Here is a 114668-nt window from a genome sequence, read left to right as displayed (position 1 = left end):
TTCTGCCGGCGGATCAGGAAGTAGTCCACCACCATGATCCCGGCAATCGGCCCGAGCAGGCTCGAGTAACCCAGCAGCCAGTTGGAATAGACACTCTCAAGGCTCAGGTCGGAGACGATCCAGCCAAGCTTCTTGAGCAGCTCGTGGCCCATCAGCGCCAACCCGATCAAACCGGTCAGCCACACCGCGCGGCTACGCCCGATCAGGCGCGGGGCGATGTTCTGGAAGTCGTTGGTCGGCGAGACGATGTTGGCCGCCGTGTTGGTCGACAGCGTGGCGATGATGATCAGCGCCATGGCCAGCGCCACCCAGCCCGGGCTGTGGATCTTGCCGATCAGGCTCACCGGGTCCGACACCGTTTCACCCACCAGCGAGGCCGAGGCGGCGGTCATCACCACCCCCAGCGCTGCGAACAGGAACATGGTCAGCGGCAGGCCGAAGATCTGCCCGAGAATCTGGTCCTTCTGGCTCTTGGCGTAGCGGCTGAAGTCCGGGATGTTCAGCGACAGCGTGGCCCAGAAGCCGACCATCGCCGTGAGCCCGGCGCAGAAGTAGCTGACCACGCTCGCCCCTTCCGGGCGCTTGGGCGGCTGGGCCAGCAACTCGGTCATCGACATGTGCGGCAAGGCCCAGAACAGCAGGCCGAAGCCCACCGCCACCAGCAATGGCGCCGACAGGGTTTCGAGCCACTTGATCGACTCCGCACCGCGCAGCACCACCCACAGGTTGAGCGCCCAGAACACCATGAAACCGATCACCTCGCCGGTGCCGCCCAGGGCTTTCCAGTCAGGGAAGATCGAGCCCAGGAACAGGTGGATGGCCAGCCCGCCGAACATCGTCTGGATGCCGAACCAGCCGCAGGCGACCACCGCGCGGATCAGGCACGGCACGTTGGAGCCGATGATGCCGAACGAGGAGCGCAGCAGCACCGGGAACGGAATGCCGTACTTGGTGCCGGGGAAGGCATTGAGCGTCAGCGGGATCAGCACGATCAGGTTGGCCAGCAGGATCGCCAGCAGCGCCTCGCCCACGCTCAGGCCGAAGTAGGCGGTGAGCACACCGCCCAGGGTGTAGGTGGGCACGCAGATGGACATGCCCACCCACAGCGCGGTGATGTGCCACTTGTTCCAAGTGCGCTGGTGCACCTTGGTCGGCGCGATGTCGTGGTTGTAGCGCGGGCTGTCGAGCACGTCAGTGCCCGCCGACAGCTCGAACAGGCCAGCCTGCTCGATCACTTGCGATCTGCTCTGTTGCATGGGGCCTTCTCCAGATTTTTCTAATTGTTCGCTCATCGGGCTAATGCGATGGCCGGAGTGTCTACACCACCAGTACTGCACCTCCGGCCCGGCCTGGCGGTTGGGCCATACTCAAATTGCGTGCCGGGTTGGCCGGAGCCTGCCCGCACGGCCGCCGCCGGCCGGAGGTAATCAACTGATCTGCAAGGCTTTCGATTGCGCCAGGCGCAGGCACACGGGTGCCTTCGCCGGGTATTCATGCCGCTGTGGGCCGGCCCTGGCCCGCGCACCGGGTTTCAACTTGGTGCAACCTTGTTTTTCAGTGGCGCGGCCAGCGCCTCGAAGCCAGGTTTCAAGCAGCTGATTTTGCATGGAAAATCTTGACCAATTTGGCATCTTGTCAAGTGCGTCAAAATGGTGAAGGGTCTCCCCATTTTGGTGATTTCTTATATAAATCGTTAGAAATCAATTAGTTATAAAAGCTATAAGCTCATGAAATTTTTTCTTGAATAATCCAAAATCCCCAACTAGATTCCATTCTTGTCAGGCCTGACAGGATTGAGATCTATCCTCCAGCCACTGGCACATAACAATTCCAAGAACCGGCCCAGACCGGTCAGCCTGCGAGGAAGACGGCATGTCCCTGTTGATCCGTGGCGCCACCGTGGTTACCCACGAAGAGAGCTATCCCGCTGATGTCCTGTGTGTCGATGGCCAGATCCGCGCCATTGGCAAAGACCTCGAACCCCCTACCGATTGCGAAATCCTCGACGGCACAGGCCAGTACCTGATGCCCGGCGGCATCGACCCGCACACCCACATGCAGCTGCCCTTCATGGGCACCGTGGCCAGCGAAGACTTCTTCAGCGGCACCGCCGCGGGGCTGGCCGGCGGCACCACCTCGATCATCGATTTCGTCATCCCCAACCCCCAGCAGTCGCTGCTCGAAGCCTTCCACACCTGGCGCGGCTGGGCGCAGAAAAGCGCCTCGGACTACGGCTTTCACGTCGCCATCACCTGGTGGAGCGAACAGGTGGCCGAAGAAATGGGCGAGCTGGTGAGCCAGCACGGGGTCAACAGCTTCAAGCACTTCATGGCCTACAAGAACGCCATCATGGCCGCCGACGACACCCTGGTGGCCAGCTTCGAGCGTTGCCTGCAGCTGGGCGCGGTGCCCACCGTGCATGCCGAGAACGGCGAGCTGGTCTATCACCTGCAGCGCAAACTGCTGGCCCAGGGCCTGACCGGCCCGGAAGCGCACCCGCTGTCACGCCCCTCGCAAGTCGAAGGCGAAGCCGCCAGCCGCGCCATCCGCATCGCCGAAACCATCGGCACGCCGCTGTACGTGGTGCACATCTCCAGCCGCGAAGCGCTGGACGAGATCAGCTACGCCCGGGCCAAGGGCCAGCCGGTATACGGTGAGGTGCTGCCCGGCCACCTGCTGATCGACGACAGCGTCTACCGCCACCCCGACTGGTCCACCGCCGCCGGCTACGTGATGAGCCCCCCGTTCCGCCCGCGCGAGCACCAGGAGGCGCTGTGGCGCGGCCTGCAGTCGGGCAACCTGCACACCACCGCCACCGACCACTGCTGCTTCTGCGCCGAACAGAAAGCCATGGGCCGCGACGACTTCAGCCGCATCCCCAACGGCACCGCCGGCATCGAGGACCGCATGGCGGTGCTGTGGGATGCCGGGGTCAACAGCGGGCGCCTGTCGATGCACGAATTCGTCGCGCTGACCTCCACCAACACCGCGAAGATCTTCAACCTGTTCCCGCGCAAGGGCGCCATCCGCGTGGGCGCCGATGCCGACCTGGTGCTGTGGGACCCACAGGGCACGCGCACGATCTCGGCGCAGACCCACCACCAGCGCGTCGACTTCAACATTTTCGAAGGCCGCACCGTGCGCGGCATTCCCAGCCACACCATCAGCCAGGGCCGCGTGGTCTGGGCCGATGGCGACCTGCGCGCCGAACCCGGCGCAGGCCGTTACGTGGAGCGCCCGGCCTACCCCTCGGTGTACGAGGTGCTGGGCCGCCGCGCCGAGCAGCAGCGCCCGACGCCCGTGCAGCGCTGAGGCCATCGCCGGCAAGCCGGCTCCCACAAGGGCAGCACCGCTCTCCAGGACATCTGCGTACCTGAGGGAGCCGGCTTGCCGGCGATTGGGCCCACACCAAGCCCCATAAAAAAAGAGAGGCTACAACCGTGATCGATGCCCTGAACCACCTGCCGCGCCCCCGCGCCGGCAACGATGCGTTGGCCGAGGCCTTCAGCGACCTCGCCCCGCCCCTCACCGCCCGCCAGGCTGCCGTGGAAAGCGCCCGTTGCCTGTACTGCTACGACGCCCCCTGCGTGAATGCCTGCCCGAGCGAAATCGACATCCCCTCGTTCATCCACCGCATCAGCGACGAGAACCTGCAAGGCGCCGCCGAACGCATTCTCTCGGCCAACATCCTCGGCGGCAGCTGTGCCCGCGTGTGCCCGACCGAAATCCTTTGCCAGCAAGCCTGCGTGCGCAACAACGCCCAGGAGTGCGCCCCGGTGCTGATCGGCCAGCTGCAGCGCTATGCGCTGGACAACGCAGGCTTCAGCGAGCACCCGTTCCAGCGCTCCCCCGCCACCGGCAAGCGCATTGCCGTGGTCGGCGCAGGCCCGGCCGGGTTGTCCTGCGCCCACCGTTTGGCCCTGCACGGGCATGACGTGGTGGTGTTCGAGGCCAGTGAAAAGGCCGGTGGCCTCAACGAATACGGCATCGCCCGCTACAAGCTGGTGGATGACTTCGCCCAGCGCGAAGTGGACTTCCTGCTGGGCATCGGCGGCATCGAGATCCGCCATGGCCAGCGCCTGGGCGCCAACCTGAGCCTTGCCGAGCTGCGTGAGCAGTACGATTCGGTGTTCCTCGGCCTGGGCCTGAATGCGGTGCGCCAACTGGGCCTTGCCGACGAAGAGGCTGCGGGCATGCTCGCGGCCACCGACTACATCCGCGAACTGCGCCAGGCCGATGACCTCACGCAACTGCCACTGGCCGAGCGCTGCCTGGTCATCGGTGCCGGCAACACCGCCATCGACATGGCCGTGCAGATGAGCCGCCTGGGCGCGCGCGACGTCAACCTGGTGTACCGCCGTGGCCACGCCGACATGGGCGCCACCGGCCACGAGCAGGACATCGCCAAGGCCAACCAGGTACGCCTGCACACCTGGGCGCGCCCCGATGCGGTGCTGCTGGACGACCACGGCAAGGTGCGTGGCATGCGCTTCGCCCGCACTGAACTGGCCGACGGCCGCCTGCGCGACACCGGCGAAACCTTCGAGCTGCCCGCCGACGCCATCTTCAAGGCCATCGGCCAACGCTTCGATGAACAGAGCCTGGGCGACCCCGTGGCCGCGCAGCTGGCCCGCGACGGCGAGCGCATCCGCGTCGACGCCAGCATGCGCACCAGCCTGGCCGGCGTATACGCCGGCGGCGACTGCACAGCCCTGGGCCAGGACCTCACCGTACAAGCCGTGCAACATGGCAAGTTGGCCGCCGAAGCCATCCATGCCCAACTCATGCTCAATGTGGAGGCAGCGTAATGGCCGACTTGTCCATCGTATTCGCCGGCATCAAGGCGCCGAACCCGTTCTGGCTGGCCTCCGCGCCGCCGACCGACAAAGCCTACAACGTGGTCCGCGCCTTCGAGGCCGGCTGGGGCGGGGTGGTCTGGAAAACCCTGGGCGAGGACCCGGCGGCGGTCAACGTGTCGTCGCGCTACTCGGCGCATTTCGGTGCCAACCGCCAGGTGCAGGGCATCAACAACATCGAGCTGATCACCGACCGCTCGCTGGAGATCAACCTGCGCGAAATCACCCAGGTGAAGAAGGACTGGCCCGACCGCGCGCTGATCGTGTCGCTGATGGTGCCGTGCGTGGAGGAGTCGTGGAAGTTCATCCTGCCGCTGGTGGAAGCCACCGGCGCCGATGGCATCGAGCTCAACTTCGGCTGCCCCCACGGCATGCCCGAGCGCGGCATGGGCGCAGCCGTGGGCCAGGTGCCGGAGTACGTGGAGATGGTCACTCGCTGGTGCAAGCAGCACTGCAGCCTGCCGGTGATCGTCAAGCTCACGCCCAACATCACCGACATCCGCCAATCGGCACGCGCCGCCCACCGCGGCGGGGCGGATGCGGTGTCGCTGATCAACACCATCAACTCGATCACCAGCGTCGACCTCGACCGCATGGTCGCCCACCCCATCGTCGGCGACCAGAGTACCCACGGTGGCTACTGCGGCTCGGCGGTCAAGCCCATCGCCCTGAACATGGTCGCCGAAATCGCCCGCGACCCTGAAACCCGTGGCCTGCCGATCTGCGGCATCGGCGGCATCGGCACCTGGCGCGACGCGGCCGAGTTCATCGCCCTGGGCAGTGGCGCGGTGCAGGTGTGCACGGCGGCGATGCTGCATGGTTTTCGTATCGTCGAGGACATGAAGGACGGCCTGGCGCGCTGGATGGACCAGCACGGGCACCGCAACCTGGAGGCCTTCCGCGGCCAGGCGGTGGCGCACACCACCGACTGGAAGTACCTGGACATCAATTACAAGTCGGTGGCGCACATCGACCAGGACGCGTGCATTGGCTGCGGGCGTTGCCACATTGCCTGCGAAGACACCTCGCACCAGGCGATTGCCAGCACCTTGAAGGCGGATGGGACCCATGCCTACAGCGTGATCGAGGATGAGTGCGTGGGGTGCAACCTGTGCCAGATCACCTGCCCGGTGGAGGGCTGCATCGAGATGGTCGCGCAGGAGACTGGCAAGCCTTATTTGAACTGGACACAGGATCCGCGTAATCCCTACCGCGAAGCGAGCTGAGGATTGGCGATAGTTGGGGCTGCGTTGCAGCCCTTTCGCGACACAAGGCCGCTCCTACAAGGGTTTCGCGCTCCCCTGTAGGAGCGGCCTTGTGTCGCGAAAGGGCCGCAACGCGGCCCCAGCACTCTCAAGGCTCCAACCCAATCCCCCGCAGGATCACACTGGTCACCGTCTGCACCGCCCGCTCGAACGCCGGGTCCGACAGCGGCTCGCCGCCATTGAGCACCGTCACCTGATAACCAAAGTCGGCATAGTGCTGGGTCGATGCCCAGATCATGTACAGCAGCGCCGAAGGCTCCACCGGCAGGATGCGCCCCTCGTCCACCCAACGCCGAATCTTGTCTTCCTTGAGCTTGGCCCAGGGCACCAGGCTCTCGCCCAGGTTCACGCCCAGCAGCGGCGCGCCATGCAGCATCTCTTCGGCCCAGATCTTCGAACCCAGCGGACGTGACCGGGAATGGCCCATCTTGGCGCGGATGTAGCTGGTCAGCACCACCCGCGGGTCGTCGAAGTTCTCGAAGCACAGGGCGTCCTGCTTCCATACATCCAGCAGGTCCTGCAGCACCGCGCGGAACAGGTCGTCCTTGGTGTTGAAGTAGTAGTGCAGGTTGGAACGCGGCAGCTCGGCCTGTTCGGCGATATCGCCCATGGAAGTGGCACCGAAACCCTTCTCGGCGAACACCTTTTCGGCGGCCTGCAGAATCTTTTCTACATTGCGCCGACGAATCTCGATCTTGTGGTTGGCCATGGCCTGTCCAAAACGCCTGAAACCCGTCAAGGCTAACAGTTTTACAGCACCGCAGACCTGATATTTTTGCCAGTTGCGCGCCTTGTCGGACAGCCCCGAAACTCGGTGTACCGCGCCAGCCCGCAAGCAGGCCGGCGGGGCCTTGAACACCTCATTGACAGGATGACCCGATGAACAAGAAACAACTGATCGATGACATCGCCAAGCGGGCCGAGTTGAGCAAGGCTGACGCAGGGTTGGTGTTGAAAGCGTTCCTTGATGCAATCACCGCAACCATGATCAAAGGCCACGACGTCTCGTTGGTAGGCTTTGGCAATTTCGGCGTGACTGCCGTGCCCAAGCGGGTTGGGCGCAACCCGCGCACCCTTGCAGAAATCACCATCAACGCGCACAAGAAAATCACCTTCAAACCCGGCAAGAATCTGAAAGATGCCGTGAACTGAGGCCTTCACCCACTGCGCGCCCGATCCCGCGCCGGGCACTGCGCCCGGTGCAGGTTCAGCGCCGTGTTGATGATGCCGATATGGCTGAACGCCTGGGGGTAGTTACCCAGCATGCGCCGCCCGGCCGGGTCGTACTGCTCGGCCAGCAGGCCCAGGTCGTTGCACAGCCCGGTCAGCTTCTCGTACAGCGCCTGCGCCTGCTGCTGGCGCCCGAGCAGCACATAGACATCGGCCAACCAGAACGAGCACACCAGGAACGTGCCCTCCCCTGGCGTCAGCCCATCGCTGCAACTGTCGCTGTCATAGCGCAGCAGCAGGCCATTTTTCAGCAACCGCTGTTCGATCTGCTCCAGGGTGCGCAGAAAGCGCGGGTCGGTTGCCGGCAGAAAACCGGTCAGGGCAATCTGCAGCAGGCTGGCATCCAGTTCGCGCGAGCCATAGGCCTGAACGAAGAACGCGCCGCTGGCATCGAGCCCCTGGGCGCAGACTTCGCGGTGGATTTGATCGGCCACCTGGCGGTAATGATGGCCGCGCTCGCGGTCTTCCTCGGTGGTATCGGCCAGCCCCGCCGCGCGGTCGAAGGCGACCCAGGCCATGACCTTGGAATGCACGAAGTGCTGGCGGCCGCCGCGCACTTCCCACACACCTTCGTCCGGCTCGCGCCAGATGCTTTCCACATAGGGCAGGATCAACCGGGCGATCGCGGCGCTGCGCGGCAGGCGAGGCAGGCCGCCCTTGATCGCCTGGGTCATGGCGTCGGCCAGCTCGCCGTAGATATCCAGCTGGCGCTGTTCGGAGGCGGCATTGCCGACCCGCACCGGTTGCGAGTGCTCGTAGCCGGCCAGCCACGGCAGGGTGTATTCCTGCAGGTCGCGTTCACCGGCCAGGCCGTACATGATCTGCATCTGCTCGGGGTTGCCGGCCACCGAGCGCAACAGCCATTCGCGCCAGGCCTGGGCTTCGTCGAAGTAGCCAAGGTTCATGAAGGCCAGCAGGGTCATGGTGGCGTCGCGCAGCCAGCAGAAGCGGTAGTCCCAGTTGCGCTCGCCGCCCACGCGCTCGGGCAGCGAGGTGGTGACGGCGGCGACGATGCCGCCGGTGGGGGCGTAGGTCATGGCCTTGAGGGTCAGCAGCGAGCGCCGCACCAGGGCGGTGTAAGGGCCGACATCCGGGCAACGGGCGGCGAACGCCTGCCAGTGCTCGAGGGTGTGCGCCAGGGCCTGGTCGATGTCGCAGTCTGGCTGCACCGGCAAATGCGAGGGCTGGTGGCGCAGGCTGAACACGTGGCGTTCGCCAGCACCGACGCGAAAGCGCGCGACCGTGTGGTGGTCACGGGCGTGCGAGGGCACGCTGCTGCACAGGATCAGGCGGTCGGGGCCGGCCACGGCGCTGAGGGTCAGGGGGTCGAGTTTTTCTACCCAGGGCACGCTGCGCCCGTAATCGAAGCGCATCACCAGGTCCATTTCGAAGCTCGTTTCACCCGAAAGGCCTTCGACGATGCGCACCACCGAGTTGACCTCGTCCAGCGGCATGAAATCGAGCACGCGGGCGCGGCCGCTGGCAGTGACCCAGGTGGTTTGCAGTACCAGGGTGTCGTCCAGGTAAGTACGGCTGCTGTGTTCCACCGGGTCGGTCGGGGCCAGGCGCCAGCGGCCGTTTTCTTCGTTGCCCAGCAGCGCGGCGAACACCGCGGGGGCGTCGAAGCGCGGCAGGCACAGCCAGTCCAGGGAGCCGTCGCGGCTGACCAGGGCGGCGCTGCGGCAGTTGCCGAGCAGGGCGTAGTCTTCGATGTGGGCGGGCATTGCTACTCCTTATAGGTTTGCCTGTACCGGCGTCATCGCCGACAAGCCGGCTCCCACAGGTACACACAGGCCTGTGGGAGCCGGCTTGCCGGCGATGAGGCCGGTACAGTCACCCCAGCTTGTGCCATTCACGCTTGTCACGGGTCAGCAACTCATCCCCAGCCTCAGGCCCATCCTCACCCGCCGGGTACTCATGCACCTCGCCGTCCTGGGCCCAGGCATCGAGAAACGGCTGCACCGCACGCCAGCCGTTCTCGATGTTGTCGGCGCGCTGGAACAAGGTCTGGTCGCCGGTCAGGCAGTCGTAGATCAAGGTCTCGTAGCCGGTCGCCGGGGTCATCTTGAAGAAGTCCTTGTAGGCAAAGCCCAGCTCGACATTCTCCATCACCAGCTCCGGCCCCGGCCGCTTGGCCTGCAGGTCGAACCACATGCCCTCATTGGGCTGGATCTGGATCTTCAGGTAATTGGGCTTGGGCCGCTCCAGCTCCGACTCGCGAAACTGCGCGTAAGGCGCCGGCTTGAAGCAGATGGCGATTTCGGTGTCGCGCACGCTCATGCGCTTGCCGGTACGCAGGTAGAACGGCACGCCGGCCCAGCGCCAGTTGTCGATCATCACCTTCAGGGCCACGTAGGTTTCGGTCTGGCTATCTGGCGCCACCTTGTCTTCCTGGCGATAGCCCGGCAGGCGCTTGCGCCCCTGCTTGCCTTCGCTGTACTGGCCCCGCACCGAGTTGCGCAGGGCCATTTTCGCCGACCAGGGGCGGATGGCGCCGATGACCTTGGCCTTCTCGCCACGCACGGCATCGGCGCCAAAGGCCGCCGGTGGCTCCATGGCGACCATCGCCAGCAGCTGGAACAGGTGGTTGGGCACCATGTCGCGCAGGGCACCGGTGTTGTCGTAGAACGCGCCGCGGGTCTCGACGCCAACGGTTTCGGCGGCGGTGATCTGCACATGGTCGATGTAGTGGTTGTTCCAGAACGATTCGAACAAACCGTTGGAAAACCGGCTGACCAGGATGTTCTGTACGGTTTCCTTGCCCAGGTAATGGTCGATGCGGTAGATCTGCCGCTCGCTCATCACCTTCAACAGGCAGGCATTGAGCGCCTCGGCGCTGGCCAGGTCAGTGCCGAAGGGCTTCTCCACCACCACCCGGCGGAAACTGCCGCCAGGCTCGTCGAGCAAGCCGGCCGCGCCCAGGCGCTGGGCCACTTCGGGGAAGAAGCGCGGCGAGGTGGCCAGGTAGAAAATGGCGTTGCCATGGCTGGTCTTGTCGATGCGCTTGGCCAGCGCCGTGTAGGTGGCCGGGTCGAGAAAGTCGCCGGTCTGGTAGTCCAGGTTCTTGGCCAGGCGCGCCCACAGTTTCTCGTCCAGGCACTTGCTGGCGCCCTCGCCGCCCTTGTCACGCTCGAGCATGAAGGCGTGCAGGCGCTCGGCGAATTCCGTGGCCGTGGCGGCGTTGTGGTCGACGCCGACGATGCGCAGGTTGCGGTCGAGCAAGCCGTCCCGGCTGAGGTTGTACAGCGCCGGCATCAGCAGGCGCTTGACCAGGTCGCCATTGGCGCCGAAGAGGAACAGGGTGCAGGGCGGAGCAGTCGGTATGGTCTGTTTGGTCATGCGTCTTTCTTCTCGACGTGGCCACCGAAGCCCAGGCGCATGGCGGAAAGGATCTTGTCGCCATAGGTGCCCTGCTGCTGGCGCGAGCGAAAGCGGGCGAACAGCGCGCTGGACAGCACCGGCACCGGCACCGCCTGCTCGACGGCGGCGTCGATGGTCCAGCGGCCTTCGCCACTGTCGGACACCGAACCGCTGAACTGGGCCAGCTGCGGGTCGGCCACCAGGGCATCGGCGGTCAGGTCGAGCAGCCAGGAGGTGACCACGCTGCCGCGGCGCCACACCTCGGCGATCTCGGCCACGTTCAGGTCGAAGCGCTGGTCTTCGGGCAGTTCCGTGCCGCCTTTGCTGCGCAGCAGGTCGAAGCCTTCGGCGTAGGCCTGCATCAGCCCGTACTCGATGCCGTTGTGCACCATCTTCACGTAGTGCCCGGCGCCTGGCGGGCCGGCATGGATGTAGCCATGCTCGGCGCGCTGGTGATCACCCTCGCGGCCATGGGTGCGCGGTATATCGCCAACGCCTGGGGCCAGCGCCTTGAACAGCGGCTCCAGGCGTTCGAACACGTCCTTTTCGCCGCCGATCATCATGCAGTAGCCGCGCTCCAGGCCCCAGACCCCGCCCGAGGTGCCAACGTCCAGGTAGTGCAGGCCGCGCTTGGCCAGCTCGATGGCGCGGCGCATGTCGTCCTTGTAGAAGGTGTTGCCGCCATCGATGATCGCATCGCCCGGCTCCAGCAGCTCGGCCAGTTGCGCGATGGTCTGCTCGGTGGGCTCGCCCGCCGGCAGCATCACCCACACCGCCCGCGGTGCCTTGAGCTTTTGCACCAGCGCACCGAGGTCGTGGGCACCCTGGGCGCCCTCGCCTTCCAGGGCGACGATGGCCTCACGGTTGCGGTCGTTGACCACCGTGCGGTGTCCGGCGCGCATCAGGCGCCTTGCGATATTGCCGCCCATGCGGCCCAGCCCGACGATTCCCAGTTGCATGAGCCGATGCTCCCCTTCGAAAATGAATGACAATGCAGTTCAGCTTCACAGATTAGTCCAGCACGCGCCCCAAGGGTTCAGCGACGAACGGCGCGACAACGTCAAACAAAAAAGTTCCCATCGGCTGCGAAAGAATTCAGAATGCGCGCCGCGTGAAGCGTCTACGCTTTAAATGTCACCAGCCAGAACCGCGAGGTGTACTCATGGGTACCTTGATGCCAGCCACTCCAACCCAGACCCTCTATGTCTCCGTGCGCCGCGATGAGCTGCGCAAGTTGAAGGACGAACGCGAGCAGCTGCGCCAGCAGGTCGCTCAATTGCACATGCTGCTGGAGCAGGCACGTTCCGGCGACAAATCCGTCAGCCTCTGACCCTCTCCTGGCGTGGGAGCTCCCCCGCTCCCACCCTGCGCTGCGCAAAAGCAGTGCTAGCCAAACGATTTTTCCGATAGTTGCGCCACGTCGCGCTTTCTACAGTAGCTGCCGTCGCGGGCCCAGCCAGGAGCCCCGCCAACGGAGCTAGCATGAACATCGCCAAATACTGCCTGCCGATAGCCCTCGCCTCCCTGCCCTTGCACGCTGCAGCCCAGAGCTGCGAAACCGTCACCGAACAGCAAGCCCTGGCCTTGTTCGAAACCTGGAACGACAGCCTCAAGAGCGGCGACCCCAAGCGGGTCGCGCAGCGCTACCAGCACGATGCGCTGTTGCTGCCCACGGTGTCCAAGCATCCACGCCTGAGCCAGCAGGAACGCCTCGACTACTTCGAGCACTTCCTCGCCGAACAGCCCAGCGGCAAGCTCGACAGCCACCACTTTCAAGCCGCCTGCAACACGGCAACCCTCGCCGGCCTCTATACCTTCGATTTCGCCGCCACGGGCAAGCAGGTGGCTGCACGCTACAGCTTCACGTACGCCTGGGATGGCCAGCAGTGGCTGATCAGCCATCACCACTCTTCGCTGCTGCCTTCGACCTGAGCATGGCGCGGGGCCCAATGCCCCGCTTCAGGGCAAACCTGGCCCTCGCTCGCTGCAAAATGAAGCACGCCCACCCCACTCACCTGCCCCTTTTCAAGCCCGCCTCGGCACCCACTGCGCACGCCAACGTTTGCGTCTAGCCCGCGTCATAACGAAAGTGACCAGTGGGTCACCTTTTTAGCTCCAGCTCTCCTACACTCAGTTTCCGGCCCGCCATTTGCTCAGGGAAGAAGCGACGGAAATAAGTCGAACTTTTGCAAACGGTGGCGGGTCAGCAACATAAGTAGGCCATGGCAAAGGGGCACCCCTCGCCAAAGCCCACCCACCCCAACCCGCTCACTCGCCTTCGGCCGGAATGCCGATTGCGCCGTGCCTGCGCGCACGACCCTGGGGCAAGGACCGCACTACGAAGATACGAACCAGAGAAAACCAACAACGAAACAAGAGCAACGGGTGCCAGCACCCGGCCACAACATAGGGACGGAGAGAAGTATGATCAGTGCCGCTGTCGAACCTCACGTAGATTCATTCAACCCGGAAAACCGCGAACCCCTCACCCCGGGCTTCGCCACGACAGCCAAGGCACCCGGCGCCCAGCGCCAGCACAACCCGAACAAGCGCAAGATCCTGTTCGTCACTTCGGAAATCGCTGACCTTGTGAAAACCGGTGGCCTGGGCGACGTCTCCGCCGCACTGCCCCGGGCCCTTGCGCACCTGCACGATGTGCGGGTACTGATCCCCGGCTACAGCCAGGTGATGGAAAGCGACAACCCCATCCATATCGTCGGCGAACTCGGTGGCCACGCCGCCCTGCCGCCGTGCAAGATCGGCCGCATGGACATGGCCGACGGCCTGGTCATCTACGTGCTCATCTGCCCCGAGCTGTACCAGCGCGACGGCACGCCCTATGGTGCCAACAACGGTCGCGACTGGCCCGACAACCACATCCGTTTCGCTCGCCTGGGCCTGGCCGCCGCCGAAATCGCTGCCGGCGAAGGCAAGATCCACTGGAAGCCCGAAGTGGTGCACGCCCACGACTGGCCTGCCGGCCTGGCCCCGGCCTACATGCACTGGCGCGGCCTGAATACCCCGACCCTGTTCACCATCCACAACCTGGCCTACCAGGGTGTGTACAGCCGCGCCTGCAGCCCGGAGCTGGCGATCCCCGACCATGCCATGCAGCAGGAAGGCATGGAGTTCTACGGCAAGCTGTCGTTCCTCAAGGCCGGCCTTGCCTACTCCAGCCACATCACCACGGTCAGCGCCACCTACGCCCGTGAAATCACCACCCCGGAATTCGGCTGCGGCCTGCACGGCTTTCTCGCCAGCAAGGCCCAGCAAGGGCTGCTCGGCGGCATTCCCAACGGCATCGATGAGAGCTGGGATTCGGCCACCGACACCCACCTGCAGCACAACTTCAGCATCAACGACTGGGAGGGCAAGGCACGCAACGCCGAAGCGGTGCGCCGCCTGTTCGAACTCGAACCGTCCAGCGGCCCGTTGTTCGCCGTGGTCTCGCGCCTGGTGTACCAGAAGGGCCTGGACCTGACCCTGGGCGTGGCCGACTACATCGTCGAGCAAGGCGGCCAGATCGCCATCATCGGCCGCGGCGAGCCGGAAGAAGAACAAGCCATGCGCGAACTGGCGCTGCGCCACCCGGGCCGCATCGGCGTGCGCATCGGCTTCAACGAAACCGATGCCCGGCGCATGTTCGCCGGCAGCGACTTCCTGCTCATGCCATCGCGCTACGAGCCCTGCGGCCTGAGCCAGATGTACGCCCAGCGCTTCGGTTCGTTGCCGGTGGCGCGCAACACCGGCGGGCTGGCCGACACCATCGAGAACGGCGTGACGGGTTTTCTGTTCGACGAATCGACCGTGGAAAGCTACCGCGAGGCGCTGAGCCGGGCCTTCTATATCTATGGGAAGAAGAACCTGCTCAATGCCATGCGCTGCCTGTCCATGACCCAGCCGTTCAACTGGTGCCAGGCGGTCGAACCCTACGCCCGCCTCTACGAGGACCTGGTCAAGCAGGCACAGTTCAGCCACTACTGAGCGGGGAGTCGAAGATGCACAGGCATGGCGCACACCTTCTGGACGCCACGTCGGCGCGCTTCGCCCTGTGGGCGCCCGATGCGCGCAGCGTGAGCTTGGAATTGCAGCAGCAGCCGGCAATCGAGCTGCTGCGCGAAGACAATGGCTGGTTCACCGGCGTGGCGCCCTGCCAGGCCGGGGACCGCTACCACTACCGCATCGATGGCCAGTTGCAGGTGGCCGACCCGGCCTCGCGCTACCAGCCCGAAGGGGTGCAGGGCCCAAGCCAGGTGGTCGACACCCAGGCCTATGCCTGGCAACACCCCTGGCATGGCCGGCCCTGGCACGAAGCGGTGATCCAGGAGCTGCACGTCGGCGTGCTGCAAGGCTACGACGGCGTCGCCCGGCAGTTGCCGCGCCTGGCCGAGCTTGGCATCAGCGCCATCGAGCTGATGCCCATCGGGCAGTTCCCCGGCGAGCGCAACTGGGGCTATGACGGCGTGCTGCCCTATGCACCGCAGCACAACTACGGCAGCCCCGAGCAACTGTGCGCGCTGGTGGATCAAGCCCACGGCCAGCGCCTGATGGTGCTGGTGGACGTGGTCTACAACCATTTCGGCCCCGACGGCAACTACCTGCACCAGTACGCCAGCGCGTTCTTTCGCGAGGACCGGCAGACGCCCTGGGGCGCCGCCATCGATTTTCGCCGCGCCGAAGTGCGCGAGTTCTTCATCCAGAATGCCCTGATGTGGCTGTGCGAATACCGCTGCGACGGCCTGCGCCTGGACGCTGTGCACGCCATCGATGCACCGGACTTTCTCGTCGAACTGGCGCAGCGTGTGCGCGCCGCCATCGAGCCAGGCCGGCACGTGTGGCTGGTGCTGGAGAACGAGCACAACCAGGCATCCTTGCTCGAACAGGGCTTCGATGCGCAGTGGAACGACGATGGCCACAACGCCCTGCACGTATTGCTGACCGGCGAAACCGAAGGCTACTACGCCGACTACCAGCAGCGGCCGATCGACAAGCTGGCCCGCTGCCTGGCCGAAGGCTTCGTGTTCCAGGGCCAGGCCAACCGCCACGGCACGCCACGCGGCGAGCCCAGCGGCCACCTGGAGCCCAGTTCGTTCGTGCTGTTCCTGCAGAACCACGACCAGATCGGCAACCGCGCCCTGGGCGAGCGCCTCACCCGTTTGTGCCCGCCCCAGGCCCTGCGCGCAGCCACCGGCCTGCTGCTGCTGGCGCCGATGATCCCGCTGCTGTTCATGGGCGACGACGACGGCAGTTGCCGGCCCTTTCTGTTCTTCACCGACTTCCACGACGAACTGGCCGATGCCGTGCGCGAAGGCCGGCGCGGCGAGTTCGCCCACTTCAACGCCTTCGCCGACCCGGCCCAGCGCGAACGCATCCCCGACCCCAACGCCGAGCAGACCTTCGAAGCTTCGCGGCCCCAGCGCGAGGAGGTCATCGCCGGCTGGCACGGCCTCTATCAACAGCTGCTGGCGCTGCGCCGCATCCATGTGATCCCGCACTTGCCCGGCAGCCGCGCGCTGGGCGCCGACGTGCTGGGCGACAAGGCCCTGACCGCACGCTGGCGCCTGGGCGATGGCAAGACCCTGCGCATCGACCTGAACCTTGCGCCCACGCCCCAGGCAGTCACCTTGCCCGCCGCCGAACAGCGCCTTTACGACAGCAGCGACACCACGCACCCAGACACCGCACTGTCGGCCTACAGCTGCGTGGTCAGCCTGCTTGCCCCTGGCCAGGAGAGCCCATGAGCGAAACCGCCCTGCACCGCCTGGCCGCCCGCGTGGGCCTTGCCCGCGATTGGGTCGATGCCAACAACCGGCCACAACAGGTCAGCGACGAGGTGCTGCGCAAGGTCCTCGCTGGCCTGGGCCACCTGGCTGGCGACGACAACGAGGTGCACAGCAGCCTGCAGGCGGTGGAAACCGCCGAGGATAGCCAGCACCTGCCGCCACTGCTGACCGCCGACGTGGCTGAGCCGCTGGCCTTGGCGCACTACTTCCAGCCCGCCAGCACCGCGCGTTGCACCCTGGAAGATGGCAGCCAGCGCAACGTCGCCCTCGACAGCCAGGCGCGCCTGCCCGGCGTGTTGCCCGTCGGCTACCACCAGGTAGAAATCGAAGGCCAGCGCTTCACCCTGGCCGTGGCGCCTGCGCGCTGCCACAGCCTGGAAGACGCGGTGCAACCACCACCGCCGCGCTGCTGGGGCCTTGCCGTGCAGCTCTACAGCCTGCGCCGCAGCGGCGATGGCGGCTTCGGCGACTGCCTGGCCCTGGAGCAACTGGCACGCAGCGCCGCCGAGCGCGGCGCCGATGCCCTGGCCATCAGCCCGATCCATGCCCTGTCGGCGGTTGACCAGCTGCACTACAGCCCTTATTCGCCCTCCAGCCGCCTGCTGCTCAACACCCTCTATGCCAGCCCCGCCGCCGTGCTCGGCGAGCGCGCCGTGCGCATGGCCATCGAGGCCTGCGGCCTGGAGCAGACCCTCGAAGACCTGGAACAGCAACCGCTGGTCGACTGGCCACGGGCCGCCAACGCCCGCCTGAGCCTGCTGCAGGCGCTGTACCAGGACTTCAGCCAGGGCGACCACCCGCTGCGCAAGGACTTCGACAGCTTCCGCGCCGCGGCCGGCCAGGCCCTGGAGCACCACTGCCGCTTCGAGGTGCTGCAGGCGCAAGCCGTGGACCACGGCCTGGGCGGTGACTGGCGCAACTGGCCCAGCGCCTGGCACGACCCCTACCACCCCGAGGTCGAAGCCTTCGCCAACGCCTACCCGGCCAAGGTCGAGTTCCACGCCTTCTGCCAGTGGCTGGCCGACCGCAGCCTGCAACGCGCCCAGGAAGCGGCGCGCAGCAACGGCATGGCGGTGGGCCTGATCGCCGACCTGGCGGTGGGCGCCGACGGTGCCGGCAGCCAGGCCTGGAGCCGCCAGGACGAGCTGTTGGCCAACCTCAAGGTCGGCGCGCCACCGGACATCCTCAACCGCTCGGGGCAGGACTGGGGCATCTGCGCCTTCTCCCCCGAAGGCCTCAAGCGCAATGGCTACCGCGCCTTCATCGAGATGCTGCGGGCCAACCTTGCGCACGCGGGCGGCCTGCGCATCGACCATGTGATGGGCCTGCGCCGCCTGTGGCTGATCCCCCGCGGCTGCAAGCCCAGCGAAGGCGCCTACCTGCATTACCCGCTGCAGGACCTGCTGCGCCTGCTGGCCCTGGAGTCGGCGCGCCACCAGGCAATCATCCTCGGCGAAGACCTTGGCACGGTGCCCGAAGGCCTGCGTGAAGCGCTGGCCGCCAAGCATGTGCTGGGCATGCGCGTGCTGCCCTTCGAGCAGACCCAGCCTGGGCACTTCAAGCCGATTCTCGACTGGCCGGACGATGCCCTGGCCACCACCGGCACCCACGACCTGGCGCCCCTGGCCGGCTGGCTGCAAAGCCGCGACATCGACTGGAGCCAGCGCCTGAAGCTGATCGACGCCGCCACCGAACTGCACTGGCGCCACGAGCGGCAGAAGGAGCGCGACGGCCTGCGCCGCACCCTGGAAGCCAACTACGGCCCGCAAGCGGACAACGACGCGCTGATCGATGCCGCCATCCGCTACGTCGGCCACACCCGCGCGCCGCTGGTGCTGATCCCGCTGGAAGACCTGCTGGGCAGCGATGAGCAACCCAACCTGCCCGGCACCACCGAAGGCCACCCCAACTGGCGCCGGCGCTTCGCCGCGCCGGTGCGCGAACTGCTCGACGATGACGATGCCGCACGCCGCCTGGAGCTGTTGGCCCAGGCCCGCGAACAAGCCTGGGAGCGTGACCGATGAAGCCCTTGAGCGCGACTTTGCGCCTGCAGTTTCACAGTGACTTCACCCTCGACCACGCTGTGCCGCTGGTGCCCTACTTCGCCCAGCTGGGCATCAGCCATGTGTATGCCTCGCCGATCCTCAAGGCCCGCGCCGGCTCACGCCATGGCTACGATGTGGTCGACCCGACCCAGGTCAACCCGGAGCTCGGCGGCGAGGCCGCGCTGCAGCGCCTGGTGGCCGCCCTGCGCCAGCACGGCATGGGGCTGATCCTCGATACCGTGTCCAACCACATGGCCGTCGGCGGCGCCGACAACCCCTGGTGGCAGAGCCTGCTGGCCTGGGGCCGGCGCAGCCCCTATGCCGAGTTCTTCGACATCCAGTGGCACTCCAGCGACCCGCTGCTGGCGGGCCAACTGCTGCTGCCGTTCCTGGCCAACGACTACGGCCTGGTGCTGAAGAACGGCGAGATGCCGCTGCAGTTCGACGCCCAGCAGGGCGTGCTGCAGGTGGCCCACCATGAGCACCGCTTCCCCATCTGCCCGGTCGATTACGGCTGGATCCTTTCCCTGAGCCCGGAGCCGGCCTTGCAGGCGCTGGCCGAGCACTTCACGGCCCTGAACGACGCCGCCGAGCCGCTGGCCGCCGCCGCGCCGTTGCACGCCGAACTGGCGCGCCTGGTGGCTGAAGGCGCCGACCTGGAATCGGCCCTGGTGGCCTTCGACAGCCGCTGCGAAAACGGCTTCAAGCGCCTGCACCTGTTGCTGGAGCGCCAGACCTACCGCCTGGCCAGCTGGCGTACCGCCGCCGACGACATCAACTGGCGGCGCTTCTTCGACATCAACGAGCTGGGCGGCCTGCGGGTGGAGCGCGCGGTGGTGTTCGAGGCCACCCACGCCAAGCTGTTCGAGCTGATCGAGCGCGGCCTGGTGGATGGCCTGCGCATCGACCATATCGATGGCCTGGCCGACCCGCGCGGCTACTGCCGCAAGTTGCGCCGGCGGGTCACCGGGCTGCTCGCCAGGCGGCCCCTGTCGGCGGCGCTGGAGCACTTCCCGATCTACGTGGAAAAAATCCTCGGCCAGGGCGAGCACCTGCACCGCGACTGGCTCACCGACGGCACCACCGGCTACGAGTTCATGAACCAGGTGTCGCTGCTGCAGCACGACCCGGCCGGCGAGGCACCGCTGACCGAGCTCTGGGCCGCCCTGAGCGAGCGCCCGGCGTTCGCCGAGGAAGTGCGCCAGGCCCGCCACCTGGTGCTCAACGCGAGCCTGGCCGGCGACTGCGAATCGGTGGCCCAGGCGCTGCTGCAGGTGGCCCGCGACGACCTGATGACCCGCGACCTGACCCTCGGCGCCATCCGCCGGGCGCTGCAGGCGCTGGTGGCGCACTACCCGGTGTACCGCACCTACTTCAACGCCTGTGGCCGCCCGGCCGAGGACGAGAAGTTCTTCCAGCAGGCCCTGGCCGATGCCCGCCAGGACCTCGCCGAAGCCGACTGGCCACTGCTCGAGCAGCTGGCGCACTGGCTCGGTGGCCAACCCTGGCGCCAGCTGCCGCCTGGCCGCCCGCGCAAGCACCTGCGCCACGCCTGCGTGCGCTTCCAGCAGCTCACCGCGCCGAGCGCGGCCAAGGCCGTGGAAGACACTGCCTTCTACCGCTCGGCGCGGCTGTTGTCGCGCAACGATGTGGGCTTCGAGGCCGAGCGTTTCAGCGCCGGCCCCGAGTACTTCCACAACGAAGCCCAGCGCCGCCTGCGCGACTTCCCCGACAACCTGCTGGCCACCGCCACCCACGACCACAAGCGCGGCGAAGACACCCGCGCACGCCTGGCGGTGCTGAGCGAACGCGGCCCCTGGCTGGCCAGCCGCATGGAGCACTGGCGCGAGCTGGCCGCGCCGCTGCGCGAGCAACTGGACGATGGCCTGGCGCCGAGCCCGGGTGATGAGATGCTGCTGTTGCAGACCTTGCTCGGCAGCTGGCCGCTAGGCCTGGACCTGAACGATGGCGCCGCCCTGCAGCACTACGCCGCGCGCATCCGCCAGTGGCAGCAGAAGGCCCTGCGCGAGGCCAAGCTGCGCAGCAGCTGGAACGCCCCCAACGAAGCCTATGAAGCAGCCTGCGCCGGCTATGTCGATGGCCTGTTGCTCGCCCGCGAGAACCAGCAACTGCGCCAGTCGCTGGCCGATGCCGCGCAGCTGATCGCCTGCCCCGGCGCACTCAACGGCCTGGTGCAGACGCTGCTGCGCATGACCGTGCCGGGGGTGCCCGACCTGTACCAGGGCAACGAGTACTGGGATTTCAGCCTGGTCGACCCGGACAACCGCCAGCCGGTGGACTACGCTTGCAGACGTCGCACCCTGGACGACGCCAGCACGCCGGCCGAGCTGCTCGCGCACTGGCGCGACGGGCGCATCAAACAGGCCCTGGTGGCCCGCGTGCTGGACTGCCGCCAGGCCCATGCCGAACTGTTCCGCCGCGGCGCCTACCTGCCACTGACCGTGCAGGGCCGGCATGCCGACCAGGTGCTGGCGTTCGCCCGCCTGGGTGAAGGCCAGCGCGCCATCATCGTCGCCCCACGCCTGGCCAGCGGCCTGCTGGGCGGCGCCACGACACCGTTGATCCCGGCGCAGAACTGGGACGACACCCGGGTGATCCTGCCGTTTGCCTTGTCACCTGCCAACTCGACGGGACTTTTCCCAAGTGCCGCTGTCAGCCCTTCAAAGGAACTGATGTTGCGCGCGGTACTGGCGGAGTTTCCGGTCAATCTGTTGATACAACAATCTTGAGCATCAGGAGCGTCATGATGAGTGTCGATGAAAAACGTGTTCGCGAATTCGCCTATCAGATCTGGGAGTCGGAGGGTAAGCCTGCCGGGCAGGAAGACCGCCACTGGGAGATGGCGCGCAAGCTGGCCGAAGCCGAGGCGCTAGCGCCCAAGGCTGCGCCACGCAAGAAGGCGGCGGCCAAGCCCAAGGCGCCTGCCGAGCCCAAGGCGGCAGCGCTGCCGGGGGTTAAACCGGCTGCGGCGAAGAAGCCGCGGGCGGTGAAGAAGCCTACTGCCGGCTGAGCCTGGCCCGGCCCCATCGCCGGCAAGCCGGCTCCCACAGCAACAATGCTGCCTGCTTGTGGGAGCCGGCTTGCCGGCGATGGGGCCCTCACTGACACCCCACTCCCCCCGGCCAATCGAGGACTGCCATGAGCCCCCGCACCCCGAAGAAAACCCGCTCCGTCGCCCCATCCCGCATCCGCGAAGGCATGCCCTTCCCCCTCGGTGCCACCTGGGACGGCCTGGGTGTCAACTTCGCCCTGTTCTCGGCCAACGCCACCAAGGTCGAACTGTGCCTGTTCGACGACACCGGCGAGCATGAAATCGAGCGCATCGAGCTGCCCGAATACACCGACGAGATCTACCACGGCTACCTGCCCGACGCCCACCCGGGGCAGATCTACGGCTACCGCGTGCACGGCCCCTACGAGCCGCAGAACGGCCACCGCTTCAACCCCAACAAACTGCTGATCGACCCCTACGCCAAGCAGCTGGTCGGCAGCCTGAAATGGTCCGAGGCGCTGTTTGGCTACACCATCGGCCACCCCGACGGCGACCTGTCGTTCGATGAACGCGACAGCGCGCCCTTCGTGCCCAAATGCAAGGTGATCGACCCGGCCTTCACCTGGGGCCGCGACCAACGCGTGCAGATCCCTTGGGAGCGCACCATCCTCTACGAGGCCCATGCCCGTGGCATCAGCATGCGCCACCCGGCGGTTCCCGAGGAGCTGCGCGGCACCTTCGCCGGCCTTGCCAATGACGAGCTGCTCAAGCACATCAAGGACCTGGGCGTATCGAGCATCGAGCTGCTGCCGATCCATGCCTTCGTCAACGACCAGCACCTGCTCGACAAGGGCCTGAACAACTACTGGGGCTACAACAGCATCGCCTTCTTCGCGCCGCACCCGCGCTACCTGGCCAGCGGCAAGATCGCCGAGTTCAAGGAGATGGTCGCGCACCTGCACGACGCCGGGCTTGAGGTGATTCTGGACGTGGTCTACAACCACACCGCCGAAGGCAACGAGCGTGGCCCGACCCTGTCGATGCGCGGCATCGACAACGCCTCCTACTACCGCCTGATGCCCGACGACAAGCGCTTCTACATCAACGATTCGGGCACCGGCAACACCCTGGACCTGAGCCACCCGTGCGTGCTGCAACTGGTCACCGACTCGCTGCGCTACTGGGCCGGCGAAATGCACGTGGACGGTTTCCGCTTCGACCTGGCAACCATTCTGGGCCGCTACCACGACGGCTACAGCGAGCGCCATGGCTTTCTCGTCGCCTGCCGCCAGGACCCGATGCTCAGCCAGGTCAAGCTGATCGCCGAGCCCTGGGACTGTGGCCCGGGCGGCTACCAGGTGGGCAATTTCGCCCCAGGCTGGGCGGAATGGAACGACCGCTTCCGCGATACCGTGCGCGCCTTCTGGAAAGGCGACGAAGGCCAGCTGGCCGACTTCGCCTCGCGCATGACCGCCTCGGGCGACATGTTCAACAACCGCGGCCGGCGCCCCTACGCCTCGGTCAACTTCGTCACTGCCCACGATGGCTTCACCCTGCGCGACCTGGTGTCGTACAACAGCAAGCACAACGAGGACAACGACGAGAACAACCAGGACGGCACCGACAACAACCTGTCGTGGAACTGCGGCGTCGAAGGCCCCACCGACGACCCCGAGATCAACGCCCTGCGCATGCGCCAGATGCGCAACTACTTCGCCACCCTGCTGCTGGCCCAGGGCACGCCGATGATCGTCGCCGGCGACGAGTTCAGCCGCACCCAGCATGGCAACAACAATGCCTACTGCCAGGACAGCGAGATCGGCTGGATCAACTGGGACCTGGATGACAACGGCAAGGAGCTGCTGGCCTTCGTCAAGCGCCTGACCCGCCTGCGCCTGGCCTACCCGGTGCTGCGCCGCTCGCGTTTTCTGGTCGGCGACTACAACGAGGCGATCGGGGTCAAGGACGTCACCTGGCTGGCCCCCGATGGCAGCGAGATGACCGTGGAGCAATGGGAAGACCCGCACGGGCGTTGCCTGGGCATGCTCATCGACGGGCGCGCGCAGGTCAGCGGCATTGCCCGGCCAGGGTCGGAGGCGACCATGCTGCTGATCGTCAACGCGCACCATGATGTGGTGCCGTTCCAGTTGCCGACCGTGCCCGAGGGCGAGTACTGGAGCTGCCTGGTCGACACCGACCGGCCAGAGATGCGCAAACCCCAGCACCTGCAGTTCGACAGCACCTTCGAGGTCAAGGGGCGCTCGTTCCTGCTGATGGTGTTGCAGCACGAGGAAGACTGAACCGGGGCGGCCTGGGCCTGTCCCAAGACTTTGTGGGAGCCGGCTTGCCGGCGATAGGGCCAGCAGCCCCAGCTACCATCAAGGAGGCACCGTGAACCCCGAAACCGGTCGTCCAGGTTTCGCCAGCGTCGACCAGGCCCCAGCCGTGCAGCGGCTGCGGGTGCTGACGGTGAATACGCACAAGGGGTTCACGGCCTTCAACCGGCGCTTCATCCTGCCTGAACTGCGCGAGGCGGTGCGCAGCACCCAGGCCGACCTGGTGTTTCTCCAGGAAGTGCTCGGCAGCCACGACCGCCATGCCGCGCGCTACCCAGGCTGGCCGCAGACCTCGCAGTACGAGTTTCTTGCCGACAGCATGTGGAGCGACTTCGCCTACGGGCGCAACGCCGTGTACCCCGATGGCCACCACGGCAACGCGCTGTTGTCCAAATACCCGATCATCGAGCACCGCAACCTCGACGTGTCGATCACCGGCCCCGAGCGCCGCGGCCTGTTGCACTGCATCCTCGACGTACCCGGCCAGCACCAGGTGCACGCCATCTGCGTGCACCTGTCGTTGCTGGAGAGCCACCGCCAGCAGCAATTGCAGCTGCTGCGCAAACTGCTCGACGGCCTGCCCGAAGGCGCCCCGGTGATCATCGCCGGCGATTTCAACGACTGGAAACTGCGCGGCAACGGCACCCTGCGCCTGCAGCGCGACCTGCACGAAGCGTTCGAACGCCACCATGGCATGCTTGCGCGCACATATCCGGCGCGCCTGCCTTTACTGGCCCTGGACCGCATCTACCTGCGCAATGCCGAAAGCCACGCACCGAAAATCCTCAGCCACAAGCCTTGGACGCACCTTTCCGATCACCTGCCACTTGCCGTGGAAGTCAGGTTGTAGCAATCATTCGGCATAGCCACGCAGCGGCAAATAACGAACCCCACTATCCCCCTCTCATTTACCCCGAAAATCAATGCGTTGATGCCTTTCACAGAACCTCGACAATGGCTTAACACATTCTTGACGCAGCCCCCCGCCTCACCTTAGCTGAACTATTACCTAGTCGTTGAAAACGTGCGCCGGGCCTCTAGCTCGCGCCTTCCTGCGCGCTCGCGAAAGCGGGCGCGAGGGTTTGGTTCGTCCACTGTTCTTGCCGTACAGCTCGTGACAACCGGCCAGGTGCTTGGGCTGTACAACAAGAAACCAGAGGATATCCGCCATGAAAAGAACCTCGAACTCGTTGCGCTTCGATCGTATTTTCTACGCGGTTTCCACGTCGATGCTTCTGGCAACCCCGGTGGAAACCTTCGCCTTCGACCTCCAGGACGACCCCATGTCCCCGGGCTTCCTGCAGCAGCCGGCGCAGCCCCAGCAACTGTCGCTCGACCCGGTCAGCGCCAGCGGCGTGAGCCTGGGCACGCTGGCTGCCTTCGGCGAGCAGATGAGCGAGCGCCATGCCCTGGTGGCTCCCATGCTGATGGCCAGCCCCTGGAGCCAGTTCTTCCCCACCACCTCGCGGCCCGGCGCGCAGCCGCCAGAGCAGCTCGAAGCGCCCAGCCAGCAGCTGATGATTGGCCCGGATCTGTTCGTGCGTGAAACCGCCGATGGCAACGTGCACCGGGCGGGGATCTTCGTTGGCCACAACAACCTGCAAAGCAGCCTGAGCGGCGCCCGGCCACTGCTTGGCGACAAGCAGCGCAATGCGGTCAACCTCAGCGGCGAGAGCCTGGGCGTGTACTGGAGCATGACCCACGCCCAGGGCTGGCACCTGGATGCCGTGGCCATGGGCTCGCGCATCGATGTGCAGGGCCGCGGCGACAACGGCCAGCGCCTGGATGACAGCGGCCATGCCATGACCTTTTCCGTGGAGGGTGGGTTCCCCATCAGCCTGGGCGGCGGCTGGGTGGTCGAGCCGCAGGCGCAGTTGATCAACCAGCAGTTCTTCCCCGGCAACCAGGTGCAGGCGCAGACCTTGCAGGCCTTCGACAGCCAACCGACCTGGAGCGGCCGGGTCGGCGCCAAGTTGTCCGGGCGCTACGAGGTCAAGGGCATGCCGATCGAGCCCTATGTGCGAACCAACGTGTGGTACGACTTCAGCAATGCCGACGAGGTCAAGCTGGACCAGGTGGACAAGATCTCCAGCTCGCGGTACTCGACCACGGTGGAACTGGGGTTGGGGCTGGTGGCGCGGGTGACGCCTTCGGTGGCGCTGTTCGTCAGTGCCGACTACAGCAGCGATGTGGATGACAACGACCTGAACGGGTTGATTGGCAGCCTCGGGGTGCGGATGCGCTGGTAGACCGTTGCGGCCCTATCGCCGGCAAGCCGGCTCCCACAGGGTCCCCAGCAGCCCTGGGATATCTGTGGGAGCCGGCTTGCCGGCGATAGGGCCAGCACAGGCAGCCAATCAAGCCGGCTTCATCACCAGCACCCCCAGCGGCGGCAGGTTCAAGGCCAGCGACAGCGGCTGCCCATGGCTGGCGACCTCGTCACTCTCCACCGCCCCCAGGTTGCCCACATTCGACCCCGCATACAGCTCGGCATCGCTGTTGAGCAGCTCCTGCCAGCGCTCGCCGAACGGCACGCCAATCCGATACCCCTCGCGCGGCACCGGGGTGAAGTTGGCCACCACCAGCAACGGCTCGCCCTGGCTGCTCCAGCGCAGCCAGGCAAACACGCTGTTGTGCGCATCATCGCCGATCAGCCACTGGAAGCCCTGGGGCTGGCAGTCCTGCTCGTGCAACGCCGGCAGGTCCCGGTACAGCCGGTTGAGGTCACCGACCAGGCGCTGCACGCCCTGGTGCTCGGGGTACTGCAGCAAGTACCAGTCCAGCTGGTGGTCGTGGTTCCACTCGCGCCACTGGCCGAACTCGCAGCCCATGAACAGCAGCTTCTTGCCCGGGTGCGTCCACATGAAGGTCAGGTAGGCACGCAGGTTGGCGAACTTCTGCCAGCGGTCGCCGGGCATCTTGTCGATCAGCGAGTGCTTGCCGTGCACCACCTCGTCGTGGGAGATCGGCAGGATGAAATGCTCGGAGTAGGCGTAGATCAGGCCGAAGCTCATTTCGTTGTGATGGTGGGCGCGGTGCACCGGGTCGTTCTGGATGTAGTGCAGGGTGTCGTGCATCCAGCCCATGTTCCATTTGTAGGCAAAGCCCAGGCCGCCCTGCTGGGTCGGCTGGCTGACGCCCGGCCAGGCCGTGGATTCCTCGGCGATGATCAACGCACCCGGGGCCTCGACGGCCGCCACGCCATTGAGGTGGCGGATGAAGTCGATGGCTTCGAGGTTCTCGCGCCCGCCATGGCGGTTGGGCACCCACTCCCCGGCCTTGCGCGAATAGTCGCGGTACAGCATCGAGGCCACCGCATCGACCCGCAGGCCGTCGATGTGGAAGTGCTTGAGCCAGTGCAGCGCCGAGGCCAGCATGAAGCCGCGCACCTCGTTGCGGCCCAGGTTGTAGATCAACGTGTTCCAGTCCTGGTGGAAGCCCTCGAGCGGGTTGTCGTACTCGTACAGCGCGGTGCCATCGAAGCGCGCCAGGCCGTGTTCGTCGGTGGGGAAATGCGCCGGCACCCAGTCGAGGATCACGCCGATGCCGCCCTGGTGGCAGGCGTCGATGAACGCCGCGAAATCTTCCGGGCTGCCATAGCGCGAGGTCGGCGCGAACATCGACAGCGGCTGGTAGCCCCAGGAGCCGCCGAACGGGTGCTCCATGATCGGCAGCAGCTCGATGTGGGTGAAGTTGAGCTGCTGCACATAGGGCACCAGGCGCTCGGCCAGCTCACGCCAGTTGTAGAAGCGCGACACTTCGCCCACATCGTCCAGCTCGCACTGCCAGGAGCCGGGATGCAGCTCGTAGATCGACAGCGGCGCACTGTAGGCATGGCGCTGGGCGCGGTGCTCCATCCAGTCGTGGTCGTGCCATTGGTGGCTCAAGGTGCCTGCCACCTTCGACGCCGTGCTGGGCGGCAACTCGGTGGCGCGGGCCAGCGGGTCGGCCTTGAGCGGCAGGATGCCGTCCTTGCCCAGCACCTCGTACTTGTAGGTTTCACCCACGCCCAGGCGCGGAATGAACAGCTCCCAGACCCCGGCGCTGTGGCGCAGGCGCATGGGGTGGCGGCGCCCGTCCCAGTTGTTGAAATCACCCACCACCGACACCCGCCGCGCATTCGGCGCCCACACCGAGAAGCACACGCCATCGACGCCATCGACCTGGGTCGGCTGCGCACCAAAGCGCCCGGACAGGTCGCGGTGGTTGCCTTCGGCGAACAGGTAGAGGTCCATGTCGCCCAGTTGCGGGCCGAAGCTGTAAGGGTCTTCGGTGACCTGCTCGCCACCGGCCCAGACGATCTGCAGCCGATACGCCTGCGCCTGGTCCAGGTGCGCGGTGAACAGCCCGGGCAGGCTGCCCTGCACCATTTCGGCCAGCACCCGCCCGTCATCCCGGGCGAGCACCTGCGCGCTCAGGGCCCCCGGCAGGAACGCCCGTACCCAACTGCCGCCGGCGCCATCGCCATGGGGGCCCAGTACTGCGAACGGATCGGCGTGCTCGGCGCGGGCAAGGGCATCGAGCTCCCGCTGCCGAAGGCCACCGTTGTCACGCGTGCTTGCATTCATCTATGACTCTCCCCAGGTACTGATCAATCCATGCAGGCCATGCAAAGGCACGGCCAGCCAACTAGGCCGGTTCTCGGCTTCATAGGTAATCTCGTAGGCGGCCTTTTCCAGGCAGAACAACTCCAGCGCGGCGCGCTCGCCCTCGGCCTGTTGCCAGGCATGGGGCATGGCCGCGGTGGCCAGGCCATAGGCTTCGACGAAGGCGTGGCGCGACTGGTGCAGGTACTGCCGGGCGACCCGCTGACGAGCCTGCCGCGCGGCCTCGGAGAGGTCTACCGCCGAGGCGCTGCGCAGGATCATCGCAGCAGCATAGTCGAAGGATCGCAGCACGCCGCTGACATCCTTGTACGGGCTGTGCTTGGCCCGGCGCTCCTGCAACGGGCGCGACGGCTCACCCTCGAAGTCGATCAGGTAGGCATCGCCCTGCACCACCAGCACCTGGCCCAGGTGCAGGTCGCCGTGCACCCGCATCAGCAGGCCGCCCTGGGCCTGATGGGCCAGCTCGTCGATGTGCTGGGCGAGGCCTTCGCGCTGTTGCTGCAGGTCATCGACCAGGGCCTGGCTGTCGCTGTCGAGGTGCTCGCGGTGCTGGGCCAGCAGGTCCAGCGCGTGGGCCAGTTCGGCGTTGATCTGCGTGCTCCAGCGGGCGCTGTCCTGGCCATCGCTGGCGCGCGGCGCGAAGGCTGGGTCCGTGCTGGGCGCGGCCAGCAGCAGGTGCATCTCGCCCAGGCGCTGGCCGAGCAAGCCGGCGAAGGCGCCGAGCTCGGCCAGGGCGTCGGTGTGCGCGTCGGGGTCGCTGCTGGGCGGCTCCATCTCGTCGCGGATGGCCCGCTCCAGGGTGTTCTGGGTCCAGGCCCAGGCATCGCCCTGGTTGCTCAGGTAACCCTGGGCGATCATCAACAGGTGCGGCGCCTCGCTTTCGTCCACGCGGCTGACCCAGGCCAGCAGCGGCGAGATGTTGGCAAAGCCGGCGGCGGTGAGGTAGGCGCTCATCTCCAGCTCCGGGTGGATGCCGGCATTGACCCGGCGGATCAGCTTGAGCACCAGGCGGTCGGCCACCACCACCGAGCTGTTGGACTGCTCGGCGCTCAGGTAGCGCACCGGGCTTTGCTCATCGAGCGCCAGCCGGGCCAGTTGTTCGGTGCAGGCAAAGCGCAGCTCGCCCTGGCCGTTGCCGCACGGCAGGCGCAGGCCTTCCTGGCAGGCGCGCAGCACGGCGCGGATGAACGGCTCGAGGACGAAGGCATCGGTGATCAGGCCAACCTGGCGGCCGCGGCGTACCCGCGACAATGCCAGCTGCTGTGGCAGCGCGGTGTTGATCTGCTCTTCGGGCAGGAAGCCGAACGGCAGCTGGTACTGGTTGGCCACGCCATCGCCGAGCACCTCGATCTCGCTGAGCAGCACCGGCGTGCTGGCGGTGCCAAAGCGCACGCCGTAACGCAGGCGCACCTGGTCGATCGGGCCTTCCTTGCCGGCGAACCAGCGGCGCTTGGGCAGGTATTGCGCCAGCACCGAGCCTTCGAGGGTGTCGCGCGACGGCGCTTCGAGCAGTTCTTCCATGCGTTTGCGCAGTACCAATGTGGTCAATTCCGGTAACCCCTCGGTGGCTTGGACGTGCCAGCTGGGCATGCGGTCGTGCTCGGCCAGCAGGAACCAGTAGAAGGCATAGGGCGGCAAGGTGAGCAGGAACGGCAGCTGGCCGATCGGCGGGAAGGCGCTGCCGCCGAGCATCTCCACCGGCACCTTGCCGGCGTACTGTGACAATTCCAGCTCCGCCGCCTGCGCCGCGCGCGAGACGTTGGCGACGCACAGCAGGGTTTCGCTGTTGCCCTGGGCGTCGGTGTATTCGCGAAGGTAAGCCAGGATGCGCCGGTTGCTGGGCGTGAGCGTGCGCAGGCTGCCGCGGCCGAAGGCCTTCTGCTGGTTGCGCACCGCCAGCAGGCGGCGGTTCCAGTTCAGCAGCGAATGCGGGTCGTGGGACTGGGCCTCGACGTTAACGGTCTGAAAGCCGTACAGCGGGTCCATGATCGGCGGCAGCACCAGGCGCTGCGGGTCGGCCCTGGAGAACCCGCCGTTGCGGTCCGGCGACCACTGCATGGGGGTGCGCACGCCGTCGCGGTCACCCAGGTAGATGTTGTCGCCCATGCCCAGCTCGTCGCCGTAATACAACGTCGGCGTGCCGGGCATCGACAGCAGCAGGCTGGTGAGCAGCTCGATGCGCCGGCGGTCGCGTTGCAGCAAGGGCGCCAGGCGGCGGCGGATGCCCAGGTTGATGCGCGCGCGGCGGTCTTCGGCGTAGTAGTTCCAGAGGTAATCGCGCTCGCGGTCGGTGACCATCTCCAGGGTCAGCTCATCGTGGTTGCGCAGGAAGATCGCCCACTGGCAGTTGGCCGGGATTTCCGGGGTCTGGCGCAGGATGTCGGTGATCGGGAAGCGGTCTTCCATGGCCAGCGCCATGTACATGCGCGGCATCAGCGGGAAATGAAAGGCCATGTGGCATTCGTCGCCATCGCCTTCGCCGAAATACGGGCGGGTGTCCTCGGGCCACTGGTTGGCCTCGGCCAGCAGCATGCGGTCGGGGTAGTTGGCGTCGATTTCGGCGCGGATCGCCTTGAGCACCTGGTGGGTTTCGGGGAGGTTCTCGTTGTTGGTGCCATCGCGCTCGATCAGGTAGGGGATGGCGTCCAGGCGCAGGCCGTCGACGCCCAGGTCGAGCCAGAAGCGCATCACGCCGATGACGGCCTTGAGCACCTGCGGGTTGTCGAAGTTGAGGTCCGGCTGGTGCGAGTAGAAGCGGTGCCAGAAGTACTGGCCGGCCACCGGGTCCCAAGTCCAGTTGGACTTTTCGCTGTCGAGGAAGATGATCCGCGTGCCGTCGTATTTCTGCTCATCGTCCGACCACACGTAGAAGTTGCGCAGCTTGCTGCCGCGCTTGGCGTGGCGCGCGCGCTGGAACCAGGGGTGCTGGTCGGAGGTGTGGTTGATGACAAGCTCGGTGATCACCCGCAGGCCGCGCTTGTGCGCCTCGGCGATGAAGCGCCGGGCGTCGGCCATGCTGCCGTAGTCGGGGTGCACGGCCTTGTACTCGGCGATGTCGTAGCCGTCGTCGCGCCGCGGCGAGGGGTAGAACGGCAGCAGCCAGAGGGTGTTGACGCCCAGCTCGGCGATGTAGTCGAGCTTGTTGATCAGGCCGGCGAAATCGCCGATGCCGTCGTTGTTGGCGTCGAAGAACGACTTGACGTGCAACTGGTAGATCACGGCGTCCTTGTACCACAGCGGGTCGTCGATGAAGGCTGCCGGGCGGGAACGCTTGGCCATGTGCGACTCCTTGGTGTTCTGCGGGGCTGCTTTGCAGCCCATCGCCGGCAAGCCGGCTCCCACAGGTTCTGTGCAGATTTCACGAATAGCGCCTGCCCCCTCGGTGCGTGTGGGAGCCGGCTTGCCGGCGATGGGCCGCGCAGCGGCCCTACCTGGCCTTCTCGATACGCCAGATGCCAAACGGCTGGTGCCAGGGCTCGATGCGCATCCACTGGGTCTTGCCGTGCCAGGTCCAGCGGTGGCCGTTCATCAGGTCTTCGCCCAGAGTATCGGCGTTGTCGTCCAGCCCCAGCTCCCACAGCGGCAACTCGAAGCTCGCCTCCTGGGCGTTGTGCGGGTCGAGGCTGATCGCCACCAGGATGAAGTTGTCGCGCTCGGGCGTACGCTTGGCGAAGTACAGGATGTTGTCGTTCCAGCAGTTGAAGAACGCCACCCCCAGGTGCGTCTGCAGGGCGCGGTTCTGCCGGCGGATGCGGTTGAGCTGGGCGATCTCGGCGATGATGTTGCCGGGCTGGGTGAAATCGCGCGGGCGGATCTCGTACTTCTCCGAGTCCATGTACTCCTCCTTGCCCGGCAGCGGCGTGGCTTCGCACAGCTCGAAGCCCGAGTACATACCCCACAGGCCCGAGCCCATGGTCGCCAGGGCTGCGCGAATGAGAAAGCCGGCGCGGCCCGAGGTGTGCAGGAAGAACGGGTTGATGTCGGGCGTGTTGACGAAGAAGTTCGGCCGGTAGCATTGGCTCCACGGCGGCTGGTTGAGTTCTTCGAAATACTCGCGCAGCTCCTGCTTGGTGTTGCGCCAGGTGAAGTAGGTGTAGCTCTGGGCGTAGCCGACCTTGCCCAGGCGCGCCATCATCGCAGGCTTGGTGAAGGCCTCGGCGAGGAAGATCACCTCGGGGTGCTGGCTGCGCACATTGGCGATCAGCCATTGCCAGAACGGCAGCGGCTTGGTGTGCGGGTTGTCGACGCGGAAGGTCTTGACCCCCTCCTCGACCCAGCCGACCACCACATCGCGCAGCGCCAGCCACAGCGAGGGCACGGCCTCGGCGGCGTAGAAGTCGACGTTGACGATGTCCTGGTACTTCTTCGGCGGGTTCTCGGCGTAGCGGATGGTGCCGTCGGGGCGCCAGCTGAACCAGCCGGGGTGCTCCTTGAGCCAGGGGTGGTCCTGGGAGCACTGGATGGCGAAGTCCAGGGCGATTTCCAGGCCATGCTCGGCCGCGGCGGCGACCAGGCGGCGAAAATCTTCGCGGGTGCCCAGCTGCGGGTGGATGGCGTCGTGGCCACCCTCGGCGCTGCCGATGGCATAGGGGCTGCCGGGGTCGCCGGGCTCGGCGCGCAGGGCGTTGTTGCGGCCTTTGCGAAACTGCGTGCCGATCGGGTGGATCGGCGGGAAGTACAGCACGTCGAAGCCCATGTCGCGGATCATCGGCAGGCGTTCGTGCACGTCGTTGAAGGTACCGTGGCGCTCGGGGCTGTCGGTGATCGAACGCGGGAACAGCTCGTACCAGCTGGCGAACTGCGCCGCCGGGCGGTCGACATCGAGCGGGAACTCGACGCTGCGGGTCAGGTAGCTGCGGTGCTCGGCCTCGACCATCAGGCGCGTGGCCTCGCCGCCCAGCAGCAACGCCACCTGCTCGTCCACCGGCAAGCCCGGCAGGCGCGCCTGCAAGGCCTCGATCTCGTCGCGCAATATCCCTTCGCTGCGCGCCGCGCCCTGGCCCAGCAACAGCCTGCCCTCCTCCAGTTCGAGCTTGACCTCGACACCGGCGTGGTACTTCTTCTCAAGGTCATAGCAGTAGGTGGCGAAGGGGTCGATCCAGGCTTCGATGCTGAACAGGTGCGGGCCCAGTTCGAGGGGGGTGAACTCGGCCAGCCACAGGTCATTGCCCGGCGAATGCATCGGCACGCAGTGCCAGCGCCGGCTGTTGGCCTGGCGCCAGTTGAGCACCACCGCCAGGCGGTCGTGGCCATCGCTGTAGACCTTGCTGCTGACCGCCACCGGCTGGCCGCTGATGGCCTTGGCGGCGAAGGTGCCGCCATCGAGCACCGGCTGGGTGTCCTCGACCACGATGCGCGGCGCGAGCAGCGCCTGGGACAGGCTCACGGCCTGGTCCGGGTGGTCGTTTGCCATGGGCACGCTTTCGAAGGGCTCGTTTCGTGACATCGGACCTTGCTCCCTGTTGGTGTCGGGGGTACGGATTGAGAACCACCGCCCATGCTGAGGGTTCAAAATAATGGAGTGAGCGGCGCAGGCAGACACTGAAGCTACCCCTACAGAAGAAGCGATCCAGGAACCCGACCGCCCCTACCTACGATGAAGATCTAAAGATAGCCAAACCCATCGCCCGTATAAGGGGCTGCACCTATTATTTTTGCCAGTATCGATAAGCGCCAAACTGCCACAAAATCTCATGTGTCGCTCGTTACAAAAAAACAGCAATAAACCATCTACATTGTTAATTTCGTGAGAGGTATCGAATGGCCTTTCGTCGTTTTTTTTATCACGCTGAACGAATTGCAACCGTTCAACATGACGCGGGCAGCCAGCATTTCTCATACGGCATGCAAGACTCAGTGAGCGAAGTGAACCGCGGACCGGGGGGAGAAGCCCGAAAACTACTTAAGACTGATTTTGCCAAATCCGTCATCGAAGAACATCTTCCGCAATCAACACAGGTGATGAGCTATAGCCCTTATGGGTACGCGGCACAGCAGGCCACAATGCCGTATGGGTTGGGTTTCAATGGCGAGCTTCGAGACATTCTCAATGACTATTATCATTTGGGGATTGGCCATCGCTCTTACAGCACGACGTTAATGAGATTCGTCTCATCCGACAGCGTTAGTCCATTCGGACGCGGGGGTGTGAATGCGTACTGCTATTGCAGCGGAGATCCTGTTAACTACACAGACCCTCGCGGCCAAAATCGTTTAAAGAATTTATTTTCCAATAAAAAACCTGTCAATGTACACTCACAAAAAGCCAACATTGAAATTGCCGCACGAAGCCGTAACGTAACACTGGCAGGGCGAGCAATAGCAGAAGACGCTCGCGCACGCATGAGTGGCGTTGAATTGCTAAAAAAAATAGAACACGTTGACGTTGCGTATAGAAATATTGTGCGCCACCTTGATCCAGGCGATATATTTACAGCGCTTGAGCCCCGCGCAGCCAGTCGACCGAAACCATCACTCACGGCATGGGCAACCGATAATTCAATAAACGCCACGATTGCCCATCATGACGCGATAACGCGCGGCACCCCTAAGGAGTATCATCGCGATTGGAGATTAAGCAGCGATCAAATTTCAGCACTGGATTTTTTGAACACACAACTTCGATTCCCCTCCAAGCAGTTACAACCCCAGGTTAGCAAACTATTATCCTCGAGCATCGATTTCTCTTCACGCACTGGAATTCAAGCTATTTTGGCGGAGCAGCAGAGGATATGGCTTAATCTTGAAAGGGCCATGTTCATTTATTGACAACGACACTTCGCGGTTTCGTCCGCTTCTGCCAATGAGGCAAAGGACTTGACCCGTGTGCTTCCATCGCCGGGCCTGGCTCCAGGCACCCGTAGCGTAGCAACCACATCTTTAGCCTCAAAAAATTGAGCAACCGGCGCAGCCACGCATCTAAGCCTGTACCACGTATTCATCCCCCCTGCGAGGTCAGGCCATGAACATTCCCATTCCACCGGAAACACCAGACCCCAACATCGACGACCCCAGCCTGCCGCCGCCCGTGCCGGAAGAAGACCCGGACGAGCTGCCGATCAAGCCGACCGTACCGCCGACGGTGGGGGACCCACCGAGTGATGAGCCACCGGTGAAGGTCTAAGCGTAGACAAGGATTTTGCGTAGGTTTTACTGGCCCTATCGCCGGCAAGCCGGCTCCCACAGGTATTGCACTGAGTCTGTGGGAGCCGGCTTGCCGGCGATGGGGCCTTGAGGTCACTACGCAGTCAGCTCCTCCACACTGATCTCGCGCATGCGAAACTTCTGCACCTTGCCGGTCACCGTCATTGGGAATTCCTCGACGAACCGGTAATGCCGCGGCACCTTGAAGTGCGCGATGCGCGCCTTGCACCAGGCCTGCAGCTCTTCAGCGCTGGCCACATGCCCCGGATGCAGCTTGATCCACGCCACCACTTCCTCGCCGTACTTGCTGCACGGTATGCCGATAACCTGGGCATCGGCCACGGCCGGGTGGGTGTAGAAGAACTCCTCCAGCTCACGCGGGTAGATGTTCTCGCCACCGCGGATGATCATGTCCTTGTTGCGCCCAACGATGCGCACATAGCCCTGCTCGTCCATCACCGCCAGGTCGCCCGAATGCATCCAGCCGGCCGGGTCGATGGCGTCGCTGCTGGCCTGGGGGTTGTCCCAGTAGCCGAGCATCACGCTGTAGCCGCGGGTGCACAGTTCGCCGATTTCGCCGCGGGCGACGATGCAGCCTTCGGCGTCCACCAGTTTGGTTTCCAGTTGCGGATGGGTGCGCCCGACCGTGGTCACGCGCAGCTCCAGCTCGTCGTCGGGGCCGGTCTGCAGCGACACCGGGCTGGTTTCGGTCATGCCATAGGCGATCTGCACCTCGGCCATGTGCATCTGGTCGATCACCCGGCGCATCACCTCGATCGGGCAGGTGGCGCCGGCCATGATGCCGCTGCGCAGGGTCGAGAGGTCCAGTTGCGGGCGTGACGGGTGGTCGAGCATGGCGATGAACATGGTCGGCACGCCATAGAGGATGCTGGCGCGCTCCTCGGCCACGGCCTTGAGCGTCAGCTCGGCATCGAAGGCATCGTTGGGGTAGACCATGGTGCTGCCGTGGGTGATGCAGCCGAGGTTGGCCATGACCATGCCGAAGCAGTGGTACAGCGGCACCGGGATCACCATGCGGTCGCCGGCGGTGAGGCCCAGGCTTTCACCGACCATGAAGCCGTTGTTGAGGATGTTGTAGTGGCTGAGGGTGGCGCCCTTTGGCGCGCCGGTGGTGCCCGAGGTGTACTGGATGTTCACCGGCTGGTCGAACTGCAGGGTTGCCTGGCGCGCCTGATAGGCCTCGACAGGCGTCTGCCCTGCCCGCTCGGCCAGCGCCTGCCAAGGCACAAACCCAGGCGGCGGGTTGGCCGCCAGGCTGACCACACCGCGCAGCTCCGGCAGCCCTTCGCTGGCCAGCTCCCCGACGCCGGCACTGGCCAGCTCCGGCACCAGCTGCTGGACCATGGCATGGTAATCGGACGTCTTGAAGGCGTCGGCGCACACCAGCCAGCGGCACCCGGACTGGTGCAGCACATACTCCAGCTCGCCCACGCGATAGGCCGGGTTGATGTTGACCAGGATGGCGCCGACCTTGGCGCTGGCCAACTGCAGGATGCACCACTGGGCGCAGTTGGGCGACCAGATGCCGACACGATCGCCGGTATCCACCCCCAAGGCCATCAGGGCGCGGGCGTGGATATCGACCTGCTCGGCCAATTGCAGCCAGGTGTAGCGCAGGCCCTGGTGGCGCACCACCAGCGCTTCGCCTTCGGCATGGCGGGCCACGGTGGCATCGAAGGCCTGACCGATGGTCAGGGTCAGCAAGGGTTGGTCCTGACGACCGCGGGTGTAGCTGGGTTGACTCATGGGTGTCCCTTCTTGTGGTTGTTCTGGGCACGGCTGAAGCGAGCGCCAATTACTCTGGCGCAGATTTACGTTTACGTAAAGGTGATGAGCGGATTGACACTGACTGAAGGCAGGTTTACGTTAACGTAAAGGTGATGAACGACATCCGCACTTGCCGGTCCGCACCGCTCGGTGCAAAGCCCATGAGCTACGGTGTTCCCTAATTTCAAGAACAAGAAGGTGCCCACATGCATTACCCCTCCCTGAACTTCGCCCTGGGCGAAACCATCGACATGCTCCGCGACCAGGTACGCAGCTTCGTCGCCGCCGAGCTGGCGCCGCGCGCCGCGCAGATCGACCACGACAACCTGTTCCCCGCCGACATGTGGCGCAAGTTCGGCGACATGGGCCTGCTGGGCATCACCGTTTCCGAGGAATATGGCGGCGCCGGCCTGGGCTACCTGGCCCACGTGGTGACGATGGAAGAAATCAGCCGTGGTTCGGCGTCGGTGGCCCTGTCTTATGGCGCCCACTCCAACCTGTGCGTCAACCAGATCAACCGCAACGGCACCCACGAGCAGAAACTCAAATACCTGCCCAAGCTGATCAGCGGCGAGCACATCGGCGCCCTGGCCATGAGCGAGCCCAACGCCGGCTCCGACGTGGTGTCGATGAAACTGCGCGCCGAAAAGCGCGGCGACCACTACGTGCTCAATGGCAGCAAGACCTGGATCACCAACGGCCCCGACGCCAACACCTACGTGATCTACGCCAAGACCGACCTGGACAAGGGCGCGCACGGCATCACCGCGTTCATTGTCGAGCGCGACTGGAAAGGCTTCAGCCGCAGCAACAAGTTCGACAAGCTGGGCATGCGCGGCTCCAACACCTGCGAGCTGTTCTTCGACGGCGTCGAGGTGCCTGAACAAAACATCCTCGGCCAGCTCAACGGCGGCGTGCGGGTCCTGATGAGCGGCCTGGACTACGAGCGCGTGGTGCTCTCCGGCGGCCCGACCGGCATCATGCAAAGCTGCATGGACCTGGTGGTGCCTTACATTCACGACCGCAAGCAGTTCGGCCAGAGCATCGGCGAGTTCCAGCTGATCCAGGGCAAGATCGCCGACATGTACACCCAGCTCAACGCCAGCCGCGCCTACCTGTACGCCGTGGCCCAGGCCTGCGACCGTGGCGAGACCACCCGCAAGGACGCCGCCGGGGTGATCCTGTACACCGCCGAACGCGCCACCCAGATGGCCCTGGAAGCGATCCAGATTCTCGGCGGCAACGGCTACATCAACGAATTCCCGGCTGGCCGCCTGCTGCGCGACGCCAAGCTGTACGAAATCGGCGCCGGCACCAGCGAAATCCGCCGGATGCTGATCGGCCGCGAACTGTTCAACGAAACCCGCTGAGCACAAGGGGACGGGCGCACATGGCTACCTTGCACACCCAGATCAACCCGCGTTCGGCAGAGTTCGCCGGCAACAGCGCGGCCATGCTCGAACAAGTCCAGGCCCTGCGCGGGCTGCTCGCCCAGGTGGCCCAGGGCGGCGGGGCCAAGGCCCAGGAGCGGCACACCTCGCGCGGCAAGCTGCTGCCGCGCGAACGCATCGACCGCCTGCTCGATGCCGGCTCGCCGTTCCTCGAAATCGGCCAGCTGGCCGCCCACGAGGTGTACGGCGAAGACGTGCCGGCAGCGGGCGTGATCGCCGGCATCGGCCGCGTCGAAGGCGTGGAATGCATGATCGTGGCCAACGACGCCACGGTCAAAGGCGGCTCCTACTACCCGCTGACGGTGAAAAAACATCTGCGCGCGCAGACCATCGCCCTGCAGAACCGCCTGCCGTGCATCTACCTGGTGGACTCCGGTGGCGCCAACCTGCCACGCCAGGACGAAGTGTTTCCGGACCGCGAGCACTTCGGGCGGATCTTCTTCAACCAGGCCAACATGAGCGCCCTGGGCATCCCGCAGATCGCCGTGGTGATGGGCTCGTGCACCGCCGGTGGCGCCTACGTGCCGGCCATGGCCGACGAGGCGATCATGGTGCGCCAGCAGGCGACCATCTTCCTCGCCGGCCCGCCTCTGGTGAAGGCCGCCACAGGCGAGGTGGTGAGCGCCGAAGACCTCGGCGGCGCCGACGTGCATTGCCGCACCAGCGGCGTGGCCGACCATTACGCCGACAACGACGAGCACGCCCTGGCCATTGCCCGGCGCAGCGTCGCCAACCTCAACTGGCACAAGCTTGGCAAGCTGCAGCGCCTGGCACCGGTGGCGCCGCTGTATGCGGCCGACGAGCTGTATGGCGTGGTGCCGGCCGATGCCAAGCAGCCATTCGATGTGCGCGAAGTGATCGCGCGCCTGGTCGACGGCTCGCTGTTCGATGAGTTCAAGGCCCTGTTCGGCACCACCCTGGTGTGCGGCTTCGCCCACCTGCACGGCTACCCGGTGGCGATCCTGGCCAACAACGGCATCCTCTTCGCCGAAGCTGCGCAAAAAGGCGCGCACTTCATCGAGCTGGCCTGCCAGCGCGGCATCCCGCTGCTGTTCCTGCAGAACATCACCGGCTTCATGGTCGGCAAGAAGTACGAGGAAGGCGGCATCGCCAAGCACGGCGCCAAGCTGGTGACCGCGGTGGCCTGCGCCCAGGTGCCGAAGTTCACGGTGATCATCGGCGGCAGTTTCGGCGCCGGCAACTATGGCATGTGCGGCCGTGCCTACGACCCGCGCTTTTTGTGGATGTGGCCCAATGCACGCATCGGCGTGATGGGCGCCGAGCAGGCGGCCGGGGTGCTGGCCCAGGTCAAGCGCGAGCAGAGCGAACGCAGCGGCCAGGCCTTCAGCGCCGAGGACGAGGCAAAACTCAAGCAGCCGATCCTCGACCAGTACGAGCACCAGGGCCACCCCTACTACTCCAGCGCAAGGCTGTGGGACGACGGCGTCATCGACCCGGCGCAAACCCGTGACGTACTTGGCCTGGCGTTGTCCGCCGCGCTGAACGCGCCGATCGAACAGAGCCGCTTCGGCATTTTCCGGATGTGACCCATGAGCGATTTCAGCACCATCGAAGTGACTCGCGACCCCCGTGGTTTCGCCACCCTGTGGCTGAGCCGCGAGGACAAGAACAACGCCTTCAACGCGCAGATGATCGGCGAGCTGATCCAGGCCCTGGATCAGTTGGCCGAAGACGCCGAGCTGCGTTTCCTGCTGCTGCGCGGCCGTGGCCGGCACTTCAGCGCCGGCGCGGACCTGGCCTGGATGCAGCAGTCGGCGCAGCTGGACTTCAACCGCAACCTGGACGACGCCCATGAGCTGGGCGAGCTGATGTACGCCCTGCACCGCCTCAAGGCCCCGACCCTGGCGGTGGTGCAAGGCGCGGCCTTTGGCGGCGCCCTGGGCCTGATCAGCTGCTGCGACATGGCCATCGGCGCCGACGATGCGCAGCTGTGCCTGTCGGAAGTGCGCATCGGCCTGGCCCCGGCGGTGATCAGCCCGTTCGTGGTCAAGGCCATCGGCGAGCGCGCCGCGCGCCGTTACGCCCTGACCGCCGAGCGTTTCAGCGGCGTGCGTGCCCGCGAGCTGGGCCTGCTGGCCGAGGTGTACCCGGCCGGCGAGCTGCAGGCGCAGGTCGAGGCCTGGGTCGACAACCTGCTGCTCAACAGCCCGCAAGCCCTGCGCGCCACCAAGGACCTGCTGCGCGAAGTGGACGACGGCGAACTCAGCCCGGCCCTGCGCCGCTACTGCGAAAACACCATCGCCCGCATCCGCGTCAGCGCCGAAGGCCAGGAAGGCTTGAACGCCTTCCTGGAAAAACGCCGCCCCGCCTGGCAAACCGAGCACAAGAAGGAGCCGCGCCCATGAGCCGCCCCACCCTGACCACCCTGCTGGTCGCCAACCGCGGCGAAATCGCCTGCCGGGTCATGCGCACCGCCAAGGCCATGGGCCTGACCACCGTGGCCGTGCACAGCGCCACCGACCGTGACGCACGGCACAGCCGCGAGGCCGATATCCGTGTCGACCTGGGCGGCACCAAGGCCGCCGAAAGTTACCTGGTGGTGGAGAAACTGCTGGCCGCGGCCAAGGCCAGCGGCGCCCAGGCGATCCACCCGGGCTATGGCTTCTTGTCCGAGAACGCAGGGTTCGCCCGCGCCATCGAAGAGGCAGGGCTGATCTTCCTCGGCCCACCGGCCAGCGCCATCGATGCGATGGGCAGCAAGTCGGCAGCCAAGGCCTTGATGGAAGCGGCCGGCGTGCCGCTGGTGCCGGGTTACCACGGTGAAGCCCAGGACCTGGAAACCTTCCGCGCCGCCGCCGAGCGCATCGGCTACCCGGTGCTGCTCAAGGCCAGCGCCGGTGGCGGCGGCAAGGGCATGAAAGTGGTTGAAGAAGAAAGCCAGCTGGCCGACGCCCTGGCCTCGGCCCAGCGTGAGGCACAGGCCTCGTTCGGCGACGCGCGCATGCTGGTGGAAAAGTACGTGCTCAAGCCGCGCCACGTGGAAATCCAGGTGTTCGCCGACCAGCACGGCAACTGCCTGTACCTCAACGAGCGCGACTGCTCGATCCAGCGCCGCCACCAGAAGGTGGTGGAGGAAGCCCCGGCCCCGGGCCTTTCCCCAGCGCTGCGCCAGGCCATGGGCGAGGCGGCGGTACGCGCCGCCCAGGCCATCGGTTATGTCGGCGCCGGCACCGTGGAATTTCTGCTCGACGCCCGTGGCGAATTCTTCTTCATGGAGATGAACACCCGCCTGCAAGTGGAGCACCCGGTCACCGAAGCCATCACCGGCCTTGACCTGGTGGCCTGGCAGATCCGCGTGGCCTGCGGCGAAGCGCTGCCGATCACCCAGGCGCAGGTGCCGCTGATTGGCCATGCCATCGAAGTGCGCCTGTATGCCGAAGACCCGGCCAACGAATTCCTGCCGGCCACCGGCACCCTGGCGCTGTACCGCGAGTCGGCGCCGGGCGAAGGCCGCCGGGTGGACAGCGGGGTCAGCGAAGGGGATGTGGTGTCGCCGTTCTACGACCCGATGCTGGGCAAGCTGATCGCCTGGGGCGAGAACCGCGAACAGGCCCGCCTGCGCTTGCTGGCGATGCTCGACGAGTTCGCCATTGGCGGGCTGAAGACCAACATCGCCTTCCTGCGCCGCATCCTCGCGCACCCGGCGTTTGCCGCAGCCGAGCTGGACACCGGGTTCATCCCGCGTCACCAGCAGGTGCTGCTGCCAGCCCCGCACGCCTTGCCCGCCACCTTCTGGGAAGCCGCCGCCGAGGCCTGGCTGCAGGGCCAGGCGGCGCATGAGCGTGCCGATGACCGGCACTCGCCCTGGGCACCTCGCAGTGGCCTGCGCCTGGGCTTGCCGGCGCGCAGCAGCCTGCACCTGCAAAGCGGCGGCCAATGCCAGGCCGTGGCGCTGGAACGCAGCGCCGCCTCGGCCTGGCAGCTCGAGGGCGAGCAGCTTGGGCAGGACCAGGGGGGTGTGCGTCGCCGGCATCTGGCGGTACGCCGGGGCGGCACGCTGTACTTGCGCTGGGATGGCGAGGTGCATGCCATCGAGGCCTTCGACCCGATTGCCGAAGCCGAAGCCAGCCACAGCCAGCAAGGCGGGTTGGGTGCGCCGATGAACGGCAGCATCGTGCGGGTGCTGGTGGAGCCTGGGCAGGTGGTGGAGGCTGGGACTGCGCTGGTGGTGCTGGAGGCGATGAAGATGGAGCACAGCATCCGCGCGCCGCAGGCGGGGACGGTGAAGGCGCTGTTCTGCCAGGAAGGGGATATGGTCAGCGAAGGGACGGTGCTGGTCGAATTGGTGGAGTGAGGGGCCGCTTGCGGCCCCATCGCCGGCAAGCCGGCTCCCACAGGTACAGCGCTGGCCTTGTGGGAGCCGGCTTGCCGGCGATGAGGCCAGTACAAGCAACGAAGCTTTAAAAGACCCCGTGCACCCGCACGACCACCCCAAGAAACTCGCACCCCGGCTCACATACCAACGCCGGATAGGTGCTGTTCAACGCCTTCAGGTACCGCTGCCCACCCTCTTCGGCCAACTCGCGCAGGATCGCCGACTTGCCAGGCTGGCGCGCAATCACCAGGCGCCCAGGCTCGGCCTCAAGCCCAGGGTCCACCAGGATCCGCATGCCCTGGGGCACGCTGCGGCCACTGGCCGAACTCATCGCGTCATTCTCGACGGTCAGCCAGAATGCCTTGCCCTGGGCCAGGTACTCGGTCTGCTCGTACACCGTACCCTCTTCAGGCGCCGCTTCGGCCAGCGCATCCCAGTTCCGCAGCGGGTAGCGAAAGCACACGATGTATTGCATCAGGTCGATGTCGTCATCGTCCTCATCGACCACATAGCGCCCCTTGTCCTCGCCCACCTGGCCAAGTACCCGCAGCTGCAGGCTGACGTGGTAGTGGGGCATGCCCAGCTCGACGAACACTCGGTTCATCGAATCGACCTTGGGCTGGCGCCGCTTGTTCACCCAGTGCCCCACGCTGCCCTGGGACACCCCGACACGTTCGGCGAGCTGTTCCTGGGAGATATCGAGCTCCTCCATCCGGTCACGGACGAGGGCAATCCATTTATCCATATTCATCGCTGGCACGATACGGACTGCCTTCTGGCGCTCAATAAACATTCAGTATTATTTATCGAAATGCCTTTAAATACCTTAAGTATTAGACTCGACCAGAAGCTTTTCCCTATTGGCATGCGCAGGTATCAGGATGAAACCCACGAAAAACGACGTAACAGATCTCGACAGCGAAGCCGCCCGCCGCGCCCTCGACTATTACCTCAACCCCAACCCCACCCGCCCCAGCGAGCACAACAAGATCTGGACCCTGCATGAAGGGGTCGGCAACGAACAGGCACAGGAACACGCCATTTCCCTGCTGCGCTGCGCCGCCGCCACGGCCCACGAAACCGCCATTCATCAGGAAGGCAGCACGCGCGAGCTGATCTTGACGCTGATGCACATGATGGACATGGCCAGGGCGCTGCTGGAGCACAAGCACACGGTAAATAGCGGGCTGTAGAGGGATAACGGAAGGGAGAAACGTGAGGCTGGGTACCGGCAAGGGCGCCGGGTACCGCAACGAGGAAGCGCATCGGTAAAAGTTTTTTACCGAATAAATGAAAATTCATTTGACTGGCAAATGATAACGATTATTATTGCACTCAGCTGATCGCGAGATCTGCTGGATAACCCGGAGCTTAGGTCGCTCCAGATTATCTCCTCATCAGGCTAATCACGGTTTTTGACCCGGCTTTTTGCCGGGTCTTTTTTTTTGGCTCTTCAGGCTAATGAAGATCGTTGATGGCCGCCATGATAGCAAAAGTGTGTCAGAGCGTGAACGCTCATTACAAAACTTTGCGGAATCAGCACTTGAGAATCAATCTCGTTTCGCCTACTCTGGTGGCGCGTCACGGATGATGCCCCCCATCCCCACCTTCTTGAGCAAGGAGCTGTCCATGAGCCGTCTGCTGCTGCCCCTTGAGCACCCCGCGGCCGAGCCGGCTGCCGACGATGTGCTGCTGCATGGCCTCAAGCGCTTGCCCCGGCGCGTGCAGCAAGTGTTCCTGCTCAACCGCCTCGACAACCTCGACTTCGCCAGCATCGCCGCCCGCCTCGGCCTGCCCTTGCTGAGCATCGAGCGGCACATGAACCAGGCCTTGCAGACCACCCGCCCACACGGCGATGCGGTGGCCAGCATCGCTGCGCAATGGTATGTGCGCCTGCAAAGCCCTGAAGCGACCTCCTGCGAACGCATCGATTTTCGCCGCTGGCTCGATGCCGAGCCGGCGCACCTGCAAGCCTTCCATGACACCGAACTGCGCTGGCGCAGCCTGCTCGCCCCTGCGCGCGAGCTGGGGTACGACGGCTGGTACCGGCAAGGGCGCGCGGCGATATCGTTGGGTGGCTGCTCGTTGGCCGTAGGCCTGGGCGTAGCGGCGGTGTTGCTGTTCGGTTACTGGGCCTGACAATAGTCATGCCCACTGCGCGATAGCAGAGCCAGGCGTAGCATCCGATGCAACTAGCTTCCACCCGCCAGATGCAGAGCCATCGCGCCACCAAACCCACGAACTGCAACACCGAGACAGCCTCACCACTCCACCATGCCAACAGCGTGGTGAACACTCCATACGAAGTCACCAACGGTGCCACGATCGAAGTTCTGCCTGAAAAAAAAGCGGAAGAGATAGCAAGTGCGCCCGCGATGGTGGATAAGCCCGCGAGAACACTCAAGACCAGATAAATCAGATCCGTTTCGCGCAGAAAGCTGAAGCCCTCCACAGAAACTGCAATCATGGAAGTCAGCACCAGCAACCCTATCAGTTGCCCTAGCAATACAGATTGCCGAACGCCGAAAGCCCTGGCGCTTCTGCCAACCAGATAATCAGTCACCCCCCAGCAAAGCGCGGCCATGAGGCCCATCACGATATCCAAAACCATGCCCTTCTTGTTCTTGTTGATCCGTTCTCTGCCGATCACTCGACAAATACCTACGACACCTTGATTGGTGCACGTGCAAGGTGATTAAGATCAACGCAAAAGAGCCGCTCAACAGGAAGGAGCCAATGGGTGAGCAAGACCGTCAAATTCGGATACATCTGACAACAAACCTTCTAAATACCCTACACAGCATCGGGTCGTTAGAAGCCCGGTGAAGGTCAATCGTTTTCAAGGTCCACAACCCATCAGCTAGGTGTACAGTACCCCCACAACAAATCCCAAGGAGCCCGCCAATGACCGTGACGCTGTCCCCCCTGCAGATCGACTGCGACTTCGACTCCGGCAACATCCAGGTCGTGGACGCCAGCAACCCGTCCAACGTGCACCTGGCCATTCGCCCGGACACCCACAGCGGCCACTTCCAGTGGTTCCACTTCAAGGTCAGCGGCCTGACTCCCGGCCAGGCCCACCGCTTCAGCCTGGGCAACGCCAGCGAGTCTTCTTACAAGAACGCCTGGGCCGGCTACAACGCCGTGGCTTCCTACGACCAGCACACCTGGTTCCGCGTACCCAGCCAGTTCGATGGCAAGGCCTTGTCGTTCGAGCTCAAGGCTGAGCACGAGCAGGCCTGGTTCGCCTACTTCGAACCTTACCCCCGCGCGCGCCACAACCAGCTGATCGAGCGGGCGCAGCAGATTCCGGGCGTCGAGCTGCTGGCTCACGGGCGCAGCGTGCAGGGCCGCGATATCCCGCTGCTGCGCGCCGGCAACGGCGCGGCAGGCAAGCGCAAGCTGTGGCTGATTGCCCAGCAGCACCCCGGCGAGCACATGGCCGAATGGTTCATGGAGGGGGTGATCGATCGGCTTCAAAGCAATGATGCGACGGTGCAGGCGCTGCTGGCCAAAGCCGACCTGTACCTGATCCCGAACATGAACCCCGATGGCGCCTTCCTCGGCCACCTGCGCACCAACTTCAAGGGCAAGGACCTCAACCGTGCCTGGCAGGACGCCAGTGTCGAGGCGACCCCGGAGGTGTTCTTCGCCCAGGCGCAGATGAAGCAGTACGGGGTGGATGCGTTCATCGATGTGCATGGCGATGAGGAAATCCCCCATGTGTTCACCGCCGCCTGCGAGGGCAACCCGGGGTACACGCCGCGCCTGGCCAAGCTGGAAGAGCAGTTTCGCAGCACCTTGTGCAGCGTTACGGCGGACTTCCAGACCCAACATGGCTACACCCGCGATGAGCCGGGGCAGGCCAACACGACGCTGGCGTGCAACGCGGTGGGCATGGCGCATGACTGCCTGTCGCTGACCCTGGAGATGCCGTTCAAGGACCATGACGATGCGCCCAACCCGGTTACCGGCTGGTCGGGGGAGCGGTCGAAGGCGTTGGCAGGGGCGGTGCTGCAGACCCTTTTGCAGATGGTCGACGATTTGCGTTGAGGCTACTGGCCTCATCGCCGGCAAGCCGGCTCCCACTGAAGACCTGCGATGTACCTGTGGGAGCCGGCTTGCCGGCGATGAAGGCTGCGCGAGATATCGGCTCAGAACTGCACATCCAGCACCACCGTGTCGGTATAGCTCGCCGCCGGCGGCGTGCCCTGGTCGGTATAGACCTTGGCGTTGTAGTTGAACACCTGGCTGCCGGTGCCGGTGCCCAAACCCGGGTTCACATCGGCATCGCTGCTGGCCCGCCGCGCCGTGCTCACCGAGCCCCAGCGCGTGGTGCCGGCGCTCTTGAAGATGTCGTAGGCCAGGTAATTGCTGGCACTGGACTTCATCCTGCGGCGCCCGCCCGACACATTCTGCCCATCATCCAGCCCCACCGTGTAGGCACTGCCCTTGGTGCACGACAGGCTCACGCTCTGGTTCACGGTACCGAACCCGGCCACCACCGGCGCGCTGCCGAAACTGATGTTGGGCGTGGTGATCTGGCAGTCGTTGCTCACCGTCAGGCTGACGTTGAGGGTCTGATTGCCGGAGCCGATATCACGGCCCAGGCAGACGTTGCCGATGCCAATCCCCGAACAGTAATTCCAGCTCCAGGCGACAGTCAGCGCTTCCCTGTACACGCCCGCCGCCACATTGCTGCCGACCTGGGTGCGCAAGTACAGCGGCACGGTCTTGGGCGTGGAGCTGCCCAGCAGGCCGAGCAGGTCGATGATGCCATTGCGCGCCAGGTCGAACTGCACGTTGCGGGCGATCGGGTAGTTGGTGCTGTTGTCGGCGTACAGGGTGTAGCCGATGACATCGCCCGTCGGCCCCACCAGGCCACCCGTGCTGGAGCTGATGGTGAGCCAGACATGGTCGGAGGAAGTGAGCAGGCTCAGCAGCGAGCCGGTGCATTGCAACCCCGCATTGGTGGTGGAAGCGTTTTGTATGGTAGTGCGAACTGCAGTCGAGTTGACGGTACCTAACGCGATCGGGCTGGTCGTCACAACCGAGCATGCCGCCCAGGCGGAACCTGCCGACAGCAGCACAAGGCCGCCCAGCACAGATCGCACAAGCCTGTTCATCGGCACTCCAGCGGGCCGATCAAGGGAATCGAGCCCTGCCCCGGCGGCAAATCAAATTCGACCTGGCACTGCCCGCCCCCTTCGATCGCGACCTGCAGGCTGTTATGCGCCGACAGGTTCTCCAGGTACACCAGGCCATCCCAGCCCACCACGGCCTGGCTGCCGCTTTGCTGGTGGGTCACCTTGCTGCCCAGCTTCAGCGGCTGGCGGCTGCCGTCCACCAGTTCGATGCTGGCCGCCAGCACGCGCTTGAGCGGGAACTCCAGCAAGTAACCGCTGCCACGGCGCACGGCCACGCGCTGCTCCACCTCGGGGGCCAGTACATCGGGCGGCAGGTCCATCGGGTCGATCTCGTACTTGCCGCGGTAGTAGCCGCTGCTGTAGGGCACCAGCAGATGCCCGCGCTGGTCGGTGCGGCCGATTTCCTGGTTCTCGTAACGCACCGGCACATCGGCATAGCCGTCGGTACTCACCACCACGAAGGCATCGTCGATGCGGTTGGCGGCGAACACGCCGGCATCCATCCACACCAGCGAGCCGCTGGCATCGGCCCAACGGGTCATCTCGCCGCTGCTGCCGTATACCCCGGCCTGCAACTGCACCGACTGCAGGCGCCAGGTGACGTCGGCCTGGCGGTAGTCGGCGCGGTGGCTGCCGGTGGCGTAGCCGAGGTTGTAGCCCACGCCGGTGCCCACCGGCACCGCGCGGCTGTAGTTGACCCGCTGCAGGTCTTCGCCATCCTTGCTGCGCTCCAGCCCCACCGCCAGGGTGCCGTTGAAGTCGAACGGGATCACCAGTTGCGCCTGCACCGCCCACTGGCTGTCGCCGACTTCACGGTTGGCCGACAGGTAGACGCTGCTGTTGCCCCACAGCGGCTTGCTCCAGCTCAGGTTGACCAGCCGGGTGCGCGTGCCGTCACCGGCGCGCACGTCGAAATAGCCGGCCCCGAGGCTGCCGTACTGGTCGAGGTTCAGGCTCAGGGTGACCTGCTCGCTGCGCTGGCTCAGCTGCATCTCGGGGGTGTCGACGCGGCTGAGGTCGGCATACTCGCCATGGCGCTGCAGGCGCTGGTAGCTGAAGCCGATGCGCTGGCTGTTGTACTGGTAGCCCAGGGCAACCTGGTGGCCCTTGTCACCGTCGAACTGGCTCTGCGCCAATGCCGCGTTGAGCACGCCGAAATTGCCCAGGCGCATGTTGCCGCCCAGGCCGCCGAGCAACAGCGATTCGGCGCTTTCGAGGTGGCTTTCCAGGGTGAAGAAATCACTGATGCCGTGGCGCAGGCTGGCCGAGGCGACGCCGGGCCCGTAGCTGAAGTCCTCCACCGCGTAGTCGCGGCGCAGGCTGCCGGCGGCCAGCGAGAAGTCCGACAGGCCTTTTTGCAGCAGGCTGCTGGTGACATAGAACGGCAAGGTGGTGGACACCTGGCGGCCGAGGGCATCGGTGGTCACCACCACCGCTTCGCCGGCGCCGTTGATGAACGGCACGTTGGTCAGGGTGTAGGGCCCAGGTTGCAGCTCGGTGGTGCTGGACTTGTAGCCGTTGATGAACAGGTCCAGCGAGGTCGGCACCGCCGCTTCGCCGGCGAACGCGGGCAGCGGGTAGGTGACCAGGTCCGGGCGCGCGGCAAAATCCCGCGACAGCTGCAGGCCACCGACGCGCACCGAACTGGTCCAGGGCAAGGCACCGGTGACGAAGTCGCCGGCTTCATAGGTCAGCAGGCGCTGTTCGTCGGTGAAGCGCCAGGTGCTGTCGTAACGCAGGAAGCCCTGGCGGCTGTCATCACCCGGCGCGCCGTTGAACGACTGGCGCCACTGGCCGGTGCTGGCGAAGGTGCCCCAGCTGTCGAACAGCCGCAGCTCGTTCCAGGCCGCCAGGTAGGTGCCGCCGTCGTCGGTGTCGTTGAGGTACAGGTCATAGTTGAACAAGGCCCCGAAGCTGCTGCGCGCCTCGCTGGGCGGGTACAGGTTGCGATCGCCCACCTGCTGGTCCGGCAGCCAGGCCGGGGGCACCTGCAGCAGCAGGCGCTGGTTGGGGCTGTCGTAGTCGCTGTGCAGGCCCGCCACGCTATCGAGTGCGACTTCGCCCTGGGGGTCGCCCGGCAGCTTGATACCGGCGGCGCGCAGCACCTCGCTGCCCAGGTACAGGCGCCCGGCCCGTTGCTGCACGGGCACCAGTTCAGCCTTGGGCATCTGGTTCACCAGCAGGTCCAGGTACAGCGTGGCGTCGGCCACCGCGGCGGCCTCGGTGGGCGGCGGCGGCAGGTCGTCGGCCAGCGCCAGGCCCGGGCCGAACAGGGCCAGGCCAAGGCAACACCGGGTGGCCCGTGACCACCATTTCACGCACGGATTCCGACCATTGCTGGGTCCTCCCTGGGCCCTCATTGGGTAACCGGCTCATCACTCCTGGCGGATCGCTTCGGCCACGTCCTGGCCGTTGACCCTCCCCTTGAGCCCTGTCGCTGGCACCGGCGCCGGCCAGCGCATGCTGGCGCCGGGCAGCACATAGCCGAGCAGCCCTTCGGCCAATGGCCGGGCCTGGCCACCCTGCTGCACCACCACGTCGGTCAGGCGGGCGTGCACCGGGCCGGTGTTGCGCAACTCGACATAAGGCTTGCCCTGCACCGTGACCGGGCGCCAGCTCAACTGCGGCTTGCCCACGCCACTGGCGCTGCGCTTGCCCTCCGGGTCCGGCTTGCCCCACAGGCCCTCGCCATACACGAACAGCGGCACCGAGTAGCGCATCTGCAGGCGGATGGCGGCGCTGGCACCCTGGCTATTGGTATCGGCCGGCAGCGGCGAGGGGATTTCATCGATGATGATGCGGTAGGCCTGCTCCTGGCCGGCGGGCGAGTTGCCGGTGCGGGTCAGGCGGATGAGCTGCTTCTGCCCGGGGGCAATGTTGGCCACCGGCGGGCTGCCGATGATCTCGCGCTGGGCCTGGAATTGCTCCTGGTAATCGCCCTGGCGCCAGGCGAACACCCGCACCTGCAGGCTGGCCGGCGCACTGCCGCGGTTTTCCAGCCACAAGGCACCGGCCTTCTGGTCAGCTTCCAGCACCGGGTCGATGGGCCAGATCAGCACCGAGGTGGCCGCCCCCGCGGGCACGCTCGCCAACAGCAACAACCCGATCAACCCCTGCGCCCACTTCGCGCCTGCCCGCATGCCGCTCTCCTTGGTTGCTTGTCTGGGGTGGCGGTGCCATCACCAGCTCACCGTCACTTGCACTACGTCGGTATAGGTCCCGGCCGGCAGGGTGCCGGTCAGCTGCGTGCGGCCATAGACCGGCAGCTTGATCGCCGTCGGGTCGCTGTAGCTCACCACCAAGCTCTGGCCAATGCCCAGGGCCTGGCTGAAGGCCGCATCGCGAAAAAGCTGGTAGGCCAGCACTTGCGTGCCGCCGCTGCGCTTGAGGTAACGCGTGTTGCTGGCGCTGTTCTGGCCCCCGTCCAGGCTCATGCTCAGGCTTACCCCGGGGGTGCACTGGAAGGTCACCGTGGTGCCGCCCAGGGCCGTGCTCAGGGCCGAGGTGGCCAGCGCCGACTGGGTGCCGAAGTCGAGCACGCCATAGCTGGTCACGCCGCCGCCCACCAGGCAGCCGGCGACAACCTGCGCGCTCACCTGGAAGCTGCTGGTGGTCGCCGCATCCAGCGGCGTCGCCAGCGCCAGGCCCAGCCCCGTCAGGCAGCCACCCAACCAGGCGTTCATGGCCGCGGCTCAGAACGACAGCTCGACAGCCACCGTGTCGGTGTACACCCCCGCCGGCAGGCCGGCCTTGCCGCGGGCCTGGCCGTACAGGTTGACGGTCTGCGCCACGCCGGTACTGGTCGGCAGGGTGATGGTGCCGTCGATGGCCAGCAGCTGGGAGTGCCCGGCGTCGGTGTAGAAGTCATACGGCACGAAGTTGCCGGCACCGTCGGCAAGCGCCCGGGTGCCACCGGGCGACTGGCCATCGTGGGTGCCCGCGCGCACGCGGATCGCCGGCACCGTGCCGGCAGAGCAGAGGATGCTCATGGCCCCGCCGCCACCGCCCAGCACCTGGCCGTTGGCGGTGGTGAACAGAGCGTCCTGGGTGCCGAAGTTGAGGGCACCGAAGTTCAGCCCCGAGGTGCCGCCGCTGCCATTGACCTGGCAGGCGGAGATCAGCGTCAGGGTGGAACTGATGGTGCCGGTCACCGTGGCGGCTTGCGCGTGGGCGGCCATGGCCAGGCCAAGGCCGGCGAGGATGCAATGGGTCAGGTTCGTTCGCATCGGGGTCTCCTTGCGGTTGTTACCAGTCCAGGGTCACTCTCAAGGTGTCGCGGTACAGCCCGGCAGGCAGCGCGCGCGGTTGCGCCACCACTACGCCGTAGATCGGGATCGGAATCTGCTCGCTGCTGCTGATGGTGAAGGCACGGGCCTGGCCGATGCCGTAGCGGCTGTTGCCGCCGGGGTCCACAGCCAACTGATAAGGGATGGTTTCGCGCCCGTTGCTCAGGCGCCGCACGCCATCGCTGCCGTTCATGCCGCCGTTGATGCGCACATTGAAGGCCCTGACCTGGGGCGTGCAGCTGATCTGCAGGCTGCCCTCGCCGCCGGCTTCGTCGACCCGGCTGCGCAATGGCCGGTCCCAGTTCGGGCCGCGGTCACCAAAATCCATCAAGCCGGGGTTGCCCAGGGTGGCCGGCGGCTGGTCGCCGCTGTTGATCTGGCAGGCGGCGCTGATCACCAGGCGGGCCTGGATGAAGCCGGTGGTGGTGCCATGCACGGTGCCGGCCGGCAACAGCAGCGGGCCCAGGCTGAGCAACAGCAATGAGGTGCGGTTCATGGCGTGACGTCCTTGTGCATGGCGGCCTCGCTACCAGGTGACCGTGACTTTGAGCAGGTCGGCGTACTGCCCGGCGCGGGGCACCCAGGCCAGTTTGTCGATCCGCGCATAAAGCGGCAGCTCGACCGTGCCGCTGTCCGGCACCCGCGCCGCGTGGGCCTCGCCGACCACCACCGGGTCGCGCCAGGCCGGGTCGCGGTAGAGGCGATAGGGAATCGGCCGGGCCTTGGCATCGTCGCTGGCCAGGAAGCGCAATTCGCCGACGCCGCCGTGCTGGCCACCGTCGATGCGTACCTGGTACGGCGTGTCGGGGTTGCATTCCAGGCGCGGCGGGCGGCGGTTGAGCAGCACGCCGCTGAGCGGGGCGTCAGGGCCATCCAGGCGCGCCGCCAGCCCCAGGTCGATCTGCCCCAGGGCCTGCGCACCGGCGTCGCGCTGCTGGCCGACCAGCATGCAGCCACGCTGCACCTGCACGCGCACCTCCACGAGAAAGTCCGTCGCCCCCGCCAGGCCACTCAACGAAAGGCCCAACAGCGCGGCCAGAAAGCGTTCCGTCACGGCGTGTTCCTTGCTCTTTTCTTCTGCATTTGAGCGTAGCAGCCACGGGAAAAACCCTTACTGGCTGGGTGCCATTCTTTGGTGCTAGCGATAAAGAATGAACGGCAGCGAACATTTTTCCGTTCGGCAGCGAACCCCTGCCCTTCCTGCGCCTCCAATGGCCATGGGCCGGCAGAGCGGCGCACATTCTGGTACGGTGCAGCTCGGGCCGCCGGCCAGTATCAATCGCATGCGCCAGGCATGGACGAACATGACAGGAGCGTATTCATTGAGCACCGCAGACAAGCTACTTGCCCAAGCCGTGGAACGCTGCGCCCAGGAACCCATCCAGGTACCGGGCAGCATCCAGCCACAGGGCTTCATGCTGGTGCTGGACGAACCGGGCTTGCGCATCCTCCAGGCCAGCGAAAACGCCGAGCGTTGGCTGGGCGTGGCGGCGCAGGCGCTGATCGGCTGCAGCTTCGCCCAGGTGGTCAGCGCCAGCTTCGACCTGCGCGCGCAGTTGCAGCGCCTGCCCGTCGAACAGGTATTCCCCTTTCACCTGGGCGATGTGCGCCTGCGCCCCGACGCCCCGTTCAGCGACAAGCTGCGCCTGCTGGCCCACCGCCACGACCAGGTGCTGATCGTCGAATTCGAACCCCTGAGCCTGCCCGCCGAGCTCGCCGACCACGGCGACTACTACCCGCTGGTGCGCGAGTTCGTCGGCAACCTTAACGGCGCTGGCGACCTGCAGGCGCTGTTGCAGCAGACCGTGCAGCAACTCAAGCGCATCACCGGTTTTGGCCGGGTCAAGGCCTACCGCTTCGATGCCGAGGGCAACGGCCAGGTGCTGGCCGAGGTCGCCGACGACGGCTACCCGTGCTACCTGGGCCTGTGCTTCCCGGCCTCCGACATCCCGCGCCAGGCCCGCGAGCTGTACCGGGTCAACCGCATCCGGGTGATCGAGGACGCCAACTACCAGGCCTCGCCGCTGCTGCCTGCGCTCAACCCGCGCACCGGCAAGCCGCTGGACATGAGCTTCGCCGCCTTGCGCAGCGTGTCGCCGGTGCACCTGCAGTACATGCGCAACATGGGCACCCTGGCCTCGATGTCGCTGTCGATCGTGGTCGATGGCCAGCTCTGGGGCCTGGTGTCGTGCCACCACGCGCAACCGCGCGCGGTCGACCTGCGCACCCGCACCGCCTGCGAGCTGCTGGCCAGCGTGCTGTCGCTGCAGATCGAGTCGCGCGAATCCCACGCCAACACCCGCCAGTTGCTCGACCTGCGCCAGCACATCGTGCGGATGATTTCCGCCATGGCCGACCACGACAGTGTCAGCGACGGCCTGCGCGCCCTGCCCCAGGTGCTGCTGGATTTTGCCGGCGCCAGCGGCGCCGCGGTGATCTCCGCCGAGCGCTGCGACCTGTTCGGCCTGACGCCGCCCGCCGCCCAGGTCAATGCGCTGGTCGACTGGCTGGCCCGGCGCGGCGGTGAAACGGTGTTCCACAGCGATAACGTGCGCCGCGACATCGACGAGCTGCCCGAACTGGCCGCACATGCCGGCGGCGTGCTGGCGGTGGCGATCTCGCAGATCCACTCGCACTACCTGCTGTGGTTCCGCCCCGAGCAGCTGCGCACGGTGCACTGGGCCGGGCGGCCCGACAAGCAGATCGGCCCGCAGGGTGCGCTCAACCCGCGGCACAGCTTCGAGCACTGGCAGGAACAGGTCGGCGGCTACTGCCAGGCGTGGGACCCGCTGATCATCGAAGGCGTGCAGGAACTGCGCAGCGCCGTGCTCGGCATCGTCTTGCGCAAGGCCGAGGAGCTGGCGCAGCTGACCAATGAGCTGCGCCACTCGAACAAGGAGCTTGAGGCGTTTTCCTATAGCGTGTCCCACGACCTTCGCGCGCCGCTGCGGCACATTGCCGGCTACACCGAGCTGCTCAGCGAGATCGAAGGCCAGGGCATGAGCGAACGCGGCCGGCGCTTCCTTGCGCACATCGAGGAGGCCGCCCGTTTCGCCGGCAGCCTGGTGGACAACCTGCTGAACTTCTCGCAGATGGGCCGCTCGGCCCTGCGCCTGTCGGATGTCGACCTCAATGCCCTGGTCGACGCCATTCGCCAGGACCTGGCGCCAGACTACGCAGGCCGCGAGGTGGTCTGGGCCATCGAGGCGCTGCCCAAGGTGCACGGCGACCCGGCGTTCATCAACCTGGCCCTGCACAACCTGATCGCCAATGCCCTGAAGTACACCCGCGAGCGCACCCCGGCGCGCATCGAGATCGGCGCGCGCGAGCACAAGGGCGAAATCGAGGTCTATATTCGCGATAATGGCGTGGGCTTCGACATGGCCTACGCCAACAAACTGTTCGGCGTGTTCCAGCGCCTGCACCGCATGGAAGACTTCGAAGGCACCGGGATCGGCCTTGCCAGCGTGCGCCGGATCATCGAGCGCCACGACGGCCGGGTCTGGGCCGAAGGCCAGGTCGGCCAGGGCGCGTGTTTCCATTTCACCCTTCCCCGTCATCCCGAAACAAACTGAGGCACCCGTACCATCATGCTCAAGCCCATCCTGCTGGTAGAAGACAACCCCCGGGACCTGGAACTCACGCTCCTGGCCTTGGAGCGCAGCCAGTTGGTCAACGAAGTCATCGTCCTGCGTGACGGTGCCGAAGCGCTCGACTACCTGCTGCGCCGCAACAGCTATGCCGACCGCGACGACGGCAACCCCGCCGTGCTCCTGCTGGACCTGAAACTGCCCAAGGTCGACGGCCTGGAAGTGCTCAGGGAAGTGCGCGCCACCGCCGAGCTGCGCAGCATCCCCACGGTGATGCTGACCTCCTCGCGCGAGGAGCCGGACCTGGAGCGCGCCTACGAACTGGGCGTCAATGCCTACGTGGTCAAGCCTGTGGAGTTCAAGGAGTTCGTCGCCGCCATCTCCGACCTCGGGGTGTTCTGGGCGGTGCTCAACGAACCACCACCCGGATCCCTGCGCCTGAACCGGCGCGGCAGCAACTGAGGCCATTGCGAAGATGCTGCCAACGCCGCTGAAGCTGTTGATGGTCGAAGACAGTTCGATGGACGCCGAACTGACCCTGCTGAGCCTGGAGCGCAGCGGGTTGCAGATCCGCTCGCGGCTGGTGTTCGACCACCAGGCCGCCGAGCATGCCCTGCTCGAAAGCCGCTACGACCTGATCCTCTGCGACTGCGTGCTGCCAGGCTCGTCCGGCACCGATGTACTGGCCATTGCCCAGCGCCTGGCCCCGGACACGCCGTTCATCTTCCTTTCCGGCATCTACGGCGAAGAGCACGCGGTGGAGATGATCCGCCTGGGTGCCACCGACTATGTGCTGAAGAAAAACCTGCCGCTGCTGCCCAAGGCCGTGCGCCGCGCCCTGACCGAGGTGCAGGAGCGCCAGCGGCGGCGGCGCGCCGAAGAGGCGCTGGCCGATGTCGAGGCGCGCGCGCGCATCGCCATCGATGCCGCCGGCATGGGCACCTGGGACCTGCGCCCGCAGGAAAACCTGCTGATCTGGGACGACCGCTGCAAGACCCTGTTCGGCCTGCCGGTGGACACCGAGATGACCCTGGCGGTGTTCTACGCCGGCATCTACCCGGACGACCTGGCGCGGGTGCGCAACGCCGTCGAGCAGGCCATGCGCCCGGACAGCGACGGCCTGTACCGCGTCGAGTTTCGCATCGCCCAGCCGCGGGGCCTGGAGCCGCGCTGGTTGCTCAGCAGCGGCCAGTGCCAGTTCGTCGATGGCCAGTGCACGCGGTTTTCCGGCGTGCTGCAGGACATCCACACCCAGCGCCTGGCGACCCAGGCGCTCAAGCAGCTCAACGAGATGCTCGGCGAGCGGGTCGAGCGCCGCACCCGTGAGCGCGACCGCGCCTGGGAGCTGTCACAGGACTTGCTCGCGGTGCTCAACAAGGACCTCACCCCGGTCGCCCTCAACCCGGCCTGGGAAGCCAGCCTGGGCTTCTCGCGCGAGCGCCTGAGCCAGGCCTCGCTGTTGCAGCTGCTGCCCGAACCCGACCAGGAATCGCTGCTGGCCGAACTGGCCGCGCTCGCCCACGGCCGCACCAGCGCCCGCTTCGTCGGCCGCATCCGCCATGCCAGCGGCCAGCTGCGCTGGCTGTCGTGGGTGGTGGTGCCGGAAGACACCTTGCTTTATGTGGTGGCCCGCGACATCACCAGCGAGCGGGAAACCGCCCTGGGCCTGGCCGAGGCCAACGACCGCCTGCGCGAGCAGATTACCGAGCGCGAGCGTATCGAGGCCGCCCTGCAGCAGATGCAGCGCCTGGAAGCGGTAGGCCAGCTCACCGCAGGCGTGGCCCACGACTTCAACAACCTGCTGACGGTGATTCTCACCGGCTCCAGCTTCCTCGAGCGTGACCTGGCCAAGGGCGATGTGGCCAAGGCCCGCTCGCGCCTCACCCACATCCGCGAAGCCGGCGAGCGCGGCGCCAAGCTGACCTCGCAACTGCTCGCCTTCTCCCGGCGCCAGCGCTTGGAGCCGGTGCCGCTGAATCTCAACCGCACCTTGGGCGGCCTTGAAGAGCTGCTGCGCCGCACCCTGGGCGGCAACATTTCGGTGCGCCTGGACCTGGACCACAGCCTGTGGCAGGCGCTGACCGACCCGACCCAGACGGAAATGATCATCCTCAACCTGGCGATCAACGCCCGCGATGCCATGCCCGAGGGCGGCCAGCTCACCCTGTCGACCCGCAACACACGGATCAAGGCCCGCGCGCAGCGCCCGGAAGACCCCGAGCCTGGCGAATACGTGATGCTGAGCATCCGCGACACCGGCTGTGGCATGAGCGAGGACGTGCTGGCCAAGGTGTTCGAGCCGTTCTTCACCACCAAGGACATCGGCAAGGGCTCGGGCCTGGGCCTGGCCCAGGTGTTCGGCTTCGCCAAGCAGTCCGGTGGCGGCGTGCGCATCGACACCGAGCCAGGCCATGGCACCCAGGTGGCGGTGTACCTGCCGGCGGTGAAGGGCCAGGAGGCCTGCGAGCCGGTTGCCCCGGTGCTGGACCAGGCCAATGGCGACAGTGGCCGCGACCGCACGGTGCTGCTGGTGGACGACGACCACCTGGTGCGCGACCTGCTCGGCGATGTGCTGCGCCAGTATGGCTACCAGGTGCGCCAGGCCCACAACGGCGAACAGGCGCTGGCCTTGCTCGATGAAGGCATCGACCTGTTGCTCACCGACTTCGCCATGCCCGAGTTCAACGGCGCGCAGCTGGCCGTGGCCGCGCGCGAACGGCACCCGCGCTTGCCAGTGGTGTTTCTCACCGGCTATGCCGAGTTGCAGGGGCTGGACCTGCCGGGCAGCCTGGTGCTGCAGAAACCGGTACAGGCCGAGGAGCTGGCGCGGGTGCTGGATGAGCTGCTGAGGGTCAACCGGTAGGCTGCACTGCCCCCCATCGCCGGCAAGCCGGCTCCCACAAAGCAGCGCTGTAACCTCTGTGGGAGCCGGCTTGCCGGCGATGAGGCCAGCCCAAACGCCAGAAACGCGAAAACCCAGCGCCGACGTCATCTGCACTGAGTAAGAAACAAGTATTGAGAAAATGGCAGGGGCGGCTGGATTCGAACCAACGCATGGCAGGATCAAAACCTGCTGCCTTACCGCTTGGCGACGCCCCTGTATCGGATGCAGCTGATGCTGCTCTGACAATTCCAACGAGGTGACAACTGGGTTGTTGTCTTGGAATGCGCGGCACTTTAACAACATTCTTTTAACCTGTGAACCCCCTGACGTAAAAAAAATGCTTTAAAACAGCAAGTTAGTGTTCGCCTGCCGATTTCTGGGCATCCCGGCCAACCATCCGTCGTTTTTCCGCTGCCTTGCGCCAACACAATCGCATTCCACCTTTCCAATCAGGTAAGCGAACTGCAATTACCAAGGAAGCCCCCGATGCCTGTTTCCCACGACCTATACCAGGACTTGCACTACCCTCGCGAGATCGTCCAGCAACGCCGCCAGCAGGACCAGGCCCTCGACCGCCTGCTCGACGAGTACATGGACATCGACAACCAGGTGCTGGCTGCCGAATCCATCTCCGCAGGCAACTTCCAGGACGACGACCTGCGCCAGCTCAAGGAACGTCGCCTGACCGTCAAGTACATGATCGAGCGCCAACTGGAACGCAAGGCCTGACCTATCGCGCCAGGCGATCAATCCGCGGCAGTTTTTCCATTGGTCAAATCCGCCCGCCTCGGGCAAGCTGCGGCCTGCCCGCCATTGCCCGAGGAGCTGCGTCTTGCCCGCCTGGATCCCTACCCCACTGCGCCAACTCGGCCAGCGCCTGCGCAGTGCGCCGCACGCCCAGGGCGAACTGCTCGGCTGGTTCGAAGACAAGGCGCACAGCCGCGGCTACGTACTCAGCGAAGGCCAGCGCCGGGTCATCCAATGCATGGCCGAGCAGCTGGCGGCCTTGCCGGACGGCCAGCCACGCAGCCTTTATCTGTACGGTTCGGTAGGCCGCGGCAAGAGCTGGCTGCTCGATGGCTTTTTCCAGGCCGTGCCGGTCGAAGCCAAGCAGCGCCTGCACTTTCATGACTTCTTTGCCCGCCTGCACCAGGGCATGCACCGCCACCGGCTGCTGGATGACGCGCTGGGGGCGACCCTCGACGAGCTGCTGGGCGACTGCCAGGTGCTGTGTTTCGATGAATTCCACGTGCATGACATTGGCGATGCCATGCTGCTCACGCGGCTGTTCAATGCATTGTTCGAGCGCGGCGTGTTGTTGCTGGTGACCTCCAACTACGCACCCGAGGGGCTGCTGCCCAACCCGCTGTATCACGAACGCTTCCTGCCGGTGATCCGCCTGATCAATGGCCGCATGCAGGTGCTGGAGGTGGCGGGCGATACCGATTTTCGCAGCCTGCCGGCCAACCGCGAGCACCAGCGTTTTACCCGCGGGCACTATGTATGGCCTGGCGATGCGGCGCAGCGCCTGGCGTTGAATGTGCCGGTTGGGCCGCCGGTGATGCTCGAGGTGAACAAGCGCCCCTTGCGCGCCCTGGCCGTGGATGGCCGGCGGGCGCTGTTCGCCTTTGACGACTTGTGCGAGAAGGCCACGGCGGTGATCGATTACCTGGTGCTGGCGGGGCAGTACGAGGAGTGGATCATCGAGGGGCTGGATGACCTGTCCGAATGCACGCTGGCGGCGCAGCAGCGTTTCGTCAACCTGGTGGACGTGCTGTATGACCAGGACCGGCACGTGACGGTGATCGGCCGGCGGCCGCTCGAGGACAGCCTGGGTGGGCCGCTGGCCGACCTGATGCGTACCCGCAGCCGGCTGGGGCAGTTGCATCGGGTCGGGCCTTAGCGCCCCATCGCCGGCAAGCCGGCTCCCACAGGGGGCAGCACAGGCTCAATGTAGGAGCCGGCTTGCCGGCGATGAAGCCAAAGCCTCACCCTGCCCTGGGCAAATCCGCCAGCACCCCCTCGATCTCCCCCAGCACCGCCGGATCATCCAGCGTCGACGGCGGCACATAGGCCTGCCCGTCGGCGATCTTGCGCAGCACTGCGCGCAGGATCTTCCCCGACCGGGTCTTGGGCAAGCGCTTGACCAGGCGCACCCGGTTGAAACACGCCAGCGGCCCGATCTCCTCGCGCACGCTGCCCACCAGCTCCACCAGCAACTGCGCCTCGGCGATGCCCTCGCCATCCTTGAGCACCACCAGCGCCAGCGGCACCTGCCCCTTGATCTCGTCGTGCACGCCAATCACCGCGCACTCGGCCACCGCCGGGTGGCGCGCCACCAGGTCCTCCATCTCGCCGGTGGACAGGCGATGGCCGGACACGTTAATCACGTCATCGGTACGGCCCATGATGTAGACGAAACCCTCGTCATCCAGGTAGCCGCCATCGCCGGTGTGGTAGTAGCCCGGGTAGGTGTGCAGGTACGCCTGCAGGTAACGTTCGTGGTCGCCCCACAGGGTCTGGCTGCAGCCTGGCGGCAGCGGCAGCGCGATGACGATGGCGCCCTGGTGATTCGGGCCGAGCAGGTGGCCGTCGTCGTCCAGTACCTGCACGTGGTAGCCCGGCACCGCCCGGTTGCTCGAGCCCGGGCGCGCCGCACTGCCTTCCAGGCCCACGCACGGTGCGGTGACCGGCCAGCCGGTCTCGGTCTGCCACCAGTGGTCGTGCACCGGCTTGCCGCTGACCCGCTGCAGCCATTCGTGGGTGCTGGAGTCGAGCTTCTCCCCAGCCAGGAACAGTTGGCGCAGCGAGCTCAGGTCGTGCCCGCGGATCAGTTCGCCCTCCGGGTCTTCCTTGCGGATTGCACGCATCGCGGTAGGCGCGCAGAACAAGGCATTGACCCGGTACTGCTCGACCACACGCCAATAAGCCGAGGCATCCGGGGTACGAATCGGCTTGCCCTCATAGAACACCGTGGTGCAGCCACTCATCAGCGGCCCGTAGACGATCAGCGAATGGCCCACCACCCAGCCGACATCGGAAATGCCCCACCACACATCGCCCGCCTGCATGCCATAGATGTGGCGCATGGCGTAACGCAGGGCGACCGCATTGCCGCCGTTTTCGCGCACGATGCCCTTGGGTTTGCCGGTGGTGCCGGAGGTGTACATGATGTACAGCGGGTCACCGGCCTCCAGCTCCACCGGGGCGACCGGCTGGGCATCCACCAGCGCTTCAGCCCAGTCCAGGTCACGCCCGGCCTGCAGCGTGGCACGGGCCTGGGGCCGCTGCAGCACCAGCACATGGCGGGGCTGGTGGCGGGCCAGTTGCAGGGCGCGGTCGACCAGCGGCTTGTACTCGATCACCCGCTCGAACTCCAGGCCACAGGACGCCGTGAGCAACAGCGTCGGCCGCGCATCGTCGATACGCAGGGCCAGCTCGTTGGCGGCAAAGCCGCCGAACACCACCGAATGCACCGCGCCGATCCGCGCGCAGGCCAGCATGGCCATGGCCGCCTGGGGCACCATGGGCATGTAGATGATCACCCCATCACCCTTACCCACCCCAAGCGCACGCAGCAGGCCGGCCAGGCGCGCCACCTGGTCATGCAGTTGCTGGTAGGTGAACGACTGCTGCAGGCCGGTGACGGGCGAGTCGTAGATCAGCGCCGTCTGCTCGCCACGGCCTTGCTCGATCTGGTGATCGAGGGCCAGGTAGCAACTGTTGAGGCGCCCATCGGCGAACCAGCGATGGGTGCCATCGGGGTTTTCCTGCAGGGCCAGGGAAGGTTTGCGGTACCAGGCCAGTTGGTCGGCCTGTTCGGCCCAGAAGCTGGCTGGGTCGGCGATGGAATGGTCGTAGCTGTGCTGGTAGCTCATGGTGACAAAACCCGGTACTTGTTGTTATTGAAGGGCGAACCTTGAGTATGGCCCGCCACGCCGGGCCCGCCATGGGACTAAAGTCACAACCCATATGCAGATTTGCAGCGCCGGCAACGGCGCCCGCCCCACAACGGTGCAAAGGCTCTAGAATAGGCAACCTTCTTTTTCACCGAGCACAGCATGGACATCGATCAGGCCCGTACCTTTCTGGAAGTCGTGCGCTGCGGCAGCCTGGTCGCCGCCGCCGAACGCCTGTTCGTGTCGCAGACCGCCATCACCGCCCGGGTGCAGCGCCTGGAGCAGCAGCTGGGTTGCCAGCTGTTCGTGCGCAGCCGCAGTGGCGCCAGCTTGACCAGCGACGGCGAGGCCTTCGTCAGTTATGCCAACCAGCTGGTGCAGACCTGGGAAGCGGCCCGCCGCGACCTGCCCTTGCCCCAGGGCTGCCAGCAGCTGCTGCACGTGGGTGCCGAGGTGAGCCTGGGCAACCCGATGCTGCTGGACTGGGTCAGCGCCCTGCACCGCGAACTGCCCAGCCACGCCATCCGCAGCGAGGTGAGCGACGGCGAGTCGCTGCTGCGCAAGGTGGAGATGGGCCTGCTGGATGCCGCGCTGGTGTACCAGCCGACCTACGGACCGGGCCTGCAGGTGGAGCAACTGATGGAGGAGAAATTGATCCGCGTGCGCCGGGTCGATCGGCCCGAGCCGTACATCTACATCGACTGGGGCGAAGCCTTCCGCCGCCAGCACGACGCCGCCCTGCCCGACTGCGCCCGCCCGGCGCTGAGCTTCAACCTCGGGCCGCTGGCCCTGCAGTTCATTCTCGACCAGGGCGGCAGTGGCTATTTCCGTACCCGCGTGGTGCAGGCCTACCTGGATAACGGGGTGTTCGAGCGGGTACCGCAGGCGCCGGAATTCACTTACCCAACCTACCTGGTGTACCCGCGCGAGCGCGACAGCCAAGCCCTGCAGCAGGCCTTTGCCGTGCTGCGCCGGCTGGTGGAGGCCGGCGCCAGCGATTGGTCACAGCGCTGGGACCCGGTGATCTGAAACAGCGCCGCCAGCGCTGAGCAACTGGCGCTTGAGGCCGGCGATCAGGTCGGTCTGGGTAATCACCCCCACCAGCTTGTCGCCATCGAGCACCGGCAGGCAATGCAGGCCCTGCTCGCACAACAGCGGCAACAGGCGCTCCAGCGGATGCGCGCTGCCGACGCTGACCACCCGCCGGCTCATCACCTGCTCCATGCGCACCGCCTTGCGGCCGAACAGGCTGCGCCAGCTGAAGCGCCCCCGCTGCATGGCCGGGCCGACCAGGTCGCTGAGGCTGACGATGCCGACCAGCTTGCCCTGCTCAAGCACCGGCAAGGTCTTGAGGTGATGGCTGGCGAGCATGGCCCAGGCCTGCTCCAGGGTGGTGTCGGGGCTGGCGAACTGCACATCGCGCGACATCACCGAAGCGGCAGTGATGCCACCGAGGCTGCGCTGCAGGGCGTGCTGTTCGGTGGCCAGGATGATGCGCTCGAGTTCGTCGCGGGTGACGTCGACGAATTCGCCGAGCTCTTCAAGGGCCTGGTCCAGGTCCGCGCCACGGATGCCGACCCGCTCGCTGGGCAAGGGGTCGTGGGTGTGGTGCAGGTCTTTGCGCGGCGCCGCGCCCTTGGGGTAGCGCACGCCGGTCAGGCGGTTGTAGAGCACCGCCACCGCCACCAGGATCAGCGCATTGAGCATCACCGGTTCGAGCAGGTGGTCGCCCAGGGCCGTAAGCCCCGAGTCGGCCAGCACCGCACTCACCGCCACGCCGCCACCTGGCGGGTGCAGGCAGCGCAACAGGCACATCACCAGCAGCGAAAGGCCCAGGGCCGCGGCCGCCACCCACAGCTCGGCGCCGAAGGCCTCGCGCAGGGCCAGGCCCACCACGGCCGCCAGGGCGTAGCTGCCGAGCACCGGCCAGGGCTGGGCCAGCGGCCCGGAATGCACGGCGAACACCAGTACCGCCGAGGCGGCCAGCGGGCCGAGCAGGTGCAAGGCGATGCTCGGGCCGTAGGCAAGGCTGGTCAGCCAGCCGGCCAGGAACAGGCCGAGCAGTGCGCCGATCGCGGCACGCAGCCATTGTTTGGGGGGGATGTTGAGGGGCGCAGGCAACAGCCGCTGCAGACGACTTTCGGGACGCGAGGCAGGCATGTGGGTGATCGTGTCGGTTTTCTTTGATTAAAAAGAAAGCCCAGCCGGGGTGGCCTGGGCCCTAGGGGGCTCCGTCCGTGGAGAGATGGAAACCGCAGGGTTTCGTGGGGGGATTGTGCCGGGTGGCGGTGGGGTTGGGCCAATTCAAAAAAATGCGCCTGTACTGCAATTTTTTTGCAGTGCTGATATGGCCCTATCGCCGGCAAGCCGGCTCCCACAGGGTGAGTGCCGCATTCAAGACCTGCGATATTCCTGTGGGAGCCGGCTTGCCGGCGATAGGGCCAACACCAATCAACGCCCCTTGCGCGGCAATTCGATGCTCACCCGCAACCCGCCCAAAGGGCTCTCCAGCAAAGCCAGCGACCCACCCCAGGCATCGACGATATCGCGCACGATGCCTAACCCCAACCCATGCCCATCGACCTGCTCGTCCAGCCGCGACCCACGCTCCAACACCTGCAAGCGCTGGCCTTCAGGAATGCCCGGGCCATCGTCGTCGACCCACACCTGGTAACCGTTGCCAGCAGGCGCAATGCCCAGGCGCACCTCGCTGTCCGCCCACTTGCAGGCGTTGTCCAGCAAGTTGCCAAGCAGCTCCAGCACATCCTCGCGGTCCCACGGCAGCACCAGCCCCGGCGGCACATCCCGCTCCAGCAGCAGCCCTTCGCCATGGATCATGCCCAAGGTGGCGAGCAGCCCCGGCAGCTCGGCATCACAGTCGAACTGCGCCCCCGGCAAGGCATCGCCGGCCAGGCGCGCGCGGTTCAGCTCACGCGCCAGGCGCTGCTGGATCTGCTCGAGCTGCTCGCGCAATTGCGCGCGCACTTCGGGCAAGCCGTTCAGGCGCTCGCTGGAGGCCAGGCTCAACAGCACCGCCAGCGGCGTCTTCAGCGCATGGCCAAGGTTGCCCAGGGCATTGCGCGAGCGGCGCAGGCTGTCTTCGGTGTGGCTGAGTAGGTGGTTGATCTGCCCCACCAGCGGCGCCAGCTCGCTGGGCACCTCGGCATCGAGCTGCGAGCGCTGGCCCTGCTGCAACTGGGCGATCTGCTGGCGCGCGCGCTCCAGCGGGCGCAGCGAGCGGGTGACGGTGATGCGTTGCAGCACCAGCACCAGCAGCAGCGCCACCAGCCCCATGCCCAGGCCGATCTGCTGCAGGCGCCGGAAGCTTTCGCGCACCGGCGAGTAGTCTTGCGCCACGCTGATCGAGATGTTCTGCCCCAGACGCCGGTAATCGGCGCGCAAGGCCAGCAGTTGCTGGCCTTCCGGGCCCAGCTCGTGGCTGTCGGAAAGGCCCGGCGCAGCCGGCTTGGGCATGTCCAGGTCCCACAGCGAACGGGAGCGCCAGGTGCCCTGCTCGAAGTCGATGCGAAAGTAATAGCCCGAGAAGGGGCGCTGGTAGGCCGCGGAAATACGCCGCTCATCCAGCTGCAGCCCTGAAGGCCCGCGCACCAGGGCCACCAGCAGGTTCTCGCTTTCCTTGCGCAGGCCGTTTTCCAGGTAGCGCTGCAAGCCGGCCTCGAACAGCCACAGGGTGAGCTGCGCCAGCAACACCCCGACCACCACCAGCACGGCCACCAGGCCCAGGCTCAGGCGCGCCTGGATCGACTTCATGCGTTGTGCCCGGCGTACAGGTAGCCTTGCCCGCGGCGCGTCTCGATGACGCTGCGGCCCAGCTTGCGGCGCAGGTGGTTGACGTGCACTTCAAGCACGTTGGAATCGCGCTCGGTCTCGCCGTCGTAGAGGTGCTCGGCCAGGTGGCTCTTGGACAGGATCTGCTGCGGGTGCAGCATGAAGTAGCGCAGCAGGCGAAACTCGGCGGCGGTGAGCTGGATGTCGACTCCGTCGCGGCTCACGCACTGGCGGCTTTCATCCAGGTGCAGGCCGGCCGCTTCGAGCTTGGGCTGGTTGGCAAGGCCCCGGGCCCGGCGCAGCAAGGCCTGGATGCGCAGTTGCAGCTCTTCGGGGTGGAAGGGCTTGCTCAGGTAGTCGTCGGCCCCGGCCTTGAGCCCTTCGATGCGCTCGGCCCACGAGCCGCGCGCGGTGAGGATCAGCACCGGGGTGGCCAGGCCGCCGGCGCGCCACTGGGCCAGTACTTCAAGGCCCGGCAAGCCTGGCAGGCCGAGGTCGAGAATGATCAGGTCATAGGGCTCGCTCTGGCCCTGGTACACCGCATCGCGGCCATCGGCCAGCCAGTCCACGGCATAGCCCTGGCGCTGCAGGGCGGTGGTCAGTTCGTCGGCCAGGGGGACGTTGTCCTCTACAAGCAACAGGCGCATTCAGTCGTCTTCCTCGTCTTTGAGCAGGGCACCAGTGCTGGCGTCGAGCTTGATCTCGCGCACCACCCCTTGGGTGGTCAGCAGCTCGACCTCGTATTCGTAGCGGCCATCGTCTTCTTCCAGCTCGGCCTCCAGCAGACGCGCCCCGGGGTAACGCCCCAGGGCGGTCTCGAGCAGTTGTTCGAGCGGCAGGATGATGCCTTTCTGGCGTAGCTTGAGGGCTTCATCCTGGTCCAGGTCGCGGGCAACGGCCAGGGAGCAGACGGCCAGCAGCGAGAGCGCCAGGTAACGCGCCGGCCGGGGGATGTGGATCATCAGCTGTCTCGTGCGTCCTTGAGTACTTCGCCGGTCTTGGCGTCCAGGTCGACGTCCCATTCGACGTTCTGCTGGTCACGCAGCTCGACCTTGTAGATGTAGCGGCCGTATTCGTTTTCCAGCTCCGAATCCTTGACGGTGGCGCCTGGGTGCTTGGCCATGGCCGCCGCCTTGAGTTCATCCAGCGACTTGATGGTCTTGTCGTTGACCAGCTTGACCACTTCGTCAGGCTGAACGTCCTTGGCCAGGGCAACGTTGGCACCGAAGGCCAGTGCAGCGGCGGTGAACAGGGCAGTCAGAGTTTTCATGGGGTCTCTCCATCGAGGTGTGCAAATGTGTCTACGGGGTGCAGATTAACCACCGGTCCTTAACTCAACCTGAAAACAGCTGGCGACATGATAGCGCAGCTGGAGAGCGCGTCGCCTTGATCGCCGGCAAGCCGGCTCCCACGGGGCCCATGCCCTGCAGGGACGGTGTGGGAGCCGGCTTGCCGGCGATAAGGCCCTGAAAAACTCTATAATGACCGGCTTGTTGCCCGCGAGATCCGCCATGACCGCCATCCACATCAAATACCCCGCGCTGACCTTCAAGGCCGGCCGGCGCGCCCTGCGGCAAATCCGCGAACGCGGCCTGCAAGCGGCTGACGTCGGCGTGCTGCCTGGCGCGGCGGGCGGCCCCAAGCCGTTGGGCATCCAGGGGCTGGACCTGGCGCTGTTCGGTGAGTGGTTGCCGACGGCGCCGCGCCAGCGCGCCTTGATCGGCGCCTCGATCGGCTCCTGGCGCTTCGCCAGCGCCTGCCTCGACGACCCGGTCGAGGGCCTGCGGCGCCTGGGCGAGCTGTACACCGAGCAGGATTTCGCCAAGGGCGTCACGCCGAAGGAGATCAGCAGCAGTTGCCAGCGCATGCTCGACGACCTGCTGCAAGGCCGCGATGGGCAGATTCTCGCCAACCCGCACTACCGCCTGAACATCCTGGTGGTGAAAAGCCACGGCCAGCTCGCCCATGACCATCGCGGGCGCCTGGGCATGGGCCTGTCGTCGGTGATCGCCAGCAACCTGCTTGGCCGCGCGCGCCTGGCCCGGCATTTCGAGCGCATCATCCTGCACGACGAGCGCGCCGCGCCGCCGCTCGATGCCCTGACCGATTTCCCCTCGCGCTGCCTGCCGCTGGGCCTGGCCAACCTGCGCCACGCCCTGCTGGCCTCGGGCTCGATCCCGATGGTGATGGAAGGCGTGCGCGACATCCCCGGTGCCGGCGCCGGCACCTACCGAGATGGCGGCCTGCTCGACTACCACCTGGACCTGCCCTACCGCGGCGATGACCTGGTGCTGTACCCGCACTTCACCGACAAGGTGGTGCCCGGCTGGTTCGACAAGGCCCTGCCCTGGCGCAAGGGCGATGCCACGCGCCTGCAGAACGTGCTGCTGATGACTCCATCGGCTCAGTACCTGGCCGCCCTGCCCTTCGGCAAGCTGCCCGATCGCAACGACTTCAAGCGCTTCATGGGCGATGCCCCGAGCCGCAAGCGCTATTGGTACAAAGCCATTGCCGAAAGCCAGCGCCTGGGCGACGAACTGCTGGAGCTGATTGCCACCGGGCGGCTGCATGAACGCCTGCAAGCCTTGTAGCGGCCATGCTGGTAGACTGCGCGCATTATTGATTCACACAGAGTTATGACAGCGTGGAAATCTTCAAGGAATTTACGTTCGAATCGGCCCACCGCCTGCCCAACGTCCCTGCCGGGCACAAGTGCGGCCGCCTGCATGGCCACTCGTTCAAGGTGGCGCTGCACCTGACCGGGCAGCTCGACCCGCACACCGGCTGGATCCGCGATTTTTCCGAGATCAAGGCGGTGTTCAAGCCGATCTACGAGCAGCTCGACCACAACTACCTGAACGACATTCCTGGCCTGGAGAACCCGACCAGCGAAGTGATCGCCAAGTGGATCTGGGAGCAGGTCAAGCCATTGCTGCCTGAGCTGTCCAAGGTGCGAATTCACGAGACCTGCACCAGCGGGTGCGAATATACCGGCGACTGAGCCGGCATCTTCACTGGGCCTATCGCCGGCAAGCCGGCTCCCACAGGGATATCACTGCGCTTGAGGCCTGTGCTGTACCTGTGGGAGCCGGCTTGCCGGCGATAGGGCCAGCAGCCCCACTACAAGGGCCTCAGCCCTGCCCATCCCCCACCGCATCGCGCAAAAAGCTCGGCGCGATATAGCGCTGGTAATGCGCCTCGGAAAGCAGAAAGAACTCGCGGTCGATGGCATCGCGCAACTGCGGCAGTTCCCAGTCGCGAAACTCCGGCAGCAACGCCATGCCGTAAGCCTCCAGGTCACGAATCATCCGCGCCCCACGGGCAATCAGCTGATACGCCCAGCAGTATTCCGACTGCTGCTCGACAAAGCGGATCGAGCGCTGCTGCAACTGCTGGCGCAACAGGCTTTTGTCGAACACCTCGAGCTTGGCCATCATCACCTGCACCAGCAACTGCTCCAGGCGCCGCCACACGGCGCGCTTCTGCTCGTCGTCGTAACCATTCCAGTGGATCACTTCATGGTGGAAACGCTTGCAGCCACGGCACACCGTGTCTCCGTACACCGTCGAGCAAAGGCCGACGCAAGGGGTCTTGATGGACTGGTTGGACATGAAAAAACAACGGCTTGGCGGTGGAACACCGGCCCATGTTAGCCCTTTGTCTAACCAGGGTCACTCGTTAAAGTCGCCTGCACCGCCTTACCTTCCGGATTTTTTTGCCGTAGAATCATCCGGCCTTTTCAAAGGCAACAATGTCCGTTGGAAGCTGTTTTCAAAGCGTCACGAGCACAGTTAATCCGGTAGAACGGCGTTGGCCCGGCACATGCCCCCCGCATGTCCGTGCCAGCCCTCATCAGCTCCCCGTTCTGCAGGCGTAAAACTTTGAAAGCAGCTTCTGTAAGGATTCTCCGCGACCCTGGCTGGGCGGCCCACAAAGCCGTGATAGCGCATGGGTGTTGAGAATGCTGGATGAGCGTCCCGGACTCCCTTTAGGGACCACTGATGAGGGTAATAACTGTGCTTGAAGCCTACCGCAAACACATCGAAGAGCGTGCCGCCCTGGGTATCGTGCCCCAGCCGCTGAACGCCGAACAAACTGCAGGCCTGGTCGAGCTGCTGAAAAACCCGCCGGCCGGCGAAGAAGCCTTCCTCGTAGACCTGATCACCAACCGCGTTCCGCCAGGCGTGGACGAAGCTGCCTACGTCAAGGCCGCGTTCCTGTCCGCCGTCGCCAAGGGCGAAGCCAAGTCGCCTCTGATCGACCGCAAGCACGCCACCGAGCTGCTGGGCACCATGCAGGGCGGCTACAACATCGAGACGCTGGTCGCGCTGCTGGATGACGCCGAACTGGGCGCCGTCGCGGCCGAACAGCTCAAGCACACCCTGCTGATGTTCGATGCCTTCCACGACGTGGCCGAGAAAGCCAAGGCGGGCAACGCCCACGCCAAGGCCGTGCTGGATTCGTGGGCTGCCGGCGAGTGGTTCACCTCGCGCCCGGCGATCGCCGACAAGTACACCCTGACCGTGTTCAAGGTGCCTGGCGAAACCAACACCGACGACCTGTCCCCTGCCCCGGACGCCTGGTCGCGCCCTGACATCCCGCTGCACGCCCTGGCCATGCTGAAAATGGCCCGCGACGGCATCGAGCCGCAGCAGCCAGGTTCGGTCGGCCCGCTGGCCCAGATCGAAGCGGTCAAGGCCAAGGGCTTCCCGGTTGCCTACGTCGGCGACGTGGTCGGTACCGGTTCCTCGCGTAAATCCGCCACCAACTCGGTGCTGTGGTTCTTCGGCGACGACATCCCCTACGTGCCGAACAAGCGCGCCGGTGGCTTCTGCTTCGGCACCAAGATCGCCCCGATCTTCTACAACACCATGGAAGACGCCGGCGCCCTGCCGATCGAATTCGACTGCACCAACCTGGCCATGGGCGACGTCATCGACGTCTACCCGTTCAAAGGTGAAGTGCGCCGTCACGGCAGCGACGAGCTGGTCACCAGCTTCGCCCTGAAAACCGAAGTGCTGCTCGACGAAGTCCGCGCTGGCGGCCGTATCCCGCTGATCGTCGGCCGTGGCCTGACCGAAAAAGCCCGTGCCGAACTGGGCCTGGGTGCTTCGGACCTGTTCAAGAAGCCAGAGCAGCCTGCCGATTCCGGCAAGGGCTTCACCCTGGCGCAGAAGATGGTCGGCCGTGCCTGCGGCCTGCCAGAAGGCCAGGGCGTGCGCCCAGGTGCCTACTGCGAGCCGAAGATGACCACCGTCGGTTCCCAGGACACCACTGGCCCGATGACCCGCGACGAGCTCAAGGACCTGGCGTGCCTGGGCTTCTCCGCCGACCTGGTGATGCAGTCGTTCTGCCACACCGCGGCCTATCCGAAGCCGATCGACGTCAACACCCACCACACCCTGCCAGACTTCATCCGCACCCGTGGCGGCGTGTCGCTGCGCCCAGGCGACGGCATCATCCACAGCTGGCTGAACCGCATGCTGATGCCTGACACCGTGGGTACCGGTGGCGACTCGCACACCCGCTTCCCGATCGGCATCTCGTTCCCGGCCGGTTCCGGCCTGGTGGCCTTCGCCGCCGCCACCGGCGTCATGCCGCTGGACATGCCAGAATCGATCCTGGTGCGTTTCAAGGGCAAGCTGCAGCCTGGCATCACCCTGCGTGACCTGGTGCATGCCATCCCTTACTACGCCATCCAGAAGGGCTTGCTGACCGTCGAGAAGAAAGGCAAGAAGAACGCCTTCTCCGGCCGCATCCTGGAAATCGAAGGCCTGGACGAACTGACCGTCGAGCAGGCATTCGAGCTGTCCGACGCCTCGGCCGAGCGTTCCGCTGCCGGTTGCACCATCAAGTTGCCAGAGAAGGCCATCGCCGAGTACCTGACTTCCAACATCACCCTGCTGCGCTGGATGATCGGCGAAGGCTACGGCGATGCACGTACCCTGGAGCGTCGCGCCCAGGCCATGGAAGCCTGGCTGGCCAAGCCTGAGCTGCTGGCGGCCGACGCCGATGCCGAATACGCCGAAATCATCGAAATCGACCTGGCCGACGTCAAGGAGCCTGTGCTCTGCGCGCCGAACGACCCGGACGACGCCCGCCTGCTGTCCTCGGTTCAGGGCGAGAAGATCGACGAAGTGTTCATCGGTTCGTGCATGACCAACATCGGCCACTTCCGCGCCGCCGGCAAGCTGCTGGACAAGGTCAAGGGTGGCATTCCGACCCGTCTGTGGCTGGCTCCGCCAACCAAGATGGACGCTCACCAGCTGACCGAAGAAGGCTACTACGGCATCTACGGCAAGGCCGGTGCGCGCATGGAAATGCCAGGCTGCTCGCTGTGCATGGGTAACCAGGCACGTGTGCAGACCGGTTCCACCGTGGTCTCCACCTCGACCCGTAACTTCCCGAACCGCCTGGGCGACGCCACCAACGTGTACCTGGCATCGGCCGAACTGGCCGCTGTCGCTTCGATCATCGGCAAGCTGCCGACCGTCGAAGAGTACATGCAGTACGCCAAGGACATCGACAGCATGGCTGCCGACGTCTACCGCTACCTGAGCTTCGACCAGATCGCCGAGTTCCGCGAAGCGGCTGCCAACGCCAAGATCCCAGTGGTCCAGGCGTAAGCTGAGCTGTAAGGTGTAAAGAAAACCCCGGCAGAGATGCCGGGTTTTTTTTGTGTGCCTGTACTGGCCCTATCGCCGGCAAGCCGGCTCCCACAGGTTTCGTGAGCCAGTGCAGCAACTCAAAACACGAACAAGTCCACGAACCTGTGCACCGCCGTGCCCTCCAGCCGCTGCTGGTCCTTGCACAAGGCAAAAATCGCCTCGCAGCGCTGCCGGGCAAAACGTGTCGCCAAATTCTCGCGAAACTTCGCCTCCAACAGCGGTATGCCCTCATCGCGCCGGCGCCGGTGCCCGAGCGGGTACTCCACCACCACCTGCTCGCTGCTGCTGCCATCTTTGAAGAACACCTGCAGCGCATTGGCAATCGAACGTTTGCCCGGCTCCAGGTACTCGTGGCTGAAGCGCGGGTCTTCGACCACCTCCATTTTCTCGCGCAGCCGATCGATGCTCGGGTGCGCGGCATGGAACGCATCCTCGTAATGCTCGGCCTCCAGGTGCCCGAAAATCAGCGGTACGGCCACCATGTACTGCAGGCAGTGGTCGCGGTCGGCGGCGTTGGCCAGGGGGCCGACCTTGGAGATGATGCGAATCGCCGACTCCTGGGTGGTGATGACGATGCGATCGATTTCATGCAGCCGGTTGCGCACCTGCCGATGCAACAGCAGCGCGGCCTCGCAGGCGGTCTGGGCGTGAAACTCGGCGGGGAAGCTGATCTTGAACAGCACGTTCTCCATCACATAACTGCCCAGAGGCTGCGCCAACCGCAGCTCACGCTGATCGGCAGGCTTGAGCGAAAGGTCCTTGTTGGCATGGCTGAACGACACGTCGTAAAAGCCCCACTGCGGCGCGCTCAGCACCCCGGGCACGCCCATTTCGCCGCGCAGGGCGATATCCGCCAGGCGCACGCCGCGGCTCGAGGCATCGCCTGCGGCCCACGACTTGCGCGAACCGGCATTGGGCGCATGGCGATAGGTGCGCAGCGCCTGGCCGTCGACGAAGGCATGGGACAACGCCGACAGCAACTGCTCGCGGTTGGCCCCCATCAGCTTGGCGCACACGGCCGTGGACGCCACCTTGACCAGTACCACGTGGTCCAGGCCCACGCGGTTGAAGGCATTCTCCAGCGCCAGCACGCCCTGGATCTCGTGGGCCATGACCATGGCTTGGAGCACCTCGCGCATCATCAGCGGCGCCTCGCCGTTGGCCACGTGCTTTTGCGACAGGTGATCGGCCACTGCCAGGATGCCACCGAGGTTGTCCGAGGGGTGGCCCCACTCCGCCGCCAGCCAGGTGTCGTTGTAATCCAGCCAGCGCACGCTGCAGCCGATGTCCCAGGCGGCCTTGACCGGGTCCAGGCGATAGCCGGTGCCAGGCACCCGGGCGCCGTTGGGCACGACCGTGCCTTCGACCAGGGGGCCCAGGTGCTTGGTGCATTCGGGAAAGCGCAGGGCCAGCAGGCCGCAGCCGAGGGTGTCCATCAGGCAGTTGCGCGCGGTGTCCAGGGCCTCGGGTGATTCGACCCGGTAGCTGAGGACATAGTCGGCGAGGGTTTGCAGCACCCGGTCGTAGTCGGGGCGGTCGTTCAGGTCTACGTTGGCGCTCATCGTATGCTCCCTTTGCAAAAGCTGGGGCTGCTCTGCAGCCCTTTCGCGACACAAGGCCGCTCCTACAAGGGCGGCGCCGTTCCTGTAGGAGCGGCCTTGTGTCGCGAAAGGGCCGCAAGCGGCCCCAGTCAACGAGAGCCGAGCGTCATGGGTGCATCAGAAGCTATCGCCAGGCACCCTCACCCAGCCTTCCATCAGCACGCGCGCGCTGCGGCTCATGATTGCCTTGGTCACCGTCCACTCACCCTTCACCTGGCGCGCCTCGGCGCCCACCCGCAACGTGCCGGACGGGTGCCCGAAGCGCACCGCGCTGCGCTCGCCCCCGCCCGCGGCGAGGTTGACCAGCGTGCCGGGAATGGCCGCGGCGGTACCGATGGCCACTGCAGCAGTGCCCATCATTGCATGGTGCAGCTTGCCCATAGACAGCGCACGCACCAGCAGGTCGATGTCAGCGGCGGCAACGGCTTTGCCACTGGACGCAGTGTAGGTGCTTGGCGGCGCGACGAACGCCACCTTCGGCGTGTGCTGACGCCCGGCAGCCTGGTCGATGTGCTCGATCAGGCCCATGCGCACGGCGCCGTAGGCGCGGATGGTTTCGAAACGGTTCAGCGCCTGCGCGTCACCGTTGATCGCATCCTGAAGCTCGGTGCCGGTGTAGCCGATATCGGCGGCGTTGACGAAGATGGTCGGGATGCCGGCATTGATCAGCGTGGCCTTGAAGCAACCCACACCAGGCACTTCCAGGTCATCCACCAGGTTGCCGGTGGGGAACATGGCGCCGCCGCCACCGTCTTCGTCGGCGGCAGGGTCAAGGAATTCGAGTTGCACTTCGGCCGCCGGGAAGGTGACGCCGTCGAGTTCGAAATCGCCGGTTTCCTGCACCTGCCCTTCGGTGATCGGTACATGGGCGATGATGGTCTTGCCGATGTTGGCCTGCCAGATGCGCACGGTGGCCACGCCATTGCGCGGAACGCGCGCGGGGTCGACCAGGCCGCTGCTGATGGCGAACGAGCCGACGGCGGCGGAGAGGTTGCCGCAGTTGCCGCTCCAATCGACGAAGGCCTTGTCGATGGCGACCTGGCCGAACAGGTAGTCGACATCGTGTTCAGGCTTGATGCTTGGCGAGAGGATCACGGTCTTGCTGGTGCTGGAGGTCGCACCGCCCATGCCGTCGATCTGCTTGCCGTAGGGGTCGGGGCTGCCGATCACCCGCAGCAGCAGGGCATCGCGGGCGGGGCCAGGCACCTGGGCGGCTTCGGGCAGGTCTTGCAGGCGGAAGAACACGCCTTTGCTGGTGCCGCCACGGATGTAGGTGGCGGGGACTTTGATCTGCGGTACGTGTGGCATTGGTTTGCTGTCCTGGTGGTACGGCGAATAGCCTGGGGCTGCTTTGCAGCCCTTTCGCGACACAAGGCCGCTCCTACAGGGGAACGGCGCCGCCCTGTAGGAGCGGCCTTGTGTCGCGAAAGGGCCGCAAAGCGGCCCCCGTTTTCATCCTCAGGCACTAGCCTCAAGGAAGTCCTGGGCAAAGCGCTGCAGCACCCCGCCCGCCTCGTAGATCGACACTTCCTCGGCAGTATCCAGGCGGCAAGTCACCGGCACCTCGATGCGCTCACCATTGGCCCGGGTCACCACCAGGGTCAGGGTCGCACGCGGCTTGCGCTCACCCAGCACGTCATAGGTTTCGCTGCCCTCAAGGCCCAGGGTCTTGCGGTCGGTGCCCGGCTTGAACTCCAGCGGCAACACGCCCATGCCCACCAGGTTGGTGCGGTGAATGCGCTCGAAGCCTTCGGCGACGATCGCCTCGACACCCGCCAGGCGCACGCCCTTGGCCGCCCAGTCACGCGACGAGCCCTGGCCGTAGTCGGCACCGGCGACGATGATCAGCGGCTGCTTGCGCTGCATGTAGGTCTCGATGGCTTCCCACATGCGGGTCACCTTGCCTTCCGGCTCGATGCGCGCCAGCGAACCCTGCTTCACGCTGCCGTCTTCCTTGCGCACCATTTCGTTGAACAGCTTGGGGTTGGCGAAGGTGGCGCGCTGGGCGGTCAGGTGGTCGCCGCGGTGGGTCGCGTAGGAGTTGAAGTCCTCTTCCGGCAGGCCCATTTTCGCCAGGTATTCGCCCGCCGCGCTGTCCATCATGATGGCGTTGGACGGCGACAGGTGGTCGGTGGTGATGTTGTCCGGCAGCACCGCCAGCGGGCGCATGCCGCGCAGGCTGCGCTCGCCGGCCAGGGCACCTTCCCAGTACGGCGGGCGGCGGATGTAGGTGCTCATCGGGCGCCAGTCGTACAGCGGTGCCACTTTCGGCCCGCGGTCTTCCTCGATGGCGAACATCGGGATGTAGACCTTGCGGAACTGCTCGGGCTTGACCGCCGCACGCACCACTGCGTCGATTTCTTCGTCGCTCGGCCAGATGTCCTTGAGGCGGATTTCCTTGCCATCGACCACGCCCAGCACATCTTTCTCGATGTCGAAGCGGATGGTGCCGGCGATGGCATAGGCCACCACCAGCGGTGGCGAGGCGAGGAACGCCTGCTTGGCATAAGGGTGGATACGCCCGTCGAAGTTGCGGTTGCCCGACAGCACGGCGGTGGCGTACAGGTCGCGGTCGATGATTTCCTGCTGGATCACCGGGTCCAGCGCGCCTGACATGCCGTTGCAGGTGGTGCAGGCGAAGGCGACGATGCCAAAGCCCAGTTGCTCCAGCTCCTTCTCCAGGCCCGCCTCTTCCAGGTACAGCTGCACGGCCTTGGAGCCTGGCGCCAGCGACGACTTGACCCACGGCTTGCGGCCCAGGCCGAGCTTGTTGGCGTTGCGCGCCAGCAGGCCTGCGGCAATCACGTTGCGCGGGTTGCTGGTGTTGGTGCAGCTGGTGATGGCGGCGATGATCACCGCGCCGTCAGGCATCTGCCCTGGCACGTCTTCCCAGGCGCCGGCAATGCCCTTGGCCGCCAGGTCACTGGTGGCGACGCGGGCGTGCGGGTTGGACGGGCCGGCCATGTTGCGCACCACGCTCGACAGGTCGAAGCGCAGCACGCGCTCGTACTCGGCCTGGGCCAGGCTGTCGGCCCACAGGCCGGTGGCCTTGGCGTAGGTCTCCACCAGCTTGACCTGCTGCTCTTCGCGGCCGGTCAGCTTGAGGTAGTCGATGGTTTGCTGGTCGATGGCGAACATCGCGGCGGTGGCGCCGTATTCCGGGGCCATATTGGAGATGGTCGCGCGGTCGCCCAGGGTCAGGGCACGCGCGCCCTCGCCGTAGAATTCGAGGTAGGCGCCGACCACTTTCTGCTTGCGCAGGAATTCGGTCAGGGCCAGCACCAGGTCGGTGGCGGTGATGTTCGGCGCAAGCTTGCCGCTCAGTTCGACGCCGACGATTTCCGGCAGGCGCATCCACGAGGCGCGGCCGAGCATGACGTTCTCGGCTTCCAGGCCGCCAACACCGATGGCGATCACGCCCAGGGCATCGACATGCGGGGTGTGGCTGTCGGTGCCGACGCAGGTGTCCGGGTAGGCCAGACCGCGGTCGTTGTGGATCACCGGCGACATCTTCTCCAGGTTGATCTGGTGCATGATGCCGTTGCCGGGCTGGATCACGTCGACGTTCTTGAACGCCTTCTTGGTCCAGTTGATGAAGTGGAAGCGGTCTTCGTTGCGACGGTCTTCGATGGCGCGGTTCTTCTCGAACGCTTGTGGGTCGAAGCCCCCGCATTCGACGGCCAGCGAGTGGTCGACGATCAGCTGCACCGGTACCACCGGGTTGACCTGGGCCGGGTCGCCGCCTTTGTCGGCAATCGCGTCACGCAGGCCGGCAAGGTCGACCAGCGCGGTCTGGCCGAGGATGTCATGGCACACCACGCGGGCCGGGAACCAGGGGAAGTCGAGGTCGCGCTTGCGCTCGATCAGCTGGCTGAGCGAGGCGTCGAGGGTGGCCGGGTCACAGCGGCGCACCAGGTTCTCGGCGAGCACGCGGGAGGTGTAGGGCAGGCCGTCGTAGGCGCCGGGCTTGATCGCCTCGACCGCGGCGCGGGCGTCGAAATAGTCCAGGTCGGTGCCTGGCAGGTTCTTGCGGTATGTGGTGTTCATATCGTTATCAGGCTCGGTCACGGTGTTCGGTATGCAGGTGTGGCCTTGGGGGCGCTGTGCGCCCCTTTCGCGACACAAGGCCGCTCCTACAGGTATGCGCCGCGCCTGTAGGAGCGGCCTTGTGTCGCGAAAGGGCTGCAAGGCAGCCCCAGGGGCCTTCTGTATCAGCGCTGCTCGATTGGCACGAACTGGCGCTGCTCGACGCCGACATACTCGGCGCTCGGGCGGATGATACGGTTGTTGGCGCGCTGCTCGAACACATGCGCCGCCCAGCCGGTCAGGCGCGAGCAGACGAAGATCGGGGTGAACAGCTTGGTCGGGATGCCCATGAAGTGGTACGCCGAGGCATGGTAGAAGTCGGCGTTGGGGAACAGGCGCTTCTGCTCCCACATGGTCTTGTCGATGGCCTCGGAAACCGGGTACAGCACCTTGTCGCCGACTTCATCGGCAAGCTGCTTCGACCAGCCCTTGATCACCTCGTTGCGCGGGTCGGACTCTTTGTAGATGGCATGGCCGAAGCCCATGATCTTGTCCTTGCGCTCGAGCATGCGCAGCAGCTCGGCAGTGGCCTCCTGCGGGCTCTGGAAGCGTTCGATCAGCTCCATCGCCGCCTCGTTGGCGCCACCGTGCAGCGGGCCGCGCAGCGAGCCGATGGCGGCGGTGATGCACGAGTACAGGTCGGACAGGGTCGAGGCGCACACGCGAGCGGTGAAGGTCGAGGCGTTGAACTCGTGCTCGGCGTAGAGGATCAGCGACACGTTCATCACCTTGACGTGCAGCTCGCTCGGCTTCTTGCCGTGCAGCAGGTGCAGGAAGTGCCCGCCCAGGGTGTCTTCGTCGCTGCTGCAGTCGATGCGCACGCCATGGTGGCTGAAGCGGTACCAGTAGCACATCACCGCCGGGAACAGCGCCAGCAGGCGGTCGGTCTTTTCGCGCTCGGCGTCGAAGGTCAGCTCGGGCTCCAGGGTGCCGAGCACCGAGCAGCCGGTGCGCATCACATCCATCGGGTGGGCATCGCGCGGGATGCGCTCGAGCACTTCCTTGAGGGCCTGGGGCAGGTCGCGCAGGCCTTTGAGCTTGCGCTTGTAGTCAGCCAGCTCGGCCTGGGTCGGCAGCTCGCCGTACAGCAGCAGGTAGGCCACTTCTTCGAATTCGGCACCGGCGGCCAGGTCGCGCACGTCATAGCCACGGTAGGTCAGGCCGGCACCGGCCTGGCCCACGGTCGACAGCGCGGTCTGGCCGGCCACCTGGCCGCGCAGGCCTGCGCCACTGAGTACTTTTGCTTCGGCCATGGTGTTTCTCCTTTCTTGAATTTGTTATGGAAGCTTTTCTGGCTAATTCGGGGTGGCTGTAGCGGCTCAGCCTTTTTTCTGCGCGAACAACGCATCCAGGCTCTGCTCGAAGGCGTGGTAGCCAATGGCATCGTAGAGCTCCATGCGGGTCTGCATGGTGTCGATCACGTTCTTCTGGGTGCCATCACGGCGCAGCGCGGTGTAGACATTCTCGGCCGCCTTGTTCATGGCGCGGAACGCCGACAGCGGATACAGCACCAGCGACACGTCGACCTCGCCCAGCTCCTGGGTGGTGTACAGCGGCGTGGCACCGAATTCGGTGATGTTGGCCAGGATCGGCGCCTTCACCCGGTCGGCGAAGGTCTTGTACATCGCAAGCTCGGTAATGGCCTCCGGGAAGACCATGTCGGCGCCGGCCTCGACGCACGCCGCGGCACGGTCCAGCGCTGCGTTCAGGCCTTCCACGGCCAGCGCGTCGGTGCGCGCCATGATCACGAAGCTGTCATCGGTACGGGCATCCACCGCCGCCTTGATGCGGTCGACCATCTCTTGCTGGGTGACGATTTCCTTGTTCGGCCGGTGGCCACAGCGCTTGGCGCCCACCTGGTCTTCGATGTGGATAGCGGCGGCGCCGAACTTGATCATCGAGCGCACCGTGCGCGCCACGTTGAAGGCCGAGGCGCCAAAACCGGTGTCGACATCCACCAGCAGCGGCAGGTCGCAGACATCGGTAATGCGCCGCACGTCGGTGAGCACGTCGTCAAGGCCGGTGATGCCCAGGTCCGGCAGGCCCAGCGAGCCTGCGGCAACCCCGCCGCCGGAGAGGTAGATGGCCTTGAAACCGGCGCGCTTGGCCAGCAGGGCATGGTTGGCGTTGATCGCGCCGACCACTTGCAGCGGATGTTCAGCGGCAACGGCGTCGCGGAAACGCTGACCGGGGGTGCTCTTCACAGTCATTTCTCACCTCGTGGGCTGTTGTTGTGGGCGTCCAGATAGTGACGCTCGATGTTGCGCTTGGACGCGCCGATGTGGCGGCGCATCAGGAGTTCTGCCAGCTCGCCGTCACGGTCGGCGATGGCATCGAGAATGCGGTGGTGTTCGGCAAAGGCCTGGCGGGGCCGGTTGGGCGTGGCGGAGAACTGGATGCGGTACATGCGCACCAGCTGGTACAGCTCGCCGCAGAGCATCTTGACCAGGGTCTGGTTGCCGCTGCCCTGGATGATCCGGTAGTGGAAGTCGTAGTCGCCTTCCTGCTGGTAGTAGCCCTGCCCGGCCTGGAACGCGGCGTCACGCTCGTGGGTGTCGAGCACCCGGCGCAGCTCGTCGATGTCAGCCTGGCTCATGCGCTCGGCGGCCAGGCGGCAAGCCATGCCTTCGAGCGATTCGCGGATTTCGTACAGCTCGATCAGCTCGGCATGGTTCAGCGACACCACCCGCGCCCCGACATGTGGCACCCGCACCAGCAGGCGCTGGCCTTCGAGGCGGTGGATGGCCTCGCGCAGCGGCCCGCGGCTGATGCCATAGGTGCGCGCCAGCTCAGGCTCGGAGATCTTGCTGCCCGGGGCGATGTCGCCTTTGACGATGGCCGCCTGGATGCGCCGGAAGACGTTCTCGGACAAGGTTTCCGTTTCGTCTGACGCGGCGGGGCTGGGGCTGCTGAGGTCCAGCATATTGTCGACACCTTGCTAATCACTTGGGCAGAAATTAGCGAATCAAGCGCCATGAGTCAAAGACAAAATGAATATTGTCGACAATCGTCTAAGAACGAACTTACCCCTCGCCCGCGCTGTCAGATCGCGACGCGCTGGCGTCAAGACATCGTCGTGATAGAATGCCGCGCCTTCGAAGGATGGATAGTGTGTTTGTCATCAATTCATGTTGTTGACAGTTAATGAGGAAGGTTGCGCAGCCGTTGCCAGTCGCCTTGCCCCGAACCCTGCACAGCACCGCGCCAGGATTATGAGACTTACACCCGTTTTATTGCTGCTATGCCTCACCTTGCTGCCGGCCCTTGGCCAGGCGGCAGGCAAGACCGTGTACGGTCTGAACGAATACGCGCGCCTTGGCGACCTGGACCTGGAAGTGGCGGCCAAGCTCGACACCGGCGCCAAGACCGCCTCCTTGAGCGCCCGCGACATCAAGCGCTTCAAGCGCAACGGCGAAAGCTGGGTGCGCTTCTACCTGGCCATCGACGCCGCCCATTCGCACCCGATCGAGCGCCCGCTGGCCCGGGTCAGCAAGATCAAGCGCCGGGCCGGCGACTATGATGCGGAGTCAGGCAAGGCCTACACCGCGCGCCCGGTCATCGAACTCGACATCTGCATGGGCCAGGCCCGGCGCACCATCGAAGTCAACCTTACCGACCGCAGCGCGTTCCAGTTCCCGCTGCTGATCGGTTCCGAGGCGCTCAAGCACTTCGACGCACTGGTCGACCCAAGCCTTAAATACGCGGCCGGCAAACCTGCCTGTGCCACCGACGCTCCCAAAGCAGAGTAATCCCGATGCGCTCTCTTACCCTCCATCTGAAAGTCCTGATCACCGTGCTGGTGCTGCTGGGCGTGGCGGTCACCGCTTATCAGATCTTCTTCCTCGGCATCCCGGTGACCGAAGATGAAACCGATGACTTGTGGAACATCGACGCCAAGGTCGAATTCGTCGCCAGCACCAAGGACCCGGTCAAGGTGCAGATGTTCGTGCCGCCGCTGAACCGCGACTACGTCAGCCTCAACGAGAGCTTCATCTCCAACAACTACGGGGTCAGCGTCAACCGCGCCGACGGCAACCGCAAGGTGACCTGGTCGGCCCGCCGCGCCAACGGCAACCAGACCCTCTACTACCGCCTGGTGCTGACCAAGCGCTACAGCAACGAAAAGACCACCATCAAGGGCCCGACCTTCCGTGACAGCCTGGCCGTCGAGGGCCCCGAGAAGATCGCTGCCGAAGCCCTGATGGCGCCGATCCGCCAGCATTCGGCCGACGTCGAGACCTTCGTCAGCGAGACCATCAAGCGGGTCAACAACCTCAACGACGATAACGTCAAGCTGCTGCTGGCCGGCGACACCTCGGCCATGAAGAAGGCCCAGGTCATCGACCTGCTGCTGTCGATCGCCCACGTGCCGATGGAAAAGGTCCACACCATCCGCCTGGTGGCCGACACCCCGCAAACCCCTGAATTGTGGCTGCGCAGCTTCAATGGCAACGACTGGCTGTACTTCAACCCGGACACCGGCGAGCAGGGCCTGCCGAGCGACCGCCTGCTGTGGTGGACCGGTGACGACAACCTGATCACCGTCGATGGCGGCAAGAAGGCCAACGTCACCTTCAGCATGAACAACAGCGAGATGAACGCCATCCGCCTGGCCAAGCTGACCGACGAGAACACCGACGCCGACTTCCTCGAGTACTCGCTGTACAGCCTGCCGCTGCAGACCCAGCAGACCTTCATGATCATGGTGATGATCCCGATCGGCGTGCTGGTGATCCTGGTGCTGCGCAACCTGATCGGCATCCAGACCCTGGGTACCTTCACCCCGGTGCTGATCGCCCTGGCCTTCCGCGAGACCCAGTTGGGCTTCGGCATCGTGCTGTTCACGGTGATCACCGCGCTGGGCCTGTCGCTGCGCTCGTACCTGGAGCACCTGAAGCTGCAGATGCTGCCGCGCCTGTCGGTGGTGCTGACGTTCGTGGTGGTGCTGATTGCCGCCATCAGCCTGTTCAGCCACAAGCTTGGCCTGGAGCGCGGCCTGTCGGTGGCGCTGTTCCCGATGGTGATCCTGACCATGACCATCGAACGCCTGTCGATCACCTGGGAAGAACGCGGTGGCGGCCATGCCATGAAGGTGGCCATCGGCACCCTGTTCGCCGCATCGCTTGCGCACCTGCTGATGATGGTGCCGGAGCTGGTGTACTTCGTCTTCACCTTCCCGGCGGTACTGCTGATTCTGGTGGGCTTCATGCTGGCGATGGGTCGCTACCGCGGCTACCGCCTGACCGAGCTCGTTCGCTTCAAGGCATTCGTGAAGAAGGCTGACGCCTGATGTTTGGCCTGATCAAGACGTGGAAAGCCCTGGAGGCCCGGGGCATCATGGGTATCAACCGCCGCAACGCGGACTATGTGCTGAAGTACAACAAGCGCAGCCTGTACCCGATCGTCGACGACAAGATCATCACCAAGGAGCGCGCGCTCGCGGCCGGTATCCATGTGCCGGAGATGTACGGCATCATCGAGACCGAAAAGGAAATCGAAAAGCTCGACGAGATCATCGGCGGGCGCAACGATTTCGTCATCAAGCCGGCGCAGGGCGCCGGCGGTGACGGCATCCTGGTCATCGCCGACCGCTTCGAAGACCGCTACCGCACGGTGTCGGGCAAGATCATCAGCCACGAGGAGATCGAGCACCAGATCTCCAGCATCCTCACCGGGCTGTACTCGCTGGGCGGGCACCGCGACCGTGCGCTGATCGAATACCGCGTCACCCCCGACCAGATCTTCAAGAGCATCAGCTACGAGGGCGTGCCGGACATCCGCATCATCGTGCTGATGGGCTACCCGGTGATGGCCATGCTGCGCCTGCCGACCCGCCAGTCTGGAGGCAAGGCCAACCTGCACCAGGGCGCCATCGGCGTGGGCGTGGACCTGGCCACCGGCATGACCCTGCGCGGCACCTGGCTGAACAACATCATCAGCAAGCACCCGGACACCACCAATGCGGTGGACGGCGTGCAGCTGCCGAACTGGGATGGCTTCATGAAGCTTGCGGCCGGCTGCTACGAGCTGTGCGGCCTGGGCTACATCGGCGTGGACATGGTGCTGGACCAGGACAAGGGGCCGCTGATTCTCGAACTCAACGCCCGGCCTGGGCTGAACATCCAGATCGCCAACGACACCGGCCTGACCCAGCGCACCCACGCCATCGAGGCGCACCTGGAAGCGCTGGCCAAGGATGGCATCAGCGAAGATGCCGAGCAGCGGGTGCGGGTGACCCAGAACCTGTTCGGGCACGTGCGCCCGCGCTGAGCCACAAGGCCCGATCGCCGGCAAGCCGGCTCCCACAGACAAGGTTGGTGATACCCCTGTGGGAGCCGGCTTGCCGGCGATGGGGCCGCCATAGGCGCAACCCGAAGGTTTAATGTCGCGCCCAGCGCTAGGCGCTTTTCCTACACAGGTCTACAATCGCCCTCCTCGCTTTTTCATCGCCGTCCATTCTGATGCCGACCTGTACGCTCCACCCCCTGCCCTACCAGCCCGACCCCGCCGCCTACTTCGCCCGCTTGCGCCAAGCGCCCGGCGCGATCCTGCTCGACAGCGCCCGCCCCGGTGCCGAGCGCGGCCGTTTCGACCTGCTCAGCGCCTGGCCACGGCAGCACCTGCAAGCCCAACCCGACGAAGACGGCCGCGCCTTCCTGCTGCGCCTGCGCGCAGGCCTGGCCGAACTGGGCCCGGCACAGCTCCCCAACGGCGCCGAACTGCCCTTCGCCGGCGGCCTGATCGGCTACCTGAGCTATGACTTCGGCCGCCGCCTGGAGCACCTGCCCAGCCAGGCCATCGATGACCTCGGCCTGCCCGACGCGCAGCTGGGCCTGTATGCCTGGGCCATGGTCACCGACCACCTGCTCGGCAGCAGCCAACTGGTCTTCCACCCAAGCCTTGCCAGTGCAGAACGCGAACGCCTGATCGCCCTGTTCGAAGCCGCCGAAAGCACTGCACCGGGCGACTTCAAGCTGCTCGCGCCCATGCAGGGGGACCTGCAGCCCGAGCAGTACCGGGCTGCCTTCGACCAGGTACAGCACTACATCCAGGCCGGCGACTGCTACCAGATCAACCTCACCCAGCGCTTTCGCGCCCCTTGCCAGGGCGACCCCTGGCGCGCCTACCAGGCGCTGCGCAAGGCCTGCCCGACGCCGTTCTCCGGCTACCAGCAACTGGCCGATGGCAGCGCACTGCTGAGCTTTTCTCCGGAGCGCTTCATCCGCGTCAGCCAGGGCCAGGTGGAAACCCGCCCGATCAAGGGCACCCGCCCGCGTTCGGCCGACCCCCGCGAAGATGCCCGCAATGCCCAGGAGCTGCGCCTCAGCCCCAAGGACCGCTCGGAAAACCTGATGATCGTCGACCTGCTGCGCAACGACTTGGGGCGCACCTGCGAGATTGGCTCGGTGAAAGTGCCCGAGCTGTTCAGCCTGGAGAGCTACCCCAACGTGCACCACCTGGTCAGCAGCATCACCGGCCAGCTGGCCGCCGGCAAGGACGCCCTGGACCTGATCGGCGACAGCTTCCCCGGCGGCTCGATCACCGGCGCGCCGAAGATCCGCGCCATGCAGATCATCGACGAGCTCGAACCAACCCGCCGCGCGCTGTATTGCGGCTCGCTGCTGTACGTGGATGTGCGTGGCGAGATGGACAGCTCCATCGCCATTCGCAGCCTGCTGGTCAAGGATGGGCAGGTAAGCTGCTGGGGCGGCGGCGCGGTGGTGGCCGACTCGAACTGGGCAGCGGAATACGAAGAATCGATCGCCAAGGTTCGAGTGCTGATGCAGACCCTGCAAGGCCTGTAGGCCAGCACGTCTGCCCTGCCATTTTTTGTTACCATCACCTCATTACGAGCGCACAGCGCCACAGCCAAGATGGAAACCGCCTGATGAGCCAACCCTTCGACGTCGCCGCCCTGGCCGCGACCTATGCCAGCAAGTCCCCGCAGGACATCCTCAAGCTCGCCTTCGAACACTTCGGCGACGACCTGTGGATCTCCTTCAGCGGCGCCGAGGACGTGGTGCTGGTCGACATGGCCTGGAAGCTGAACAAGCAGGTCAAGGTGTTCAGCCTCGACACCGGCCGCCTGCACCCGGAGACTTACCGCTTCATCGACCAGGTACGCGAGCAGTACAACCTGCCGATCGAGATCCTCAGCCCTGACCGCGCCAAGCTCGACCCGTTCGTCAAGGACAAGGGCCTGTTCAGCTTCTACAAGGACGGCCACGGCGAATGCTGCGGCATCCGCAAGATCGAACCGCTGCGGCGCAAGCTCGCCACCGTCAGCGCCTGGGCCACCGGCCAGCGTCGCGACCAGAGCCCAGGCACGCGCAGCCAGGTCGCGGCGCTGGAAATCGACGGCGCCTTCTCCACCCCGGAGCGCACGCTGTACAAGTTCAACCCGCTGGCGCAGATGACCAGCGCCGAAGTGTGGGGCTACATCCGCATGCTCGAGCTGCCGTACAACAGCCTGCACGAGCGCGGCTTCATCAGCATCGGCTGCGAGCCCTGCACGCGCCCGGTGCTGCCGGGCCAGCACGAGCGCGAAGGCCGCTGGTGGTGGGAAGAGTCGACCCAGAAGGAATGCGGGCTGCACGCTGGCAACCTGATCAGCAAGGCTTGAATAGCTGGGGCCGCTTTGCGCCCCTTTCGCGACACAAGGCCGCTCCTACAGGGGTACGTATTCTTCTGTAGGAGCGGCCTTGTGTCGCGAAAGGGCCGCAAAGCGGCCCCATGCATTCTCAGCTCAATGCACCGGCAGCTCGACGCCTTCGAACAGCTCTTCGAGCTCTTGCTTGTTATGGCACTGGATCGCCTTGGCCATCACTTCACGGGTCAGGTGCGGCGCAAACTTCTCGATGAAGTCGCACATGAAGCCACGCAGGAAGGTGCCACGGCGGAAGCCGATCTTGGTGATGCTGGCCTCGAACAACTCGCTGGCATCCAGGGCCACCAGGTCGCTGTCGAGCTTGCTGTCGACCGCCATCCCGGCCACGATGCCCACGCCCAGGCCCAGGCGCACGTAAGTCTTGATCACGTCGGCGTCGGCGGCGGTGAACACCACTTTCGGCGTCAGGCCACGATGGTTGAAGGCTTCGTCCAGCTTCGAGCGGCCGGTGAAACCGAACACGTAGGTCACGATCGGGTACTCGGCCACCGCTTCCAGGGTCAGCTTGGGCAGCTTGGCCAGTGGGTGGCCCTGGGGCACGACCACGCAGCGGTTCCACTTGTAGCAAGGCATCATGATCAGGTCGCCGAACAGCTCCAGCGCCTCGGTGGCGATGGCGAAGTCGACGGTGCCATCGGCGGCCATTTCGGCGATCTGCATGGGCGAGCCCTGGTGCATGTGCAGGGCCACTTCCGGGTACTGCTTGATGAAGCTGCTGATCACCGGCGGCAGCGCATAGCGCGCCTGGGTGTGGGTGGTGGCGATGGACAGCGTGCCCTTTTTCTCGTTGGAGAATTCCTGGGCGATCTGCTTGATGCTCTCGACCTTGCGCAGGATTTCGCCAGCGGTATTGATGATGCGCTCGCCAGCCGGGGTGACACGGGTCAGGTGCTTGCCGCTGCGGGCGAAGACTTCGACACCCAGTTCATCCTCGAGCAGGCGGATCTGCTTGCTGATACCCGGCTGCGAGGTGTACAGACTCTGCGCCGTCGCGGAGACGTTGAGGTCATGGTGCGCCACTTCCCAGATGTAGCGCAGTTGTTGAAGCTTCATAGGTTTCCCTCGAATCAGCGGTAAGTCAGCGGCAGCAGGCAGCGACGAGATATAACTATATTAGTGGTTCTCGAAATAAAACTAGAACTATTTTGTTACACGCCGCTCCGAAACAAGCTGCCGCCAGCTTCAAGTTTTCCTACGCCCGAGGTGCTGCGAGAGCGGCACCATGTACACCGGAACCGGTGACAGCTGCAGCAGCCGTACCGCCGTGCGGCCCAGTGGCACGTCCACCCCGGCACCGGCACTGTGGCTGCCGAAGATCAGCAGGTCGACACTCAGCCGCTGCGCCTGCTCAAGGATGACCTGGGCCGGGTCGCCCTGGCGCACCCGCACCGCCTTGATCACGGCAAGGTCAGCGTCTTCGCCCAATTCGTCGCGAAAGTTTTCCAGCACCCGCTGCTCGATGTTGGCCATCACCGTGTTCACGCCCTCGCTGTGCAGCGCATCCAGCGTCTGCTCGTCGAGGTAGCTCTGCAACAGGGATTCGGCGAACTGGCCCATGGGCTCCACGGCGTGGATCACGTACAACTCCGCATTGAAGGTACGGGCCAGGGCCAGGGCGTGCTGCATGACGAAGGGCGCGTAGACACCGAGGTCGGTGGCATACAGCATGGAGCGGATCATTCGACCTCCTCGACTGCCGTTGCGGCAGAGCAAGCTTCAGCTTAGCAGCGCGCCGCCCACTCGCTTTGCCGTCCGGCGCACTGGCGCCGCGGGTTACAGCGGTATCAGCCGGCGCGGTTGGCGCGGTCGATGAAGGCCAGCGCCTGGTAGAGCATGTGCATGCGCGGCAGCTGGCAACCAGCAGCGCGCGCCTGCGCCAGCGGCTCGGCGTAGATCGCCTGAAGCTCCAGCGGGCGTTGCTCGGCATGGTCGTGGTACATGCTCGGCCAGTAGTCGGGCATCTGCTCGGTGACACGCAGCAGGTGCTCGGCATACCCCGCCGGCAGCACATGGCCACAGGCCGCTGCACCCTGTACCACCTCCGCCATCAAGGCTTGCACCAGTTCACGGCTGTCGGCATCGGCCATCAGCGGCGTGGTGCTGGCACCGAGCAGCACCGACAGGCCGTTGTACGGCACGTTCCACACCAGCTTCTGCCAGCGCGCCTGGGCCAGGTCAGGCATGGCCTGGGAGTCGATGCCCGCCGCGCGGAACAGCCCTGCCCCTTGCTCGACGATCTCTGCACCGCCATCGCTGGCCGGCCCGCTGTGGTAACCCAGGTTGACCGCACCCAGCGCCTGGTGGCGGATGTCGCCGGGGCCCTGGCGGTTGACGCAGATGAAGCACAAGCCACCGAGCAGGTGCAGGTTGCCGGGCAAGGCCGGGCGCAACTGTTCTTCGACGCCCAGGCCATTTTGCAACAGCACCACCTTGGCATCGGCGGCGGCGGCCTGGACGATCAGCGGCGCCAGTTCAGCATTGCTGGTGGCCTTGGCCCCCACCAGCAACCAGTCGCAGGCCGGCATGTCGGCGGCATTGGCGTAGGCCTGCACGGGCAGTTGCAAGGTGCCGTAGAGCGCGCTGTCCAGCTTCAGGCCCCGCTCACGGACCACGGCATATTCGCTGCGCAGCAGAAAATGCACGTCGAAACCGGCGCGCGCCAGCATCAACCCATAAAAGCCTCCGATGGCGCCACTGCCGATGATGCCGATGCGCGGTTTACGAGGGGCCATGCTGATCTCCTGGATGAAGTGGATGCGCTTTTTTACACCCTTTGCGGCATTCTGCGCATCCCGATGACAGCGCAAGGCTGCCTGAGCAGGGAAAAACCCTGCCGCGACGGGCACAGGCCATTGTCGCAACCCCTTTAACGCGCTAAGGTTCGGCTCCCCGCTGCGAACATTCTTGCTGCTGGGCCGCACGGGGATTGCTGGCGGCCGGCACCCGTGACCTGACGAGTAACACGATGGCTGATTTACCGATCGATGACCTTAACGTTGCCTCCAACGAGACCTTGATCACCCCCGATCAGCTCAAGAAGGAAATCCCCCTCAGCGCCAAGGCCCTGCAGACCGTGACTGCCGGCCGCCAAGTGGTGCGCAACATTCTCGACGGCAAGGACCATCGCCTGTTCGTGGTGGTCGGCCCTTGCTCGATCCACGACATCAAGGCGGCGCACGAATACGCCGAGCGCCTCAAAGTGCTGGCCGAGGAAGTGTCGGATACGCTGTACCTGGTCATGCGCGTGTACTTCGAAAAGCCGCGCACCACCGTCGGCTGGAAAGGCCTGATCAACGACCCGTACCTGGATGACTCGTTCAAGATCCAGGACGGCCTGCATATCGGCCGCCAACTGCTGCTGGACCTGGCCGAAAAAGGCCTGCCGACCGCCACCGAGGCGCTCGACCCGATCTCCCCGCAGTACCTGCAGGACCTGATCAGCTGGTCGGCCATCGGCGCGCGCACCACCGAATCCCAGACCCACCGCGAAATGGCCTCGGGCCTGTCTTCGGCGGTCGGCTTCAAGAACGGCACCGATGGCGGCCTGACCGTGGCGATCAACGCGCTGCAGTCGGTGTCCAAGCCGCACCGCTTCCTCGGCATCAACCAGGAAGGGGGTGTTTCCATCGTCACCACCAAGGGCAACCCTTACGGCCACGTGGTGCTGCGCGGTGGCAACGGCAAGCCGAACTATGATTCGGTCAGCGTCGCCCTGTGCGAACAGGACCTGGCCAAGGCCAAGATCAAGCCCAACATCATGGTCGATTGCAGCCACGCCAACTCCAACAAGGACCCGGCGCTGCAGCCACTGGTCATGGAAAACGTCGCCAACCAGATCCTCGAAGGCAACCAGTCGATCATCGGCCTGATGGTCGAGAGCCACCTGAACTGGGGCTGCCAGTCGATTCCAAAGAACCTCGACGAACTGCAGTACGGCGTATCGATCACCGATGCCTGCATCGATTGGTCGGCCACCGAGAAAACCCTGCGCAGCATGCACGCCAAGCTCAAGGATGTGCTGCCACAGCGTCAGCGCGGCTGATAAAAAAACAGGGCCGCTTCACCCCCATCGCCGACCTGCCGGCGATGGGGGTGAAGCGGCCCTGTTTTTTTTAAGGAGTCAGGCCTTGCTCGAGTGGCGCTGCTGGCGCTCCATGTAACGTTCGACATACGAGCACGACGGGATCACCGTGTAACCCATCTGGTCGGCGTACTCCAGGGCCTTCTCGGTCAACGCGGCAGCGATGCCACGGCCACGCAGGGCGTTGGGCACGAAAGTGCGATAGATATCCAGCGTCTGTTTGCCCAGGTCCATGTACGTCAGGTAGGCACGATGACCGTCCACGTTGGTCTCGAACTGATGACCGGCCTGGTCATGGTGGATGGTCAACGCTTCACTCATCACTACTCCTCGCAGGCCTTTTCGGCAGACCCTGACCTTAACCGATGCTGGTTTATCCGGCGGAGGAACCTCTACGCCACCTCTTGCCCCTTGGACCGCAAGCCGATTGCAATGGTTCTGCCGGCCGGCCACCCCAAATAGTAGGCGCGGCACCCGCGATTGCTCAAGGTGGTTGTGCTTAAAAAGTGGCAGGCTCGTGGCTTGCAGGCCCCGGCCTGCGTGGCCCACAACAGCAGCCGGATGTTCTACGGGTTAAGACGACGAACGACAGTTAAAGTCACCGTTAGTTCGCAAAAAAGTTCCTGTTCTACAACCGCTTGCAGCCGCTGCACGGTTTTTTCACAATTCCCCCACAAATCTTGTCGGCTACCCCTAGAGCAACATTTTTTTTGCAGTTCTTGCGCTCGGTCAGTTTACTTACTACAAGTAATGGGTACTATGTACGCCGGCCAGTTTCTCTTTTCCGAGAGATGGCTATTTAATAGAAAGTCCTTGAAGGGGAACACGATGAACAACGTTCTGAAATTCTCTGCTCTGGCTCTGGCCGCAGTTCTGGCTACCGGTTGCAGCAGCGTATCCAAAGAAACCGAAGCTCGTCTGACTGCGACTGAAGACGCAGCAGCTCGCGCTCAAGCCCGTGCTGACGAAGCCTACCGTAAGGCTGACGACGCTCTGGCAGCCGCTCAGAAGGCTCAGCAGACCGCTGACGAAGCCAACGAGCGCGCTCTGCGTATGCTGGACAAAGCCAGCCGCAAGTAATAATCCTCACGGATTGTTGAGAAGCCGACCCACTTGTGGGTCGGCTTTTTTATTGCCTCGGCAAACGCATCTAACAGATAGCAAAAGGCCTGCCCCGCACGCGTGTCCGGGGCAGGCCTTTGTTCGTGACGTTACTGCAGTTCTGGCGGGATGCTCGAAACCATCGGCGCAGTACCCTGGTTGCTGACCGGCACGGCAATCTCCACCGGCATGCCATCTTCCGCGGCAACCACATCACGCACCATGTCCCAGTTCATGCGCAGGTTGTTGGCCAGGTCTTCACGCTTGAGCAGCGCGTTGATCACCGCCGTGTGCTTGTCGACCACCGACGGGTTGCCATGATCGTCGAGCGGCGTGTGCGCCTCGAGGTAAACCTTGCCACCACTGATGCCGAACTTGTACGGCTCGTTGATGATGCGCACCTGGGTGCCGACCGGCACCATCTTCGACAGTTCGAGCACGTTGTTGTTGAGCATGCGGAAGCAGCCGTGGCTGGTACGCATGCCGATGCCGAACTTCTTGTTCGAACCATGGATCAGGTAACCCGGCACACCCAGGGTGAACTTGAACGGGCCCAGCGGGTTGTCCGGGCCAGCCGGTACCACGGTGGGCAGGATGTCGCCGTCCGCCGCATGCTCGGCACGGATCGACGCCGGCGGCGTCCAGGTCGGGTTCGGGGTCTTGGCGGTGATCTTGGTGCTCGCTACCGGCGAACCCCAGCCCTCGCGGCCGATACCCAGCGGGAAGGTGTAGACCACGTTCTGCCCTTTCGGGTAGTAGTACAGGCGGTATTCGGCCAGGTTGATGACCACGCCTTCACGCGGGCCCGGCGGCAGGATGTAGCGCGTCGGCAGGATGATCTCGGTGCCCGCGCCCGGCAGCCACGGGTCGACGCCCGGGTTGGCCGCGATCATTTCCAGGTAGCCGAGGTCGTTGGCGGTGCCGATGTCGGCGAAGGTGTCCTCGTACTTGGCCTTGATCACCTGTACCTGGCCAACGATGTCTTCACCGGGTGGCGGCAGGGGCAGCTCCAACGCAACGGCGGGGCCTGCTACCAGCAGGGCGGCCAGGGTCAGGCAACGGGTGACGGCGGGAAAGCGCGGCAACATCCGGTAAATCCTTCGAAAGGTGGGTCAAGACCAACGATTGTACACCCGCCCCGATGCAAGCGGGAGGCATCGGCGGCTTACAAGCGTTTCAGATGATGAAAGGCGATCAGAGTTCCGGCCAGATGGGGCGCATGCCGCGCCGCTGGGCGTCGAGAATCGCACGGCACAGGTCGCACAGGCGGCCGTCGCGGTAGATCGAGCGCGGCACGCCCGACCAGCGTGGCTGAGCCGGCAGCAGGCCGCCACACAGGGTGCGATCGACCGGCACGCCCAGCTCGAGCTGGCGGGCCACCAGGTGGACGCGGATTTCCTGGCAAGCGAACAGGTCGAGCTGTTCATCGGGCTCGATCAGTTGGTAGGCAAACAGGGACCAGGCAGGGCGCGGCATCGGGGGCTCTCGAAACGGGGGGCGCAACATTAGCCGAAAGCCGGCCCCGTTTAAAGCGTCACAGCAAGGGTTTTATCGCCGGCCAGGCATTTTCCAGCAAGCGCTGCTGGGCCCCTTGCGCCGGGTGGATGCCATCGGCCTGCATCAGCTCCGGCACACCGCCCACGCCGTCGAGGAAAAACGGCACCAGCGGCACCTTCTTTTCCGTTGCCAGCTGTTCATACACGTTGGCAAACGCCGTGGTGTAGCGCACCCCGTAGTTGGGTGGCAGGCGCATGCCCAACAGGAGCACCTTGGCCCCCGCCGCGCGGGAACGCTCGATCATCGAGGCAAGATTTTGTTGCAATTGCTCCGGCGGCTGCCCGCGCAGGCCATCGTTGCCGCCCAGCTCCAGCACCACCAGGCTCGGCTTGTGCGCTGCAAGCAGCGCCGGCAGGCGCGCCTGGCCACCGGCACTGGTGTCGCCACTGATCGAGGCGTTGACCACCTGGTCGTCGAAACCTTCGTCCTTGAGCCGGGTCTGCAACAGAGAGACCCAACCCTGACGGGTATCCAGGCCAAAACCGGCGCTGATACTATCGCCGACTACCAGCAGTGTTCCCGCCACCGCGTTCTGGGCCAGGCAACACAGAGCCAGACCGGCACTCAACCACCACACTCGCATTGGATTCTCCATGGGCCCCAGCATTCTCGTTGCGCAGCACCTTAGCAAAGTGGTCCCCAGCGCGGAAGGCGACCTGACCATCCTTCACGCCCTCTCCCTCGACCTGGCCCAGGGCGACAGCCTGGCCATCGTCGGCGCCTCGGGCTCGGGCAAGTCGACCCTGCTGGGGCTGCTCGCAGGCCTGGACCGCCCCAGCGCCGGCAAGGTGATCCTCGCCGGCCACGACCTCGGCCCGCTGGACGAGGACCAGCGCGCCCGGGTGCGCGCCGAGCATGTCGGCTTCGTGTTCCAGTCGTTCCAGCTGCTCGACAGCCTCAATGCCCTGGAGAACGTCATGCTGCCCCTGGAGCTGGACGGCCGCCGCGATGCTCGCGAGCATGCCCGCACCTTGCTCGAGCGCGTGGGCCTGGGCAAACGCCTGACGCACACCCCGCGCCAGCTGTCCGGCGGTGAGCAGCAACGGGTGGCGATCGCCCGCGCATTCGCCGCGCAACCTGCCGTCTTGTTCGCCGACGAACCCACCGGCAACCTCGACAGCCACACCGGCGAGCGCATCAGCGACCTGCTGTTCGAGCTGAACAAGGAGCACGGCACCACCCTGGTGCTGGTGACCCACGACGAACGCCTGGCCCGCCGCTGCCGGCGCCAGATCCGCCTGGATGCGGGCCGCCTGGTGGCGCCGGTGGAGGCCTGATGAAACACATGCCGCTGCCCCGTCTTTGTGGCCTGGCCCTGCGCCAGTTGCTGCGCGACATCCGTGCCAGCGAGGTACGGGTATTGTTCTTCGCCCTGCTGGTGGCCGTTGCCGCCAGCACCGCCATCGGCTATTTCGGTGCCCGCCTCAATGGCGCCATGCAACTGCGTGCCAGTGAGTTTTTGGGCGCTGACCTGGTGCTGCAAGGCAGCGCGCCGGCCCGCGCCGAACAGATCGAAGCCGGCACCGCGCTGGGGCTGCGCCACGCCCAGGTGGTGGAGTTCACCAGCGTGGTGGGTGGCGATGCCGGCATACAGCTGTCGAGCATCAAGGCCGCCGATGGCGCCTACCCGTTGCGCGGGCAGGTTCGCAGCGCCGCCGCGCCCTATGCCGAGGAAACCCCCGGCGGCGGCCCGGCGCCAGGCGAGGCCTGGGTCGAGCCACGCCTGCTGGCGGCCCTGGGGCTGAAAGTGGGCGACAGCATCGATGTCGGCATGAAGACCCTGCGCATGAGCCGCGTGCTGACCTACGAGCCAGACCGCGCCAACAACTTCTACAGTCTGACCCCACGGGTGATGATGAACCTTGCCGACCTGCAGGCGACCGGGGTCATCCAGCCCGGCAGCCGGGTCAGCTACCGCGACCTGTGGCGCGGCGACAGCGAGGCCCTGGCGCAATACCGCCAGGCGCTGACCAACAACCTTGCCGCCAGCCAGCGCCTGCTCGACACCCGTGACGGCAACCGCCAGATCGGCGGGGCATTGGGCAAGGCCGAGCGCTACCTGAACATGGCCAGCCTGGTGGCGGTGCTGCTGGCCGGTGTTGCCGTGGCCTTGTCGGCCAGCCGCTACGCCGCGCGGCGCCTGGATGCCAGTGCATTGCTGCGCTGCCTGGGCCTCTCGCGCCATCAGGCACTGGGGCTGTATTGCCTGCAACTGGCCATGCTCGGCCTGGCCGCCGCACTGGCGGGCGCCGTGCTCGGCTGGCTGGCGCAACTGGGCCTGTTCCGCCTGCTCCAGGGCCTGCTGCCCAATGAAGTGCCGCCCGCCGGCATCGTCCCGGCGTTGGCCGGCATCGCCACCGGCCTGGTCGCCCTCGCCGGCTTCGCCCTGCCGCCGATCGCCGCGCTGGGCCAGGTGCCGCCGCTGCGGGTGCTGCGCCGCGACTTGCTGCCGGTGCCGCCAAACAGTTGGCTGGTCTATGGCGCCGCGTTGTTCTCGCTCGGGCTGATCATGTGGCGCCTGAGCCTCGACCTGCTGCTGACCTTCGCCCTGCTCGGCGGCGGCCTGCTCGCCGCCCTGTTGCTGGGCGGCCTGCTCCTGCTCGGCCTGCGCAGCCTGCGTCGGCTGCTGGCAGGCGCGCCGCTGACCTGGCGCCTGGGCCTCGGCCAACTGCTGCGCCACCCCATGGCGGCGGCCGGCCAGGCCCTGGCCTTCGGCCTGATTCTGCTGGCCATGGCGCTGGTGGCGCTGTTGCGCGCCGAACTGCTCGACACCTGGCAGGCGCAGTTGCCCAAGGACGCTCCCAACCATTTCGCCCTGAACATCCTGCCCGACGACCGCCAGGCCTTTGCCCAGCGCCTGCATGAAGTGAATGCGGCCTCGGCGCCGCTGTACCCGGTGACGCCTGGCAGGCTTACCCAGATCAACGACCAGCCGGTACAGCAACTGGTCAGCAAGGACTCGGCCGGCGAGCGCGCCGTGCAACGCGACCTGAGCCTCACCTGGGCGGCCGACCTGCCCGCCGGCAATGCCCTGACGTCAGGCCAATGGTGGCAAGCGCTGCCCTCGGGTGATGACATCCCGGGCGTATCGGTTGAAGCCGAGCTGGCCACCAGCCTGAAGCTCGAGCTGGGTGACCTGCTGACGTTCGACATCGGCGGCGAACAACGCCAGGCGCGGGTCAGCAGCCTGCGCAGCGTGCACTGGGACAGCTTTCAGCCCAACTTCTACATGATCTTCCAGCCCGGCACGCTGCAGGGCCTGCCGACCACCTACCTCACCAGCTTCTACCTGGCACCGGGGCATGACCTGGACGTGGTGGCCCTGTCGCGGGCCTTCCCGGCGGTCACCATCCTGCAGGTCGATGCGCTGTTGGACCAGCTGCGCAGCATCCTCGCCCAGGTCACTCTGGCGGTCGAATACGTGCTGCTGTTCGTGCTGGCAGCGGGGCTGGCCGTGCTGTTCGCCGGGCTGCAGGCGACGCTGGACGAACGAATTCGCCAGGGCGCCTTGCTGCGCGCCCTTGGCGCGGCGCGGCCGTTGCTGGTGAAGGCCCGGCGTATCGAGTTCGGGCTGCTGGGGGCGGCCAGCGGTGCGCTGGCGGCGGTTGGCTGCGAGCTGATTACCCTGGTGCTGTACCGCTATGCATTCGACCTGCAGTGGAGCCCGCATCCTTGGCTGCTGGTGCTGCCGCTGGTCGGGGCGCTGCTGGTGGGTGGGGCCGGGGTGCTGGGGACGCGGCGAGCATTGAATGCCAGCCCGTTGACGGTGCTACGAGAAGGATGAGGCCCGGGCGAGCATCATCACTTCATTGCCCGTAGCTGATGCTGTTCACGTACCAAGTCGCTTCGCCGGTCGGCGTATGCACCAGCACCTCGTCGCCCTCCTCTTTCTTGAGCAGGGCGCGGGCCATGGGCGAATCGATCGAGATGTAGTCGTTGCGCCCGTAGATCTCGTCATAACCGACGATGCGAAACTTCTTGGTTTCGCCCTCGTCATTCTCGATCTCGACCCAGGCACCGAAGAACACCCTGCCCTCCTGCTGCGGCGAGTAGGCCACTACCTTGACGTCCTCGAGGCGCTTGCGCAGGTAACGCACGCGCCGGTCGATCTCGCGCAACAGCTTCTTGTTGTACTGGTAGTCGGCATTCTCGCTGCGATCACCCAACGAGGCCGCCCAGGCAACCTTCTGGGTGATTTCCGGGCGATACACCCGCCACAGATGGTCCAGCTCCTTCTTCAGGGCCTCGTGACCTTCCGTGGTGATGATGTTGGTACTCAACAGCGCGCTCCTCAGCGTCGGGTAATCAGGCCCTGGCGCGCGATGCGGGTGAGGTGGCCGATCACTTCGGCGGCGTCCTGCGCGGTAGGCGCCTGGATCACGGCCAGGTCGAAACGGTCGTTGCCGAACTGCTCCAGGTGGCAGGCGGTTTCGGCGAACTGGATCAGGAATGCACGGGCCTGGCCCTTGCGCCGGGAAAGGCCTTCAAGGTGCCGCAAAAGGGTGGGCTGATGTTGGCCGCCGAGCAGAATGCGCGGTGTGCGGGATGCCTGGGGGGCAGGCAATGGGCTCAGACAGACACTGGTACGTGGGCAACTCATGGAGTTTTTCTCCGCCTCGCGAATCCCGCTGGGCAGCGGTGGGAGGCGTCACCGAACCAGCGCTTTAGCGGTATTTCGGATGACCCGGTGCCGGGGCGGTCCTGCGCCCCGCAAGTAGCTGTTTAAATCGGCGCAGGCGGTATCCTAGAGCCTCGAGCGGCAAGCTGCAAGTAGACCTTGATCGCAGCCTGCCTGGCTGAGTGCGGAGCGGGCGAGATCAGCGCTTGGCCACACGTTCGAGCCGCGCCCGTTCACGGTTGAACGCCAGGAAGTACTTGTTCACGCTGTTGACGAAATTCACCGGCCCCATGCCCACCTGCTCCATGGCCACCCGCTCGGTCTGGAAGAACCACTGATTGCCATTGAGGCCGCGCTTGCGCGCCTCCACGCGCATGGCCTGGACCCGCTCCGGCCCCAGGTTGTAGGCCGCCAGCACAAAGGCCATGCGCTCGCGCTCGTTGATCTTCGGGCTGGCGAAGAACTTGCGCCGGATCAGCGCCAAATAGCGCGCGCTGGCCTGGACATTGCCATCGACCGTGCCGGTATTGCTGACCCCGACCCGCTGCGCCGCCGACGGCGTGATCTGCATCAGGCCATGGGCCCCGCCGCTGCCGCGGGCCTGGGTATCGAGGGTGGACTCCTTGAAGGCCAGCGCGGCAAGGTTGAGCCAATCGATCTGCTGCGCCTGGCCATGTTTTTGCAGCACCGGGCGCAACGCGGCCAGGCGCTGGCGGTCCTTGCTGGCCAGGGGGTTGTGCACACGGTACTGGCGCCGGTAGATGCGCTCGAACGCCGCATCCTGGTTTTCGGGGGCTCGGTAGCCCTTCAGGTAACGGTCGACCGTCGCCAGCAACAGCGTCGCGTCACGCCGCACGTACCAGCGCATGGCTTGCGGCGGGCCAAGCTGCAGCCGGCTGTCCAGGCGCAGGCGCGGCATGACCCGAGCCCAACGCTGGGCGATCGGGCGCTCGACGATGGTCAGGTTGTAGATACCGGCCTGGACCATCTCCAGCACATCCTCCACCGCCAGGGTCGAATCGACCCATTCGACCTTGATCGGCGGCCGCTTGCGCAAGGCCAGCTGCTGGTTGAGCTGCTGGATCAGCGCGCCGGCGGCGCTGGCGCTGGTCAGCGCCACGGTGCGCCCGGACAGCTGCTCGACGCGGGTGAGGCTGCGCTCGCCCTTGCGCCCGACCAGCCACAGCGGCACCTGGTCCAGCACCGGCGCGCTGCCCTCCACCGCCCCTACCCCGGCCGGGTCGAGCAGCTCACCCGGCGCGGCCAGGTCGCCTTCGCCACGCTGCAACGCGCTCAGTAGTTGCTCCTTGGCCCGCGGGATGATTTCCAGGCGGATCTGCTGGCCATCGCTGGCACGGGCGTTGAGGTAATGCTCGAGCCCGCGCAGGCGGTAGTATTCGATGCCCACCGGCTCGCCCTTGACCTCGCCGGAGCTGTTGCGGCTCTGCTTGACCAGCACGCGCAGCACCTTGCTGCTGCGAATCTGCTCCAGGTCGCGCACCTTGCTCGCCGGCAAATGCTGCTGGGGCCCAGGCAGGCGTGCGTAGGCCGGGCCGACAGCAGTCAGCCCCAGCATCAGCAGCAGGGTCAGCAAGGTTCGCAGCATGGGGGAACGTGTCCGAGGTCGGTGGGCGTTATCCATAGGTTGCGTTCGTGATAAATGGCGGTAAAAGACCACGGCAACAGCCTGAAGTTCTTGGTTTTTTCCGAGTATCGCGCTTTTTGCTATGCTGGCCGCCCCGCGGCACGAGGTAGCACCATGCAACTGATCGATATCGGCGTCAACCTGACCAACAGCAGTTTCCATGACCAGCAGGCGGCCATCGTCGAGCGCGCCATCGAGGCCGGCGTGGTGCAGATGATCCTCACCGGCACGAGCCTTGCGGTCAGCGAACAGGCGCTGGAGCTGTGCCAGCAGCTCGATGGCGACGGCCAGCACTTGTTCGCCACTGCCGGCGTACACCCCCACGATGCCAAATCCTGGGATGCCGACAGCGAGCGGCAACTGCGCCAACTGCTCGCTGAGGCACGGGTTCGCGCCGTGGGCGAATGCGGGCTGGACTTCAACCGCGATTTCTCCCCTCGCCCCCTCCAGGAAAAGGCCCTGCAGGCCCAACTGGCGCTGGCGGCCGAGCTGCGCCTGCCGGTGTTTCTGCACGAGCGCGATGCCAGCGAACGGCTGCTGGCCATCTTGAAGGACTATCGTGACCATTTGCCGGCAGCCGTGGTGCATTGCTTTACCGGCGAGCGCCAAGCGCTGTTCGCCTACCTGGACATGGACCTGCACATCGGCATCACCGGCTGGATCTGCGATGAACGCCGCGGCACGCACCTGCACCCGCTGGTGGGCAACATCCCGCAAGGGCGCCTGATGCTGGAGAGCGATGCGCCCTACCTGCTGCCCCGTAGCCTGCGGCCGAAACCGAAGAACGGGCGCAACGAGCCGGCGTTCCTGCCCGAGGTGCTGCGCGAAGTGGCGCTGCACCGGGGCGAAAGCATCGAAGCCACGGCCGCGCATACCACGGCCACAGCCCGGGCATTCTTCCAGCTGGCTTGAGCGCGGGCATGATCGCACCCCGGCAAAAGCATTTGTTGATGCACATCAACGCTTCCCTGGCGAGAGCGGGCACAATGATGGCACCTTGCCAATATTGTTTCCGCTCAACTCAGAGAAGACCTACCCATGGGTGCCTGGCTTAGCAATATTTCCCTGAAGTACAAATTCTGGGCCGTCAATGCAGTGGCCTTTGTCACCACCTTGCTGCTGGTGCTGTATGCCGTGCACCTGGAGCAGCGCGCCCGCGCCGACGCCGCGCAGGCTCAGGCGCAGGCACAGGCCGAGCTGCTGTCGGCCTGGCCCGCCGGGCAACCCCTGCCCCAACAGGCCAACGTGATCGCCTGGCCAGCCGAGCAGGCCCCAAGCGTTGCCGGCGAACCGCTGGAAGCGTTGCGCAACGCCCAGGGCTGGGCGGCATTGCCCGCCGCCTGGATCCTTGGCGACAACCCGCTGCGCGGCGCCCAGGTACTGCGCCACGGCGAACAGCAGGTGGCCGTGCTGGCCCAGTCGCCGACCCTGCGCCAGGTGTTCTTCGACCGCTTCAGCAACTATGCCGTGTGCGTGCTGATCCTGATGCTGGCCATGCTCTGCGCCTCGCAGTTGCTGATCCGCTTCCTGCTGAGCCAGCTCAACACGCTCAAGGATGTGATGCTGCACGTGGAAAAGACCGGCGACCTGTCTGCCCGCGTGCCACTGGCCAGCGGCGACGAAGTTGGCCAGATGGCCGGCGCCTTCAATGCCATGCAGCAGACCTACCACCGGGTGGTGGGCACCGTGGCGCGCACCGCCGGGCAACTGGATGCCGGCGCTGCGCGCCTGGCCGCGAGCATGAACGACGTGCGCCACGGCATGCTTGGCCAGCAGAGCGAAACCGACCAGGCCGCCACCGCCATCAACGAGATGTCGGCCACCGTGCACCATATCGCCCAGCATGCCGGCGCCACCCGCGACCTGTCGCAGACCGCCGATGACCTGGCCGGCAGCGGCAAGGACGTGGTCGACCGGGTGCAGGATTCGATTGCCGGGCTGTCGAGCGGCGTGCAGCAGACTGCCGAGATGATTCGCCAGCTGGCCGAAGACAGCCAGAAGATCAACGGCGTGGTCGGGGTGATCCACAGCATCGCCGAGCAGACCAACCTGCTGGCCCTGAATGCCGCCATCGAAGCAGCCCGCGCCGGCGACCTGGGCCGTGGCTTTGCCGTGGTGGCCGATGAGGTGCGCAACCTGGCCAAGCGCGTGCAAACCTCCACCGACGAAATCACCCACATGGTCGCCGACCTGCAGGCCGGCACCCGCGATGCAGTGGAATTCATGCAGGAAAGCTCGTACAAGGCCGACGACTGCGTGCGCCAAGCCCAGGAGGCCGGCGCGGCGCTGGCCGAGATCACCGGAGCCGTGGCGCAGATGCGTGAGAGCAACACGCAGATTGCCGTGGCCGCCGAGCAGCAGAGCCAGGTGGCCGAAGAAATGAACCGCGCGGTGGTGAGCATTCGCGACGTCACCGAACAGACCGTGCAGCAGACCGTCGGCTCGGCCACCACCAGCAATGAGCTGGCCGCCTTGGCCGGCGAGCTGAGCAAGGCCATAGGCCAGCTGAAGCTATAACCACCATAGCCAGCCTCGATTGGCTGGCTGTCGAGCGCAGCACTAAGCTTTGGGCATGACCGCGAGGAAATGCCCATGAACAAACGACTGCCCAATTTGCCCGCCTGGCAATGGCGCGGCTATCACCACAACCACCGCCACCCAACCAACCTGGTGCTGCACCTGATTGCGGTGCCGCTGTTCATTCTCGGCGCCTTGCTGGTGTTGTCCGGCCTGTTCGCCCTGGACCTGGGGCAGATCGCCGTCGGCGTCATCGCCTTGCTCGCCGGCCTGGGCATGCAGCGCCAGGGCCACCGCCTGGAGGCGCAGCAGCCGGAGCCGTTTGCCGACCGCAAAGATGCCATGCAGCGGCTGCTGACCGAGCAGTTCATCACCTTTCCGCGCTTCGTGCTCAGCGGCGCCTGGTTGAAAGCCTGGCGCGAACGGCACAAGCATCGGCATTGAAACCGATCGCCGGCAAGCCGGCTCCCACAGAGCTACCTTCAGGCCTGAGCTTGTGCTGTACCTGTGGGAGCCGGCTTGCCGGCGATGATGCCACCTCGCACATCAGGCAAACACGGTAACCGTCTGCCGGCTCAATGCCAGCAACTCCCCTTGCGCTGTCCACAACGTCGCCGCAGCATGCCCGTAACCTTCCCGGGCATGCTCGGTCTCCACGCAATAGCGGCACCAGTCCAGGGTCGACAACGCCGCGACCGGCTGAATGAACTCGATGGTCCAGGTCAGTGTGCTGCCTGCCGCAGGTTGCTTGAGAAACGGCATCAGGCTCGGCGGCCAGGCGTCCACCAAGGCCAGCAGATGAGCCTCGTCGACCTGCTCTTCGGCCACATCGCGCAAGCGCACCCACCCGCCCATCTGCCTGGACTGATTGCCGCTGAAGGGCAACCCACCGATGGCCCAGCGCAAGGCGACATGGCGCATGAACTCTGGCGTCACACCCTTGATGTAGGGTAGCTCCGGCGCAGCCTGATCCAGCGGTTTCATCGCCGGCGCCGGCAATGCGGGCACCTCGACCACCGAAGGCCGCCCCGCGCCGAAATTGCCCTGCACCAGGGTCACCACCTGCCCGCCCTGCACAGCACGGCCGAGCAAGGTGCTGACCGCCTTGCCTTCGCGCAGCACCTCGACTTCGAAGTGGGTCGGCACGTCTGGCGCCGCCGGCGCAACGAAGCTGATCGCCAGGGAGCGCACGGGGCGGTTGTCGGAGAGTTTCTGGCGCATGGCCTGGAACACCATCGCGGCCATCAGGCCACCGAAGGCAGCGCGGCCCTGGGCCCAGGTCGCCGGGATGCAGACCCCGTCGGGGCTCGCCTGCACGGCGTCGAGCAATTGGTTGAAATTCATGGGCCGGCTCCTGCAGGCGGCAATGGATGTTCGCCCATACTAGCCAGCCATGCCTGCGGGATCAGCCCGCATATCGGTCATTTGCCGGGCTTGCGCCGCTTGAGTGCGGCCTGCAAGGCCTGCAGCGTGGCATCCGACTTGCGCTCGGCCTCGTGCAGCTCCTGCTCCCAGACAGCCTTGCACGGCGCCAGGTCGGCATGCTCGCCGGCCTGCAGCAGCCATTGCAGGCGGTCATGCCAGCTGCCCAGGTCGCCCTGGGCCTTCTTCAGCAAGCCCTGCAGCTTGCTCCCCGCGTGGTCGAGTTGCGGATAGGCCTGGTCGCCGTAGCGCACGCGCTTGATCAGCAAGCGCAAGCGATGACGGTCGTGGGCGGGGTCCTGCAAGGCTTCATCGAGCTTGCGCCACTGCTTGACCAGGCGCTTGTCGACGCGCTTGCCCAACGACTTGGCCAGGCCCTCGCGCCCGGCGGCGCGCAGAAACAGCGGAAAAGCATCGAGGATGCCCAGCACCCGGCCCAGTTGAAGGCTTTTGGCCACGCCGGCAAAGGTTGCGGCGCGCCCTTGCAGGCGCCGCTGCCCCGGCTCGAGCAAACCGCGCGCAATCAGCTCGCCGGCAAGCACCTCGCGATCGCGCAAAGGTGTGGTCAGGGTGCCGAGTGCCTTCGCCGCCGCCTCGAGCTGCTCGACGCCTGGCAACCCGCGCAGCGGACGCAGCAGGCTGCGCAGGCGCCGCACGCCGATGCGCAGGTCGTGCAGTGCCTCGCTGTCGGTATCGGCAGCCAGGCGCTCGCGACAGGCCAGCAGGCGCACCTGCAAGGCCAGTACCTGGGCAACCACATGATCGAGCATGGCGGACATACGACGCTCCTCGGTCAGCGCCCGGCGCGCGACTCACGAATGTAGAAACGCGCCTTCTCGGCTTTGTTCGTGCAACCTTCGAAACCTTCGAACTGCTGCTGGGTCTTGGCCCCGGTCAGCAGCGACAACGCCTTGGAATAACTGACGGTACCGGCAAAGCCCTCGGCCTTGGCCAGGTCGAGCTCCTTCCAGGCGGCATCCAGCTGCGTCGCGCAGCTATCGCGGTAGGCCGTCTTGCCCGCACAGCCAGCCAGGGCCAGGGCAATCAGAGGAAGGGAAATCCAGGCTTTCATCAGGGGTACCTCAATGGTTGGAGTAAAGTGGCTGTTCGACGCTCGGGCACCCGAAAAGTGCCGCTTCCGGCAGGCATTGCCTAGAGTCTACATTGAAGCACAGGCAACGCTCGGTGCATTGTAGGACCATGGTTGCACAGCCTAAGGATCGATCATGAGCAAACGTGTAGCACTGGTGTTGGGGTCAGGTGGGGCTCGGGGTTACGCCCATATCGGCGTGATCGAGGAAATCGAACGGCGCGGCTACGACATTGCCTGTGTCGCCGGCTGCTCGATGGGCGCGGTGATCGGCGGCATCTATGCCGCGGGCAAGCTCGAGGAGTATCGCAACTGGATCGAGAGCCTGGACTACCTGGATGTGCTGCGCCTGGTCGACGTGAGCTTTCGCCTGGGCGCGATTCGCGGCGACAAGGTGTTCGGCCAGATCCGCAAGATCGTCGGCGAGATCAACATCGAGCAACTGCGCATCCCCTACACGGCGGTGGCCACCGACCTGACCCACCAGCAGGAAATCTGGTTCCAGGAAGGCTGCCTGCACCAGGCCATGCGTGCTTCGGCGGCGATTCCCAGCCTGTTCACCCCAGTGATGCAGGGCAACCGCATGCTGGTCGACGGCGGCATCCTCAACCCGCTGCCGATCGTGCCGGTGGTGTCCAGCCACTGCGACCTGATCATTGCGGTGAACCTCAACTCCACCAACCAGAAGCAGTACCAGCTGCCGGTGATCGAACGGCCGGCGGCGTTCAAGATGCGCTTCGATGCGCTGCTCAGCTCGCTCGGCTCGCGCCTGCCGTTCCGGCGCAAGCCCGCCGAGGAGCTGATCCGCATCGAGCAGGAGATCGTCGCCGAGGGCCTGGCGCCGCCAAGCCCGTGGCTGGCCGATGCGGCCGACCCTGAAGCCCAGCAACCGGCGGCGGCGCCGGAGCGCGAGGGGGCGCCGAAATCGGCCACGGGGTCGTTCATCATCGACAACGTCGGGCCGGCTTCGCTGCTGGACCTGATCAACCAGAGCTTCGAGGTGATGCAGACGTCGTTGGCGCAGTACAAGATCGCGGGGTACCCGCCCGATGTGCTGATCAACGTGCCCAAGCGGGTTTGCCGGTTCTTCGAGTTCTACAAGGCGCCGGAGCTGATTGCGCTGGGGCGGGAGATTGCGCGCGATACGCTGGACAACTATGAGGGGGAGAAGCGCTAGGCTTCGCTTGCCTGTGCCGGCCCTTTCGCGGGGCAAGCCCGCTCCCACAAATACCTCATCGGCCTGCAGGGCAATGGGGTACCTGTGGGAGGTACAAGCCACATAAAAAAAACGGGCCGCATCAAGCGGCCCGTTTTTTTACCGAACAGTCACTCAGTAGCGCGTGATGTCCGCTGTGCTTTCCAGCTGCTTGCGGTACGCCGCGAAGTCCTGCTGGCCCGCGCGCGAAGCGAGGTAGCGGCGAATCTGCTGTTTCTCTTCATCGCTGGCGGCCGCGCCTTCGTTGACGCCCTTGAGCTGCAGCACAACCAGGCTGCCATCGGCCAGGACCACGCTGCCGTATTCGGGCTTGTCCTTGGCTTGCGGCTTGGCCAGGCGGAACAGCGCCTGCAGCTCGGCGGGGTCGATACCGTCCTGGCCGCGGGTAACGGCTTCGAAGGCCTTCCAGTTCTGCCCATCGTGGCCAGCGGTGGCGGCGATGGAGCCGTCACGCAGGCCGGCGATCAGCTTGTCTGCCTTGGCCTTGAGTTCGGCAGTCGCCTTTTCCTTGGCCAGGTGCTCGCGGATGTTCTTGGCCACGGCTTCCAGCGGCATCTGCGCAGGCTTGCGGTGTTCCTTGACGCGCAGTACCACGGTGGTTTCCGGATCCAGCTCGATGGCGGTGCTGTTGGCAGCCTCCTCCAGCACTTCTTCGGAGAATGCCGCCTGGATCACGCCACGGTTGGCCGTGATGCCTTCACCACCCTCACGGCCGAACGGCGCCGAGGTGTGCACCTTGAGGTTCAGGTCCTGGGCCGGCTGGGCCAGGTCTGCAGCCTCGTAGGCAGCGTCCTGCAGTTGCTTGCTGGCATCGACATAGCGTTGCTCGACCAGCGGCATCTTCAGGTCATGGGTCAGCTTGTCCTTCAGGCTGGCGAAGCTCGGTACTTCCGGCGCCTGCTTGCCCAGCAGCTTGATTAGGTGGTAGCCGAAGTCGGTGCGCACCGGGGCCGACACCTGGCCGTCGTTGAGCTTGTACAGGGCCGTTTCGAACGCCGGGTCATATACACCCGGGCCTGCGAAACCAAGGTCACCACCGTTGTTGGCGGAACCTGGGTCCTGGGAGAACTCCTTGGCCAACTTGGCGAAGTCTTCACCCTTGGCCAGGCGTTGCTCGACCTCTTCGATGCGGGCCTTGGCCTGGGCATCGGTGACCTTGTCGTTGACCTCGATGAGGATGTGCGCGGCATGGCGCTGCTCGGCGAGGTTGGCGATTTCCTTCTCGTACTGGGCCTTGAGCTCTTCGTCAGTGACCTTGACCAGGTCGAAGAACGCCGACTTCTTCAGCTCGATGTAGTCGATGACCACCTGGTCGGGAGTCATGAACTCCTTGGCGTGCTGGTCATAGTGCGCCTTGACCTCTTCGTCGCTGACCTTGACCGCTGCCGGGTCGGCCTTGAAGGTCAGGGAAGCGAAGTCGCGGGTCTGGTTTTCCAGGCGGGCAAAGGCATCGACCTGCTGGTCGGTGACGAAGCTGCTGCCGGCGATGCCGGTGCGCAGCTGGCCAATCAGCATTTCCTCGGCAAGCATGTCGCGGAACTGCATGCGGCCGTAGCCCATCTGGCGAATGACCTGGTCGAAGCGGTCGGCGTTGAATTTGCCATCGACCTGGAACTCGGGGGTCTGCAGGATCACTTGATCCAGCTCGGCCTCGGAGAAAGCGAACTTGGCGTCTTCGGCGCCCTGCAACAGCAGCTTGCGCTCGATCAGCCCTTTGAGTGCGGCATCACGCAGCAGCTTCTCGTCCAGCAGTGCCGGGTCGAAATCCTTGCCCAACTGTTGCACGAGCTGGCGGCGCTGCATGTCGGCCGCTTGGCTCAGCTCATTGAGGCTGATGGTGTGCCCGTTCACCTTGGCGGCGTCCTGGCTATGGGTGGTGGCCTTGAAAATGGCATCGAAGCCGGTCAACGCCATCAGCACGACGATGAGGCCGATGATGGTCTTGGCAATCCAACCTTGTGAATTGTCCCTGATATTTTGCAGCATGCGTCCCCCAGAAACGGCTGTACCACTGCGTCGACAACCGCGGAGCGTGGGTAGAATCCTGATAAAAGAAAGGCGCATCCGAGGATGCGCCTTTTCTTAGCAAACGTGTCAGGCGGGAACGTTTGCGGCCCGCCGTCAGCGTGCTCGGACCTGGCCAGGCCGGGTCCGGCTGAAAGAGACGACTTAGTTAACGGCGTCTTTCAGGCCTTTGCCAGCCTTGAAGCCTGGAACCTTGGCAGCCTCGATCTTGATGGCCTTGCCGGTTTGCGGGTTGCGGCCGGTGCGCTCAGCGCGCTCTTTGACCGAGAAAGTGCCGAAGCCAACCAGGACGACGTCGTCGCCTGCTTTCAGGGCACCGGTCACGGAGTCGATCACAGCATCCAGAGCCTTGCCTGCGGCAGCCTTGGAAATGTCAGCCGATGCAGCGATAGCGTCAATCAGTTCCGACTTGTTCACTCTAAGTCCCCTTATTTCTCTATTGAGTTTGTTTCTAAGTATGTAATGAAAAGCTTATGAAACGTGCGCTGGGTGGCTTGTTGACAATAGCGTGCCGCTTTATAGCAAGGCCCCGAAAAAACTGTCAAGGAAAGCCCCCCAAGCAAAAACTACTAATGCGTGCTGATTCTTTCCTTAGCATCGCCGTCGCGCTTTTCATCTTTCGCGACAATCTCAGGAGCCACATCTGGCAAGGGCTCCGGGGCGTATTGCAGCGCAATTTGCAGGACTTCGTCAATCCATTTGACCGGTTTGATCTGAAGATCCTGTTTGATATTTTCCGGAATTTCCTTCAGATCGCGAACATTCTCCTCGGGAATGATCACCGTCTTGATTCCACCGCGGTGGGCTGCCAGCAGTTTTTCCTTCAGCCCGCCGATCGCCAGAACCTGGCCACGCAGGGTGATTTCGCCGGTCATGGCAACGTCGGCACGCACCGGAATCTGGGTCAGCGCCGAGACCAGCGCGGTGCACATGCCAATACCGGCACTCGGGCCGTCCTTGGGCGTGGCGCCTTCGGGCATGTGGATGTGCACGTCGTGCTTCTCGTGGAAGTCGGCCGCGATGCCCAGGCTGCGGGCACGGCTACGGACCACGGTTTGCGCGGCAGTGATGGATTCGACCATGACGTCGCCGAGCGAGCCGGTCTTGATCAACTGGCCCTTGCCGGGGATCACCACCGACTCGATGGTCAGCAGTTCGCCGCCCACCTGCGTCCACGCAAGGCCCGTGACCTGGCCGATCTGGTCCTGCTGCTCGGCCAGGCCGTAGCGGAACTTGCGAATGCCGAGCAGGTGCTCGAGCTGCTCGCTGGTGACCTTGACCTTCACCTGCTTCTGCCCGGTGTGCTCCTTGACCACCTTGCGGCACACCTTGGCGATCTGCCGCTCGAGGCCCCGCACGCCCGCTTCACGGGTGTAGTAACGGATGATGTCGCGAATCGCCGAGACGTCGATCTCCAGCTCTTCCTTCTTCAAGCCGTTGGCCTTGACCTGCTTGGGCGTCAGGTACTTGACCGCGATGTTGATCTTCTCGTCCTCGGTGTAGCCCGGCAGGCGGATGACTTCCATGCGGTCGAGCAGCGCCGGCGGAATGTTCATCGAGTTCGAGGTGCACAGGAACATCACGTCCGAGAGGTCGTAATCGACTTCCAGGTAGTGGTCGTTGAAATTGTGGTTTTGCTCGGGGTCGAGCACTTCCAGCAGCGCCGAGGCCGGGTCGCCACGCATGTCGCTGCCCATCTTGTCGATCTCGTCGAGCAGGAACAGCGGGTTGCGTACACCCACCTTGGTCATCTTCTGGATCAGGCGGCCCGGCATCGAACCGATGTAGGTCCGACGGTGGCCACGGATTTCGGCCTCGTCACGCACGCCACCCAGGGCCATGCGCACGAACTTGCGGTTGGTCGCGGCAGCGATCGACTCGGCCAGGGAGGTCTTGCCGACGCCAGGCGGGCCGACCAGGCACAGTACCGGGCCACGGATCTTCTTCACGCGCTTCTGCACCGCGAGGTACTCGAGAATGCGTTCCTTGACCTCTTCCAGGCCATAGTGGTCGGCATCGAGGATTTCCTCGGCCTTGGCCAGGTCCAGGCGGACCTTGCTCTGGGCCTTCCACGGCACCTGCACGAGCCAGTCGAGGTAGGAGCGCACCACGGTGGCCTCGGCCGACATCGGCGACATCTGCTTGAGCTTGTTCAGCTCGGCCTGGGCCTTGGCCAGGGCGTCCTTGGGCAGGCCAGCGGCTTCGATGCGCTTTTTCAGCTCTTCGACTTCGTTGTGGCCTTCGTCGCCATCGCCGAGCTCTTTCTGAATGGCCTTCATCTGCTCATTCAGGTAGTACTCGCGCTGGCTGCGCTCCATCTGCTTCTTGACCCGGCCGCGGATGCGCTTTTCCACCTGCAGCAGGTCGATTTCGGCGTCGAGCAGGGCCAGCACGTGTTCGACGCGCGTGGTCAGGTCGACGATCTCGAGGATCTCTTGCTTCTGCTCGATCTTCAGCGCCATGTGCGCGGCCATGGTGTCGACCAGGCGCCCAGGCTCTTCGATGCTGTTCAGCGACGACAGCACTTCGGCCGGGACTTTCTTGCCCAGCTGCACGTACTGCTCGAACTGCGACAGCAAGGTGCGCACGAACACTTCCGACTCGCGCTCGGCGGCGTCGGTTTCGTCGATCAGGGATACTTCGGCACGGATGTGCCCTTCTACTTCGCTGAACCGCTCGACGGCACCGCGCTGCTCACCCTCGACCAGCACCTTGACGGTGCCATCGGGCAGCTTCAGCAGTTGCAGAACGGTGGCGACGGTACCGACGCGGTACAGGGCGTCTTCGCCCGGGTCGTCGTCGGCTGGGTTCTTCTGGGCCAGCAGGAGGATCTGCTTCTCGCCCGTCATCGCCGCCTCGAGGGCTTCGATGGACTTTTCACGCCCCACGAACAGCGGGATGACCATGTGCGGGTAAACAACGACATCGCGCAATGGCAAAAGAGGCAAGTCGAGGGTGGTCTTCATGATTTCGCCTCTACAGCGGCCTTATGGCCGGAAACCGGTGGAAATGATGCTTGGACCTAATGTGGGGGCACGCCTGGGAAATTACAAGCGCTTGTATAGGAAAAGCAGAAAGGGGCCCGTAGGCCCCTTCTGCTTGCTACCGCCACCTGCCAATCGCCTGAATCAGGCGTCAGGCGCGGCCTTGGCTTGCGGCTCGCTGTTCTCGTAGATGAGCAGCGGCTGCGACGTGCCTTCGATGACGCTCTCGTCGATCACCACCTTGCTGACTTCCTTCTGCGAAGGAATTTCGTACATGGTGTCGAGCAGCACGCCTTCGAGGATCGAACGCAGGCCACGGGCGCCAGTCTTGCGCTCCAGGGCCTTGCGGGCGACGGCCTTGAGGGCGTCACTGCGGAACTCGAGGTCCACGCTTTCCATCTCGAACAGCTTGGCGTACTGCTTGGTCAGGGCGTTCTTCGGCTCGGTGAGGATTTGCATCAGCGCCGCCTCATCCAGCTCGTCGAGGGTCGCCAGCACCGGCAGACGGCCGACGAACTCGGGGATCAGGCCAAACTTGACCAGATCGTCCGGTTCGACTTCGCGCAGCGATTCGCCGACCTTCTTGCCTTCTTCCTTGCTGCGTACTTCGGCGCCAAAACCGATGCCACCTTTGGTGGAGCGGTTCTGGATGACCTTTTCCAGGCCGGAGAAGGCGCCACCGCAAATGAACAGGATATTGCGGGTATCAACCTGCAGGAATTCCTGTTGCGGGTGCTTGCGGCCACCTTGCGGCGGCACGGAAGCCACGGTGCCTTCGATCAGCTTCAGCAACGCCTGCTGCACGCCTTCGCCCGAAACGTCACGGGTGATCGACGGGTTGTCCGACTTGCGCGAGATCTTGTCGATTTCGTCGATGTAGACAATGCCCATCTGGGCCTTTTCCACGTCGTAGTCGCACTTCTGCAGCAGTTTCTGAATGATGTTCTCGACGTCCTCACCCACATAACCGGCTTCGGTCAGGGTGGTGGCGTCGGCAATGGTAAACGGTACGTTCAGCAGACGAGCAAGGGTTTCGGCGAGCAGGGTCTTGCCCGAGCCGGTAGGCCCGATGAGCAGGATGTTGCTCTTGCCGAGTTCGACTTCGTCGCCCTTCTTGTCACGCTGGTTCAGGCGCTTGTAGTGGTTGTACACCGCTACCGACAGCACCTTCTTGGCGCGCTCCTGACCAATGACGTACTGGTCCAGGATGCCGCTGATTTCTTTCGGCGAAGGCAATTTGTGCGCGCTGCTCTCGGCCTGGGCTTCCTGCACCTCCTCACGGATGATGTCGTTGCACAGGTCGACGCACTCGTCGCAGATAAATACCGAGGGCCCGGCAATCAGTTTGCGCACTTCGTGCTGGCTTTTGCCGCAGAAGGAGCAATAAAGCAATTTGCCGCTGTCCTCGCCGTTACGGGTGTCAGTCATTCGATCGATCCAATCCGGTAGGCTTGAAACACAAGATGAAGGCAATTGCGGGCTTTTTCAAGTCCGCAGGTAGGCGCTTTCGGCACCTACCTGCTCTGGCACCTGAGGTCAGGATGCCAGTTGCCGCTTGTCGTAGACCGAGTCGATCAGACCGTACTCGGCCGCGCGCGAGGCGCTCATGAAGTTGTCACGCTCGGTATCGCGCTTGATGGTCTCGAGGTCCTGGCCGGTGTGGTAGGCCAGCAGCTCGTTCAGGCGCGCCTTGATGTTGAGGATTTCCTGGGCGTGGATCTCGATGTCGGTCGCCTGGCCCTGGAAGCCGCCCAGCGGCTGGTGGATCATCACGCGCGAGTTCGGCAGGCAGTGGCGCTTGCCCTTGGCACCAGCGGCCAAGAGGAAGGCGCCCATGCTGCAGGCCTGGCCGATGCAGATGGTCGAGACGTCTGGCTTGATGAACTGCATGGTGTCGTAGATCGACATGCCAGCTGTCACCGAGCCGCCTGGGGAGTTGATGTACAGATGGATATCCTTGTCCGGGTTTTCCGCTTCAAGGAACAGCAGCTGCGCCACTACCAGGTTGGCCATGTAGTCCTCTACCGGGCCAACCAGGAAGATCACTCGCTCCTTCAACAGGCGCGAGTAGATGTCGTAGGCACGTTCGCCACGGGCGGACTGCTCGATAACCATCGGGACCAGGCCGCCTGCGGCCTGGATGTCAGAGCTCTGCTGAATATAAGAATTGCGGGACATGTCCTGCGCTCACTCCCAAATAGTCATGGCTTGAATACGCACAAGCCAGCGCGAAGGCTGGCTTGTGGGGGTTTCCTACGAGTGACGCGTATTACTCAGCTTCGGCAGGCGCCTGTGCTGGCTTTACGGCATCTTCGTACGAGACCGACTTGTCGGTCACAGTCGCTTTCTGCAGAACAGTATCTACAACTTGTTCTTCCAGCACAACCGAACGGACTTCGTTCAGTTGCTGGTCGTTCTTGTAGTACCAGGCGATGACCTGCTCAGGCTCCTGGTAGGCCGAGGCCATCTCTTCGATCATCTCGCGAACCTTGGCGTCGTCCGGCTTGAGCTCGAACTGCTTGACCACCTCGGCAACGATCAGGCCCAGCACCACGCGGCGCTTGGCTTGCTCTTCGAACAG

Annotated in this window: 95 protein-coding genes and 1 tRNA gene (2 of these 96 cut by a window edge); 46 read left to right on the top strand and 50 right to left on the bottom strand. The window is 65.3% G+C overall.

Translation table 11 applies throughout. The features are described 5' to 3' along the window. A protein-coding gene (locus tag ACIPG5_RS01940) for an NCS1 family nucleobase:cation symporter-1 (RefSeq protein ID WP_176517305.1) crosses the window boundary here: on the bottom strand, positions 1-1256 show its 5' portion. Its footprint begins 235 nt before the window's first position; only the first 1256 of its 1491 coding nucleotides appear in the window; its start codon is at positions 1254-1256; its stop codon lies beyond the left edge, outside the window. A gap of 616 nt (positions 1257-1872) precedes the next feature. Between ACIPG5_RS01940 and hydA the strand changes: the two genes are divergently transcribed. The 3 genes from hydA (at position 1873) to preA (ending at position 6082) form a co-directional block, all read left to right on the top strand. Beyond that, the gene (gene hydA / locus ACIPG5_RS01935; protein WP_286915388.1) at positions 1873-3312 is read left to right on the top strand and encodes a dihydropyrimidinase; all 1440 of its coding nucleotides are present in this window, start codon (positions 1873-1875) and stop codon (positions 3310-3312) included. 128 nt (positions 3313-3440) lie between these two features. Then, the gene (locus ACIPG5_RS01930; RefSeq protein WP_401373062.1) at positions 3441-4808 is read left to right on the top strand and encodes an NAD(P)-dependent oxidoreductase; all 1368 of its coding nucleotides are present in this window, start codon (positions 3441-3443) and stop codon (positions 4806-4808) included. Further along, entirely contained in the window at positions 4808-6082 is a 1275-nt protein-coding gene (gene preA, locus ACIPG5_RS01925) for an NAD-dependent dihydropyrimidine dehydrogenase subunit PreA (protein ID WP_236235470.1), read from the top strand. The genes ACIPG5_RS01930 and preA overlap by 1 nt, the downstream gene beginning before the upstream one ends. A gap of 127 nt (positions 6083-6209) precedes the next feature. Here preA and ACIPG5_RS01920 read toward each other — a convergent pair whose 3' ends face one another. After that, a complete protein-coding gene (locus tag ACIPG5_RS01920; protein WP_314618308.1) occupies positions 6210-6830 on the bottom strand; it encodes a TetR/AcrR family transcriptional regulator in 621 nt (206 codons plus the stop codon). A 170-nt stretch (positions 6831-7000) separates the two neighbouring features. Here ACIPG5_RS01920 and ACIPG5_RS01915 point away from each other — a divergent pair, with 170 nt between their 5' ends. Further along, positions 7001-7273 (top strand): HU family DNA-binding protein, encoded by a 273-nt coding sequence (locus tag ACIPG5_RS01915; protein WP_176517300.1) that lies wholly within the window; start codon positions 7001-7003, stop codon positions 7271-7273. A 5-nt stretch (positions 7274-7278) separates the two neighbouring features. Here the strand turns inward: ACIPG5_RS01915 and ACIPG5_RS01910 are convergent, their stop codons facing one another. The 3 genes from ACIPG5_RS01910 to gnd all read right to left on the bottom strand — a co-directional run bounded on the left by ACIPG5_RS01910 (position 7279) and on the right by gnd (position 11670). After that, the gene (locus tag ACIPG5_RS01910; RefSeq protein ID WP_401373059.1) at positions 7279-9075 is read right to left on the bottom strand and encodes a glycoside hydrolase family 15 protein; all 1797 of its coding nucleotides are present in this window, start codon (positions 9073-9075) and stop codon (positions 7279-7281) included. 109 nt (positions 9076-9184) lie between these two features. Continuing rightward, a complete protein-coding gene (zwf, locus tag ACIPG5_RS01905) occupies positions 9185-10690 on the bottom strand; it encodes a glucose-6-phosphate dehydrogenase (protein WP_176517298.1) in 1506 nt (501 codons plus the stop codon). After that, positions 10687-11670: a phosphogluconate dehydrogenase (NAD(+)-dependent, decarboxylating) gene (gnd, locus tag ACIPG5_RS01900; RefSeq protein WP_401373056.1), complete on the bottom strand. Its 984-nt coding sequence runs from the start codon at positions 11668-11670 to the stop codon at positions 10687-10689. Before gnd ends, zwf begins: the two co-directional genes overlap by 4 nt. A gap of 203 nt (positions 11671-11873) precedes the next feature. Between gnd and ACIPG5_RS01895 the strand changes: the two genes are divergently transcribed. The 10 genes from ACIPG5_RS01895 to ACIPG5_RS01850 all read left to right on the top strand — a co-directional run bounded on the left by ACIPG5_RS01895 (position 11874) and on the right by ACIPG5_RS01850 (position 26137). Beyond that, positions 11874-12041, top strand: a complete 168-nt coding sequence (locus ACIPG5_RS01895; protein ID WP_236193566.1) for a DUF6026 family protein — start codon at positions 11874-11876, stop codon at positions 12039-12041. Between the two features lie 152 nt (positions 12042-12193). Then, positions 12194-12643 carry an SgcJ/EcaC family oxidoreductase gene (locus tag ACIPG5_RS01890; RefSeq protein ID WP_286915394.1) on the top strand — a complete coding sequence of 150 codons (450 nt, stop codon included), beginning with the start codon at positions 12194-12196 and terminating at the stop codon, positions 12641-12643. Positions 12644-13135: 492 nt separating this feature from the next. Then, a complete protein-coding gene (gene glgA, locus ACIPG5_RS01885) occupies positions 13136-14695 on the top strand; it encodes a glycogen synthase GlgA (RefSeq protein WP_176517982.1) in 1560 nt (519 codons plus the stop codon). Positions 14696-14709: 14 nt separating this feature from the next. Continuing rightward, positions 14710-16452 (top strand): malto-oligosyltrehalose trehalohydrolase, encoded by a 1743-nt coding sequence (treZ, locus tag ACIPG5_RS01880; protein ID WP_401373053.1) that lies wholly within the window; start codon positions 14710-14712, stop codon positions 16450-16452. After that, on the top strand, positions 16449-18518 hold the full coding sequence (gene malQ / locus ACIPG5_RS01875; RefSeq protein ID WP_401373051.1) for a 4-alpha-glucanotransferase: 2070 nt from the start codon (positions 16449-16451) through the stop codon (positions 18516-18518). Before treZ ends, malQ begins: the two co-directional genes overlap by 4 nt. After that, positions 18515-21289: a malto-oligosyltrehalose synthase gene (locus ACIPG5_RS01870; protein ID WP_401373049.1), complete on the top strand. Its 2775-nt coding sequence runs from the start codon at positions 18515-18517 to the stop codon at positions 21287-21289. The genes malQ and ACIPG5_RS01870 overlap by 4 nt, the downstream gene beginning before the upstream one ends. 14 nt (positions 21290-21303) lie before the next feature. Continuing rightward, the gene (locus ACIPG5_RS01865; RefSeq protein ID WP_236235479.1) at positions 21304-21570 is read left to right on the top strand and encodes a DUF2934 domain-containing protein; all 267 of its coding nucleotides are present in this window, start codon (positions 21304-21306) and stop codon (positions 21568-21570) included. 128 nt (positions 21571-21698) lie between these two features. After that, positions 21699-23852, top strand: coding sequence for a glycogen debranching protein GlgX (glgX, locus tag ACIPG5_RS01860; RefSeq protein WP_176517986.1), 2154 nt, complete (start codon positions 21699-21701; stop codon positions 23850-23852). A gap of 91 nt (positions 23853-23943) precedes the next feature. After that, positions 23944-24738 carry an endonuclease/exonuclease/phosphatase family protein gene (locus ACIPG5_RS01855; protein ID WP_401373046.1) on the top strand — a complete coding sequence of 265 codons (795 nt, stop codon included), beginning with the start codon at positions 23944-23946 and terminating at the stop codon, positions 24736-24738. A 319-nt stretch (positions 24739-25057) separates the two neighbouring features. Then, positions 25058-26137, top strand: a complete 1080-nt coding sequence (locus tag ACIPG5_RS01850; RefSeq protein ID WP_401373044.1) for an autotransporter domain-containing protein — start codon at positions 25058-25060, stop codon at positions 26135-26137. Positions 26138-26245: 108 nt separating this feature from the next. Here ACIPG5_RS01850 and glgB read toward each other — a convergent pair whose 3' ends face one another. The 3 genes from glgB to ACIPG5_RS01835 all read right to left on the bottom strand — a co-directional run bounded on the left by glgB (position 26246) and on the right by ACIPG5_RS01835 (position 33941). Then, a complete protein-coding gene (gene glgB, locus ACIPG5_RS01845) occupies positions 26246-28456 on the bottom strand; it encodes a 1,4-alpha-glucan branching protein GlgB (RefSeq protein WP_176517989.1) in 2211 nt (736 codons plus the stop codon). Continuing rightward, complete coding sequence (treS, locus tag ACIPG5_RS01840; protein WP_401373042.1) at positions 28457-31774, bottom strand: maltose alpha-D-glucosyltransferase; 3318 nt, start codon at positions 31772-31774, stop codon at positions 28457-28459. A 148-nt stretch (positions 31775-31922) separates the two neighbouring features. After that, entirely contained in the window at positions 31923-33941 is a 2019-nt protein-coding gene (locus ACIPG5_RS01835; RefSeq protein ID WP_401373040.1) for an alpha-1,4-glucan--maltose-1-phosphate maltosyltransferase, read from the bottom strand. A gap of 314 nt (positions 33942-34255) precedes the next feature. Between ACIPG5_RS01835 and ACIPG5_RS01830 the strand changes: the two genes are divergently transcribed. Beyond that, the gene (locus ACIPG5_RS01830) at positions 34256-35263 is read left to right on the top strand and encodes an RHS repeat-associated core domain-containing protein (protein WP_401373038.1); all 1008 of its coding nucleotides are present in this window, start codon (positions 34256-34258) and stop codon (positions 35261-35263) included. A 193-nt stretch (positions 35264-35456) separates the two neighbouring features. After that, entirely contained in the window at positions 35457-35618 is a 162-nt protein-coding gene (locus ACIPG5_RS01825; protein WP_008089933.1) for a hypothetical protein, read from the top strand. 116 nt (positions 35619-35734) lie between these two features. Here the strand turns inward: ACIPG5_RS01825 and ACIPG5_RS01820 are convergent, their stop codons facing one another. Next, positions 35735-37405, bottom strand: coding sequence for an AMP-binding protein (locus tag ACIPG5_RS01820; protein ID WP_401373036.1), 1671 nt, complete (start codon positions 37403-37405; stop codon positions 35735-35737). 227 nt (positions 37406-37632) lie between these two features. Here ACIPG5_RS01820 and ACIPG5_RS01815 point away from each other — a divergent pair, with 227 nt between their 5' ends. Genes ACIPG5_RS01815 through ACIPG5_RS01800 form a run of 4 tightly spaced genes read left to right on the top strand, consistent with a single transcriptional unit; the run spans position 37633 to position 43192 of the window. After that, positions 37633-38796 (top strand): isovaleryl-CoA dehydrogenase, encoded by a 1164-nt coding sequence (locus tag ACIPG5_RS01815; RefSeq protein ID WP_176515653.1) that lies wholly within the window; start codon positions 37633-37635, stop codon positions 38794-38796. Between the two features lie 20 nt (positions 38797-38816). Then, positions 38817-40424 carry a carboxyl transferase domain-containing protein gene (locus tag ACIPG5_RS01810; protein ID WP_236235489.1) on the top strand — a complete coding sequence of 536 codons (1608 nt, stop codon included), beginning with the start codon at positions 38817-38819 and terminating at the stop codon, positions 40422-40424. 3 nt (positions 40425-40427) lie between these two features. Next, positions 40428-41243 carry a gamma-carboxygeranoyl-CoA hydratase gene (locus ACIPG5_RS01805; RefSeq protein ID WP_176515649.1) on the top strand — a complete coding sequence of 272 codons (816 nt, stop codon included), beginning with the start codon at positions 40428-40430 and terminating at the stop codon, positions 41241-41243. Beyond that, on the top strand, positions 41240-43192 hold the full coding sequence (locus tag ACIPG5_RS01800; protein WP_401373033.1) for an acetyl/propionyl/methylcrotonyl-CoA carboxylase subunit alpha: 1953 nt from the start codon (positions 41240-41242) through the stop codon (positions 43190-43192). Before ACIPG5_RS01805 ends, ACIPG5_RS01800 begins: the two co-directional genes overlap by 4 nt. Before the next feature lie 106 nt (positions 43193-43298). Here the strand turns inward: ACIPG5_RS01800 and ACIPG5_RS01795 are convergent, their stop codons facing one another. Further along, positions 43299-44006 carry a S24 family peptidase gene (locus tag ACIPG5_RS01795; RefSeq protein WP_401373031.1) on the bottom strand — a complete coding sequence of 236 codons (708 nt, stop codon included), beginning with the start codon at positions 44004-44006 and terminating at the stop codon, positions 43299-43301. 88 nt (positions 44007-44094) lie between these two features. On the opposite strand from ACIPG5_RS01795, the gene ACIPG5_RS01790 reads away from it, so the two are divergent. The 4 genes from ACIPG5_RS01790 (at position 44095) to ACIPG5_RS01775 (ending at position 47266) form a co-directional block, all read left to right on the top strand. Then, positions 44095-44406 (top strand): DUF6124 family protein, encoded by a 312-nt coding sequence (locus tag ACIPG5_RS01790; RefSeq protein WP_401373029.1) that lies wholly within the window; start codon positions 44095-44097, stop codon positions 44404-44406. A 436-nt stretch (positions 44407-44842) separates the two neighbouring features. Next, positions 44843-45352 carry a DUF4880 domain-containing protein gene (locus tag ACIPG5_RS01785; protein WP_401373027.1) on the top strand — a complete coding sequence of 170 codons (510 nt, stop codon included), beginning with the start codon at positions 44843-44845 and terminating at the stop codon, positions 45350-45352. Positions 45353-45399: 47 nt separating this feature from the next. Then, positions 45400-45627, top strand: a complete 228-nt coding sequence (locus ACIPG5_RS01780) for a hypothetical protein (protein WP_401373025.1) — start codon at positions 45400-45402, stop codon at positions 45625-45627. A 490-nt stretch (positions 45628-46117) separates the two neighbouring features. Next, a complete protein-coding gene (locus tag ACIPG5_RS01775; RefSeq protein ID WP_286915420.1) occupies positions 46118-47266 on the top strand; it encodes a M14-type cytosolic carboxypeptidase in 1149 nt (382 codons plus the stop codon). A gap of 101 nt (positions 47267-47367) precedes the next feature. On the opposite strand, the gene ACIPG5_RS01770 is transcribed toward ACIPG5_RS01775, so the two are convergent. Genes ACIPG5_RS01770 through ACIPG5_RS01740 form a run of 7 tightly spaced genes read right to left on the bottom strand, consistent with a single transcriptional unit; the run spans position 47368 to position 53700 of the window. After that, on the bottom strand, positions 47368-48339 hold the full coding sequence (locus ACIPG5_RS01770; protein WP_314614317.1) for a spore coat U domain-containing protein: 972 nt from the start codon (positions 48337-48339) through the stop codon (positions 47368-47370). After that, positions 48336-50720 (bottom strand): fimbria/pilus outer membrane usher protein, encoded by a 2385-nt coding sequence (locus tag ACIPG5_RS01765; protein WP_401373022.1) that lies wholly within the window; start codon positions 50718-50720, stop codon positions 48336-48338. The genes ACIPG5_RS01770 and ACIPG5_RS01765 overlap by 4 nt, the downstream gene beginning before the upstream one ends. A 15-nt stretch (positions 50721-50735) precedes the next feature. Then, on the bottom strand, positions 50736-51500 hold the full coding sequence (locus ACIPG5_RS01760) for a molecular chaperone (protein WP_401373020.1): 765 nt from the start codon (positions 51498-51500) through the stop codon (positions 50736-50738). A 39-nt stretch (positions 51501-51539) separates the two neighbouring features. After that, positions 51540-52043, bottom strand: coding sequence for a spore coat U domain-containing protein (locus ACIPG5_RS01755; protein ID WP_401373018.1), 504 nt, complete (start codon positions 52041-52043; stop codon positions 51540-51542). 9 nt (positions 52044-52052) lie between these two features. Then, positions 52053-52586: a spore coat protein U domain-containing protein gene (locus ACIPG5_RS01750; RefSeq protein WP_236235497.1), complete on the bottom strand. Its 534-nt coding sequence runs from the start codon at positions 52584-52586 to the stop codon at positions 52053-52055. 19 nt (positions 52587-52605) lie between these two features. Then, the gene (locus ACIPG5_RS01745) at positions 52606-53142 is read right to left on the bottom strand and encodes a spore coat U domain-containing protein (RefSeq protein ID WP_176515629.1); all 537 of its coding nucleotides are present in this window, start codon (positions 53140-53142) and stop codon (positions 52606-52608) included. Between the two features lie 30 nt (positions 53143-53172). Beyond that, positions 53173-53700: a spore coat U domain-containing protein gene (locus ACIPG5_RS01740; RefSeq protein ID WP_176515627.1), complete on the bottom strand. Its 528-nt coding sequence runs from the start codon at positions 53698-53700 to the stop codon at positions 53173-53175. A 250-nt stretch (positions 53701-53950) separates the two neighbouring features. On the opposite strand from ACIPG5_RS01740, the gene ACIPG5_RS01735 reads away from it, so the two are divergent. From ACIPG5_RS01735 to ACIPG5_RS01725, 3 genes are read left to right on the top strand one after another with little or no spacing between them, the layout of a single operon-like run. Beyond that, the gene (locus ACIPG5_RS01735; RefSeq protein WP_401373015.1) at positions 53951-56221 is read left to right on the top strand and encodes an ATP-binding protein; all 2271 of its coding nucleotides are present in this window, start codon (positions 53951-53953) and stop codon (positions 56219-56221) included. A 15-nt stretch (positions 56222-56236) separates the two neighbouring features. Further along, complete coding sequence (locus tag ACIPG5_RS01730; protein ID WP_401373013.1) at positions 56237-56698, top strand: response regulator; 462 nt, start codon at positions 56237-56239, stop codon at positions 56696-56698. Positions 56699-56711: 13 nt separating this feature from the next. After that, the gene (locus ACIPG5_RS01725; protein ID WP_176515621.1) at positions 56712-59099 is read left to right on the top strand and encodes a response regulator; all 2388 of its coding nucleotides are present in this window, start codon (positions 56712-56714) and stop codon (positions 59097-59099) included. 161 nt (positions 59100-59260) lie between these two features. On the opposite strand, the gene ACIPG5_RS01720 is transcribed toward ACIPG5_RS01725, so the two are convergent. Continuing rightward, positions 59261-59335: transfer RNA gene (locus ACIPG5_RS01720), tRNA-Gln, on the bottom strand. A gap of 271 nt (positions 59336-59606) precedes the next feature. Between ACIPG5_RS01720 and ACIPG5_RS01715 the strand changes: the two genes are divergently transcribed. Together ACIPG5_RS01715 and zapE are read left to right on the top strand one after the other, a co-directional pair. Then, positions 59607-59849 carry a hypothetical protein gene (locus ACIPG5_RS01715; RefSeq protein WP_176515619.1) on the top strand — a complete coding sequence of 81 codons (243 nt, stop codon included), beginning with the start codon at positions 59607-59609 and terminating at the stop codon, positions 59847-59849. A 103-nt stretch (positions 59850-59952) separates the two neighbouring features. After that, the gene (gene zapE, locus ACIPG5_RS01710) at positions 59953-61023 is read left to right on the top strand and encodes a cell division protein ZapE (protein WP_286915428.1); all 1071 of its coding nucleotides are present in this window, start codon (positions 59953-59955) and stop codon (positions 61021-61023) included. Between the two features lie 85 nt (positions 61024-61108). Here zapE and ACIPG5_RS01705 read toward each other — a convergent pair whose 3' ends face one another. After that, the gene (locus tag ACIPG5_RS01705; RefSeq protein WP_401373010.1) at positions 61109-62998 is read right to left on the bottom strand and encodes a propionyl-CoA synthetase; all 1890 of its coding nucleotides are present in this window, start codon (positions 62996-62998) and stop codon (positions 61109-61111) included. A 183-nt stretch (positions 62999-63181) separates the two neighbouring features. Between ACIPG5_RS01705 and ACIPG5_RS01700 the strand changes: the two genes are divergently transcribed. Then, a complete protein-coding gene (locus tag ACIPG5_RS01700; RefSeq protein ID WP_236237724.1) occupies positions 63182-64048 on the top strand; it encodes a LysR family transcriptional regulator in 867 nt (288 codons plus the stop codon). Here the strand turns inward: ACIPG5_RS01700 and ACIPG5_RS01695 are convergent. The 5 genes from ACIPG5_RS01695 to ACIPG5_RS01675 all read right to left on the bottom strand — a co-directional run bounded on the left by ACIPG5_RS01695 (position 64022) and on the right by ACIPG5_RS01675 (position 68078). Beyond that, positions 64022-65179 carry an HPP family protein gene (locus ACIPG5_RS01695; RefSeq protein WP_401373008.1) on the bottom strand — a complete coding sequence of 386 codons (1158 nt, stop codon included), beginning with the start codon at positions 65177-65179 and terminating at the stop codon, positions 64022-64024. The two genes, ACIPG5_RS01700 and ACIPG5_RS01695, sit on opposite strands and share 27 nt — an antisense overlap. A 291-nt stretch (positions 65180-65470) precedes the next feature. Continuing rightward, positions 65471-66790: a sensor histidine kinase gene (locus ACIPG5_RS01690; protein WP_176515610.1), complete on the bottom strand. Its 1320-nt coding sequence runs from the start codon at positions 66788-66790 to the stop codon at positions 65471-65473. Beyond that, the gene (locus ACIPG5_RS01685; RefSeq protein WP_176515609.1) at positions 66787-67455 is read right to left on the bottom strand and encodes a response regulator transcription factor; all 669 of its coding nucleotides are present in this window, start codon (positions 67453-67455) and stop codon (positions 66787-66789) included. The genes ACIPG5_RS01690 and ACIPG5_RS01685 overlap by 4 nt, the downstream gene beginning before the upstream one ends. Beyond that, entirely contained in the window at positions 67456-67770 is a 315-nt protein-coding gene (locus ACIPG5_RS01680; protein WP_236237721.1) for a PepSY domain-containing protein, read from the bottom strand. Beyond that, a complete protein-coding gene (locus tag ACIPG5_RS01675; protein ID WP_176515607.1) occupies positions 67770-68078 on the bottom strand; it encodes a PepSY domain-containing protein in 309 nt (102 codons plus the stop codon). Before ACIPG5_RS01675 ends, ACIPG5_RS01680 begins: the two co-directional genes overlap by 1 nt. Before the next feature lie 241 nt (positions 68079-68319). Between ACIPG5_RS01675 and ACIPG5_RS01670 the strand changes: the two genes are divergently transcribed. Both ACIPG5_RS01670 and queD read left to right on the top strand, forming a co-directional pair. Beyond that, on the top strand, positions 68320-69399 hold the full coding sequence (locus tag ACIPG5_RS01670; protein ID WP_401373004.1) for a patatin-like phospholipase family protein: 1080 nt from the start codon (positions 68320-68322) through the stop codon (positions 69397-69399). Between the two features lie 53 nt (positions 69400-69452). Beyond that, a complete protein-coding gene (queD, locus tag ACIPG5_RS01665) occupies positions 69453-69809 on the top strand; it encodes a 6-carboxytetrahydropterin synthase QueD (RefSeq protein ID WP_176517659.1) in 357 nt (118 codons plus the stop codon). A gap of 130 nt (positions 69810-69939) precedes the next feature. On the opposite strand, the gene ACIPG5_RS01660 is transcribed toward queD, so the two are convergent. Further along, on the bottom strand, positions 69940-70419 hold the full coding sequence (locus tag ACIPG5_RS01660) for a DUF1289 domain-containing protein (RefSeq protein ID WP_236237267.1): 480 nt from the start codon (positions 70417-70419) through the stop codon (positions 69940-69942). Between the two features lie 405 nt (positions 70420-70824). Here ACIPG5_RS01660 and acnB point away from each other — a divergent pair, with 405 nt between their 5' ends. Continuing rightward, positions 70825-73434, top strand: a complete 2610-nt coding sequence (acnB, locus tag ACIPG5_RS01655; RefSeq protein ID WP_176517681.1) for a bifunctional aconitate hydratase 2/2-methylisocitrate dehydratase — start codon at positions 70825-70827, stop codon at positions 73432-73434. A 119-nt stretch (positions 73435-73553) separates the two neighbouring features. Here the strand turns inward: acnB and prpD are convergent, their stop codons facing one another. From prpD to ACIPG5_RS01625, 6 genes are all read right to left on the bottom strand, one after another. Beyond that, complete coding sequence (gene prpD / locus ACIPG5_RS01650; protein ID WP_401373001.1) at positions 73554-75038, bottom strand: 2-methylcitrate dehydratase; 1485 nt, start codon at positions 75036-75038, stop codon at positions 73554-73556. 156 nt (positions 75039-75194) lie between these two features. Further along, entirely contained in the window at positions 75195-76385 is a 1191-nt protein-coding gene (gene prpF, locus ACIPG5_RS01645; protein ID WP_401372999.1) for a 2-methylaconitate cis-trans isomerase PrpF, read from the bottom strand. A 150-nt stretch (positions 76386-76535) separates the two neighbouring features. Then, positions 76536-79124: a Fe/S-dependent 2-methylisocitrate dehydratase AcnD gene (gene acnD / locus ACIPG5_RS01640; RefSeq protein WP_236237264.1), complete on the bottom strand. Its 2589-nt coding sequence runs from the start codon at positions 79122-79124 to the stop codon at positions 76536-76538. Positions 79125-79288: 164 nt separating this feature from the next. Next, entirely contained in the window at positions 79289-80416 is a 1128-nt protein-coding gene (gene prpC, locus ACIPG5_RS01635) for a 2-methylcitrate synthase (protein ID WP_176517664.1), read from the bottom strand. A gap of 66 nt (positions 80417-80482) precedes the next feature. After that, entirely contained in the window at positions 80483-81373 is an 891-nt protein-coding gene (prpB, locus tag ACIPG5_RS01630; protein ID WP_176517665.1) for a methylisocitrate lyase, read from the bottom strand. Continuing rightward, a complete protein-coding gene (locus ACIPG5_RS01625; RefSeq protein WP_176517666.1) occupies positions 81370-82086 on the bottom strand; it encodes a GntR family transcriptional regulator in 717 nt (238 codons plus the stop codon). The genes prpB and ACIPG5_RS01625 overlap by 4 nt, the downstream gene beginning before the upstream one ends. A gap of 289 nt (positions 82087-82375) precedes the next feature. Between ACIPG5_RS01625 and ACIPG5_RS01620 the strand changes: the two genes are divergently transcribed. The 5 genes from ACIPG5_RS01620 (at position 82376) to ACIPG5_RS01600 (ending at position 87786) form a co-directional block, all read left to right on the top strand. Beyond that, positions 82376-82912 carry an ATP-dependent zinc protease gene (locus ACIPG5_RS01620; RefSeq protein ID WP_176517667.1) on the top strand — a complete coding sequence of 179 codons (537 nt, stop codon included), beginning with the start codon at positions 82376-82378 and terminating at the stop codon, positions 82910-82912. Positions 82913-82917: 5 nt separating this feature from the next. After that, entirely contained in the window at positions 82918-84453 is a 1536-nt protein-coding gene (locus tag ACIPG5_RS01615; protein ID WP_176517668.1) for an inactive transglutaminase family protein, read from the top strand. Continuing rightward, positions 84453-85433 (top strand): alpha-L-glutamate ligase-like protein, encoded by a 981-nt coding sequence (locus ACIPG5_RS01610; protein ID WP_176517669.1) that lies wholly within the window; start codon positions 84453-84455, stop codon positions 85431-85433. Before ACIPG5_RS01615 ends, ACIPG5_RS01610 begins: the two co-directional genes overlap by 1 nt. Positions 85434-85624: 191 nt before the next feature. Next, entirely contained in the window at positions 85625-86968 is a 1344-nt protein-coding gene (gene pabB, locus ACIPG5_RS01605; RefSeq protein WP_401372995.1) for an aminodeoxychorismate synthase component I, read from the top strand. Between the two features lie 83 nt (positions 86969-87051). Beyond that, the gene (locus ACIPG5_RS01600; RefSeq protein WP_286915134.1) at positions 87052-87786 is read left to right on the top strand and encodes a phosphoadenylyl-sulfate reductase; all 735 of its coding nucleotides are present in this window, start codon (positions 87052-87054) and stop codon (positions 87784-87786) included. Positions 87787-87909: 123 nt separating this feature from the next. On the opposite strand, the gene cysB is transcribed toward ACIPG5_RS01600, so the two are convergent. The 3 genes from cysB to ACIPG5_RS01585 form a co-directional block, all read right to left on the bottom strand. Next, complete coding sequence (cysB, locus tag ACIPG5_RS01595; protein ID WP_176517672.1) at positions 87910-88884, bottom strand: HTH-type transcriptional regulator CysB; 975 nt, start codon at positions 88882-88884, stop codon at positions 87910-87912. Between the two features lie 129 nt (positions 88885-89013). Further along, positions 89014-89511, bottom strand: a complete 498-nt coding sequence (locus ACIPG5_RS01590) for a universal stress protein (RefSeq protein ID WP_176517673.1) — start codon at positions 89509-89511, stop codon at positions 89014-89016. 104 nt (positions 89512-89615) lie between these two features. Further along, positions 89616-90563, bottom strand: a complete 948-nt coding sequence (locus ACIPG5_RS01585) for a putative 2-dehydropantoate 2-reductase (protein WP_401372992.1) — start codon at positions 90561-90563, stop codon at positions 89616-89618. 233 nt (positions 90564-90796) lie between these two features. Between ACIPG5_RS01585 and ACIPG5_RS01580 the strand changes: the two genes are divergently transcribed. Beyond that, positions 90797-91873 carry a 3-deoxy-7-phosphoheptulonate synthase gene (locus ACIPG5_RS01580; RefSeq protein WP_176517675.1) on the top strand — a complete coding sequence of 359 codons (1077 nt, stop codon included), beginning with the start codon at positions 90797-90799 and terminating at the stop codon, positions 91871-91873. A gap of 78 nt (positions 91874-91951) precedes the next feature. On the opposite strand, the gene ACIPG5_RS01575 is transcribed toward ACIPG5_RS01580, so the two are convergent. Beyond that, positions 91952-92233 carry a GNAT family N-acetyltransferase gene (locus ACIPG5_RS01575; RefSeq protein ID WP_008095521.1) on the bottom strand — a complete coding sequence of 94 codons (282 nt, stop codon included), beginning with the start codon at positions 92231-92233 and terminating at the stop codon, positions 91952-91954. A gap of 507 nt (positions 92234-92740) precedes the next feature. On the opposite strand from ACIPG5_RS01575, the gene oprI reads away from it, so the two are divergent. Then, on the top strand, positions 92741-92992 hold the full coding sequence (oprI, locus tag ACIPG5_RS01570) for an outer membrane lipoprotei OprI (protein ID WP_003259780.1): 252 nt from the start codon (positions 92741-92743) through the stop codon (positions 92990-92992). A 131-nt stretch (positions 92993-93123) separates the two neighbouring features. Here the strand turns inward: oprI and ACIPG5_RS01565 are convergent, their stop codons facing one another. The 3 genes from ACIPG5_RS01565 to ACIPG5_RS01555 form a co-directional block, all read right to left on the bottom strand. Further along, positions 93124-94101, bottom strand: coding sequence for a L,D-transpeptidase family protein (locus ACIPG5_RS01565; protein ID WP_176517676.1), 978 nt, complete (start codon positions 94099-94101; stop codon positions 93124-93126). Between the two features lie 106 nt (positions 94102-94207). Then, the gene (locus ACIPG5_RS01560) at positions 94208-94489 is read right to left on the bottom strand and encodes a hypothetical protein (RefSeq protein WP_176517677.1); all 282 of its coding nucleotides are present in this window, start codon (positions 94487-94489) and stop codon (positions 94208-94210) included. Between the two features lie 58 nt (positions 94490-94547). After that, positions 94548-95153: an arylesterase gene (locus ACIPG5_RS01555; RefSeq protein ID WP_176517678.1), complete on the bottom strand. Its 606-nt coding sequence runs from the start codon at positions 95151-95153 to the stop codon at positions 94548-94550. A 10-nt stretch (positions 95154-95163) separates the two neighbouring features. Between ACIPG5_RS01555 and ACIPG5_RS01550 the strand changes: the two genes are divergently transcribed. Together ACIPG5_RS01550 and ACIPG5_RS01545 are read left to right on the top strand one after the other, a co-directional pair. After that, positions 95164-95847: an ABC transporter ATP-binding protein gene (locus ACIPG5_RS01550; RefSeq protein WP_176517679.1), complete on the top strand. Its 684-nt coding sequence runs from the start codon at positions 95164-95166 to the stop codon at positions 95845-95847. Then, the gene (locus tag ACIPG5_RS01545) at positions 95847-98354 is read left to right on the top strand and encodes an ABC transporter permease (protein WP_401372988.1); all 2508 of its coding nucleotides are present in this window, start codon (positions 95847-95849) and stop codon (positions 98352-98354) included. Before ACIPG5_RS01550 ends, ACIPG5_RS01545 begins: the two co-directional genes overlap by 1 nt. 22 nt (positions 98355-98376) lie before the next feature. On the opposite strand, the gene greB is transcribed toward ACIPG5_RS01545, so the two are convergent. From greB to ACIPG5_RS01530, 3 genes are all read right to left on the bottom strand, one after another. Further along, the gene (gene greB / locus ACIPG5_RS01540) at positions 98377-98850 is read right to left on the bottom strand and encodes a transcription elongation factor GreB (protein ID WP_176518410.1); all 474 of its coding nucleotides are present in this window, start codon (positions 98848-98850) and stop codon (positions 98377-98379) included. Positions 98851-98861: 11 nt separating this feature from the next. Beyond that, positions 98862-99170 carry a hypothetical protein gene (locus ACIPG5_RS01535; RefSeq protein WP_236193779.1) on the bottom strand — a complete coding sequence of 103 codons (309 nt, stop codon included), beginning with the start codon at positions 99168-99170 and terminating at the stop codon, positions 98862-98864. 217 nt (positions 99171-99387) lie between these two features. Beyond that, positions 99388-100794: a transglycosylase SLT domain-containing protein gene (locus ACIPG5_RS01530; RefSeq protein ID WP_401372985.1), complete on the bottom strand. Its 1407-nt coding sequence runs from the start codon at positions 100792-100794 to the stop codon at positions 99388-99390. A 153-nt stretch (positions 100795-100947) separates the two neighbouring features. On the opposite strand from ACIPG5_RS01530, the gene ACIPG5_RS01525 reads away from it, so the two are divergent. The 3 genes from ACIPG5_RS01525 (at position 100948) to ACIPG5_RS01515 (ending at position 103794) form a co-directional block, all read left to right on the top strand. Next, positions 100948-101745, top strand: a complete 798-nt coding sequence (locus ACIPG5_RS01525; RefSeq protein WP_176512088.1) for a TatD family hydrolase — start codon at positions 100948-100950, stop codon at positions 101743-101745. A 126-nt stretch (positions 101746-101871) separates the two neighbouring features. Beyond that, positions 101872-103350 (top strand): methyl-accepting chemotaxis protein, encoded by a 1479-nt coding sequence (locus tag ACIPG5_RS01520; protein ID WP_401372982.1) that lies wholly within the window; start codon positions 101872-101874, stop codon positions 103348-103350. A gap of 75 nt (positions 103351-103425) precedes the next feature. Then, complete coding sequence (locus ACIPG5_RS01515) at positions 103426-103794, top strand: Mpo1-like protein (protein WP_176512090.1); 369 nt, start codon at positions 103426-103428, stop codon at positions 103792-103794. Positions 103795-103896: 102 nt separating this feature from the next. Here the strand turns inward: ACIPG5_RS01515 and ACIPG5_RS01510 are convergent, their stop codons facing one another. From ACIPG5_RS01510 to ACIPG5_RS01500, 3 genes are all read right to left on the bottom strand, one after another. Continuing rightward, positions 103897-104694 (bottom strand): acyl-CoA thioesterase, encoded by a 798-nt coding sequence (locus ACIPG5_RS01510; protein ID WP_401372980.1) that lies wholly within the window; start codon positions 104692-104694, stop codon positions 103897-103899. A gap of 77 nt (positions 104695-104771) precedes the next feature. Beyond that, positions 104772-105551, bottom strand: coding sequence for a CHAD domain-containing protein (locus ACIPG5_RS01505; protein ID WP_401372978.1), 780 nt, complete (start codon positions 105549-105551; stop codon positions 104772-104774). 14 nt (positions 105552-105565) lie between these two features. Continuing rightward, complete coding sequence (locus ACIPG5_RS01500; RefSeq protein ID WP_176512093.1) at positions 105566-105844, bottom strand: hypothetical protein; 279 nt, start codon at positions 105842-105844, stop codon at positions 105566-105568. Between the two features lie 154 nt (positions 105845-105998). Between ACIPG5_RS01500 and ACIPG5_RS01495 the strand changes: the two genes are divergently transcribed. Further along, positions 105999-107039, top strand: a complete 1041-nt coding sequence (locus ACIPG5_RS01495; protein ID WP_236237250.1) for a patatin-like phospholipase family protein — start codon at positions 105999-106001, stop codon at positions 107037-107039. A 153-nt stretch (positions 107040-107192) separates the two neighbouring features. Here ACIPG5_RS01495 and ACIPG5_RS01490 read toward each other — a convergent pair whose 3' ends face one another. The 6 genes from ACIPG5_RS01490 to tig form a co-directional block, all read right to left on the bottom strand. After that, positions 107193-109064, bottom strand: a complete 1872-nt coding sequence (locus ACIPG5_RS01490) for a SurA N-terminal domain-containing protein (RefSeq protein ID WP_401372975.1) — start codon at positions 109062-109064, stop codon at positions 107193-107195. A 183-nt stretch (positions 109065-109247) separates the two neighbouring features. Continuing rightward, positions 109248-109520, bottom strand: a complete 273-nt coding sequence (gene hupB, locus ACIPG5_RS01485; protein ID WP_176512096.1) for a nucleoid-associated protein HU-beta — start codon at positions 109518-109520, stop codon at positions 109248-109250. A gap of 152 nt (positions 109521-109672) precedes the next feature. Beyond that, positions 109673-112069 (bottom strand): endopeptidase La, encoded by a 2397-nt coding sequence (gene lon / locus ACIPG5_RS01480; protein WP_176512097.1) that lies wholly within the window; start codon positions 112067-112069, stop codon positions 109673-109675. Positions 112070-112231: 162 nt separating this feature from the next. After that, on the bottom strand, positions 112232-113515 hold the full coding sequence (gene clpX, locus ACIPG5_RS01475; RefSeq protein ID WP_176512098.1) for an ATP-dependent Clp protease ATP-binding subunit ClpX: 1284 nt from the start codon (positions 113513-113515) through the stop codon (positions 112232-112234). Positions 113516-113623: 108 nt separating this feature from the next. Further along, a complete protein-coding gene (clpP, locus tag ACIPG5_RS01470) occupies positions 113624-114265 on the bottom strand; it encodes an ATP-dependent Clp endopeptidase proteolytic subunit ClpP (RefSeq protein WP_003259400.1) in 642 nt (213 codons plus the stop codon). Positions 114266-114356: 91 nt separating this feature from the next. Beyond that, positions 114357-114668, bottom strand: partial view of a trigger factor gene (tig, locus tag ACIPG5_RS01465; protein WP_236237248.1) — the 3' portion only. The gene runs 1002 nt beyond the window's last position; the window shows 312 of its 1314 coding nt (coding positions 1003-1314); its start codon lies beyond the right edge, outside the window — the gene reads right to left on this strand; its stop codon occupies positions 114357-114359.

Origin of the sequence: Pseudomonas sp. NPDC087029 (assembly GCF_044745345.1) — a bacterium.
GTDB lineage: Bacteria > Pseudomonadota > Gammaproteobacteria > Pseudomonadales > Pseudomonadaceae > Aquipseudomonas > Aquipseudomonas faucium.
This window is presented reverse-complemented; position numbering and strand designations above follow the sequence as displayed.

Bases quoted from the DNA above. Each gene is read 5' to 3' on its own strand.
- hydA (WP_286915388.1), top strand. From the start codon at position 1,873: ATGTCCCTGTTGATCCGTGGCGCCACCGTGGTTACCCACGAAGAGAGC.
- preA (WP_236235470.1), top strand. From the start codon at position 4,808: ATGGCCGACTTGTCCATCGTATTCGCCGGCATCAAGGCGCCGAACCCG.
- ACIPG5_RS01920 (WP_314618308.1), bottom strand. From the start codon at position 6,830: ATGGCCAACCACAAGATCGAGATTCGTCGGCGCAATGTAGAAAAGATT.
- ACIPG5_RS01915 (WP_176517300.1), top strand. From the start codon at position 7,001: ATGAACAAGAAACAACTGATCGATGACATCGCCAAGCGGGCCGAGTTG.
- ACIPG5_RS01910 (WP_401373059.1), bottom strand. From the start codon at position 9,075: ATGCCCGCCCACATCGAAGACTACGCCCTGCTCGGCAACTGCCGCAGC.
- zwf (WP_176517298.1), bottom strand. From the start codon at position 10,690: ATGACCAAACAGACCATACCGACTGCTCCGCCCTGCACCCTGTTCCTC.
- gnd (WP_401373056.1), bottom strand. From the start codon at position 11,670: ATGCAACTGGGAATCGTCGGGCTGGGCCGCATGGGCGGCAATATCGCA.
- ACIPG5_RS01895 (WP_236193566.1), top strand. From the start codon at position 11,874: ATGGGTACCTTGATGCCAGCCACTCCAACCCAGACCCTCTATGTCTCC.
- ACIPG5_RS01890 (WP_286915394.1), top strand. From the start codon at position 12,194: ATGAACATCGCCAAATACTGCCTGCCGATAGCCCTCGCCTCCCTGCCC.
- glgA (WP_176517982.1), top strand. From the start codon at position 13,136: ATGATCAGTGCCGCTGTCGAACCTCACGTAGATTCATTCAACCCGGAA.
- treZ (WP_401373053.1), top strand. From the start codon at position 14,710: ATGCACAGGCATGGCGCACACCTTCTGGACGCCACGTCGGCGCGCTTC.
- malQ (WP_401373051.1), top strand. From the start codon at position 16,449: ATGAGCGAAACCGCCCTGCACCGCCTGGCCGCCCGCGTGGGCCTTGCC.
- ACIPG5_RS01870 (WP_401373049.1), top strand. From the start codon at position 18,515: ATGAAGCCCTTGAGCGCGACTTTGCGCCTGCAGTTTCACAGTGACTTC.
- ACIPG5_RS01865 (WP_236235479.1), top strand. From the start codon at position 21,304: ATGATGAGTGTCGATGAAAAACGTGTTCGCGAATTCGCCTATCAGATC.
- glgX (WP_176517986.1), top strand. From the start codon at position 21,699: ATGAGCCCCCGCACCCCGAAGAAAACCCGCTCCGTCGCCCCATCCCGC.
- ACIPG5_RS01850 (WP_401373044.1), top strand. From the start codon at position 25,058: ATGAAAAGAACCTCGAACTCGTTGCGCTTCGATCGTATTTTCTACGCG.
- glgB (WP_176517989.1), bottom strand. From the start codon at position 28,456: ATGAATGCAAGCACGCGTGACAACGGTGGCCTTCGGCAGCGGGAGCTC.
- treS (WP_401373042.1), bottom strand. From the start codon at position 31,774: ATGGCCAAGCGTTCCCGCCCGGCAGCCTTCATCGACGACCCGCTGTGG.
- ACIPG5_RS01835 (WP_401373040.1), bottom strand. From the start codon at position 33,941: ATGTCACGAAACGAGCCCTTCGAAAGCGTGCCCATGGCAAACGACCAC.
- ACIPG5_RS01830 (WP_401373038.1), top strand. From the start codon at position 34,256: ATGGCCTTTCGTCGTTTTTTTTATCACGCTGAACGAATTGCAACCGTT.
- ACIPG5_RS01825 (WP_008089933.1), top strand. From the start codon at position 35,457: ATGAACATTCCCATTCCACCGGAAACACCAGACCCCAACATCGACGAC.
- ACIPG5_RS01820 (WP_401373036.1), bottom strand. From the start codon at position 37,405: ATGAGTCAACCCAGCTACACCCGCGGTCGTCAGGACCAACCCTTGCTG.
- ACIPG5_RS01815 (WP_176515653.1), top strand. From the start codon at position 37,633: ATGCATTACCCCTCCCTGAACTTCGCCCTGGGCGAAACCATCGACATG.
- ACIPG5_RS01810 (WP_236235489.1), top strand. From the start codon at position 38,817: ATGGCTACCTTGCACACCCAGATCAACCCGCGTTCGGCAGAGTTCGCC.
- ACIPG5_RS01805 (WP_176515649.1), top strand. From the start codon at position 40,428: ATGAGCGATTTCAGCACCATCGAAGTGACTCGCGACCCCCGTGGTTTC.
- ACIPG5_RS01800 (WP_401373033.1), top strand. From the start codon at position 41,240: ATGAGCCGCCCCACCCTGACCACCCTGCTGGTCGCCAACCGCGGCGAA.
- ACIPG5_RS01795 (WP_401373031.1), bottom strand. From the start codon at position 44,006: ATGTTTATTGAGCGCCAGAAGGCAGTCCGTATCGTGCCAGCGATGAAT.
- ACIPG5_RS01790 (WP_401373029.1), top strand. From the start codon at position 44,095: ATGAAACCCACGAAAAACGACGTAACAGATCTCGACAGCGAAGCCGCC.
- ACIPG5_RS01785 (WP_401373027.1), top strand. From the start codon at position 44,843: ATGAGCCGTCTGCTGCTGCCCCTTGAGCACCCCGCGGCCGAGCCGGCT.
- ACIPG5_RS01780 (WP_401373025.1), top strand. From the start codon at position 45,400: ATGCAACTAGCTTCCACCCGCCAGATGCAGAGCCATCGCGCCACCAAA.
- ACIPG5_RS01775 (WP_286915420.1), top strand. From the start codon at position 46,118: ATGACCGTGACGCTGTCCCCCCTGCAGATCGACTGCGACTTCGACTCC.
- ACIPG5_RS01770 (WP_314614317.1), bottom strand. From the start codon at position 48,339: ATGAACAGGCTTGTGCGATCTGTGCTGGGCGGCCTTGTGCTGCTGTCG.
- ACIPG5_RS01765 (WP_401373022.1), bottom strand. From the start codon at position 50,720: ATGAGGGCCCAGGGAGGACCCAGCAATGGTCGGAATCCGTGCGTGAAA.
- ACIPG5_RS01760 (WP_401373020.1), bottom strand. From the start codon at position 51,500: ATGCGGGCAGGCGCGAAGTGGGCGCAGGGGTTGATCGGGTTGTTGCTG.
- ACIPG5_RS01755 (WP_401373018.1), bottom strand. From the start codon at position 52,043: ATGAACGCCTGGTTGGGTGGCTGCCTGACGGGGCTGGGCCTGGCGCTG.
- ACIPG5_RS01750 (WP_236235497.1), bottom strand. From the start codon at position 52,586: ATGCGAACGAACCTGACCCATTGCATCCTCGCCGGCCTTGGCCTGGCC.
- ACIPG5_RS01745 (WP_176515629.1), bottom strand. From the start codon at position 53,142: ATGAACCGCACCTCATTGCTGTTGCTCAGCCTGGGCCCGCTGCTGTTG.
- ACIPG5_RS01735 (WP_401373015.1), top strand. From the start codon at position 53,951: ATGACAGGAGCGTATTCATTGAGCACCGCAGACAAGCTACTTGCCCAA.
- ACIPG5_RS01730 (WP_401373013.1), top strand. From the start codon at position 56,237: ATGCTCAAGCCCATCCTGCTGGTAGAAGACAACCCCCGGGACCTGGAA.
- ACIPG5_RS01725 (WP_176515621.1), top strand. From the start codon at position 56,712: ATGCTGCCAACGCCGCTGAAGCTGTTGATGGTCGAAGACAGTTCGATG.
- ACIPG5_RS01715 (WP_176515619.1), top strand. From the start codon at position 59,607: ATGCCTGTTTCCCACGACCTATACCAGGACTTGCACTACCCTCGCGAG.
- ACIPG5_RS01705 (WP_401373010.1), bottom strand. From the start codon at position 62,998: ATGAGCTACCAGCACAGCTACGACCATTCCATCGCCGACCCAGCCAGC.
- ACIPG5_RS01700 (WP_236237724.1), top strand. From the start codon at position 63,182: ATGGACATCGATCAGGCCCGTACCTTTCTGGAAGTCGTGCGCTGCGGC.
- ACIPG5_RS01695 (WP_401373008.1), bottom strand. From the start codon at position 65,179: ATGCCTGCCTCGCGTCCCGAAAGTCGTCTGCAGCGGCTGTTGCCTGCG.
- ACIPG5_RS01690 (WP_176515610.1), bottom strand. From the start codon at position 66,790: ATGAAGTCGATCCAGGCGCGCCTGAGCCTGGGCCTGGTGGCCGTGCTG.
- ACIPG5_RS01685 (WP_176515609.1), bottom strand. From the start codon at position 67,455: ATGCGCCTGTTGCTTGTAGAGGACAACGTCCCCCTGGCCGACGAACTG.
- ACIPG5_RS01680 (WP_236237721.1), bottom strand. From the start codon at position 67,770: ATGATCCACATCCCCCGGCCGGCGCGTTACCTGGCGCTCTCGCTGCTG.
- ACIPG5_RS01675 (WP_176515607.1), bottom strand. From the start codon at position 68,078: ATGAAAACTCTGACTGCCCTGTTCACCGCCGCTGCACTGGCCTTCGGT.
- ACIPG5_RS01670 (WP_401373004.1), top strand. From the start codon at position 68,320: ATGACCGCCATCCACATCAAATACCCCGCGCTGACCTTCAAGGCCGGC.
- ACIPG5_RS01660 (WP_236237267.1), bottom strand. From the start codon at position 70,419: ATGTCCAACCAGTCCATCAAGACCCCTTGCGTCGGCCTTTGCTCGACG.
- prpD (WP_401373001.1), bottom strand. From the start codon at position 75,038: ATGAGCGCCAACGTAGACCTGAACGACCGCCCCGACTACGACCGGGTG.
- prpF (WP_401372999.1), bottom strand. From the start codon at position 76,385: ATGCCACACGTACCGCAGATCAAAGTCCCCGCCACCTACATCCGTGGC.
- acnD (WP_236237264.1), bottom strand. From the start codon at position 79,124: ATGAACACCACATACCGCAAGAACCTGCCAGGCACCGACCTGGACTAT.
- prpC (WP_176517664.1), bottom strand. From the start codon at position 80,416: ATGGCCGAAGCAAAAGTACTCAGTGGCGCAGGCCTGCGCGGCCAGGTG.
- prpB (WP_176517665.1), bottom strand. From the start codon at position 81,373: ATGACTGTGAAGAGCACCCCCGGTCAGCGTTTCCGCGACGCCGTTGCC.
- ACIPG5_RS01625 (WP_176517666.1), bottom strand. From the start codon at position 82,086: ATGCTGGACCTCAGCAGCCCCAGCCCCGCCGCGTCAGACGAAACGGAA.
- ACIPG5_RS01620 (WP_176517667.1), top strand. From the start codon at position 82,376: ATGAGACTTACACCCGTTTTATTGCTGCTATGCCTCACCTTGCTGCCG.
- ACIPG5_RS01615 (WP_176517668.1), top strand. From the start codon at position 82,918: ATGCGCTCTCTTACCCTCCATCTGAAAGTCCTGATCACCGTGCTGGTG.
- ACIPG5_RS01610 (WP_176517669.1), top strand. From the start codon at position 84,453: ATGTTTGGCCTGATCAAGACGTGGAAAGCCCTGGAGGCCCGGGGCATC.
- pabB (WP_401372995.1), top strand. From the start codon at position 85,625: ATGCCGACCTGTACGCTCCACCCCCTGCCCTACCAGCCCGACCCCGCC.
- ACIPG5_RS01600 (WP_286915134.1), top strand. From the start codon at position 87,052: ATGAGCCAACCCTTCGACGTCGCCGCCCTGGCCGCGACCTATGCCAGC.
- cysB (WP_176517672.1), bottom strand. From the start codon at position 88,884: ATGAAGCTTCAACAACTGCGCTACATCTGGGAAGTGGCGCACCATGAC.
- ACIPG5_RS01590 (WP_176517673.1), bottom strand. From the start codon at position 89,511: ATGATCCGCTCCATGCTGTATGCCACCGACCTCGGTGTCTACGCGCCC.
- ACIPG5_RS01585 (WP_401372992.1), bottom strand. From the start codon at position 90,563: ATGGCCCCTCGTAAACCGCGCATCGGCATCATCGGCAGTGGCGCCATC.
- ACIPG5_RS01580 (WP_176517675.1), top strand. From the start codon at position 90,797: ATGGCTGATTTACCGATCGATGACCTTAACGTTGCCTCCAACGAGACC.
- ACIPG5_RS01575 (WP_008095521.1), bottom strand. From the start codon at position 92,233: ATGAGTGAAGCGTTGACCATCCACCATGACCAGGCCGGTCATCAGTTC.
- oprI (WP_003259780.1), top strand. From the start codon at position 92,741: ATGAACAACGTTCTGAAATTCTCTGCTCTGGCTCTGGCCGCAGTTCTG.
- ACIPG5_RS01565 (WP_176517676.1), bottom strand. From the start codon at position 94,101: ATGTTGCCGCGCTTTCCCGCCGTCACCCGTTGCCTGACCCTGGCCGCC.
- ACIPG5_RS01560 (WP_176517677.1), bottom strand. From the start codon at position 94,489: ATGCCGCGCCCTGCCTGGTCCCTGTTTGCCTACCAACTGATCGAGCCC.
- ACIPG5_RS01555 (WP_176517678.1), bottom strand. From the start codon at position 95,153: ATGCGAGTGTGGTGGTTGAGTGCCGGTCTGGCTCTGTGTTGCCTGGCC.
- ACIPG5_RS01550 (WP_176517679.1), top strand. From the start codon at position 95,164: ATGGGCCCCAGCATTCTCGTTGCGCAGCACCTTAGCAAAGTGGTCCCC.
- ACIPG5_RS01545 (WP_401372988.1), top strand. From the start codon at position 95,847: ATGAAACACATGCCGCTGCCCCGTCTTTGTGGCCTGGCCCTGCGCCAG.
- ACIPG5_RS01535 (WP_236193779.1), bottom strand. From the start codon at position 99,170: ATGAGTTGCCCACGTACCAGTGTCTGTCTGAGCCCATTGCCTGCCCCC.
- ACIPG5_RS01530 (WP_401372985.1), bottom strand. From the start codon at position 100,794: ATGCTGCGAACCTTGCTGACCCTGCTGCTGATGCTGGGGCTGACTGCT.
- ACIPG5_RS01525 (WP_176512088.1), top strand. From the start codon at position 100,948: ATGCAACTGATCGATATCGGCGTCAACCTGACCAACAGCAGTTTCCAT.
- ACIPG5_RS01520 (WP_401372982.1), top strand. From the start codon at position 101,872: ATGGGTGCCTGGCTTAGCAATATTTCCCTGAAGTACAAATTCTGGGCC.
- ACIPG5_RS01515 (WP_176512090.1), top strand. From the start codon at position 103,426: ATGAACAAACGACTGCCCAATTTGCCCGCCTGGCAATGGCGCGGCTAT.
- ACIPG5_RS01510 (WP_401372980.1), bottom strand. From the start codon at position 104,694: ATGAATTTCAACCAATTGCTCGACGCCGTGCAGGCGAGCCCCGACGGG.
- ACIPG5_RS01505 (WP_401372978.1), bottom strand. From the start codon at position 105,551: ATGTCCGCCATGCTCGATCATGTGGTTGCCCAGGTACTGGCCTTGCAG.
- ACIPG5_RS01500 (WP_176512093.1), bottom strand. From the start codon at position 105,844: ATGAAAGCCTGGATTTCCCTTCCTCTGATTGCCCTGGCCCTGGCTGGC.
- ACIPG5_RS01495 (WP_236237250.1), top strand. From the start codon at position 105,999: ATGAGCAAACGTGTAGCACTGGTGTTGGGGTCAGGTGGGGCTCGGGGT.
- ACIPG5_RS01490 (WP_401372975.1), bottom strand. From the start codon at position 109,064: ATGCTGCAAAATATCAGGGACAATTCACAAGGTTGGATTGCCAAGACC.
- lon (WP_176512097.1), bottom strand. From the start codon at position 112,069: ATGAAGACCACCCTCGACTTGCCTCTTTTGCCATTGCGCGATGTCGTT.
- clpX (WP_176512098.1), bottom strand. From the start codon at position 113,515: ATGACTGACACCCGTAACGGCGAGGACAGCGGCAAATTGCTTTATTGC.
- clpP (WP_003259400.1), bottom strand. From the start codon at position 114,265: ATGTCCCGCAATTCTTATATTCAGCAGAGCTCTGACATCCAGGCCGCA.